The organism is Streptomyces ziwulingensis (genome assembly GCF_039542605.1).
Taxonomy (GTDB): Bacteria; Actinomycetota; Actinomycetes; order Streptomycetales; family Streptomycetaceae; genus Streptomyces; species Streptomyces ziwulingensis.
Map to the genome: position 1 here is coordinate 55,620 of NZ_BAABIG010000057.1, position 88,351 is coordinate 143,970.

Genomic DNA, 88,351 nt, shown 5'->3' on the forward strand with positions numbered 1-88,351 from the left:
TGGGTGACCTCCCGTTTCCGGGCGTCCTACGCGCCGATAGTGGTGGTCGCCGAGGGCGCCGTGCCGGGGGACGGCGACATGGTGCTCAAGGACGGGACGCTGGACTCCTTCGGGCACGTGCGGCTCTCCGGAGTGGGGGAGTGGCTGGCCAAGGAGATCGAGAAGCGGACCGGCAAGGAGGCCCGGACCACCGTGCTCGGCCATGTGCAGCGCGGCGGCACACCGAGCGCCTTCGACCGCTGGCTCGCCACCCGCTTCGGACTGCACGCCATCGACTGCGTCCGCGACGGCGACTTCGGCACGATGGTCGCGCTGCGCGGCACCGACATCGTCCGGGTGCCGCTCGCGGAGGCCACCGCCCGGCTGAAAACGGTCGACCCGGGGCTGTACGAGGAGGTCGGGGTCTTCTTCGGCTGACCGGCGCCGCCGCACCCGCGGCCGTATGTTCGGCACATACGGTACGTGAGGCATCTACGGCGCAGGTGGCCGCGGGGCCGAGGGAAACGGCGGAACGGGAGCGGTGGTCGTGGAGATTCTGGCCTTCGGGGTCCAAGCCGACGAGCGGCCCCTGATCGAACGGGCCTTCCGGGGCCACGGGGACATCCGCTGCCTCGACGTCTTCCTCAACCTCGACACCGCTCCCATCACGGCCGGCCACGAGATCATCTCCACGTCCGTCAACGCCGACCTCGGCGTCGGCGTGCTGGAGATCCTCGCGGCCGGCGGCACCCGGATGGTCGCCCAGCGCTCCACCGGCTTCAACAACGTCGACCTGGCCGCCGCCGGACGCCTCGGCCTCACCGTGGCCCGGGTCTCGTCCTACTCGCCGTACTCGGTCGCCGAGTTCGCCTGGGCGCTCACCATGGCCGTCAACCGCCGGATCGTGCGCGCCTCCACCCGCACCCGCGACTTCGACTTCCGCCTCGACGGCCTGATGGGCCGCGACCTGCACGGCCGCACGGCCGGCGTGCTCGGCACCGGCAAGATCGGCGAGGCGTTCGCCCGGATCGCCCACGGCTTCGGCATGCGGCTGCTGGGCTGGGACGTCACCGAGAACCCCGCCCTGCGCGACCTCGGCATGACCTACGTCCCCAAGGAGCGGCTGCTCGCCGAGTCCGACCTGGTCAGCCTGCACGTCCCGCTGATGCCCGAGACCCGGCACCTGATCGACGCGCGGGCGCTGAAGGCGATGCGGGACGACGCGATCCTGGTCAACTCCAGTCGCGGCGGCCTGGTCGACACCGCCGCCCTGGTCGGCGAGTTGCGCGCGGGCCGCTTCACCGGCGTCGGCCTGGACGTGTACGAGGCCGAGGCGGGCCTGTTCTTCCTCGACAAGTCGCTGGAGCCCATCGCCGACGACATGCTGGCCCGCCTCGTCACCTTCCCCAACGTCCTGGTCACCTCGCACCAGGCGTACTACACCGAGGACGCCGTCACCCAGATCGTCGGGGCCACCCTGGAGAACGTCCTGGACTACCGGGCCGGCCGCCGCTCGGAGAACGTGCTCGTGCCGCGGAGCTGACCGACCAGCTCCCGTACGAGCGCGGCGCCGCGCAGGGTCAGGACCGACTCCGGGTGGAACTGCACGGAGGCGAAGCCCGGCCCGCGCAGCGCGTGCACCTCGCCGCCGGCCGAGCGGCTCACCTCGATGTCGTGCGCGGCCAGTGCCCGGCGGGCCCGGTCGTCGCAGTGCGCCACGAAGCTGTTGTAGAAGCCGACCGTCTCGGCCCGCCCGAACAGGTCGATCTCCGTCTGCGCCCCCTGGTACGGCACCTCCTTGCGGACGATGCCGAGGCCCAGCTCCGCCGCGATCAGCTCGTGCCCGAGGCAGACACCGAGGACGCCGTGCCGGTGCGCGCGCAGCACGTCGGCGGTCAGGGCGCGCAGCAGCCGCATCTTCGGGTCGGTCCGGTCACCGGGGTCGCCGGGCCCGGGGCCGAGCACCACCGGACCCGGGTGCGCGGCCACCGCCGCGCGCAGCCCCGGCTCGTCGTAGCGCCGCACGCCGACCGTGAGGCCCGCCGACCGCAGCAGGTGGGCGAGCATCGCGGTGAAGGTGTCCTCCCCGTCGACGACCAGCGCGTGCCCGCGCAGCACCCGGGACGGCTCCCGCATCCGCAGCCAGAACGGGGCCAGCGCGGCCCGCCGCCCGTCCAGCGCCGCCCGTACCCGCGGGTCGTCGGCCAGCGCCGCGGGCGCGGCCTCCGTGCGCGGCCGGGCCGGACGCACCCCCAGCGCGGCCAGCACCCCGGCCGCCTTGGCGTGGGTCTCGGCGACCTCGCCCGCCGGGTCGGAACCCCGCACCAGCGTGGCGCCGACCGGCACCCGGAGCCGCCCGTCGGCGTCGATGTCGGCGGTACGGATCAGGATGGGCGAGTCGAGGGTCTGGGCCCCGCCGGAATCCCGGCCGATCAGCGCCAGCGCCCCCGCGTAGTAGCCCCGCCCCCCGCTCTCGTGCCGCTCGATCACCCGGCAGGCGTTCTGCACCGGCGACCCGGTGACCGTCGCCGCGAACATCGTCTCCCGCAGCACCTCGCGCACGTCCAGCGAGGACCGGCCGCGCAGCTCGTACTCGGTGTGCGCGAGGTGCGCCATCTCCTTCAGCCGCGGTCCGACGACGACCCCGCCCCGGTCCCCGACGGTGCACATCATCTTCAGCTCCTCGTCGACGACCATCGACAGCTCCTCGATCTCCTTGCCGTCGGCGAGGAAGCGGAGCAGGTGCTCGGGGGTCGGACCCTCGGCCGGGTACCGGTACGTCCCGCTGATCGGGTTCATGACGACCGTCCCGCCGCTCATCCGCACATGCGCCTCCGGGCTCGCGCCGACCAGCGTCCGCCCGCCCGTGTGCACCACGAACGTCCAGTACGCGCCCCGCTCGCCCGCCAGCAGCCGCCGGAACAGCGCGAGCGCGTCGGCCCGCGAGAACCCGGGGATCTCGCCCCGGTACGTCCGCCGGATCACGAAGTTGGCGCCCTCGCCCCGCCCGATCTCCTCCGCCAGCACCCGCCCGACGATCTCCGCGTAGCCCTCGTCCCCGACGTCGAAGCCACCGCCCTCGACCCGGACCCCGTGGCCGGGGAGCGACTCCAGGGCGGCGGCGAGCGGGATCTCGTACCGCTCCCCCGGGACCAGTGCGAGCAGGGGGGTGCCGTCGTCACGGACGTCGAAGCCGCGTTCGCGGATCTGCCGGAAGGGGACCAGGGCCAGGCACTCGTCGGGCAGGTCCGCCAGCCGCTCGTAGGCGGTCACCGGGCCGCGCAGCACTTCCACGGTGTCCTGGGCGCGGCCGGGCGTGCGCCGGTGCAGCAGGGCGAAGGGGCGGGGGTCGTCGAGCAGGTCGGACAGGTTCATCGGTCGTGGTTCCCTCTGTGGAAGGAGAGACGACCGGATCCGGAAAACACCGAAGGCCGCCTCTCGGGCGGCCTTCGCGAGTTCTGGGATACGCGCAGTCAGCGGGCCGCCGGGGGAGCGGTCCACCACCAGTTCTGGATCGAGTGCGCGAACATGGCGGGCAGCGTACCCCAGGTCCACGGCGCCGGTAGTTCAGGGAGCGTACTTCGCGTCTCATTTACTGAGCAGGGGGCCGGGGCGCCGAGACGACCCCGTAATGTTGGGGCCGTGACCGTGAACGCGAAGACCAGCGCCAGCTCTGCCAACACCTGGCGAGACCTGCCCGCGGCGCAGCAGCCCGAGTACCCCGACACCGAGGCTCTGCGCGCAGTGATCGCGGACCTCGAATCCTATCCGCCGCTGGTTTTCGCGGGCGAGTGCGACCTGCTGCGCGACCGGCTGGCGGCCGTGGCCAAGGGGGAGGCGTTCCTCCTCCAGGGCGGCGACTGCGCGGAGGCGTTCGACGGCGTGTCCGCGGACCACATCCGCAACAAGCTGAAGACGCTGCTCCAGATGGGCGCCGTCCTCACCTACGCCGCCTCGGTGCCCGTGGTGAAGGTCGGCCGGATCGCCGGCCAGTACTCCAAGCCGCGCTCCAAGCCGACCGAGACCCGCGACGGTCTGACGCTCCCCACCTACCGGGGCGACTCCGTCAACGGCTTCGACTTCACCGAGGCGGCCCGGATCCCGGACCCCGAGCGGCTCAAGCGCATGTACCACGCCTCGGCCTCCACGCTGAACCTGGTGCGCGCCTTCACCACCGGCGGTTACGCCGACCTGCGCCAGGTGCACGCCTGGAACCAGGACTTCGTGAAGTCCTCCCCCTCCGGCCAGCGCTACGAGCAGCTCGCCCGGGAGATCGACAACGCGATGAACTTCATGCGGGCCTGCGGCACCGACCCGGAGGAGTTCAAGACGGTCGAGTTCTACTCCTCGCACGAGGCGCTGCTGCTCGACTACGAGTCGGCGCTCACCCGGGTGGACTCCCGTACCGGGCAGCTCTACGACGTCTCCGGCCACATGGTGTGGGTCGGTGAGCGCACCCGGCAGCTCGACCACGCGCACATCGAGTTCGCCTCGAAGATCCGCAACCCGATCGGCATCAAGCTCGGCCCCTCGACCTCGGCCGAGGAGGCGCTGCAGTACATCGAGCGCCTGGACCCGGAGCGGGAGCCCGGCCGGCTGACCTTCATCGTCCGGATGGGCGCGGACAAGATCCGCGACAAGCTCCCGGAGCTGGTCGAGAAGGTCACCGCCTCCGGCGCGGCCGTCGCCTGGATCACCGACCCGATGCACGGCAACACCTACGAGGCGGCCTCCGGCCACAAGACCCGCCGCTTCGACGACGTGCTCGACGAGGTCAGGGGCTTCTTCGAGGTGCACAAGGCGCTCGGCACCCACCCGGGCGGCATCCATGTGGAGCTGACCGGCGACGACGTCACCGAGTGCGTGGGCGGCGGCGACGAGATCTTCGTCGACGACCTCCACCAGCGCTACGAGACCGCCTGCGACCCGCGGCTCAACCGCAGCCAGTCGCTGGACCTGGCCTTCCTGGTGGCGGAGATGTACCGGGACCAGTGAGGTCCCACCGTTCGCGGCTGTGAACGGTGTGCGGTGAATGGGGCGCGGGTCACACAGGATCCGCGCCCCGTCCGCTTTTGCTGTCCACGCGCGATGGGTAAGGTTAGGTTTGCCTCACCGGCCGGGACGGTTCTCCGGTCAGCGGTCGGGACGGCGCGACCTTGACCCAGCCCGGGAGGTGAACCGCGTGTTCGTCTGTAGCTGCTTCGGTGTCACCGAGGAACAGGTGAAGGGCCACGCGGAAGCCGGCGCCCGCACGCCCCGGCAGATCGCCTCCGCCTGCAAGGCGGGCACCGACTGCGGTGGCTGCGTCCGGAAGATCCAGGCGCTGCTGGGCCGCGGCGCCTGCCCCCGCCGGGAGCTGATCGACCAGGGCGCGCGAGCCCTCACGGAGCTTGAGGAAGCCGCGTAGCCCTCGCCTCGGCGGCCGTCGCGTGAACCGCCCGCACCCGGCCCTCAGACGTCCGGCTGGGTCTGCTCGATGACGGTCGACAGGTAGAGCGGCTCGCCCAGCTTCTCGATCAGGTCGAGCTGGGTGTCCAGGTAGTCGATGTGCAGCTCCTCGTCGGCCAGGATCGTCTCGAAGACGTTCGCGGACGTGATGTCGCCCTTGTTCCGCATCACCTCCACGCCCCGGCGCAGCCGGTCGATGGCCTCGATCTCGACCTCCCGGTCCGCCTGGAACATCTCGGTGACCGTCTGGCCGACCCGGACGTGGAAGAGCCGCTGGTAGTTCGGCAGGCCGTCCAGGAGCAGGATGCGGTCGGTGAGCAGCTCCGCGTGCCGCATCTCGTCGAAGGACTCGTCCCGCGTGTACTTGGCCAGCTTCGTCCAGCCCTTGTGGTCCTGCAGCTTCGAGTGCAGGAAGTACTGGTTGATCGCGGTCAGCTCGGCGGTGAGCTGTTCGTTGAGGAATTCGAGGACCTCGGGGTCGCCCTGCATCGCAGAGGCTCCTTCCGGATGGGGAACTGGCGGGTTGCGCCGCATGATTACATTCGTTTCGAAGATCGTCCAGTAAGTCTTGACTTAGTAAGTAAGTCCATGCTTAGTCCGAATCGATCCGGTTCGAGGTGAACCGTCACGGGTCGGTGCCGGTCGTCCGGGCCGTGGTGGCCCGGTTCAGGGGTATCGGTCTCGGTCTGTCAGGATGGAGACATGGGTCAGCCGGTGGAACACGAGTCGGGAGCAGGCGGACCGGAAGGGCCGGCGCGGACCGAGCTTCCGCCGGGGCAGCGGCTGCAGCGCGGCTGGCCGGTCACGCACTACGGACCGGTCCCCAGGTTCCGCCCCGAGCGCTGGGACTTCCGGGTCTTCGGCGCCACCGCCGACGGCGGGAAGCGCTGCTGGGACCACGAGGAGTTCACGGCCCTGCCGTACGCCACCGTCCTGGCCGACCTGCACTGCGTCACCAAGTTCAGCATGCTCGGCGCCGAATGGGGCGGTATCCCGGCGCGCACCATCCTCTCCATCGCCCCGCCCGCGCCCGCCGTCACCCATGTGATGGTGTGGGCGGAGTACGGGTTCTCCTCCAACCTGCGGCTGGCCGACTTCCGGGCCGACGGCACCCTCTTCGCCACCCACAAGGACGGCGAACTGCTGACCGCCGAGCACGGCTTCCCGCTCCGCCTGGTCGTCCCGCACCTGTACGCCTGGAAGGGCCCGAAGTGGGTCCGGGGCATCGAGTACATGACCGCCGACCGCCGCGGCTTCTGGGAGGAGCGCGGCTACCACAACATCGGCGACCCCTGGCGGGAGCAGCGCTACTCCTACCAGGAGGAACCCGGGGACGGCCCCGAACTCTGAGCGGTGCGGGCCGGGGTCAGTCGTCGCGCAGCTTCTTCAGCCGCTCCACGTCCGCCGCGTGCCCCTCCCTGCCGCCGGGCGTCTCGATGATCAGCGGTACGCCCTCGGTCGCGGGATGCCTCATCAGCTCCCGGAACGGCTCCTCGCCGATGTGCCCCGCGCCTATGTTGGCGTGCCGGTCCTTGTGCGCGCCCGCCACGTCCTTGGAGTCGTTGGCGTGGATCAGCCGCAGCCGGCCCTCGCCCACGGTGTCCACCAGCAGGTCCAGGGTCCGGTGCGCCCCGGCCGGTCCGGCCAGGTCGTGCCCGGCCGCGAAGATGTGGCAGGTGTCCAGGCAGACGCCGAGCTTCGGATGGGCGTCCAGCGCCTCGAAGTACGGCCCGAAGTCCCAGGTGCGCGCGCAGAGCGAGGCGCCCTGCCCGGCGGTCGACTCCAGCAGCAGATACGGGTCGTCGTCGTGGGTCAGCTCGTCGAGGAGCGGCAGCAGGTACTGCCTGACCTGGGCCAGCGCCACCGCACGGTCCCGGCCGCCGGTGGCGCTGCCGGTGTGCACGACCACGCCGAGCGCGCCGATCTCCCGGCCCCGCCGCAGCGAGTGCCGCAGTGAATGGACCGAACGCTCCGCGGTCGCCTCGGTGTGCGAGCCGAAGTTGATCAGATACGGGGCGTGCACGTACGCCGGGACCGACTCGGCGGCGCAGGCCGCCCGGAACGCCTCGTCCTGCCGGGGGTTGCCCACCGGGGTGGCCCAGCCGCGCGGGTTGGCGACGAAGACCTGGACGGCCTCGGCCCCGAGGTCGCGGGCGTAGGGCAGCCCCACCGAGTGCAGTCCGCCGGCGACGGGGACGTGGGCGCCGACCGGGTTGCGGGGCGCGGCGGCGGGCGGGAGGGGGGATGCGGTGCTCATGTCGCTGTCCAGGATGCCAGGCCGGTGCGGCGGGAGGCGAGGGTCACCGGATCGGGAGACCGATCACCGGATCGTGAGGCTGATCGTCGAGCCCTTCGGGGCCGTCTCGCCGCCCGCCACGGACTGGCTCTTGACGGTGTCGCCGAAGAGGCCGAGCAGGCCGCGGTCCTCCTTGGCCTGGAAGCCGGCCTCCTCCAGTTCCCGCCGGGCGTCGTCCACGCTGTCGCCGACCACGTCCGGTACCTCGATCCGCTCCGGTCCCTCGGACACGGTCAGCGTCACCGTGTCGCCCTCGGCGGCCTCGGTGCCGTCGCCGGGGGTCTGCCGGGCGACCTGCCCGGCGTCGTACTCGGAGTGGACCTTCTCCCGCGCGACCTTCACCTTCAGGCCGGCCTCCGCCAGGTCGGCCCGGGCGTCCTGGAGGTCCTCGCCGGTGACGTCGGGCACGTCCACCGGGCTGCCCTTGCTGACGGTGAGCGCGATCGCCGAACCGGCCCGCACCTTCGTGCCCGCCGCCGGGTCGGTGGAGACCACGAAGCCCTTCTGGACGTCCTCGCTGAAGGCCCGGGTGACCATGCCCGCCGTCAGGCCGTCCTGCTTCAGCACGGACCGGGCCCGGTCCAGCCGGTAGCCCTCCAGATCGGCCAGCTCCACCGTCTCGGGGCCGTCGGAGACGGTGATCGACACCGAGTCGTTGTTCCGGATGCGGGTGCCCGTGGACGGGTCGCTGCTGATGACCGCGCCGCGCCGTACCGTGTCGCTGTACGCGTGCTCGACGCCGGCGACGTCCAGGCCGGCGTCGGCCAGCCGGTCCTTCGCCTGCGCCTCGGACTTCTCCAGCAGCGGCGGGACCTTGGTGAACTGTCCCGAGTTGATGTACCAGACGCCCGCGCCGAGGCCGAGCGCCAGCAGGAGGGCGACGACGACCGCGACCGGGCCGCGCCGCCTTCGGGCGCCCGCCCGCCGCCGGGGCGGCAGCGGCGCCGGGGTCTCCAGCCGGCTGGTGCGGTCATAGCCGTCCCCGCGGCCGTGGCCGCCGTCCCCGGCGCCCCTGCCGACCGCCTCGTGATCTCCCTCGACGGGCAGCAGCCGGGGCAGGGTCAGTGCGCGCGGGATGACGCTGGTGCGGTCCTCGGCGTTGTCGTGCTCCGCGTTGTCGTGCTCCGCGGCGAGCGCCCGCGGCGGTACCGCGTCCAGTTGCTCCGGGGTGAGCGCCGCGCCGGCCTCACGGGCCCGGGCCAGCAGCGCCACGGCGTCGTGCGGGCGGATCGCGGGGTTGCGGGCGGTCGCGGAGGCGACCAGCTCGTCCAGGTCGTACGCCAGGCCCGGCACGGCCGCCGACGGCGGCGGCACATCCTCGTTCAGGTGCCGGTAGAGCACCTGGGCGGGGGAGTCCCCGGTGTGCGGCTTGGCGCCGGTCAGCATCTCGTACAGGACGACACCGCACGCGTAGACGTCGACCCGGGGGTCCACGTCGCCGTGCTCGATCTGCTCGGGCGCCAGATAGGAGACGGTGCCCAGGACCGCGCCGGTGGTGCTGGTGACCGTGTTCACGGCCCGGACCAGGCCGAAGTCGGCCACCTTGACCCGGCCGTCGTCGCCTATCAGGACGTTCTCCGGCTTCATGTCCCGGTGCACGAACCCGGCGCAGTGCGCGGCGCCGAGCGCGGCCAGCACCGGCTCCAGGATGTCCAGCGCCGCGCGCGGCCGCAGCGCCCCGCGCTCGCGCAGCACGTCGCGCAGGGTGCAGCCGGAGACGTACTCCATGGCCAGGTAGACGTAGACCCCGTCGGTTCCCTGGTCGAAGACCTGGACGACGTTGGGGTGGGCGAGCCGGGCCACCGACTTGGCCTCGCGGATGAACCGCTCGACGAAGCTGCCGTCGGCCGCGAGCGTCGGGTGCATCACCTTCAGCGCGAGCACGCGGTCGAGGCGGGTGTCCACGGCCCGGTAGACCGTGGCCATCCCGCCGACCGCGATCCGCGCCTCCACGCGGTACCGGCCGTCGAGCACCTGCCCGACCAGAGGGTCCTGAAGGGTCGTGTCCACGCTGGCGAGTGTACGAGCCGCCGCCGACAGCGGGCTGTGCCCGGCCGTTCCCGGGGCGGTACTGCAGCGCACCTGTGACGCAACCCACGAGGGGCGGCCGTTCAGAACGCGGGCCGCTCCGGGTCCAGCGCGGCCAGTCCGGCCGCGGGGGACGACGCCTCGGCGAAGTGCCGCCGCGGGATGCGCCCGGCCCGCCGGGCCAGCCGGCCCGCCTCCACCGCGTGCCGCATGGCCTCCGCCATCAGGGCCGGCTCCTGGGCCCGGGTCACCGCCGAGGCGAGCATCACCCCCGCGCAGCCCAGCTCCATCGCCAGCGCCGCGTCCGAGGCCGTGCCCGCTCCGGCGTCCAGGATCACCGGCACGCGCGCGTGCTCGACGATCAACTGGAAGTTGTGCGGGTTGCGGATGCCCAGCCCGGAGCCGATCGGCGAGCCCAGCGGCATGACCGCCGCGCAGCCGACGTCCTCCAGCTTCCGCGCCAGCACCGGGTCGTCGTTGGTGTACGGCAGCACCGTGAAACCGTCGTCGACCAGGGTCTCCGCCGCGTCCAGCGTCTCGACCGGGTCAGGCAGCAGGGTGCGCTCGTCGGCGATGACCTCCAGCTTGACCAGGTCGGTGCCGAGCGCCTCGCGCGCCAGCCGCGCGGTGAGCACGGCCTCCCCGGCGGTGAAGCACCCCGCCGTGTTGGGCAGCACCCGCACGCCGAGCTTCTCCAGCACCGACAGCACGGACCCGTGCACCGACGGGTCCACGCGCCGCATGGCGACCGTGGTCAGCTCGGTCCCGGACGCCCTCAGCGCCCGCTCCAGCACGTCGAGGCTGGGCGCCCCGCCGGTGCCCATGATCAGCCGGGACGTGTAGGACGTCCCGCCGAGGACGAAGGGGTCGTCGGCCATGGGGTCAGCCTCCTTGGACGGCGGTGAGTACTTCGACGCGGTCGCCGTCGGCCAGCGCGGTGGCCGGCCACTGGGCGCGCGGCACGACGGTCTCGTTCAGGGCGGCGGCCACGCCCGAGGGCGCCCGGGTCAGGGTCCGCACCAGGGCGTCGAGGACCGTGCCGGGAGCCACCTCGCGCGGCTCACCGTTGACCGAGATGTTCATACGGGCTGCTCCGTGCGTGCGGGGGCGGGGCCGGGGGCGAAGCGCCCGGGGGTGAAGGGGCGGGCCACCTCCGGCAGCTCGCCGGTGGTCAGCGCGTGCGCCATGACGTCCCCGGTGACCGGGGTGAGCAGCACGCCGTTGCGGAAGTGCCCGGTGGCCAGCAGCAGCCCCGGCAGGGCGGTCGGGCCGAGCAGCGGGGCGTTGTCCGGCGAGCCGGGGCGCAGCCCCGCCAGCGTCTCCGTCAGCGGCAGCTCCGTGATCCCCGGCACCAGCTCGTGCGCGTCGCGCAGCAGCTCGTACACGCCGCCCGCGGTGACCGCGGTGTCCCAGCCCAGCTCCTCGCTGGTGGCACCGACGACGAGTTCTCCGCTCTCCCGGGGCACCAGGTAGAGCGGGTTGCCGCGCACCACCGCGCGTACGGTCCGGTGCAGCAGCGGGGCGCGGTCCGACGGCATCGCCAGCCGCAGGACCTGGCCCTTGACCGGACGGACCGGCGGCAGCACCTCGGCGGGGACACCGGCGAGGGTGCCGCTGAGGCTGCCCGCGGCCAGAACCACGCGGGGGGCCTCCAGCGCGGTGGAGCCGGCCGTGACCACCCCCACCGCCCGGCCCCGGACCACGGTGAGCCGCTCGGCCCGTACCCGGTGGAAGACGACCCCCGCCCGCTCGCAGGCCGTCACGAGCGCCGCGGCCAGGCGCCGGGGGTCGATCTGGTGGTCGCCGTCCACCCGGAGCCCGCCGCGCACGCCCGGCGCGAGCATCGGCTCCAGGCGCCGGCACTCACGCCCCGACAGCCACTCGGACTCCAGGCCGTGCTGCCGCTGGAAGGCGTGCAGCTCCCGCAGGTGGGCCCGGTCGTCGGCGTCGACCGCGACGGCGAGGGTGCCGGCGCGGCGGTAGCCGAGGTCCTGCCCGGCGGCGTCGGCCAGTTCGGCGGCGAATGCGGGGTAGCGGCGCGCGGAGGCCAGATTCAGGGCGAGCAGGGTCTGCTCGCCGTAGTGCAGCTCCGTGACGGCGGCCAGCATCCCGGCGGCCACGCGTGCGGCGCCCCCGCCCGGCGCGGGGTCCACCACGGCCGTGACCAGCCCGCGCTGCGCGGCCCGCCACGCCGTGACAAGACCGATGATCCCGCCCCCCACGACCAGGACGTCGGACGTGCGCCGGGACGGCTCCGGCGCGGACCCGCACGACTGCGACGCACGCGCGGGGGACTGCCTCGTACGCGTGGACGACGGTGGAGACGACATGGGCGTCCAGCCCCTCCCTTCGCCGGCATGACCCGGATCAGGTTCGTACGGTCGGAGGCCGCCAGCCTCCCTCTCAGCCCGGTGCGTCCGGGCTCCCGCGAGTGCTTTACGCCGACCACCCTAGCCCTCGGGGCGTCGCCCGGGTAAGAGACCCCCGGCCCCCGACGAGTGTGCAGCAGGTCACCCAACGTGCCCCCTGTCTGACATTGCGTCAGGTGTCTAAGGTGATCAGGTGAGCGAGCAGACGCAGGATCGGACGGACGGCCCGCCGGCGCGCGTGGTCGTCGTGGGCGCGGGCATGGCCGGTGTGCAGACGGCCGTCGCCCTGCGGGAACAGGGCTTCGCCGGGAGCGTGACGCTGATCGGCGCGGAACCCCATCAGCCGTACGACCGGCCCCCGCTCTCCAAGGCGATCCTGCTCGGCACGGCCGAGGGCTCGGCCTTCGACGTCGACTTCGAGGCGCTGGCCATCGAGATCCGGCTCGGCTGCGAGGCACTGGGCGTCCGCCCCGGCGACCACGTCCTGGAGACCTCCGCCGGCGCCGTCCCCTACGACGTCCTGGTCCTCGCCACCGGCGCCGGACCGGTCCGGCTGCCCGGTACCGAGGGCATTCCCGGCGTACACCTGCTGCGCACCCTGGACGACGCCGCGCGGCTGCGCCCGGTGCTCGCCCGGCAGCACGAGGTCGTGGTCGTCGGCGCGGGCTGGATCGGCGCCGAGTTCGCCACCGCCGCACGCGAGGCGGGCTGCGCGGTGACCGTCGTGGAGGCCGCCGACCGGCCGCTGGCCGGCGCCCTGCCCGCCGAGGTCGCCGCCCCGATGAGCGACTGGTACGCCGAGGCCGGAGCCGTCCTGCGCACCCACGCGCGCGTGGCGCGCGTCGAGCCCGGCGCGATCGTCCTCGACGACGGCACGCGGGTGCCCGCCGGAGCGGTCGTCGTCGGTATCGGCGCCCGGCCCGCCACCGCCTGGCTGACCGGCTCCGGCATCGGCCTCGGCGCGCACGGCGAGGTCCTGGCCGACGCCGGTCTGCGGACCTCCGCGCCGGACGTCTACGCGGTCGGCGACTGCGCCTCCTTCCCGTCCGGCCGCTACGGCGAGCGGCTGCTGGTCCACCACTGGGACAACGCCCTCCAGGGCCCGCGCACGGTCGCCGCCAACATCGTCGGGGCGGCCACCGGGGAGGCGCCGGAGGTCTACGACCCGGTGCCGTACTTCTGGTCCGAGCAGTTCGGCCGCTTCATCCAGTACGCCGGACACCACCCGGCCGCCGACACCACTCTCTGGCGCGGCGACCCCTCGGGGCCGGCCTGGACCGTCTGCTGGCTGCACGAGGACCGGCTGGTCGCGCTGCTGGCGGTGGGCCGCCCCCGGGACCTGGCCCAGGGCAGACGCCTGATCGCGGCCGGCACCCGGATGGACCCGCGGCTGCTGACCGACCCGGCGAGGCCGCTGAAGGCGGCCACCTCGGCGACGCCGTAGGACCCGGCGGGGCGCCGTGGGGCGGGCCCGGCTTCCGACTGTCAGTGGCAGATGGCAGGCTTGATACGTGACCGAGATTGACGCGAAGATCGATGCTCTAGTCCCTGCCTGGCTCACCCTTCCCGACATCGCCGAGATGTTCGACATCGAGGTGACCCGGGTACGGCAGCTCGTCAAGGACGGCCAGCTCATCGCCGTACGGCGCGGGGAGAACCGCGCGCTGCACGTCCCCGCCGCCTTCATCGACGGGGACAAGGTGGTCAAGGGCCTGTCCGGGACCCTGACGCTGCTGCGGGACGACGGCTTCAAGGACGAAGAGATGCTGGAATGGCTCTTCACCCCGGACGAGAGCCTGCCCGGCACCCCCGCACAGGCCCTCAGTGAGAATCGCGGCACGGAGGTGAAGCGCCGCGCCCAGGCGCTCGCTCTCTGACCCGGGCCCGGCCGAGGCACCATCCGGCGTGCAGTGCCGCGACCCGCGAGCGGTCGCGGCACGCACGCCGGCCCGCGTGCCGCGGGGGAAACCACCGTCGTATCCGCATCCGACCCGGGGGACGCACGTATGCCCGCCACCGCCCATGCCGCCACCGCCCGCGCCAGGCTCGCCGACGCCCGGCTCTACCTGTGCACGGACGCCCGCAAGCGCCAGGGTGATCTGCCCGACTTCCTGGACGCGGTGCTGGCCGGCGGTGTGGACATCGTCCAGTTGCGCGACAAGGGGATGGAGGCGGCCGAGGAACTGGAGCACCTCGCCGTCTTCGCCGACGCCTGCGCCCGGCACGGCAAGCTGCTCGCGGTCAACGACCGCGCCGACGTCGCCCACGCCGCCCGCGCCGACATGCTCCACCTCGGGCAGGGTGACCTCCCGGTGCCCGCGGCCCGGGCGCTGCTCGGCGACGACGTCCTGCTGGGCCGCTCCACCCACGCCGAGTCCGAGGCCGCCGCGGCGGCCGTGCAGGACGGCGTCGACTACTTCTGCACGGGCCCGTGCTGGCCCACCCCGACCAAGCCCGGCCGCCACGCGCCCGGCCTGGACCTGGTCCGGTACACCGCCTCCCTCCGCACCGACCGCCCCTGGTTCGCCATCGGCGGCATCGACCTCGGCAACCTCGACCAGGTCCTCGACGCCGGCGCCCGGCGTGCCGTCGTCGTCCGGGCGCTCACCGAGGCGGAGGACCCGGGCGCGGCGGCGGCCCGGTTCGCCGGCCGGCTCAGGGCCGCGGCGGCGGATGTCCAAGGGATGGACAACTAACCGGCAATTCGGACAATTACCCCGGCTCTGGTTGGGTGGCCCGCCACCCCCTGGCTAACCTGCCGGTATGGCCTTGGGAACCGCATCCACCAGGAACGATCACGCGCGTACCGTCCGTGACATGCTCGCGGGCGGGAAAACGACGTTGTCGTTCGAGTTCTGGGCGCCCAAGACGGAAAAGGGCGAACGCAACCTGTGGAACGCGCTCCGCAGGGTCGAGGCGGTGGCGCCCAGCTTCGTCTCCGTGACGTACGGGGCCGGCGGCTCCACCCGGACGGGCACCGTGCGGGCGACCGAGCGGATCGCCGCCGACACCACCCTGACCCCGGTCGCCCACCTCACCGCGGTCAACCACTCGGTCGCGGAGCTGCGCAACATCATCGGCCAGTACGCGGACGCCGGCATCCGCAACATCCTCGCCGTGCGGGGCGATCCGCCCGGTGACCCGATGGGCGACTGGCCGGCCCACCCGCAGGGCCTGACCTACGCCGCCGAACTGGTCGAACTCATCAAGGAGTCCGGTGACTTCTGCGTGGGCGTGGCGGCCTTCCCGGAGATGCACCCCCGCTCCGCCGACTGGGACGCGGACGTGGCGCACTTCGTCGACAAGTGCCGGGCCGGCGCCGACTACGCGATCACGCAGATGTTCTTCCACCCCGAGTCGTATCTCCGGCTGCGCGACCGGGTCGTCGCGGCCGGCTGCGAGACCCCGGTCATCCCCGAGGTCATGCCGGTGACCAGCGTGAAGATGCTGGAGAGGCTGCCGCAGCTCAGTAACGCCGCGTTCCCGGTGGAGCTGAAAGAGCGCATCCTCACAGCGCAGGACGATCCGGCGGCTGTACGCTCCATCGGTATCGAGTTCGCGACGGAGTTCTGCGCGAGGCTGCTGGCCGAAGGTGTGCCCGGACTGCACTTCATCACGCTCAACAACTCCACGGCGACACTGGAAATTCACGAGAACCTCGGCCTGCACCACCCATCGCGGGCCTAGACCGGCCGCACGTACATACGACACACTGCGTAACGGTCATCGGGAGAGGGGCGTACATGGGCTGGGCGGTCCTCTACATCGCGTTCGGCGTCGTCGCACTGTGGCTCCTCGGTGAGGTGCTGCTGCAGTACAAGGCGCGGCTGCGCTGGCGGTTGCTGGCCTTCGGCGGCTTCCTCTGCGTGGTGGTCGGGGTGCTGATCCCGTCCGTCCTGGTGATCGCGCTCGGTGCCGCAGCCTTCGCGGTCGGCCAGACCTACGTGACGCTCTCCTTCCGCCGCGGCTTCGCGGCCGGCTGGGCCGTCCAGGCCCCGGCGGGCCTCCCCGGCAGCAAGCGCCGCCGCCCCGAACGCAACTCCCGGGAACCGTCGTTGGAGGTCTCCGGGCTGGAGCCGGCCGACACCGGTGAGCACGCCGTGTACGCGCCGGACGACGTCGCCTCCTACGACCAGGGCCGCGGCGGCCACGACGACCCCGACCGGGACGACGTCTTCACCCCCGCGCGCCCCGCCGCGTCCCCGGAGGTGGCGCACCCCGCCGTCTACCAGCCGCTGCCGATGCCCGACGAGACCGGCTCCTACGGCACCTACGACATCGCCACGTACGGCCAGGACCAGCACACCCCGGCCCCGCAGCCCGCCGACGCCTCCTACGCCTACGACCACCCGGGCTACGGCCAGCAGGGTTACGGCTACGACAGCACCGGCCAGCAGAGCTACGCCGCCTACTCCGACCCGTACATCGGCACCCACACCTACGGCGGCGCCACCTCCTACGACTCCGGTTACGACACCTCCGGCCAGCAGGGCTACGGCGGGCAGGAGTACGGGCAGCAGGGCTACCCGCAGGACCAGTACGGCACCGGCGGTTACGGCGGCGAGACTCCGGCCGGCGGGGTCTGGGTCCCGCAGCAGCGCAGCGCCGACGACTCGTACGGCGGCGAGCTGCCGCCCGAGCAGCCCTACCCCTACCAGGGCGACGGGCACCACCAGGGCGGCGGCCAGGGCGGTCACGGCGGCCAGGGGTACGACGAGCAGCAGTACCGCTACTGAGGGAGCCCCGCCACCGGGAGCCCGTCCGTACCCGTCCCGGGAGCGCCGGGGCCGCGGGACCCACCGCTCACTGCGAGCCCCTGAACTCCGGTCCCTCCACGATCAGTCCGGCCACCAGCGCGCCCGACATCCCGGCGTGCGCAAGGCCGCCCCCGGGGTGCGACCAGCCACCCACGGTGAACAGGCCCGCGAGACGGGTGCCGTTGGCCGGGTGGAGCAGCCGGCCCTCGGCGGCGGCCAGGGACGGCGCCGGAACCGCCCCGCCCTCGGCCCCCGTCTCCCGCGCGATGTCGGCCGGGGTGCGCACCTCGTGCCACAGCAGGCGGTCGCGCAGGCCGGGTATCGCCCGCTCGGCGACGGAGACCAGACGCCCGGCCAACCGGTCGGCCGCCACGGCGCCGAACCCCGCCGGTACCACCGCGCTGAGCACGACCGCCTCGTGCCCGGCGTCCGGGACCAGCCCGGGGTCGTCCGGCCGCAGCACCGTCACGGTGGGCCGCGGGGCCAGGTCCGGCACCGCGCCGAACAGCGCGTCCAACTCGGCCTCCCGGTCCCGCGCGTGCACCACGGTGCGGTGCGCGGTGCCCGCCGGCCGGCCGCCGCGCAGCGCCAGCAGTACCGTCAGCCGGCTCGCCGCCCCGGCCCGCCCGGGGACGTCGCCGGCGGCGCGCACCGCCGTGCTCCCCGAGAGGCGGTCCAGGGCGCCGGGTGCGACACCGGCGACCACGAACTCCGCCTCCCCGACCGTCCCGTCGGCCAGCTCCACCCCCGCGGCCCGGCCGTCCTTCTCGTGGACCGCCGTGACCTCGGCGCCGAAGCGGAACTCGACCCTGCGGGCCAGACACCGCTCGTACACCGCCCGTGCCAGCTCGCGCAGCCCGCCGCGGACGTACCAGAGGCCGAAGGCGTGCTCCATGTACGGCAGGACGGCGGCGCTCGCCGGGGCGGTGCGGGGGTCCAGGCCGTGGGCGAGCGCGTGGCTCTCCAGCAGGGCGGTGAGCCGGGCGTCACCCAGCTCCCGGACGCCGACCTCGGCGAGTGTCCCGGCCCGGCGGGTGCGCAGCAGCTTCCGCCGGGGCAGCGCCGGGTAGGGCTCCCGCTCGGCCAGCACCCGCCAGTCGGCCCACAGGGGCTCCTCCAGCAGCGGCCGGCGGGTGCGGTCCCAGGCTTCCCTGGCCCGCACCAGGAAGTCGCCCCAGCGCTGCCCGGCGCCGCTGCCGAGGCTTTCCTCCAGCGCGGCGACGACCCCCGCGCGGGAGGCGTTCGGCAGGGCGACCTCGGTGCCGTCGGCGAACACGTGCCGGGACGACGGATCGACCTGGACCGTCTCGACGCACGCCTCCAGCGGTTCCTTGCCGGTCTTGACGAACAGGTCCCGCCAGACCGCGGGCAGCGGCAGCAGACCGGGGCCGGTGTCGAAGGAGAAGCCGTCCCGCTCGAAGCGGCGCACCGCTCCGCCGTACGTCCGGGTGCGCTCGTACACCGTCACCCGGTGGCCCGCGACGGCCAGCCGGGCCGCCGCCGCCATGGCGCCCGTCCCGGCGCCGATCACCGCAATCCGTGCCATGCCGAAGACTTTATCGGCCACCACCGACAAACCGGTCCGAGGCGGCCGTGACCTGCGGTCCTCCGCCTCCGCCGGGGGTGGGGGAGTACGGGTGCGCAGGGCTGAGTACGCGTACCTAGGGGGACAGATGAGTAGCCGCGCGGATGGGGTCCGACCTGCCGGAACGAGAGAGTGGGGGCACGGAGAAGGGGCGCGGCCCGGGACCCCGGCGACACGGGGCGCCGGAACCCGGGCCGGGCCCGCGATCCGCTCCTTCCGCCGGCCGCGGTCGGCGGGAGCGAGGCACGGGGGAAGGCACGGGGGGACGTACGGGGGACGTACGGGGGTGCAGGAAGGAGCGCCGGTCCGCAGTGGCCCGCGGGGGACGCGGCCAGGGCGGACCGGCGCTCCTTCTGGCATCCCCCTCGCGCCGGGCGCTGCTCAGGGGCGTCCGCTCACCCGTCCCTGGAGCAGCCGGGACAGCGCCGCGTGCACGTCGTCGAGCGAACGCCCCGGCTGGAACGCCTGCCAGTCCAGCGCGGCCACCAGGACCATCCCGACCAGCGCCGCGGCCGTCAGCGGGACATCGATCTCCTCGCTCAGCTCACCGCCCGCCACGCCCTGCCGCAGCACGTCCTCCACGACCGCGACGGCCTCCTGACGGACCACCAGCAGCGTCGACTGCCACGCGCGGTTGGTGCGCCACAGCTCCGCCACGTAGAGCTGCGTGAAGGCCGGGTAGCGGTCGATGAAGACGAGCCCGGCGCGGATCATCGCGTCGAGCGCGTCGACCTTGGAGCCACCCGCACGCGCGGTGGACTCGGCGGCCTCCCGCAGGGACGCGGTGAGCAGCCCCACGCCGTGCCGCAGCAACTCCTCGAAGAGGACGGACTTGCTGGCGAAGTTGTAGTAGACCGTGCCCTTCGCGACCCCGGCCCGTTCGGCGATCTCGTCCACCGTGGTGGCCGAGAAGCCCTGTTCGGCGATGAGGGTGACGGCCGCCTCGTAGAGCTTCTGCCGGGTGGCCTCGCGCCGGCTGCCGCCGGCCGGGGCGGCGCTGCTGCTTTCCATGGACGCGATTGTCCCAGGGCCCCTTCCCGCCGTGGTCACCGCCGAGGCCGGCGAAGGGCTCACAGGGTCAGCTCCGGGTGCAGCCGGTCGACGGTCCACACCTGGCGGCGGCGGGCCGTGAGCGCGGTCAGCGCGAGGGCTCCCGCGGTGAACGCGGCGAGCACCGCGCACGCCAGCCACACGGGTGCCGGCCCGCCGCCCGTGATCAGCCTGCGCAGGGCCGCCACGACGTGGCTCATCGGCAGATAGGGGTGGAGGGCGCCGAAGAAGCCCGGACTGGTCTCCACCGGGTACGTGCCGCCGGCCGACGTCAGTTGCAGCATCAGCAGCGCGAGCACCAGAATCCGGCCGGCCGCCCCGAAGCGGGCGTTCAGCCACTGCACGAGCGCCGTGAAGCACGCCGTCACCAGGAACAGGAAGCCGAGCGTCCCCGCCGCGCGGGCCATCTCCAGACCGACCGCCCAGTGCAGCACCGACATCAGGGCCAGCGTCTGGAGCACGCCGATCGCGAGCACCGGCAGCCAGCCCGCCAGGGTGATCCGCCAGGCCGAGGACCCCGCGGCGAGCGCCCGCCGGTTCAGCGGCGCGATCAGCATGTACGCCACCAACGCGCCCACCCACAGGGAGAGCGGGATGAAGTACGGGGCGAAGCCGGTGCCGTAGTTGGGCGCCTTGTGCAGGTCCTGGGAGAGCAGGCGGACCGGGTCGGCCATCACGCCGGTGCGCCGGTCACGGCTCTCCTCGTCGTAGTCGGGGATGCGCGCGGCGCCGTCGTGCAGTCCGCCGGCGAGCTGCGAGGAGCCGTCGACCAGCTTGGCCAGGCCGTCCCGCAGGTCGTCGGCGCCGGTGCCGAGGCGGCCGACGCCCGTGTCGAGGCGGCCGGCCCCGGTCTTCGCGGTGCCGAGCCCGGTGTGCAGCTTCTCGGCTCCGGCGGCGACCTCGGCCGCGCCCTTGTCCAGCCGGTCGATCTTCCTCACGGCGTCGTCGAGGTCCTCGGACAGGTGCGGGGCGCGGTCGGCGAGCGCACCGGCCTGCTTCTGCAGGGCGGCCAGGTGCTTGTCGAGCTTCGACAGGTCCCCGTGCTGATCGGCGACCAGGGTGTCCAGGTCCCCGGCGATGCCCGCGACGTCCTCGGCGGCGTCCCGTGCCTTCTTCAGGTCGGCGCAGGCGGCGTCCGCCGCGGCCGGCTCCGCACAGCGGTCGCGGTGGACCTCGTCCAGGGTGTCCGCGGCGGTGCGGGCGTTCTTCGCGGCGGCCGGCGCGGCCTTCGCCAGGGTCTCCAGGTGCTCGCGGATCACCCCCGAGGCGTCCGCGACGAGCCGGGCGGTGTCCCCGATGGTCTTCTCGTTGTCCTCCAGGAAGGGCCGCACCGTGCCGGAGACCGCGTGGACCTTGCCCGCGAGCGCCCGGGTGCCGTCCGCGACCTGCCGCGAGCCGTCCTCCAGGTCACCCGCGCCGGTGTGCAGCTTCCTGACGCCCTTGGCCAGCTCGCCGCTGCCCGCGCGGGCGTCCGCCAGGCCGTCGGCGAGGTCCCGGGCGCCCTTCTTCGCCTTCTTGACGCCGGTCTCCAGCCGGTCGGCGCCCTCGGCGGCCTTCACCGTCTCGCCGTGGATGCCGGAGAAGGAGAGGAAGATCCGGTCCAGGAAGGAGCGCGACGCCTTCGTCGACGCCGCCTCGCGCACCTCGGCGAAGACCGTCCGCGAGAGCTGCCCGACGATGTAGTTGTTGGCGTCGTCGGTACGGACCTCAAGGGCCCCCGTCTGCGGCGAGTCGCCCGCACTGGAGGCGATGCGCCGGCTGAAGTCGGCGGGCACGGTGAGCGACAGGTAGTACCTGCCGTCCGCGACCCCGCGGCGGGCCTCGGCGGCGCTCACCTCGTGCCAGTCGAAGACCTCGCTCTCGCGCAGCCCGTCGGCGATGTCGGCGCCCGCCGTGAGCTTCTCGCCCTCGACCCGCGCCCCCCGGTCCTCGTCCACCAGCGCCACCGGGACGCGGTCCAGCCGGCCGTACGGGTCCCAGAACGACCACAGGTACAGGGCGCCGTAGAGCAGGGGCAGCAGCAGGAGGGCGACCAGCGCGGCACGCGGCAGCCTCCCGCGCCCGAACCGCCTCAGCTCAAGCGCGGCCAGCCTGGGCGAACGCATCCGCCACCCCCTTCGTCCCGTCGGCCCCGCCGGCGGGGTCCGTCTCCTCCGGCCGGTCGCTCCCGTACCGCCGGGAGTTCGCCGCGTCGTCGCCCGTGCCCGGCTCGTCCCGGGCTCCGGTCGACACGGTCACGGCGCCCTCCGGCGCCTCGGCGCACACCGCCAGGACCGTGGTGCCGGCCGCGGCGATCGAGGCCAGCAGGGACCGGGCCGCGGCCCGCTCCTCGGCCGACAGCTTCAGCTCCACGTCGTCCACGGCCAGCAGCCGCGGACGGCCCAGCAGGGCCAGGGCGACCGACAGCCGCAGCGCCTCCAGCCGCTCCAGGTCCCGTACCGCCGTGCGCGGCCCCTTGGGCAGCGCCGCCAGGTCCAGCCCCGCCGCGGCCGAGGCGTCCTCGATCCGCGCCCGTGCCGCGGCCCCGCGCTCCCGGCGCGGGCGCAGCAGCGCGCGCGGCGACTCCCCGAACCGGCGTTGCAGCAGCACCCGCTCGCGCAGGTGTTCGGCGACGGTGAGGGCCGGGTCCAGGTCGGTGACGCCGGGGACGTGGGCGAGGGCGCTGACGCGGCGCAGGGCCGGCATCCGCCGGGGCAGTTCCAGTCCGCCGACCGAGGCCGTCCCCTCGGTGAGCCGCATCCGGCCGGTGAGCGCGAGCAGCAGGCAGGTGCGGCCGGACCCCGACGGCCCCCGGACCGCGACCAGCGCACCGGGTTCCGCGTCCACGCGGACCCCGCGGAACACCCACCCGCGCGGCCCCCTGAGCCCCACGTCACGGGCCCGCACCCGCAGTCCGGACGGACCGTCCACCGCCACCACTCCCCGAGCCGAGATCACCCTGTCGCCCCACTTTTTTGAACTGACCAGTCAGTGCAAAAGTCGCCGCCAAGGTATCCCGAACCCTTCTACGGGGCAAAAGTGCAGGTCAGATCGGATTGTCAGTGCCATACCGCACGATGGGCACATACGGCACCCCCGGAGGGCGTGTCGTCACGACGACAGGAGGTTCGTCATGGCCAGCTCGTCCGCAGCCGCCGCTCGTCGGCACCGCGCCACCGGCCCTGCCCCCTCACTGACCGGCCCGGCGAGCGACGTGCACCCGGTGCTGCGCCGGGCCACGGCCCCGCCCGCCGCCCTCGACCTGCTCGCCCAGGCCCGGGCCGGACTCGACGAGGCCGCCGTCCTCGACACCCCCAACGAGCGGTACGCGCAGGCCCACCTCGCCGCCCTGCGCACCGCCGCCGCCGTGCTCGCCGCGCGGGGGCGGCCGGAGACCACGTCCCGGGCCCGCGCCCGCATCCGCAGCGCCTGGGAGGTGCTCCCCGAGATAGCGCCCGAGCTGACCGAGTGGAGCGCGCTGTTCGCCTCGGGGGCCGGGCGCCGCGCCCGCGCCGAGGCGGGCATCAAGGGCGCGGCGAGCGGCCGGGACGCCGACGACCTGGTGCGGGACGTGGCGATGTTCCTGCGTCTGGTGGAGCGGATGCTCGTCCTCCAGCCGGTACTGCCGCAGCCCCGCCCCGGCACCGGCGGCCCGGGTGGCAAGGGACCGGTCATCGGGTGACGCGGACCCGGCCGCCGGGGTGCCGCGGGCGCTCCGGCACCGGGGGCGGCGCCGGGCGGTACCACCGGGGTGACCAGGACGGGCAGCCGAGGCAATAGGCTGGGAGGCGTTTGAAGCCTGCCCCTTCCCGGCTCCGGTTCCCCGGCTCCGGGGCCGAGGGGAGGCAGCCCGTTCCGCTCCGCCGTGCCACAGGCGGTGCCGCGCCGAGGAGTCAACTGCCGTGTCGGACCCGATGCGCCCGCCCGCCTCCCCCCACCGCCCCCGTGCGGCGTCGCCGGGCTCCGACCCCTCCCGTCCCCGCGCCTCCCTGCGCACCGCCGTGGTCCGGGAGGTCGTCCAGGACGCCCTGGACCGCCGGGCCAAGGCCACCGGGCGCCAGGCGCTGGAGGTCCTCGACACCGGAGGCGGCAGCGGCAACTTCGCCGTGCCGCTGGCCCGGCTCGGCCACCGCGTCACCGTCGTCGACCCCAGCCCCAACGCGCTCTTCGCCCTGGCGCGCCGGGCCGCCGAAGCCGGCGTCGACGACCGGGTGCGAGGCGTCCAGGGCGACGTGCACGGCCTCTTCGACGTGGTCGAGCGCGGCGGCTACGACGCCGTCCTCTGCCACGGCGTGCTGGAGTACGTCGACGACCCCGCCGAGGGTGTCCGCAACGCGGTCGCCGCCCTGCGGCCCGGAGGCGTCCTCAGCCTGCTCGCGGCCGGCCTCGGCGGCGCGGTGCTCGCCCGCGCCCTGGCCGGGCACTTCACCGAGGCCCGGCAGGCGCTCGCCGACCCGGACGGCCGCTGGGGCACGGGTGACCCCGTCCCGCGCCGCTTCACCGCCGAGCAGCTCACCTCATTGGTCGAGGGCGCCGGTCTGGGAATCGGCGCCGTGCACGGCGTACGGGTCTTCGCCGATCTGGTCCCCGGAGTACTGGTGGACACCCAGCCCGGTGCGCTGGACGCCCTGCTGGAACTGGAGGCCGTCGCGGCCGAGCTTCCCGCCTTCCACTCCGTGGCCACCCAGCTCCATGTGCTCGGTGAGACGCCCGGGACCTGAGGGGGCCGGAGTCACCCCCGGTGTACGGCGCTGATCAGCGGCTCGCGTGCCGATGGAGTACGCCACAGGCCCCCCGAACGGGCGCCCGGCGCCGTATGATCGAGGGAGACCACCCGGCATGACGGGTCGGCCGCCGGGGAATGCCACTCTCAGCGGGCCGGGACGTTCCTGCCCGGGACCGGTTGGCCAATTGGCGCAGAGGGGCGGGTTTCACGGGGGCGATTCCCTGCCTATCCTGAAGGGACCCCCCCGGGTCGCCCCGGCGACTGCACGATGAGGAGGACTCCGTGCCGCTCTCGGAGCACGAGCAGCGCATGCTCGAGCAGATGGAGCGAGCGCTGTACGCCGAAGATCCCAAGTTCGCGACAGCGCTCGAGGGAAGCGGGCTGCGTACGTACACCCGGCGACGGGTATACCAGGCGGTCGCCGGCTTCCTCGTAGGTATTGCGCTCCTCATGGCCGGTATGGTCGCCCAGCAGGTCTGGCTCAGCGTCGTGGGATTCCTCGTCATGCTGGGCTGTGCGGTCCTCGCGGTGACCGGCTGGCGCAAGGCTCCGAAGCCGGGCGAGCAGCCCGCCGCCGGAGCGGCGCCCCAGGGACGCCGGCCGGCTCAGCAGAAGCGTTCCGTGATGAACCGGATCGAGGAGCGCTGGCAGCGCCGCCGCGACGAACAGCAGGGCGGCCAGTGACCCGGAGCCGGTGAGCGGCTCCCCGGCGCACCGGACAAGACACGAAGACGGGTGAAGGGGCGGCCACCGGACCGGTGGCCGCCCCTTCACCCGTCTTCGGCCCCTTCACCCGTCTTCGCGAGAGCACAGGTCCCCTTACCGGATCAGCCCTTGGCGCCGCTCCCCGACGGCCTGCGCGGGGCCGGCCGGGCGGCCCGCACACGGCGCCGGAGCGAGGCCCACCACGCCGAGGCGGCCCACAGGACCCGCACCGCGGAACGCGGCGCGAGGCGGGCACGCAGCTTTCCACCCCGGCCGGCCACCGCCGCCAGCCCGGCCGCCACCAGCCGCACCTCGTCCGCCAGACCCGGCGTCGCCCGCGGCCGGGGTGCGTAGAGGACCTGTTCCACCGCGTCCGCCACCCGGTGCACGGCCGCCGCGGCCGCCGGATCGAGCCGGCCGAGCCGCACGATCCGGTCGGCCGCCCCGCGCGGGGTACGCGACTCGTCCGGCGCGATTCCGAAGTCCCACGCGGTGTCGGTCAGCTCCCGCCAGACCGCCAGCGTGTACGGCGCCGCGTCCGCCGCCCCGCGCCCGTGCGCCCCCAGCCGTACCGCCCGCACCCGGGACCGCCACAGCGACGGCGCCAGCGGGATCGCCAGGACCACCAGTCCGGCGAGGACCCAGGCCAGCACCGCGTACCACTTCGGACCGTCGTCGTCCGCGGCGAGCGCGGCCTGCGGGGACTCGCTCCCGCAGGCGTCCACCTTCTTGTCCTGCGCGGTGCAGCTCTCGCTCGCCGAGGCCGAGGCCGCGGGGGCCGCCGACTCCTCCTGCGAGGGCCGGGCCGCGTCCGGAAGCGTGGTGCCCGGGGCGTCCGGCACGGTGTACGACGGCACGGTGCCCCGGGTCGGGGTCGGCTCGAAACGGGTCCAGCCCACGCCCTCGAAGTACAGTTCCGGCCACGCGTGCGCGTCCCGGAGCCCCACCGACACCGAACCGTCCGCCTGCGGCGAACCCGGCGCGAAGCCGACCGCCACCCGGGCCGGTATGCCCAGCGAGCGGGCCATCGCCGCCATGGCGAAGGAGAAGTGGATGCAGAAGCCCTGCCGGTCACGGAGGAACCGGGCGATCGCCTGCGAACCGCTGCCCACCTGCACCTGGGTGTCGTACTCGAAGCCGCCGGTGAGGGCGAAGTACTCCTGGAGCGCGACCGCCTGGTCGTAAGGGGTGGCCGCTCCCCGGGTGACCTCCCGGGCCGTACGGGAGACCACGTCGGGCAGCGAGTCCGGCAGCGCGGTGTAGTCGCGCCGCAGCGCCTCCGGCGCGGGCGGCGCCGCCGCCAACTGCTCCGCCGTAGGCCGCAGCCGCAAGCTGCTGACCTCGTAGGTCAGGCCCCGGGTGTTCTGGCCGTGGTCGCCGACCAAGGTCATCCCGACCGGTTCGTACCGCCACTGACCGGTGACCCGCACCCCGCTCGGCGGGTACGGCATCGGCAGCCAGTCCTGGCCGTACCAGTCGGCGGCCGTGATCGTGGTGCGCGTCTGCGACCGCTCGACGTCGTCTCCGAGACCGATCGGGGCGGGGAAGGCGCCGTCCGGCACGGTGGTGATCTCCCGCTTGGACGGCTTCCAGGCGGTGCCGTCGAAGTCGTCCAGGGAGACGATCCGCAGGTACAGGTCGGAGACCGTACCGGAGTCGGTCTGCAGGGACAGGACCTGACGGTCCTCGTCGACGTTGAGGTTGTCGCGCAGGGAGACGAGCGGGTTCACCGCCGAGATGGTGCCCCCGCCTCCGCCGCCGGAGCCGACCCCCGCGCCGGTGCCGTCCAGCAGCCCGCCGTCCATCGCGGGCAGGGCGAGCGGCACCACCAGGGCGATGCCCAGCGCCAGCGCGCCGAGCCGCCGCCCGGTGCGCACCGGGGCCACCGCGCCCGTCGCCTCGCCGCCCGGCGTGCGGGGGACGCCGCCGAAGACCCGGCCCCACTGCGAGAGCCGGTCCCGCCCCTCGGCCAGCAGCAGCATCAGATAACCGGCCGCCGCGATCAGGAACCACAGCCAGTCGGCGCCGCCGTCCGACAGCCCCGCGGCCACCGAGTACAGCGCCAGCAGGGGCAGTCCGGCCGGGGCCGCGCCGCGGCAGGTCACCGCCATGGTGTCCACCAGCAGGCCGATCACCAGCACCCCGCCGACCAGCATCAGCCGGATGCCGTCGGACTCCAGGGGCGCCGGGATCGCGTACCGCGCGATGTCGTCGCCGCCCTGCCGCAGCAGGTCGGCGAAGTGCCGGAAGGCGTCGGGGCCGGGCAGCAGACCGGCCAGGGCCTGCTCGCGGGCGAAGACCAGCGTCAGCGTCACCAGTGTCACCAGGGCCTGCGCCGCGACCGTCACGGGACGGGGCAGCGGCACCCGGCGGGTCAGCGCGCCCACCCCGGACTGGAGGGCCAGCAGGAACGCGGCCTGCAGGATCCAGGTGGCCGGATCGACCAGGGGCAGCAGCGCGCAGGCCGCCATCAGGGTGGCCGCCCACGCGCACAGCGCCAGTCGTGCCTGCCCGCTCATCCCGCGCCCTCCCCGCCGCCCGCCGCCGGCCCCGACCGCTCCCGGTCCGCCCGGCGCCACAGCTCGTCGAGCGAGGCGCCCCGCGCCACGCTCACCGCCGTCCAGCCGGCCTCGCGCAAGCGCCGCAGCCGCTCGCCCTGCCTGTCCAACGGGCCGGGAACGTCCGTCGGTTCCCGCAGCCAGGTCTCGTTGTCCAGCACGAAGGCGACCGCGTTGCCGCTGCGGTGACGGATCTTCGCGGCCACCGCCGCCTGCTCCTCGTCCAGCTCGCCGAAGAACGCCACCAGCAGCCCCTCCTGACCGCCGCGCAGGACGTCGTAGGCGCGGGACAGGCCGGTGCCGTCGGAGTACTCGATCACCGCGAGGGTGTCCATCATCAGCCCGGCCGCGTCCGCCGCCCCCTGACCGGAGCCGGCGAAACCGTCGGCGCCCTCCCCGGGCACCGACGAACCGGTGTCCGTGAGCAGCCGGACGGTCAGGCCCCGCTCCAGCATGTGCACCAGGACCGAGGCGGCGCCCGAGACCGCCCACTCGAAGGGGGAGTCGGGACCGGCGCCGTCGTAGGCGAGGCCCCGGGTGTCCAGCAGTACCGTGCAGCGGGCCCGCCGGGGCTGTTCCTCCCGACGGACCATCAGCTCGCCGTAGCGGGCGGTGGAGCGCCAGTGCACGCGGCGCAGGTCGTCCCCGTGGCGGTACCCGCGCGGGATCACGTCGTCCTCACCGGCCAGGGCCGGCGAGCGGTGCCGGCCGTCGCCGTACCCCTGGGCCTCGCCGCTCAGGCGCACCGACGCCAGCGGCTCCACGTGCGGGATCACCGTCAGCGTGTCGTACGTCGAGAAGGACCGGGTCAGCTCGCAGAGCCCGAACGGGTCGGTCAGCCGCAGTTGGAGCGGGCCCAGCGGGTACCGGCCGCGCAGGTCGGAGCGGACCCGGTAGGAGACCTCGCGGCTCCCGCCCGCCTCCACCCGGTCGAGCACGAAACGGGGGCGCGGGCCGAGCACGTAGGGCACGCGGTCCTGGAGCATCAACAGGCCCGTGGGCAGCCGTGAGACGTTCTCGACGCGCAGATGGACCCGGGCCTCGCCGGCGGCGGGCACCCGCGCGGGGGAGAGCCGGCGGCTGCCCGCGACCCGGTACCGCGTGCGGTACAGCACGGTCGCGCAGATCAGGGGCAGCACCGCGAGCAGCAGTCCCACCCGGAGCAGATCGCTCTGCCCGAGGACGTAGGCGCAGACCGCGGCGGCCACACCGGCGGCCAGGAAGGAGCGGCCACGGGTGGTCAGGCCGGCCAGCGCGGTGCGCGGGCCGCCCTTGTCGTCGTCCTCGCCCCGCGCCGCCGGTCCCGTCCCCCCGGTGGTCATCACAGCCGCCGCGGCTGATGCCGGCCGTACCCCGGCCCGCCGTTGCCCATGCCGAAGCCGGTCGGCTGCGGGGACGTGGCCGGCACCGGGGTGCGCTGCAGGATCTCCTGGACGACCTGCTCCGCCGTACGGCGGTTGAGCTGGGCCTGGGCGGTGGGCAGCAGCCGGTGGGCCAGCACGGCGACGGCGAGCGCCTGCACGTCGTCCGGCAGCGCGTACTCCCGGCCGCCGAGGGCCGCGGACGCCTTCGCCGCGCGCAGCAGATGGAGCGTGGCGCGCGGCGAGGCGCCGAGCCTGAGATCGGGGTGGGAACGGGTGGCGGCGACGACATCCACGGCGTAGCGGCGGACCGGCTCGGCGACGTGGACGCCCCGGACCGCCTCGACCAGCTTCAGGATCTCGTGCGCGTGCGCCACGGGCTGGAGGTCGTCCAGCGGGCTCACCCCGCCGTGCACGTCGAGCATCCGCAACTCGGCCTCAGCGCTGGGATAGCCGATGGAGACCCGGGCCATGAACCGGTCGCGCTGGGCCTCCGGCAGCGGGTAGGTGCCCTCCATCTCGACCGGGTTCTGGGTCGCCACCACCATGAAGGGGCTGGGCAGCTCGTAGGTCTGCCCGTCGATGGTGACCTGCCGCTCCTCCATCGACTCCAGCAGCGCCGACTGCGTCTTGGGCGAGGCGCGGTTGATCTCGTCGCCGATCACGACCTGCGCGAAGATCGCGCCCGGCTTGAACTCGAAGTCCCGGCGCTGCTGGTCCCAGATGGACACGCCCGTGATGTCCGAGGGCAGCAGGTCGGGGGTGAACTGGATGCGCCGCACCGAGCAGTCGATGGACCGCGCCAGCGCCTTGGCCAGCATGGTCTTGCCGACGCCGGGCACGTCCTCGATCAGCAGATGTCCCTCGGCGAGCAGCACGGTCAGCGAGAGCCGTACGACCTCGGGCTTGCCCTCGATCACGCTCTCCACCGAACCGCGCACCCGCTCCGCCACAGCGGTCAGATCTGTGAGACTCGCTCGATCGTCATAGGTCGTCACCCGGCCCTCCTCGGCCTTGCCCCGCGCATCTGCCCGGACATCCCGAACATCCCGGACGCCCCGCACCTCGAAAAACCCCGCACACGGACGCCGCGCGGGAGGTCCCGCGCGGCACCGCTCCCCGCATTCTTGCCGCCGTTACCGATTCGTGTCACTCGCCTGTGGACAACTGGCCGCGATATGTCGGACCTTGCGGGCTTTCGGGCGTCCTATCGATTCGCTGTCCACAGCGGGCCCGCGCGTGTGTCCGCGCACGCGCGGGCCGGTATCCGCTATCCGCCCGCGCACGCCGACGCACGCCGGCCCGCACCGGCGCGACGGCCGGGTCAGGCGGGGTCGATCTCCCGCAGCAGGCCCGTCTTCACGTCGTAGACGAATCCGCGCACGTCGTCGGTGTGGAGCAGGAAGGGGGAGGTGCGCACCCGGCGCAGCGAGGCGCGTACGTCCTGGTCGACGTCGCGGAAGGACTCCACCGCCCAGGCCGGACGCTGGCCGACCTCGGTCTCCAGCTCGGAGCGGAACTCCTCGGTGAGGGTCTCCATGCCGCAGCCGGTGTGGTGGACGAGGACCACGCCGCGGGTGCCGAGCTTGCGCTGGCTGATGGTCAGGGAGCGGATCACGTCGTCGGTGACGGCGCCGCCCGCGTTGCGGATGGTGTGCGCCTCGCCGTTGGCCAGGCCGAGCACGGCGTTCACGTCCAGCCGCGCGTCCATACAGGCCACCACGGCGACCCGCAGGGCGGGACGGGAGTCGAGACCGGCGTCGGCGAAGGCGGCGGCGTACCGGGTGTTCGCCTCGACGAGACGGTCGGTGACGCTGCCGCCGGCTATCGCGGCGTCGGAGTCGGCGTCGGAGTGGGCGGGAACCGATGCAGAGGTCGTCATAACCATGACGTTACTGGTCACCCACGTTCCCGGCCCGCTGTGAAGACGGACAAAGAACGCCATGCGGTCTTGTGGTGAGCTAACCCACAGGAGTGGCACGAGTGCCTCCGTACGAGTGAAGTACCCCTTCGTCCCGCTTCCCGCGCGTGCGGCCCCGCGACGCGCAGGCCGGTTGATTGACCGGGCGACAGGGTGGACTAAAGTGACGCGAAGCGGGAGGCGAGGCTCTCCCCGCTGGACTGAAAACCCGGAGATCAGGGCGTTTCGCCGCCCCTTCTCCCCACGTGCGCGGCGCGTACGTACGGCTCGGCCTCCTCCCGCTCCCGGCCGGCTGACGCCTGTGGCGCCGGCCGGTCCCCCCTTGACGAGCGGGCGGGGACCCGGCGGTGCGTGACGCCGCGCCGGACCCGAGAGGCCGACCCCCCTTGAGCCAGAGTCGACACGTCCCGGTGATGCTCCAGCGGTGCCTGGACCTGCTGGCGCCCGCCCTCCAGGAGCCGGGAGCCGTGGTCGTCGACTGCACGCTGGGTCTCGGCGGACACAGCGAGGCACTGCTCGCCCGCTTTCCCGAGGCCCGGCTGGTCGCCCTCGACCGGGACAAGGAGGCCCTGCGCCTGTCCGGCGAGCGCCTCGCGCCCTACGGGGAGCGCGCCACCCTGGTGCACGCCGTCTACGACGAACTGCCCGAGGTCCTCGACCGGCTCGGCCTCCCGCACGTCCAGGGCGTCCTGTTCGACCTCGGCGTCTCCTCCATGCAGCTCGACGAGGCCGACCGCGGTTTCGCCTACGCGCAGGACGCCCCGCTGGACATGCGCATGGACCAGACGACGGGCATCAGCGCCGCCGAGGTCCTCAACACCTACGCCCCCGGCGAACTGGTCCGCATCCTGCGGGCCTACGGCGAGGAGAAGCAGGCCAAACGGATCGTCTCCGCGGTCGTGCGCGAGCGCGCGAAGGAGCCGTTCAGCCACAGCGCCCGGCTGGTGGAGCTGATCCGCGACGCGCTGCCCCAGGCCGCCAAGCGCACCGGCGGCAACCCGGCCAAGCGCACCTTCCAGGCCCTGCGCATCGAGGTCAACGGCGAGCTGTCGGTGCTGGAGCGGGCGATCCCGGCCGCGGTCGGCGCGCTCGCCGTGGGCGGACGGATCGCCGTGCTCTCGTACCAGTCGCTGGAGGACCGCCTGGTCAAGCAGGTCCTCGCGGCGGGCGCGGCCAACACCGCCCCGCCCGGCCTGCCCGTCGTGCCCGAGCGGTACGCCCCCCGGCTCAAGCTGCTCACCCGGGGTGCCGAACTTCCCACCGAGGAGGAGATCGCCGAGAACCGGAGGGCGGCTCCGGCCAGGCTGCGCGGGGCGCAGCGGATCAGGGAGTCCATCGGGTGAAGCGCGTGCGGCAGGCCAGGCGGGGGCGGCGCGGGCCCGGACCGAGGGAGGGGCAGTGAGCGGCAGACCGGAACTGAGGGGGAGGGCCGCGCGGCTCGCCCAGCTCTTCCCGACCGGCGGGCGGCAGGCCGCCCGCACCCCCTTCGTCCTCCTGGTGGTGGTGCTCCTCGGCGGCGGCCTGATCACCCTGCTGGTGCTGAACTCGGCGCTGAGCGAGGGATCGTTCCAGCTCGACGACCTCAAGCAGCAGACCAAGGAACTCACCGACGAGGAACAGGCCCTCCAGCACGACGTGGACGCCTACTCCGCCCCCCAGGCCCTCCAGCGCCGCGCCCGCGAACTGGGCATGGTCCCCGGCGGCGACCCCGCCTTCCTCGCCCCCGACGGCACCGTCAGGGGCGAGCCCGGCCCGGCCTCCGCCTCCGGTACGACCCCCCTGGTCATCGCCCCCGAGGCGCTCACCGCGCCCCCGGCCGCAGCGCCGGCCCGGGCGGCGACGCCCCCCTCGAACCCGACCCCCGGCAGGTGACGGAAGTGTCCGACAGGGAACCGACGCGCCGCCGTGTGCCCGGACCCGCCAGGCCCGTCCGTCCGCAAGGACGGCGCGTACCCGGCCCCGGTGCCCGTCCCGTCCGCCGTCCGGGCCCGTCCCGGCCGGCCCCGCCCAAGGTGATCCGGCTCGGCAGCCCCCGCCCCCGGCTGCGGCTGATCGGGTTCGTGCTGGCCCTCGTACTGATCGCCTTCCTGGTACGGCTGCTCCAGGTGCAGGCCGTCGACGCCGGCACGTACGCCGCCAAGGCCGAGCAGAACCGCTACGTCGTGCACACGCTGACCGCCGCCCGCGGCGGCATCACCGACCGCGACGGCGTGGCCCTGGCGACCACCGTGGACGCGTACGACATCACGGCCGACCCGACCATGTTCACCCGCGCGCAGCTCAAGGTCGGTGACGGGCCCGAGCAGGCCGCGGCGCTGCTCGCGCCGATCCTCGGCGAGGACGAGGACGACCTGGTCGCGAAGCTCCGCCCGCAGAACAAGGACCTGCGCTACGTCCGCCTGGCGCGCTCCAAGACCCCGCAGGAGTGGAACCAGATCCAGGATCTGAAGACCGCCCTGTCCGAGAAGGCGGGGACCGACGCGTCGGCCGTCAACGTCCTGGCCGGCGTCTTCGCCGACCCCAGCAGCAAGCGGATCTACCCCAACGCCGAACTCGCGGCCGGCATCCTCGGCTGGGTCAACTCCGAGGGCGAGGGCAGCGGCGGCCTCGAACGCCAGCTCGACAAGACGCTGGCCGGGCAGGACGGCAAGATCCGTTACGCCCAGTCCGGCGGCCACCAGGTCCCGACCATCGGCGCCAACGAGACGCCCGCCGTGCCCGGCAGCGACGTCGAGCTGACCATCGACCGGGACATCCAGTGGGCCGCCCAGGACGCCATCAGCGAGCAGGTCGAGAAGTCCGAGGCCGACGGCGGCTACGTCATCGTCCAGGACACCCGGACCGGCGAGATCCTCGCGATGGCCAACTCGCCCGGCTTCGACCCCGGCGACCTGGCCCACGCCGACCCGCAGGCCCTCGGCAACGCGGCCCTCCAGGACGCCTTCGAGCCCGGCTCGACCGCCAAGGTGATGTCGATGGCCGCCGTGCTGGAGGAGAAGACCGCCACGCCGGACACCCACGTCACCGTCCCCAACCGGCTGCACCGCGGCGACCGGCTCTTCAAGGACGACATCGACCATCCCACCTGGTACCTCACGCTCAACGGCGTGCTCGCCAAGTCCAGCAACATCGGCACCATCCTGGCCACCGGGGAACTGGGCAAGAACCAGCGCGAGGCCAACCAGGTCCTCTACTCCTACCTGCGCAAGTTCGGCCTCGGCAGCTACAGCGGCCTGGACTTCCCCGGCGAGACCAAGGGCATCCTCGCGCCGCCCGACCAGTGGTCGACCTCGCAGCAGTACACGATCCCTTTCGGCCAGGGCGTCTCCCTCACCGCGCTCCAGGCGGCCTCCGTCTACTCCACCATCGCCAACGGCGGCGTCCGCGTGGAGCCCAGTCTGGTGCGGGGCACCAAGGAGGCCGACGGGCGCGTGACGCCCGCCGCGAAGCCCAGGAAGACCCGTGTGATCAGCGAGGGGACGGCGAAGACCCTCGCGCACATGCTGGAGTCGGTCGTCGACGACGAGGAGGGCACCGGCACCAGGGCCCGGATCCCGGGATACCGGGTGGCGGGCAAGACGGGCACGGCCAACCGGGTGGATCCGGCCACCGGCCAGTACAAGGGCTACACCTCGTCGTTCGCCGGGTTCGCCCCCGCCGACCAGCCCCGCGTCACCGTCTACTGCGCCATCCAGAACGCCACCGAGGGCAGCTACTTCGGCGGCCAGATCTGCGGACCCGTCTACAAGCAGGTCATGGAGTTCGCCCTGAAGAGCCTCCAGGTCCCGCCGACCGGGGCCGACCCCGCCCGCCTTCCGGTCACCTTCCAGCCCTGATCAGCACCGAGCCACCAGGAACCACCCCGTGACAACGATCACCCCCGATCCCGGGAACCGAAACGGCCCCCGCACCTCACTTCGCCCCCAGGCGGGTGGGCCCGGTACGCTCACCGCCGTGCCACAGCCTGATCACTCCCAAACCACCCAGAAGGGCCACCCCGTGACCTATCCGGGACCGCCCCGGCCGGAACAGGTCTCCGCCACCTCCCTCGCGGAACTCGCCGGACAACTGGGTGCCACCGCCCCGCGGACCACCGCCGAGGTCACGGGCATCACCCACGACTCGCGTGCCGTCCGCCCCGGCGACCTGTACGCCGCCCTGCCCGGCGCCCGCGCGCACGGCGCCGAGTTCGTCACCCAGGCCGCCGGCCTCGGCGCCGCCGCGGTGCTGACCGACCCGGCCGGCGCCGAGCGCGCCGCCGCCACCGGCCTGCCGGTGCTGGAGGTCGCGGACCCCCGGCGCCACATGGGTGAACTGGCGGCCACGATCTACGGCCACCCGGGCCGCGACCTGCTCCAGATCGGCATCACCGGCACCTCCGGCAAGACCACCACCGCCTACCTGGTGGAGGGCGGCCTGCGGACCGCCCGGACCACCGGTCTGATCGGCACGGTCGAGATGCGCATCGGCGACGAGCGCATCAAGTCGGAGCGGACCACCCCCGAGGCCACCGACCTCCAGGCGCTCTTCGCGGTGATGCGCGAACGCGGCACCGAGGCGGTCGCCATGGAGGTCTCCAGCCACGCCCTGGTGCTCGGCCGGGTCGACGGCTGCGTCTTCGACGTCGCGGTCTTCACCAACCTCAGCCCGGAGCACATGGAGTTCCACTCCGGCATGGAGGACTACTTCCAGGCCAAGGCACGGCTGTTCACCCCCGAGCGCAGCAGGCTCGGCGTGGTCAACGCCGACGACGAGTACGGCCGCCGGCTCGCCGCGGAGGCGACCGTCCCGGTCGTCACCTACTCGGCCGAGGGCCACCCCGACGCCGACTGGCGCGCCGAGGACGTCGTGGTCGGCCCGCTGGACTCGACGTTCACCGCCGTCGGCCCGAAGGGCGAGCGGATCACCGCCCGCTCGCCGCTGGCCGGACCGTTCAACGTGGCCAACACCCTCGCCGCGATCGTCGCCCTGGCCGTCGCCGGGCTCGACCCGCGGACCGCCGCCGACGGCGTCGCCGCGGTACCGGGCGTGCCGGGCCGGCTGGAACGCGTGGACGAGGGGCAGCCCTACTTCGCGGTGGTGGACTACGCCCACAAGACGGACGCGGTCGAATCGGTCCTCAAGGCGCTGCGCAAGGTCACCGAGGGCAAGCTGCACCTCGTCCTCGGCTGCGGCGGCGACCGCGACCGCACCAAACGGCAGCCGATGGGCGCCGCCGCCGCCCGGTACGCCGACACGGCCGTGCTGACCTCCGACAACCCCCGCTCCGAGGACCCCCTCGCGATCCTCGCCACCATGCTGCAGGGCGCCGCGTCGGTGCCCGCGCACGAGCGCGGCGAGGTCCAGGTCTTCGAGGACCGGGCCGCCGCGATCGCCGCCGCCGTCGCCCGGGCCGAGCCCGGCGACACCGTGGTGGTCGCGGGCAAGGGCCACGAGCAGGGCCAGGACATCGCCGGGGTGGTCCGTCCGTTCGACGACCGCCTGGTGCTTCGCGAAGCCATCCAGCAGACCCAGGGATGAACTCCCGCATGATCCGAATGATCCAGGGGATGAACTTGTGATCGCCCTCTCCCTCGCCGAGATCGCAGAAGTCGTCGGCGGGCAGATGCACGACATACCGGATCCGTCCGCCGAGGTGACCGGGCCGGTGGTCCGGGACTCCCGCGAGGCGGGACCCGGCTCCCTCTTCGTCGCCTTCGCCGGCGAGCGCGTGGACGGCCACGACTTCGCCGCCGCGGTCGTCGCGGCGGGCGCGGCGGCCGTGCTCGGCTCCCGGCCCGTCGGCGTGCCCGCGATCGTCGTGGACGACGTCCGGGCCGCCCTGGGCGCCCTCGCCCGTCACGTCGTACGGCGCCTGGGGGCCACCCTGGTGGCGCTCACCGGCTCGGCCGGCAAGACCAGCACCAAGGACCTCATCGCCCAGGTGCTCCGGCGCAAGGCGCCGACGGTCTTCACCCCCGGGTCGCTCAACAACGAGATCGGGCTGCCGCTGACCGCCCTCACCGCCACCGAGGAGACCGCCTTCCTCGTCCTGGAGATGGGCGCCCGCGGCATCGGGCACATCCGGTACCTCACCGAACTGACCCCGCCGCGCATCGGACTCGTCCTCAACGTCGGCTCCGCGCACCTCGGCGAGTTCGGCGGCCGGGAACAGATCGCCCAGGCCAAGGGCGAGTTGGTGGAGGCGCTCCCGGCGGCCGGCGAGGGGGGCGTCGCGGTCCTCAACGCGGACGATCCCCACGTACGGGCCATGGCCTCCCGTACGACGGCGAAGGTGATCCTTTTCGGAGAGTCCGGCGAAGCGGACGTACGAGCCGAGAACGTGCGACTCACGGACAGCGGACAGCCCGCCTTCAGCCTTCACACACCCTCCGGTGCAAGCGATGTGACCATGCGCCTGTACGGTGAGCACCACGTGTCGAACGCGCTCGCCGCGGCCGCCGTCGCCCACGAGTTGGGCATGTCCGCTGACGAGATCGCCGTCGCGCTCTCCGAGGCGGGCTCCCTCTCCCGCTGGCGGATGGAGGTCACCGAGCGCCCGGACGGCGTGACGGTCGTCAACGACGCCTACAACGCGAATCCCGAGTCCATGAAGGCGGCGCTGCGCGCGCTGGCCGCCATGGGCCGGGGACGCCGGACGTGGGCGGTGCTCGGCAAGATGGCCGAGCTGGGGGACGAGGCGCTCGCCGAGCACGACGCGGTCGGACGGCTCGCCGTCCGGCTCAACGTCAGCAAGCTCGTGGCGGTCGGGGGCAGGGAAGCCCACTGGCTGCGACTGGGCGCATACAACGAGGGTTCGTGGGGTGAGGAGTCGGTGCACGTGTCCGACGCACAGGCGGCGGTCGACCTGTTGCGCAGCGAGCTGCGCCCGGGTGACGTCGTGCTCGTGAAGGCGTCCCGTTCGGTGGGGCTGGAGGGCGTCGCCGCGGCGCTGCTCGACACCGGTGCCGAGGGCGAGGTAGCCGCCCGATGATGAAGCAGATCCTGTTCGCGGGAGTCATCGGCCTCTTCCTGACGCTGGTCGGCACTCCGCTGCTGATCAAGCTCCTCGCCCGCAAGGGCTACGGCCAGTACATCCGCGACGACGGCCCGCGCGAGCACGCCAGCAAGCGCGGTACGCCGACGATGGGCGGTATCGCCTTCATCTTCGCGACGGTCGCCGCCTACTTCCTGGCCAAGCTCATCACGAGCTACCTGGACCCGGAGGCCGACGCGGCGCCGACCTTCTCCGGCCTGCTGGTGCTGGGCCTGATGGTCGGCATGGGCCTGGTCGGCTTCCTGGACGACTACATCAAGATCGTGAAGCGGCGTTCGCTGGGCCTGCGGGCCAAGGCGAAGATGGCCGGCCAGCTCATCGTCGGCATCGCCTTCGCGGTGCTCGCGCTGCAGTTCGCGGACAACCGCGGCAACACCCCGGCCTCCACGAAGCTCTCCTTCATCACGGACTTCGGCTGGACCATCGGCCCGGTGCTGTTCGTGGTCTGGGCGCTGTTCATGATCCTGGCGATGTCGAACGGCGTGAACCTGACGGACGGTCTGGACGGCCTGGCCACCGGCGCCTCCGTCCTCGTCTTCGGCGCCTACACCTTCATCGGCGTCTGGCAGTTCCAGGAGTCCTGCGCCAACGCGCAGTCCCTGACCAACCCGGGCGCCTGCTACGAGGTGCGCGACCCGCTCGACCTGGCGGTGGTGGCCTCCGCGCTGATGGGAGCCTGCCTCGGCTTCCTGTGGTGGAACACCTCGCCGGCCAAGATCTTCATGGGCGACACCGGTTCGCTCGCGCTCGGCGGCGTGCTCGCGGGGCTGGCGATCTGCTCCCGCACCGAGCTGCTGATGGCCATCCTCGGCGGCCTGTTCGTCCTGATCACCATGTCCGTGGTGATCCAGGTCGGCTCCTTCCGGATGACCGGGAAGCGGGTCTTCCGAATGGCCCCGCTCCAGCACCACTTCGAACTCAAAGGCTGGTCCGAAGTCCTTGTGGTGGTCCGCTTCTGGATCATCCAGGGCATCTGTGTGATCGTCGGACTGGGCCTCTTCTACGCGGGATGGGCAGCGGAAAAGTGACCTCACCGGCGTCCTCGGAGTTCACGGGCAAGCACGTCGTCGTCGCCGGGCTCGGCGTCTCCGGCGTCCCGGCCGCCAGGGTGCTGCACCGCCTCGGCGCGCGCGTCACGGTCGTCAACGACCGCGCCGACGAGCGCGCCCGGGCGCAGGCGGCCGAACTGGAGGCGCTCGGCGTCACCGTGCGCCTCGGCGACGGCACGCCATCCGGCGGCGACGGCGCCGCGCGCCTGCCCGAGGGCGCCGAACTGGTCGTCACCGCACCCGGCTGGAAGCCCGACAAGCCGCTCTTCACCGCCGCCCGCGAGGCCGGCGTCCCGGTCTGGGGCGACGTCGAACTCGCCTGGCGGCTGCGCGGCCCCGGGGCCGCTCCCTGGCTCGCGGTCACCGGCACCAACGGCAAGACCACCACCGTCCAGATGCTCGCCGCCATCCTGAAGGCGGCCGGCCTGCGCACGGCCGCCGTCGGCAACATCGGCGTCTCGCTCCTGGACGCGGTCACCGGCGAGGAGCGCTACGACGTCCTCGCCGTGGAGCTGTCCAGCTACCAGCTCCACTGGGCGCCCTCGCTGCGCGCCCACTCGGCGGCCGTCCTCAACCTCGCCCCGGACCACCTCGACTGGCACGGCTCCATGGCGGCGTACGCCGCCGACAAGGGCCGCATCTACGAGGGCAACCAGGTCGCCTGCGTCTACAACGCCGACGCCACCGACAAGCCGTCCACCGAGGACCTGGTCCGCGAGGCGGACGTCGAGGAGGGCTGCCGGGCGATCGGCTTCACCCTCGGCGCCCCGGCCCCCTCCCAACTCGGCGTGGTGGACGGCATCCTGGTCGACCGCGCCTTCGTGGCCGACCGGCAGAAGAACGCCCAGGAGCTGGCCGAGGTCACGGACGTGACCCCGGCCGCCCCGCACAACATCGCCAACGCCCTGGCCGCCGCCGCCCTCGCCCGCGCCTACGGCGTCTCCGCGGCGGCCGTCCGGGACGGGCTGCGCGCCTTCACCCCGGACGCCCACCGCATCGCGCACGTCGCGGACGTCGACGGGGTGGCCTACGTGAACGACTCCAAGGCGACCAACACCCACGCCGCCGCCGCCTCGTTGGCGGCGTACGAGCCGATCGTGTGGATCGCGGGCGGACTGGCGAAGGGCGCCGCCTTCGACGAACTGGTCGCGGGGGCGGCCGGGCGGCTGCGCGGGGTGGTCCTCATCGGCGCCGAGCGGGCGCTGATCGCCGAAGCCCTGGCGCGACACGCCCCCCAGGTACCCGTGGTCGACCTCGACCGGACCGACACTGGGGCGATGCTCCAGGCCGTCCGGGAGGCGCGGCGACTCGCCCGGCCCGGCGACACGGTACTGCTGGCCCCGGCCTGTGCCTCCATGGACATGTTCGCCAACTACAACAAGCGCGGTGACGCGTTCGCGGACGCCGTTCGCGAACTCGGCGCCCCGTAGACCCGGCCGCCCCTGCCGGGCGACCATGGGAGGGACGCGTGGCTCGGTCCAGGCCGACGTACAGCGGAGGCCGCTATGCCCGGTAGCCGTACCGGCCGTCCGCCCGCGCGGCGGGCCGTCCGACGGCCCGCCGCCCCGGGCCCGGCCCCCCAGAACCCCGTGGTGCGCCTCCACACGCGCCTGCAGCGGGCCTGGGACCGGCCGCTGACCGCCTACTACCTGATCCTCGGCGGCAGCGCGCTGATCACGGTGCTCGGCCTGGTGATGGTCTACTCGGCCTCTCAGATCACCGCGCTCCAGCTCTCGCTGCCGGGTTCGTACTTCTTCCGCAAACAGTTCCTGGCGGCCGCGATCGGCGCCGGGCTGCTGCTGGCCGCCATGCGGATGCCGGTCAGACTGCACCGCGCGCTGGCCTACCCGATCCTGGCCGGCGCGGTCTTCCTGATGGCCCTGGTGCAGGTGCCGGGGATAGGCCGGTCGGTCAACGGCAACCAGAACTGGATCTCCGTCGGCGGGCCCTTCCAGCTCCAGCCCAGCGAGTTCGGCAAGCTCGCCCTGGTGCTGTGGGGCGCCGACCTGCTCGCCCGCAAGCAGGACAAGCGGATGCTGACGCAGTGGAAGCACATGCTGGTGCCGCTGGTGCCGGTCGCCTTCATGCTGCTCGGGCTGATCATGCTCGGCGGCGACATGGGCACGGCGATCATCCTGACGGCCATCCTGTTCGGCCTGCTGTGGCTGGCGGGCGCGCCCACCCGGATGTTCGCCGGCGTGCTCTCGGTGGCGGCGCTGCTCGGTGTGATCCTGATCAAGACCAACCCCAACCGCATGGCCCGGCTCGCCTGCATCGGCGCCACCGACCCCGGTCCGGGCGACTCGTGCTGGCAGGCGGTGCACGGCATCTACGCCCTCGCCTCCGGCGGGCTGTTCGGGTCCGGGCTCGGCGCGAGTGTGGAGAAATGGGGACAACTTCCCGAGGCGCACACCGACTTCATCTTCGCCATCACCGGCGAGGAACTGGGGCTGGCGGGCACACTGTCGGTACTCGCCCTCTTCGCGGCTCTAGGCTATGCGGGTATCCGCGTGGCCGGACGCACGGAGGACCCCTTCGTGAGGTATGCCGCGGGAGGCGTGACCACCTGGATCACGGCCCAGGCCGTGATCAACATCGGTGCGGTCCTCGGGCTGCTGCCGATCGCCGGCGTCCCGCTCCCGCTGTTCTCCTACGGGGGTTCCGCCCTGCTGCCGACCATGTTCGCCATCGGGTTGCTGATCGCCTTCGCGCGCGACGAGCCCGCTGCGCGAGCGGCGCTTGCGATGCGGCAACCTCGCTTTGGTAGAAAGCGGCCCGGGGGTACTCCGTCCAAGCGGAACCCCCGGAGATGGAACACGATGCGACGGCGTGCCTCGGCGGCACGTTCGTCCGGAGAGCGGTGAATTTCGGTGCATGTCGTACTCGCCGGCGGAGGAACCGCGGGCCACATCGAGCCCGCGCTCGCCCTCGCGGACGCCCTGCGCAGGCAGGACCCGACCGTGGGCATCACGGCCCTGGGCACGGAGCGCGGCCTGGAGACCCGGCTCGTACCCGAGCGGGGGTACGAACTGGCGCTGATCCCCGCCGTACCGCTGCCGCGCAAGCCCACCCCTGAGCTGATCACCGTCCCGGGCCGGCTGCGTGGCACGATCAAGGCGACCGAGCAGATCCTGGAGCGCACCAAGGCCGACGCCGTGGTCGGCTTCGGCGGCTACGTCGCGCTGCCCGGCTATCTCGCGGCCAAGCGCCTCGGAGTGCCGATCATCGTCCACGAGGCCAACGCCCGCCCCGGCCTGGCCAACAAGATCGGCTCCCGGTACGCCCGCCAGGTGGCCGTCTCCACGCCCGACAGCAAGCTGCGCAACTCCCGTTACATCGGCATCCCGCTGCGCCGCTCCATCGCCACCCTGGACCGGGCCGCCGCCCGCCCCGAGGCCCGCGCGCTGTTCGGACTCGACCCCAACCTGCCCACGCTGCTGGTCACCGGCGGTTCGCAGGGCGCCCGCCGCCTCAACGAGGTGGTCCAGCAGGTCGCGCCCTGGCTCCAGCAGGCGGGCATCCAGATCCTGCACGCGGTCGGCCCGAAGAACGAACTGCCGCAGGTCCACCAGATGCCGGGAATGCCCCCGTACATCCCGGTAAGTTACCTGGACCGGATGGACCTCGCGTACGCCGCTGCCGACATGATGCTCTGCCGCGCGGGCGCGATGACCGTCGCCGAACTCTCCGCCGTCGGGCTCCCGGCCGCCTACGTCCCGCTGCCCATCGGCAACGGCGAACAGCGGCTCAACGCCCAGCCGGTGGTCAAGGCCGGCGGCGGACTGCTGGTCGACGACGCGGAGCTGACGCCCGAGTGGGTGCAGCAGAACGTGCTGCCGGTGCTCGCCGACCCGCACCGGCTGTACGAGATGTCCCGCTCCGCCGCCGAGTTCGGCCGCCGGGACGCCGACGAGCTGCTCGTCGGCATGGTGTACGAGGCGATCAGCGCCGCGCGCGCCGAGCGCTAGCCACAGGTGACGGAAGGCAGGGAGCGTGGCCGGAACGACCGCCGCCGAACGCGGTGAACGCCAGCAGGAGTCGTCCGGCCCGCCCCGCGCGCGCCGCTTCGGACCGCCCCGCCTCCGCACGGTCGTCGTCCTGGCCGCCCTCCTGGTGGCCGCCGGGGGCGTGGCCGGCTGGCTGCTGTACGGCTCCGGCTGGTTCCGCGTGGAGCGCGTCACGGCCTCCGGCACCCGCGTCCTGACGCCCGCGCAGGTCCGCGCGGCCGCCGACGTTCCGGTCGGCGAGCCGCTGATCTCCGTGGACACCGCGGCGATCGAGGCGCGGCTGCTGGCCGAACTGCCGCGCCTGGACGCGGTGGCCGTCACGCGTTCCTGGCCGCATGGGATCGGACTGAAAGTGACGGAGCGCACTCCGGTTCTTCTTGTGCGAAAAGACGGAAAATATGTGGAAGTGGACGACGACGGAGTGCGATACGCCACGGTTTCCCGCGCTCCCCGCGGTGTACCCGCACTGAAACTGGCGGTGTCCCGGACCGGCTCGGCCGCGGCGAGCCTGCGCCGCTTCGGCGAGGACCGCCTGGTCCGGGAGGCGGTCCGGGTCGCCGGCCGGGTCCCGGACGCCGTCGCGCGCGACGCGCGGCTGGTCAAGGTGCGTTCCTACGACGACATCTCGCTGGAGTTGAGCGGCGGCCGGACGGTGGCGTGGGGCAGCGGCGAGAAGGGCGCCGAGAAGGCGCGCGCACTCACCGCGCTGATGAAAGCGACGCCGGATGCCCGCCACTTCGACGTGCGGGTCCCCACCGCCCCCGCGTCAGCAGCGAGTTGACGCACATCCGTGCAGGTCAGCACCCTGGTTGGGCGCGCCTATGGCTGATCACATAGGGTGAAAAGAAAAACGGGAGGTTCGGCGTGTTCGTTGAACGCGCGCCACTTGTCGACTTAGTGTCCTGTTCGGAAGACTCCAAGGAACAGACATACTGGTAACCCTAAACTTAAGCGTTAGGGTTCGGGTCGGCGCTACGGACCGCCCCATTCGGCATCAGTCGTCGGGTCCGGGGCAGCAGTTGCCCCGACGATCCGACGACACGTAACTCGAGGCGAGAGGCCTTCGACGTGGCAGCACCGCAGAACTACCTCGCAGTCATCAAAGTCATCGGTGTCGGCGGCGGTGGTGTCAATGCCATCAACCGGATGATCGAGGTCGGTCTCAAGGGCGTCGAGTTCATCGCCATCAACACCGACGCGCAAGCTCTGTTGATGAGCGACGCCGACGTCAAACTGGACGTCGGCCGTGAACTCACCCGCGGACTCGGCGCCGGAGCCAACCCGGCCGTCGGCCGCAAGGCCGCCGAGGATCACCGTGAGGAGATCGAGGAGGTCCTCAAGGGGGCCGACATGGTCTTCGTGACGGCAGGCGAGGGCGGCGGCACCGGCACCGGCGGCGCGCCGGTCGTGGCCAACATCGCCCGCTCGCTCGGCGCCCTCACCATCGGCGTGGTCACCCGCCCGTTCACCTTCGAGGGACGGCGCCGGGCCAACCAGGCCGAGGACGGCATCGCCGAACTCCGCGAAGAGGTCGACACCCTCATCGTCATCCCCAACGACCGGCTGCTCTCCATCTCGGACCGGCAGGTCTCCGTCCTCGACGCCTTCAAGTCGGCGGACCAGGTCCTGCTCTCCGGTGTGCAGGGCATCACCGACCTCATCACCACCCCCGGCCTGATCAACCTGGACTTCGCCGACGTCAAGTCGGTCATGTCCGAGGCCGGTTCGGCGCTCATGGGAATCGGCTCGGCCCGCGGCGACGACCGCGCGGTGGCCGCGGCCGAGATGGCGATCTCCTCGCCGCTCCTGGAAGCGTCCATCGACGGCGCCCGCGGCGTGCTGCTCTCCATCTCCGGCGGCAGCGACCTCGGCCTGTTCGAGATCAACGAGGCCGCCCAACTGGTCAGCGAGGCGGCCCACCCCGAGGCCAACATCATCTTCGGCGCCGTCATCGACGACGCCCTCGGTGACGAGGTCCGGGTCACGGTGATCGCGGCCGGCTTCGACGGCGGCCAGCCGCCCTCCAAGCGGGACACGGTCCTCGGCTCGGCCGCGGCCAAGCGGGAGGAGCCCGCGCCGGTACGGCCGTCCGAGAGCCGTCCGTCGTTCGGCTCGCTCGGCAGCGTCAAGCCGAAGGAGGAGCCGGCGCCGGCCGCCCCGGAGCCGGTGCACGAGCTGCCGCCGGTGGCCCCGCCGCCGGTGCCGCCGTCGCGGAGCTACTCCGACAGCGCGGCCGAGGAACTGGACGTGCCGGACTTCTTGAAGTGATAGGACAGCGCGACACCGTGAGCGGCGCGCACTTCGCCTTCACCGACAGGTGGGGCGGGGTGAGCGCCGTTCCGTACGAGGAGCTGAATCTCGGCGGGGCGGTCGGGGACGACCCCGGCGCCGTGATGGCCAACCGGGAACTGGCCGCCAAGTCGCTCGGCTTCGACGCCGCCCGGGTGGTCTGGATGAACCAGGTGCACGGGACCGGTGTCGCCGTGGTCGACGAGCCCTGGGGCGAGCGGCCGGTGGGGCGGGTCGACGCGACCGTCACGGCGGTCCCGGGCCTGCCGCTCGCCGTGCTCACCGCCGACTGCGTGCCCGTACTGCTCGCCGACCCCGTCGCCGGGGTGGTCGCCGCGGCCCACGCGGGCCGGCCCGGCATGATCGCCGGAGTCGTCCCGGCCACCGTGGCGGCGATGGTCTCGCTCGGCGCCGACCCGGCCCGGATGCTCGCCCGCACCGGACCCGCCGTGTGCGGCCGGTGCTACGAGGTGCCCGAGGCGATGCGCGCCGAGGTGGCCGCCGCCGAGCCGGCCGCGTACGCCGAGACGAGCTGGGGCACGCCGGCGGTCGATGTCGCCGCCGGAGTGCACGCCCAGCTCACGCGCCTCGGCGTGCGCGACCGGGCGCAGTCACCGGTGTGCACCCGGGAGTCCGGGGACCACTTCTCGTACCGCCGCGACCGCACCACCGGTCGGCTCGCGGGCTATGTCTGGCTGGACTGATGGAACATGACGCAACGCAAGGATGAACTCGCCGCGAATCTGGCGGGCGTGGAAGAGCGGATCGCCGCCGCCTGCGCGGCGGCGGGCCGGCCGCGCGAGGCGGTGACCCTGATCGTGGTCACCAAGACCTATCCGGCGAGCGACGTGCGGCTGCTGGCGGAGCTGGGCGTGCGCCACGTCGCCGAGAACCGCGACCAGGACGCGGCACCCAAGGCCGCCGAATGCGCCGACCTGCCGCTCACCTGGCACTTCGTCGGCCAGTTGCAGACCAACAAAGTACGCTCCGTGCTCGGTTACGCCGGCTTCGTGCACTCCGTCGACCGGGCCAGGCTGGTCACGGCGCTGTCGCGGGAGGCGGTACGGGCCGGGCGTGAGACCGGCTGCCTGCTCCAGGTGGCACTGGACGCCGACGCGGGCGGACGCGGCGAGCGGGGCGGTGTGGCGCCCGCGGGGATCGGGGAGTTGGCCGGTCTCGTCGCCGAGGCGCCGGGGCTGCGGCTCGACGGTCTGATGACGGTTGCCCCGTTGAGCGGCGAGTATGCCGGACGCCGGCAGGCCGCCTTCGAGCGCCTCATGGATTTGTCGACCGACCTGCGCCGCGCCCGTCCGGCTGCCACCATGGTCTCGGCAGGGATGACCGCCGATCTTGAGCAGGCCGTGGCGGCCGGAGCGACACATGTGCGCGTCGGTACGGCGGTGCTCGGCGTCCGCCCCAGGCTCGGGTAACGTCGCCAAGAAGTCGGACCACAGCAGAAAATATGGTCATTACCGCCGAAAGGCGGACACAACGACCTCGTGGATCGCGGGCACTTGGCAGTCGTCAGCAGATCCACCACAGAGCGGAGGACTCGGAGCATGGCCGGCGCGATGCGCAAGATGGCGGTCTACCTCGGCCTCGTGGAGGACGACGGGTACGACGGCCGGGGTTTCGACCCCGATGACGACTTCGAACCGGAGCTGGACCCGGAGCCCGAGCGGGACCACCGTCGGCACGAGCCGTCCCACCAGCCCCACGGCTCACATCAGTCCCAAAGGGACGAAGAGGTACGAGTCGTACAACCCCCCGCGCCGCGTGAGCCGGTGGCCCGGTCCACTTCGCCGACCGCGGAATCCGGGCGCCCCGCGCGCATCGCGCCCGTGGCGTCCATCACACAAGAACGCGCGAGCCTGGAAAAGAGCGCACCGGTCATCATGCCCAAGGTCGTGTCCGAACGAGAGCCCTACCGGATCACCACACTTCACCCACGGACCTACAACGAGGCCCGTACCATCGGGGAACACTTCCGTGAGGGCACGCCGGTGATCATGAATCTCACCGAGATGGATGACACGGACGCGAAGCGACTTGTCGACTTCGCGGCCGGCCTGGTGTTCGGTCTGCACGGCAGTATCGAGCGGGTGACGCAGAAGGTGTTCCTGTTGTCGCCTGCTAACGTCGATGTCACGGCGGAGGACAAGGCCCGTATCGCAGAGGGCGGGTTCTTCAACCAGAGCTGAGACGTAACATCGGTTAGTTGGTTCAGGGGAGAGGGAAGCAAGGGGCATGAGCGTGGTCCTGGATGTCGTCTACATCGCGCTGATGTGCTTCCTCATCGTGTTGATCTTCCGGTTGGTCATGGACTACGTCTTCCAGTTCGCCCGCTCGTGGCAACCCGGCAAGGCGATGGTGGTCGTTCTGGAGGCCACCTACACTGTCACCGATCCACCGCTGAAGCTTCTGCGGCGGGTCATCCCGCCGCTGCGTCTCGGGGGCGTGGCGCTCGACCTGTCCTTCTTCGTACTGATGATCATCGTCTACATCCTGATCTCGATCGTGAGCCGGCTGTGATCGATGAGAGAGATACGGGCTTGCCGAATGCCGACGACTACGTTGAGGTGAAGAGATGCCGTTGACCCCCGAGGACGTGCGGAACAAGCAGTTCACGACCGTCCGCCTCCGAGAAGGCTATGACGAGGACGAGGTCGATGCCTTCCTCGACGAGGTCGAAGCCGAACTGACCCGTCTGCTCCGCGAGAACGAGGACCTGCGCGCCAAGCTGGCCGCGGCCACGCGCGCGGCCGCGCAGAACCAGCAGAACCAGCAGAACATGCGCAAGCCCCCGGAGCAGCAGGACCAGCAGCAGGGTGGCATGCCCCAGCAGGGCGGAATGCCCCAGCAGGGTGGGATGCAGCAGGGCGGCATGCCCCAGCAGGGCGGCATGCAGCAGGGCGGAATGCAGCAGGGCGGGATGCCCCACCAGGGCGGAATGCCCCAGCAGGGCATGCGAGGACCCGGCGCTCCGGTGCCCGCCGGCATATCGGGCCCGCCGCAGCAGCAGATGGGTGGCCCCATGGGTGGTCCGCCCCAGTTGCCGAGCGGTGCCCCGCAGCTCCCCGCCGGTCCCGGCGGACAGGGCGGCCCGCAGGGTCCCGGCCAGATGGGCCAGGGTCCGGGTCCGATGGGCCAGGGTCCGATGGGCCAGGGTCCGATGCAGGGACAGATGCAGGGTCAGATGGGTCCCGGCCCGATGGGTGGCCCCATGGGCGGTCCGCAGGGCCCCGGTGGCCCCATGGGCGGTCAGGGCGGCCCCGGTGGCGACAGCGCCGCGCGCGTCCTGTCGCTGGCCCAGCAGACCGCCGACCAGGCGATCGCCGAGGCCCGTTCCGAGGCCAACAAGATCGTCGGCGAGGCGCGTTCGCGGGCCGAGGGTCTTGAGCGGGACGCCCGTTCCAAGGCCGACGCCCTGGAGCGGGACGCGCAGGAGAAGCACCGCGTCGCGATGGGCTCCCTGGAGTCCGCCCGCGCCACGCTGGAGCGCAAGGTCGAGGACCTGCGCGGCTTCGAACGCGAGTACCGCACGCGGCTGAAGTCCTACCTGGAGTCGCAGTTGCGTCAGCTCGAGACCCAGGCCGACGACTCGCTGGCCCCGCCGCGGACCCCCGCGACGGCGTCCCTCCCGCCGTCCCCGGCGCCCTCGATGGCTCCGGCCGGTGCGAGCGCCCCGTCCTACGGCGGCAACCCGTCCATGGGCGGTGGCCCCGGCCAGCAGTCCGGGCCGTCCTACGGCGGCGGACAGCAGCAGATGTCTCCGGCGATGACCCAGCCGATGGCGCCGGTACGTCCGCAGGGCGGGCCGTCGCCGATGGGACAGGCGCCCTCGCCGATGCGCGGGTTCCTGATCGACGAGGACGACAACTGAGGAGCGCTGACGACCGGTAGTACGGCGTAGCGTTCGGCAGCGTTCAGGGCGGGCCCCGGGTTTCTGACCCGGGGCCCGCCCTTGTGCCCGGGGCACCGCGGCGCCGGGCGCGGCCACGCGAAAGGCCCGGCCCCCCCAGGAGGGAGCCGGGCCTTGTGGGTGCCGCGTGCCGGTTACGCCTTGCGGAGGCGGAACACCAGGGACAGACCCGCGTCCGTGAACGCCTCCCCGTAGCCGTCCGCCGCCTCGCCCTGGGCGAAGTCCGTGGCGAGGACCTCGTCGGCGATCAGGCCGGCGTGGTCGCTCAGGGCGGCGATGGTCGCCGGGTCGGTGGCCGTCCAGCGCAGGGCGATCCGGTCGGCGACGTCGAGGCCGCTGTTCTTGCGGGCCTCCTGGATCAGGCGGATCGCGTCCCGGGCCAGGCCCGCGCGGCGCAGCTCCTCGGTGATCTCCAGGTCCAGCGCGACCGTGGCGCCCGAGTCGGAGGCGACCGACCAGCCCTCGCGCGGCGTCTCCGTGATGATCACCTCGTCCGGCGCCAGCGTGATCGTCTCGCCGTCCACCTCGACCGAGGCCGTGCCCTCGCGCAGGGCCAGCGAGAGCGCCGCCGCGTCCGCGTGCGCGACGGCCTTGGCGACGTCCTGGACGCGCTTGCCGAACCGCTTGCCGAGCGCTCGGAAGTTGGCCTTCGCGGTGGTGTCGACCAGGCTGCCGCCGACCTCGCTGAGCGAGGCCAGGGACTCGACGTTCAGCTCCTCGGTGATCTGCGCGTGCAGCTCGGGGGAGAGGGCGTCGAAGCCGGCCGCCGCGACCAGCGCGCGCCGGAGCGGCTGGCGGGTCTTGACGCCGGACTCGGCGCGGGTGGCGCGGCCCAGCTCCACCAGGCGGCGGACCAGCGCCATGTGCCGGGACAGCTCCGGGTCGATGGCCGGCCGGTCGGTCTCCGGCCAGGAGGCCAGGTGCACGGACTCGGGGGCGCCCGGGGTGACCGGCACGATCATGTCCTGCCAGACCCGCTCGGTGAGGAACGGGGTCAGCGGGGCCATCAGCCGGGTGACCGTGTCCACGACCTCGTGCAGGGTGCGCAGGGCCGCCTTGTCGCCCTGCCAGAAGCGGCGCCGGGAGCGGCGTACGTACCAGTTCGACAGGTCGTCGACGAACGCGGAGAGGAGCTTGCCGGCGCGCTGGGTGTCGTAGCCCTCCAGGGCCTGGGTCACCTGGTCGGTGAGGGCGTGCAGTTCGGAGAGGAGCCAGCGGTCCAGGAGCGGGCGGTCGCCCGGCGCCGGGTCGGCCTCGCTCGGCGTCCAGCCGGAGGTGCGGGCGTACAGCGCCTGGAAGGCGACCGTGTTCCAGTACGTCAGGAGGGTCTTGCGGACGACCTCCTGGATGGTGCCGTGGCCGACCCGGCGGGCCGCCCACGGGGAGCCGCCGGCCGCCATGAACCAGCGGACCGCGTCGGCGCCGTGCTGGTCCATCAGCGGGATCGGCTGGAGGATGTTGCCCAGGTGCTTGGACATCTTGCGGCCGTCCTCGGCGAGGATGTGGCCCAGGCAGACCACGTTCTCGTAGGACGACTTGTCGAAGACCAGCGTGCCGATCGCCATCAGCGTGTAGAACCAGCCGCGGGTCTGGTCGATGGCCTCGCTGATGAACTGCGCCGGGTAGCGGGACTCGAACAGTTCCTTGTTCTTGTACGGGTAGCCCCACTGCGCGAACGGCATGGAACCCGAGTCGTACCAGGCGTCGATGACCTCGGGCACCCGGGTGGCCGTCCCGGCGCACTCGGGGCACGCGAAGGTGACGTCGTCGATGAACGGGCGGTGCGGGTCCAGGCCGCTCTGGTCGGTGCCGGTCAGCTCGGTCAGCTCGGCGCGCGAGCCGACGCAGGTGAGGTGGTCGTCCGCGCAGCGCCAGATGGGCAGCGGGGTGCCCCAGTAGCGGTTGCGGGAGAGCGCCCAGTCGATGTTGTTGTTCAGCCAGTCGCCGTACCGGCCGTTCTTGACGGAGTCCGGGAACCAGTTGGTCTTCTCGTTCTCCTCCAGCAGGCGGTCCTTGACCGCCGTGGTGCGGATGTACCAGGACGGCTGCGCGTAGTACAGGAGCGCGGTGTGGCAGCGCCAGCAGTGCGGGTAGCTGTGCTCGTACGGGATGTGCTTGAAGAGCAGGCCCCGGGCGTCCAGGTCCTCGGTGAGCTTCTCGTCGGCCTTCTTGAAGAAGACGCCGCCGACCAGGGGGACGTCCTCCTCGAAGGTGCCGTCGGGGCGGACCGGGTTGACCACGGGCAGGCCGTAGCCGCGGCAGACCTTGAGGTCGTCCTCACCGAAGGCGGGGGACTGGTGGACCAGACCCGTGCCGTCCTCGGTGGTGACGTACTCGGCGTTGACCACGTAGTGCGCCGGGGCGGGGAACTCGACCAGCTCGAACGGGCGCTGGTACGTCCAGCGCTCCATCTCGGCGCCGGTGAAGGACTCGCCGGTGGTCTCCCAGCCCTCGCCGAGGGCCTTGCCGACCAGCGGCTCGGCGACGACGACCCGCTCCGCGCCGTCGGTGGCGACGACGTAGGTGACGTCGGGGTGGGTGGCGACCGCCGTGTTGGAGACCAGCGTCCACGGGGTGGTCGTCCACACCAGGAGCGCGGCCCGGCCGGCCAGCGGGCCGGAGGTGAGGGGGAAGCGGACGTAGACGGACGGGTCGACGACCGTCTCGTAGCCCTGGGCCAGTTCGTGGTCGGAGAGGCCGGTGCCGCAGCGCGGGCACCAGGGGGCGACCCGGTGGTCCTGGACCAGCAGGCCCTTCTTGAAGATCTCCTTCAGCGACCACCAGACGGACTCGATGTACTCGGGCTCCATGGTCACGTACGCCTCGTCGAGGTCGACCCAGTAGCCCATGCGGGTCGTCAGCTCGGAGAAGGCGTCGGTGTGGCGCAGGACGGACTCGCGGCACTTCTCGTTGAACTCGGCGATGCCGTACGCCTCGATGTCCTTCTTGCCGGTGAAGCCCAGCTCCTTCTCCACCGCCAGCTCCACGGGCAGGCCGTGGCAGTCCCAGCCGGCCTTGCGGGCCACGTGGTAGCCGCGCATGGTGCGGAAGCGGGGGAAGACGTCCTTGAAGACGCGCGCCTCGATGTGGTGGGCGCCCGGCATGCCGTTGGCGGTGGGCGGGCCTTCGTAGAACACCCATTCGGGGCGGCCTGCGGACTGCTCCAGGCTCTTGGTGAAGATCTTCTGCTCGCGCCAGAAGTCGAGCACCGCGTGCTCGAGCGCGGGCAGATCGACCTGGGCGGGTACCTGGCGGTACTGCGTCATCGGTGGTCCTCCGGCGGACGTGCTGCTTTCCGTCGAAGGGACGAGAGCCGTAAGGCTACGTACGCCGCCGTGCGGCGCGCTCCCGCGGTACCACCCTCCTTGGCCCGCCGGCGGGGCGTGCGCGGTGCGCACTGCCGGTGAGCCCCCTCATTGGGGTCGCGATGCCGGGTCTACTCGCCGCGCCGGGGCGGTGCGGCTTTCTTCCGGCGGCTCCGGGGTGATCTTCGCGTCGGGCTCGCCCCCGGGCTCACACCGTCCCCGGGTCGCTCTGGGCCGCTCGCGTCGCTACTCGTCCCCATCCACGCTTCTCGCTCCGCCCAGTGTACGGCGCGCCGCGGACAGCGGCCCACCGGATTTCCGGTGGGGTGGGGGCCGGGCCGGGGATGTGGTGTCATGGCGGCACATAGTTCGGTATGTGTGTTCGTATTCTGGGACGTCCGGCCCGGCGGATTATCGGGCGGGGAGCTGGGCACAACGGATGCAGGCCGGCCGGGCGCCGGGCGCGAGGTGAGCGGATCGGGCGGTGCGCCCCGTTGCCGCGGGCCGCAAGTCGATTTATCGTCCCAGCACGACACGCGTGCAAGATCACGCTCGGTGAGAGCCAAGAAGGCGGGCGCGGTCGAGGCCGCGGAGCAGACAGGAGCCACGACGGTGGTTGCGAAGAAGACCCCTGGCACGGCCACGGCGGCCAAGACGGCCGTCCCCAAGGCGCGGGGCGGCGCGGGGGACGCCGCCGATCTCGCGGTACGCCCCGGGGAGGACCCGTGGACCCCCGAGGAGGTCGAGCGGGCACGCGGCGAACTCAGTTCCGAGCAGGCCCGGCTGCACGCCGAGATCACCGCCTCCGAGCGGGCGCTCCAGGGCCTGATGCGGGACTCCGGGGACGGCGCCGGCCAGGACGAGGCCGACACCGGCACCAAGAACGTCACGCGGGAGCACGAACTGGCGCTCGCCGCCAACGCGCGCGAGATGCTCACCCAGACCGAGCACGCCCTGGAACTGCTCGACGCGGGCACCTACGGCCTGTGCGAGAACTGCGGCAAGCCGGTCGGCAAGGCCCGGATGCAGGCGTTCCCGCGGGCCACCCTGTGCGTGGAGTGCAAGCAGCAGCAGGAGCGCCGCTCCTGACCGTCACCGCACGTCGCGGCGGGCGACCCTGGTCCACAGGCACGCGTACGGCGCGGGCCGTGCCGTACCCTCGTCCTCACTCAGGTACCTAGGTCGAGGGACTCACGTGGCAGAGGCGGAGCGCATCATCGGTACGCCAAAGACCCCGGACGCGGCGCCGGGCGAGCGTGCCGGGGACGGACAGGCACAGACCCCGGCCGGCGTCCCGGCCCCGGGCCCGGCGGACTCCGGGACGGCGGACGCGGACGGAGAGGCGGCCCGGGCCCCCCGGGGCAGGCGCCGGATCGCCGTGCTGTTCGCGGTCGCCGTCTGCGCGTACGCGCTCGACCTGGTGAGCAAGACGCTCGTGGTGGCGAGGCTGGAGCACCACGAGCCGGTCGAGATCGTCGGGGACTGGCTGCGCCTGGAGGCGATCCGCAACGCGGGCGCCGCCTTCGGCCTCGGCGAGGCGTTCACGGTGATCTTCACCGCGATCGCGGCCACCGTGATCGTCGTGATCGCCCGGCTGGCCCGCAAGCTGTACAGCCTGCCCTGGGCGATCGCCCTCGGCCTGCTGCTCGGCGGCGCGCTCGGCAACCTCACCGACCGGATCTTCCGCTCGCCCGGCGTCTTCGAGGGCGCGGTCGTGGACTTCATCGCGCCCAAGCACTTCGCCGTCTTCAACCTCGCCGACTCGGCGATCGTGTGCGGCGGCATCCTGATCGTGCTGCTCTCCTTCCGCGGCCTGGACCCGGACGGCACCGTCCACAAGGACTGAGCCACCGGGGCGAGGGGAGGCCGGGCGGGAGCCGCCGGTGAGGGCCGCGGTGAGGGCCGCGGTGACGGTCGCGGTGAAGGCCGCCGGTAAGGGAGTGCCGGACCCGTCCGGCATACTCGACGGGGTGAGCACGCTTCCCGAGATCCGCACCCTGCCCGTGCCCGACGGCCTGGAGGGCGAGCGCGTCGACGCCGCCATCTCCCGCATGTTCGGCTTCTCCCGTACCAAGGCCGCCGAGCTGGCCGCCGCGGGGAAGGTCGCGGTCGACGGATCGGTGGTCGGCAAGTCGGAGCGCGTCCACGGCGGCGCCTGGCTGGAGGTCGAGATGCCGCAGGCGCCGCCCCCCGTGCAGGTGATCGCCGAGCCCGTCGAGGGCATGGAGATCGTCCACGACGACGAGGACGTGGTCGTGATCGTCAAGCCGGTCGGGGTGGCCGCCCACCCGTCGCCCGGCTGGAGCGGACCGACCGTCATCGGCGGCCTCGCCGCCGCCGGCTACCGGATCTCGACCTCCGGCGCCGCCGAGCGCCAGGGCATCGTGCACCGCCTGGACGTCGGCACCTCCGGCCTGATGGCGGTCGCCAAGTCCGAGCGCGCGTACACCTCGCTCAAGCGCCAGTTCAAGGAGCGCACGGTCGACAAGCGCTACCACGCCCTGGTGCAGGGCCACCCCGACCCGACCAGCGGCACCATCGACGCGCCCATCGGCCGCCACCCCCAGCACGACTACAAGTGGGCCGTCACGGCCGAGGGCAAGCCCTCGGTGACCCACTACGACCTGATCGAGGCGTTCCGCGCGGCCTCCCTGCTGGACGTGAAGCTGGAGACCGGCCGCACCCACCAGATCCGGGTCCACATGGCCGCCCACCGCCACCCGTGCGTCGGCGACCTGACCTACGGCGCCGACCCGACCCTCGCCAAGCGCCTCGGCCTCACCCGCCAGTGGCTGCACGCCGTGCGGCTCGGCTTCGAGCACCCCGGCACCGGCGACTGGGTCGAGTACGCCAGCGACTACCCCGACGATCTCCAGCAGGCCCTGGACCGGGTCCGCGAGGAGACGTACGCGTGAGCGCGCCCGCCCACGACATCCGCGTGGCCGCGGACCTTGCCGACCGCGAGGCGTGCTTCGCGGTGCGCAAGGAGGTCTTCGTCGCCGAACAGGGCGTGGACGAGGAGATCGAGTACGACGCCCACGACGCGGTGGCCGTGCACGTCCTGGCGGTCCGCGCGGACGGCCTGCCGCTGGGCACCGGGCGCCTGCTGACCGGTGCCGCGGCGGCGGAGAAGAACGGCGGCGACCCGTCGGTGGGGTCGCTGGGCCGGCTCGCCGTCACCCGGGCCGCCCGCGGCCTCGGCGTCGGGGCCGCGCTGGTGCGCGCGATCGAGGCGGCGGCCCGCGCGCACGGGCTGACGGCGGTGGACCTGCACGCGCAGACCCACGCGCTCGGTTTCTACCGGCGGCTGGGGTACGAGGCGTACGGGCCGGAGTTCCCCGACGCGGGCATCCCGCACCGGGCGATGCGCCGCGCGCTGTGACCGGCTCCACCCGTTCCGGTCGGGGGCCGGTGGTGTGACCGGCCCCACCCGTTCCGGTCGGGGGCCGGTGGTGTGGAACGCGCTGGTGGGGCAGGTGGCATGGCAGGCTTGACGCCTTCCGTGTGATCGCCGACACCCCGCCGGAGCGCTGACCGTGGATCAGTTGGCCCTGTTGTTCGCCCTGCTGCTCGGGGCCCTGGTGAGCGTCCCCGTCGGGGACCGGCTCGGGCTGCCCGCGCCGGTGCTGATGACGGTGCTCGGCATCGTGCTCGCGCTGCTCGACTTCGTGCCCAACGTCGACATCCCGCCGGACCTGATCCTGCCCGCCCTGCTGCCACCGCTGCTCTACGCGGCGGTGCGGCGCACCTCCTGGCGGCAGTTCGCGGCCAACAGACGCCCGATCTTCCTGCTGGCGGTGGCGCTGGTCTTCGTCACCATGACCTGCGTGGCCACCGTGGCCCACGCGATCGTGCCGGGCCTGTCCGTCGCCGCCGCCTGTGCGCTCGGCGCGCTGGTCGCGCCGCCCGACCCGGTCGCCGCCACCGCCGTCGCCGGACAGCTCGGGCTGCCCCGCCGGCTGGTCTCCATCCTGGAGGGCGAGGGGCTCTTCAACGACGTGACGGCCATCGTGCTCTACCACGTGGCCATCGCCGCGGCCGTCGGCGGCACCTTCTCGCCCTGGGACGCCGGGCTCGACCTGGTGCTCTCCGCGGTCGTCGCCGTCGCCGTGGGCCTGGCGCTCGGCTGGGGCGCCAACCGGCTCCTCGACCTGCTGGGGGACCCCACCCTCCAGATCGGGCTGACGCTGCTGGTGCCGTACGCCGCCTACGTCGCCGCCGAGGAACTGCACGGCTCCGGGGTGCTCGCCGTGCTCACCACCGCGATGTTCCTCGCCGAGTACGCCTCCGACGCCGACGACGTGCTGACCCGGCTCGCCGGACACACCGTCTGGGACGTCGTCGACACTCTCGTGACCGGCGTCGCCTTCGGCCTCATCGGCCTGGAGCTGCACAACGCCGTGCGGACCGCGTCGGGCCACTGGGGCGAGCTGCTCGGCTGGTCCGGTGCGGTGGTGGGCGTGGTGATCCTGGTGCGGCTGCTGTGGCTGCTCCCGGCGGCCTGGCTGACCAGGCGACTGCACGCCAGGCGGGACCACGACGAGGACATCCCGATGAGCCGCCGGGAGACCGTCGTCATGTGGTGGGCGGGGATGCGGGGCGTCGCCTCGGTGGCGCTGGCGCTGGCGATCCCGCTGGAGACGGAGGACGGGACGGCCTTCCCGCACCGCGAGGAGATCATCTTCATCGCCTTCGGTGTGATCATGGTCACCCTTCTCCTGCAGGGGCTGACGCTGCCCTGGCTGGTGAACCGGCTCGGGGTGCGGGCGGACACCGAGCGGGAGAAGGAGTTCGAACGCGACCTCGCCCGGCGTGCGGCGAAGGCGGCCCGGCAGCGGCTGCGGGAGATCGAGCGGACCGAGGAGCTGCCGGAGGAGCTGACCGAGCAGATGCTGCGCCGGGCCGTCGACATCGGGGTGCGGATCAGCCCGGACATCGGGGACGAGGAGCGGCGCGAGGCGCACGAGCAGCGGGCCCGGCGGATCAAGCGGGTGCGGCGCATCCAGGGCGAGATGCTGAGCGCGGCCCGGCACGAGGTGCTGGCGGCGCGCAGCGAACCCGGCTCCGATCCGGAGATCGTGGACCGGGTCCTGCGCCACCTGGACGTCCGCAGCCTGCGCTGAAGCCGGCGCCGAAGCCGGCGCTCAGGTCCCCGCCGACGGTCAGTGCCCTCGCGCGGGCTGCCCCGGCAGGCGCCGCTTGCGGCCGTCCGGCGGGGCGGAGCGGAACAGGGCGTCGCGGCCCGGCGGCAGGACCGCGTCCGCGGTGTTGACCTTGGGCAGGGCGTAGGGGTGCTCGTCGGCCAGCCAGCGGATCATCTGCTCGCGCACCGCGACCCGCACCGTCCAGATGTCGTCCGCGTCCTTCGCCGTCACCAGCGCCCGCACCTGCATGGTGTTGGGGGTGGAGTCGGTCACCGACAGGTTGTAGTCGCGGCCGTCCCAGGCCGGGCAGGCCCGCAGGATGTCGCGGAGCCGTTCGCGCATCGCCTCCACCGGCGCCGTGTGGTCGAGGTGGAAGTAGACGATGCCGGTCATCTGCGGGGTGCCGCGCGACCAGTTCTCGAACGGCTTGGAGGTGAAGTACGACACCGGCATGGTGATGCGGCGCTCGTCCCAGGTGCGCACGGTCAGGAAGGTCAGCGTGATCTCCTCGACGGTGCCCCACTCGCCGTCCACGACCACGGTGTCGCCCATCCGCACCATGTCGCCGAAGGCGATCTGGAACCCGGCGAACATGTTGCTCAGCGTGGACTGCGCGGCGATGCCCGCCACGATGCCGAGCACCCCCGCCGAGGCCAGCAGCGAGGTGCCGGCCGCCCGCATCGCCGGGAACGTCAGCAGCATCGACGCCACGGCCACCGTGCCGACCACGGCGGTGACCACCCGCATGATCAGCGACACCTGGGTGCGCACCCGGCGCACCCGGGCCGGGTCGCGCCGGGTGCGGGCGTGGGCGTAGCGGGAGTACGTCGTCTCGACGATCGCCCCCGCGATCCTTATCAGCAGCCAGGCCAGCGAACCGATCAGTACCAGGGTCAGGGTTTGGGCGATGCCGGCCCGGTAGGACGGGAACAGCCGGCCCTCGACGTAGGACCCTCTGAGCAGGGCGGCGCACAGGGCGAGCTGGTACGGGATGCGGGCGCGGCGCAGCAGACCCCACAGGGGGGTCTCGTGGTGCCGTTCGTCGGCCTTGCGCAGCAGCAGGTCGGTGGCCCAGCCGATGACCAGGGTCAGGACGACCGAGCCGCCGACCACGAGCAGCGGGCGGAGTATGTTCTCCATGCCCTCGAACGTAACCGGCACCGGCGGGTCGTGAACCTGTGACTTGCCGGACGTGCCCTGGGCGCGGGCCCGCGTTGTCGTACCCTGCTGGCACGATGGACCCATGAACATCGTGCTCTTTCACTCGATCTACGGTCTGCGCCCCGCGGTACGGCAGGCCGCCGACCGGCTGCGTGCGGCGGGCCACCAGGTGTGGACGCCGGACCTCTTCGAAGGGAAGACGTTCGACACGGTGGAGGAGGGCCAGGCCCACCACGAGCGGATCGGCCGGGAGGAACTGCTGAAGCGGGCGGTGCTGGCCGCCGCGCCCTACTCCGAACGGGGCCTGGTCTACGCCGGGTTCTCCCTGGGCGCCGCGACCGCCCAGACCCTCGCCCTCGGCGACCACCGGGCCCTCGGGCTGCTGCTCCTGCACGGCACCTCGGACATCGCGGCCAGCGCCTCGGTGGACGACCTGCCCGTGCAACTGCACGTCGCCGAGCCGGACCCGTTCGAGACGGACGACTGGCTCAGCGCCTGGTACCTCCAGATGGGCCGGGCCGGAGCCGACGTGGAGGTGTTCCGGTACGCCGGGGCCGGCCACCTCTACACCGACCCCGGCCTGCCCGACTACGACGAGGAGGCCGCCGGGGCCACCTGGCGGACGGCGCTCGGCTTCCTCGACTCGCTCGGCCGGCCCGGCCCCGGGGGCGCTCAGACCGGGTCGTAGCTCCGCTCGACCCGCTGGGTGCCGCTCCGGGTGCGGTACGAACGGACCCAGGCGGAGGTCGCGTCCGGGTCGGTGCGGTCGGAGACGGCGTAGAAGTCCATCTGCGCCCGCTCGGCGGTGACGTCCAGCACGCCGTAGCCGTGCCGGTCGGTGTCGACCCAGTGGACGTGCCGGTTGGCGGCCCGGATCACCGGCGCGGCGACCGCGGCCACCGTGCCCTCGGGGACCTTCACCAGGTCGTCGAGGTTGTCGGAGGTCACCGAGGTGACGACGAACTCGGTGGCGGCGGAGGCGGAGAGCGGATACGTCCCCGCGTTCACCGGCACGTCGTTGGCCCAGGCCATGTGGATGTCCCCGGTCAGGAAGACGGTGTTGCGGATGGACCGGGTCCGCAGATGGGCGAGGAGTTCGCGGCGGTCGTCGGTGTAGCCGTCCCACTGGTCGGGGTTGAGGGCGAGGCCCTGCGCGGGCAGCCCGAGCAGTTCGGCCAGCGGTGCGAACAGCTCGGCGGAGAGCGCGCCGACGGCGAACGGCGCGATCATCACCGAGTTGCCGACCAGCCGCCAGGTGGTGTCGGAGGCCGCGAGGCCGGCCTTCAGCCAGTCGAGCTGGGCCCGGCCGGTGAGGGTGCGCTCCGGGTCGTCGACGTCGCCGTCACCGACCGCCACCTGCTGGGAGCGGTAGGAGCGCAGGTCGAGCAGGGAGAGATCGGCGAGCCTGCCGAAGCGCAGCCGGCGGTAGGTGGTGCCGGCGAGCGCCGGGCGGACCGGCATCCACTCGAAGTACGCCTGCTTGGCGGCGGCCTGACGCGCCGCCCAGCTCCCTTCGGCGCCCTCGGTGTGGTTCTCCGCGCCGCCGGACCAGGTGTCGTTGGCGATCTCGTGGTCGTCCCAGATCGCCACCACCGGCGCCGTCGCGTGCAGAGCCTGGAGATCGGGGTCGGTCTTGTGCAGGGCGTGCCGGACGCGGTAGTCGGCGAGGGTGAGGATCTCGTGGGCGGGCGCGGTGGGGCGGACCACGGTGTCGCGGGTGCCGTACTCGCCGGTGCCGTACTCGTAGAGGTAGTCGCCCAGATGCAGCCAGGCGTCCAGGTCGCCGCGGGCGGCGAGGTGGCGGTAGGCGGAGAAGTGGCCGGCCTCCCAGTTGGCGCAGGAGACCACGCCGAAGCGCAGGCCGGTGACCGGGGCGTCGGCGGCCGGGGCGGTGCGGGTGCGGCCGACGGGGGAGTCGGATGTGCCGGCGGAGAAACGGAAGAAGTAGTCGGTGGCGGGCGCCAGGCCCCGCACGTCGGCCTTGACGGTGTGGTCGGAGGCGGCGCGGGCGGTGACGGTGCCCTCGGCGACGATCCGCGTGAACGCCCGGTCGGCGGCGACGGTCCAGCCCACGGCGGTGTCGGGGCCGGCGCCGGAGCCCGGCACCGAGGCGGGGGTGGGGGTCACCCGCGTCCACAGCAGGACGCCGTCGGGCAGCGGGTCGCCGGAGGCGACCCCGTGCGCGAAGACGGGCGCGGCGTCGGCGGCCCCGGCCGGCCGGGCGACGGCGAGCGGGGCGCCGAGCACGGCGGCCCCGGCCGCCGCCTTGACGACCGTACGGCGGCTCGGGGCGGGCACGGCGGCGGCCCGGAAGGTCTCGGACGATCTCTGTCGACTGGTCACGGCCGATCAGGCTACTGACCGGTACGAGCAAGAGCGGGCGAACCGGCAGAAGTTCGCCCGCTCTTCAGTGTCCGGTCGGCCTGCGGTGTCCGGTCGGCCGCGTGCGGGCGGCGCCGGGGCCGCCCGCCGGACAGGGGCTCAGGCCTTGAGCGCCTTGTCGATGGCGGTGGTGAACTCCGCCACGGTCATCGGGGCGTTCTGGCCGTCGGAACCGGTCAGGCTCTCGCCGCCCATCTTGAGGGTCGGCGTGCCCGACACGCCGCTCTTGTCGAACTTGGCCGACATCTCCAGCGCCCACTTGTCGTAGGTGCCGTTCTTCACGGCCGCCTGGAACTCCTTGTTGCCCTTCAGCGCGTCGACCGTGTCGGCCACCTCGATCAGGTAGGAGTCGTCCTTGAACTTGTCGTCCGACTCCTCGGGGTGCCACTTGGCGGAGTAGAGCGCTGCCTTGTAGTCGAGGAACGCCTGCGGGTCGACGTTCAGCGCGGCGCCCAGAGCGCTCAGGGCGTTCTTGGAGCCCTCGCCGCTGAGACTGTTGTCGAGGAAGGTCGCCCCGATGTACTGGATCTTGTACTTGCCGTCCTTGACGTCCTTGGCGATGGTCTCGCCCACCGTCTGCTCGAACGAGGCGCAGATCGGGCAGCGCGAGTCCTCGTACAGCTCCAGGGTCTTCTTGGCACTGGTCTCGCCGATGACGACGGTCGTGCCGTCGGTGCCGCTGGTGTTGGCCGGCTTGACGAGCTTGTCGTCCTTCACGGACTCCCAGTGGCTGGGCTTGTTGCCCTGTACCACCGCGTAGCCGATGCCGCCGGCTATCGCCAGCACGCCGACTATGGAGGCGGCGACGATGACCTGGCGCTTGACCTTGTCGCGCTTGGCCTGGCGTTCGCGCTCCTGGCGCAGCCGCTCGCGGGCCGCCGTCTTCGCCGCCTGGTTGTTCCGCTTGCTCATGGTGTCGTTTCTCCGTGGGATGGCGCACGCGGGTGCGCGGGGGACTCGTGGGGGACTGCGGGTGCTCGGGTCACACGTGGGCGACCGGGCACGGCGGTCCGCGCCGTCCCAGGGAGTGCGCGAGGAACCGGTCGCGCGCGCCGGAGCTGAGGTGTGCCGGGCGCGGGGGCCGGCCGGCCGGTCCCGAGGGGGCGGGGCGTACGGCGACGGACGCGACGGCCAGCAGCAGCGGGCGGAACGTGGTCGCGGTCACCGCCCGCAGCGACTGGGCCAGGGCCCGCTCGCCGCGCCGCAGCCAGGCGGCGGCGGCCAGCCCCACGCAGACGTGGGCGCCGAGCAGCAGCCAGGAGGTGCCGGCGCCGGCGTGCGCGAGGAGCCCGGCGAACCGGTCGGTGTCGGCGCCGGTCACCCGGGCCAGCGGGGCGGAGACGTCGGCGTGCAGCCCGAAGCCGTCGCCGCACAGCACGTCGAGGCCGACCGAGCGCAGCGGGCCGGTCACCGGACCGCCCGCCCGGCCGTAGCAGACGTGCTGGCCGGTGGTGAAGACCGTGTCGGCGGCCAGCTCCAGCGGCACCAGCAGGGCGGCTATCCGCCCGAAGGTGCGCTCCCGGCCCGCGAGGGCGTAGGCGGCCAGGAAGACTCCGGCGGCCACCGCGCCCACCAGCGGCAGCGGCAGCGGGACCCCGGACAGCAGGACGTGCGACGCGGCGCCGAGCGTCACGACGAGTGCCGTGAACAGCGCCGCGCGTACGGCTCTGAAGGGGGTTCCGGATATGTCCATAGCGAGAGGAGAGTGTGTCACGGGCTCCGGTAAAAGAACCCTAAAGGGCGGCTGTGGATGCGGGCGGGGCCGCGGGGCCCGGGGAGAGCCGGGTCACAGTCCGGGGATCCGGCCGTTGCGGAACAGGTCCACGAAGATCTGGTGGTCGGCGCGGGCGCGGGCCCCGTAGGTGTGCGCGAAGTCGATCAGGAGGGGCGCGAAGCCCTCCTCGTCGGCCGCGATCGCCGCGTCGATGGCCCGCTCGGTGGAGAAGGGCACCAGGGACTCGCCGGACTGGTCGTCGGCCGCCGCGTGCGCGGTGGCCGTGGCCCGGCCGAGGTCCGCGACGACCTCGGCGATCTCCTCCGGGTCGTCCAGTTCGCTCCAGTCCAGGTCGACGGCGTACGGCGAGACCTCGGCGACGAGCTGCCCCGCGCCGTCCAGCTCGGTCCAGCCCAGCCACGGGTCGGCGTGCGCCTGAAGGGCCCGCTGGGAGATCACCGTGCGGTGGCCCTCGTGCTGGAAGTACGCCCGAATCGCGGGGTCGGTGACGTGCCGGGAGACGGCCGGGGTCTGCGCCTGCTTGAGGTAGATCACCACGTCGTTCTCCAGGGCGTCGCTGTTGCCCTCCAGGAGGATGTTGTACGACGGCAGCCCGGCCGAGCCGATGCCGATGCCGCGGCGGCCGACGACGTCCTTGACCCGGTAGGAGTCGGGGCGGGCCAGGGAGGACTCCGGGAGGGTCTCCAGATAGCCGTCGAAGGCGGCCAGCACCTTGTAGCGGGTGGCGGCGTCCAGTTCGACGGAGCCGCCGTCCGGCGCGAACCGGCGCTCGAAGTCACGGATCTCCGTCATCGAGTCCAGCAGCCCGAACCGGGTCAGCGAGCGGGCCACGCGCAGCGCGCCCAGCAGCGGTCCCTGGGCGGTGTCCAGCGAGAACGGCGGCACCTCGTCCCGCTTGGCACCGCCGGCCAGCGCCCGGATCCGCTCGCGGTAGGCGTCCGCGTAGGTCCGGACGAGCGCGGTGATCTGGTCGTCGCCGAGCGCCTTCGCGTAGCCGATCAGCGCGATGGAGGCGGCGAAGCGCTGCACGTCCCAGGTGAAGGGGCCGACGTACGCCTCGTCGAAGTCGTTGACGTTGAAGATCAGACGCCCGGTGGAGTCCATGTACGTGCCGAAGTTCTCCGCGTGCAGATCGCCGTGGATCCACACCCGCGAGGTGCGCTCGTCCAGGTACGGGCCGCCCGCCGGGGAGGCGTCCAGGTCGTGGTAGAAGAGGCTCGCGGTGCCCCGGTAGAAGGCGAAGGCCGAGGCCGCCATCTTGCGGAACTTCACCCGGAACGCGGCCGGGTCGGCGGCCAGGAGCTGGCCGAAGGCGGTGTCGAAGACGGCGAGGATCTCCTCGCCGCGGGGCTCGTCGCCAAGCTGCGGGACCGACATCGCTGGGTGCCTCCTGGTACGGGTGGTGCGTGACCTGTGGGGGAGATCCGTGGCGGATCCTCCACCGCGGTCAACGTTCGAGGGGGCGGGCGAGTGCCCGTCCCCCGGGGTCCCGGACGACACGCGGGGCCCCACCTGAAGGTACGCGGGTAGGCCCCCGGTACGTCAGTGGCGAGGCATAGACTTCGACGCCGACCCCCCGTACCGACCGCGGTCCGTCGTCCGCTGTTTCCCGTCGTCCACCGTTTCCCCAGGAGGCCGCCCGTGTCCAAGCCGCCGTTCACGCACCTGCACGTCCACACCCAGTACTCGCTGCTGGACGGTGCCGCGCGGCTGAAGGACATGTTCGACGCGTGCAATGAGATGGGCATGACCCACATCGCCATGTCCGACCACGGCAACCTGCACGGGGCCTATGACTTCTTCCACACCGCGAAGAAGGCCGGGGTCACCCCGATCATCGGGATCGAGGCGTACGTCGCCCCGGAGTCGCGGCGGAACAAGCGCAAGATCCAGTGGGGCCAGCCGCACCAGAAGCGGGACGACGTCTCCGGTTCCGGCGGTTACACCCACAAGACGATGTGGGCGACGAACAGCACCGGTCTGCACAACCTCTTCAAGCTCTCCTCGGACGCGTACGCCGAGGGCTGGCTGCAGAAGTGGCCCCGCATGGACAAGGAGACGATCTCCCAGTGGTCGGAGGGGATCGTCGCCTCCACCGGCTGCCCGTCCGGCGAGGTGCAGACCCGGCTGCGGCTCGGCCAGTTCGACGAGGCCGTCCGGGCCGCCTCCGACTACCAGGACATCTTCGGCAAGGACCGGTACTTCCTGGAGCTGATGGACCACGGCATCGACATCGAGCACCGGGTCCGCGACGGCCTGCTGGAGATCGGGAAGAAGCTCGGCATCCCGCCGCTGGTCACCAACGACTCGCACTACACGTACGCGCACGAGGCGACCGCCCACGACGCCCTGCTGTGCATCCAGACCGGCAAGAACCTCTCCGACCCGGACCGCTTCCGGTTCGACGGCACCGGCTACTACCTGAAGACCACCGACGAGATGTACGCCATCGACTCCTCGGACGCCTGGCAGGAGGGGTGCGCCAACACGCTCCTGGTCGCCGAGATGGTCGACACCGACGGCATGTTCGAGAAGCGCGACCTGATGCCGAAGTTCGACATCCCCGAGGGCTTCACCGAGGTCACCTGGTTCAAGGAGGAGGTCCGCCGGGGCATGGACCGCCGCTTCCCCGGCGGTGTCCCCGACGACCGGCAGAAGCAGGTCGAGTACGAGATGGACGTCATCATCCAGATGGGGTTCCCGGGCTACTTCCTCGTCGTCGCCGACTTCATCATGTGGGCCAAGAACCAGGGCATCGCGGTCGGCCCCGGCCGAGGCTCCGCGGCCGGCTCGATCGTGGCGTACGCGATGGGCATCACCGACCTCGACCCCATCCCGCACGGCCTGATCTTCGAGCGGTTCCTCAACCCCGAGCGCGTCTCCATGCCCGACGTCGACATCGACTTCGACGAGCGCAGGCGCGTCGAGGTGATCAGGTACGTGACGGAGAAGTACGGCGCCGACAAGGTCGCCATGATCGGCACCTACGGCAAGATCAAGGCGAAGAACGCCATCAAGGACTCCGCGCGCGTACTGGGCTACCCGTACGCCATGGGCGACCGCCTCACCAAGGCGATGCCCGCCGACGTCCTGGGCAAGGGCATCGACCTCAACGGCATCACGGACCCCACGCACCCCCGCTACGGCGAGGCCGGCGAGATCCGCGGGATGTACGAGAACGAGCCGGACGTGAAGAAGGTCATCGACACCGCCAAGGGCGTCGAGGGCCTGGTACGGCAGATGGGCGTGCACGCCGCCGGCGTGATCATGTCCAGCGAGCCCATCGTCGACCACGCCCCGATCTGGGTGCGGCACACCGACGGCGTGACCATCACCCAGTGGGACTATCCGCAGTGCGAGTCGCTCGGCCTGCTGAAGATGGACTTCCTCGGCCTGCGCAACCTGACGATCATGGACGACGCCGTCAAGATGGTGAAGTCCAACAAGGGCGTCGATCTCGACCTGCTGGCCCTGCCGCTCGACGACCCGAAGACCTTCGAACTCCTCCAGCGCGGCGACACCCTCGGCGTCTTCCAGTTCGACGGCGGCCCCATGCGCTCGCTGCTGCGGCTGATGAAGCCCGACAACTTCGAGGACATCTCCGCCGTCTCCGCGCTCTACCGTCCCGGCCCGATGGGCATGGACTCGCACACCAACTACGCGCTGCGCAAGAACGGCCTCCAGGAGATCACGCCGATCCACAAGGAGCTGGAGGAGCCCCTCCAGGAGGTCCTCGCGGTCACCTACGGCCTGATCGTCTACCAGGAGCAGGTGCAGAAGGCCGCCCAGATCATCGCGGGCTACTCGCTCGGCGAGGCCGACATCCTGCGCCGCGTGATGGGCAAGAAGAAGCCCGACGAACTGGCCAAGAACTTCACCATCTTCCAGGCCGGCGCCAAGAAGAACGGCTACAGCGACGAGGCCGTCCAGGCCCTGTGGGACGTGCTGGTCCCGTTCGCCGGCTACGCCTTCAACAAGGCGCACTCCGCCGCGTACGGACTGGTCTCCTACTGGACCGCCTACCTGAAGGCGAACCACCCCGCCGAGTACATGGCCGGGCTGCTCACCTCGGTCAAGGACGACAAGGACAAGTCGGCCGTCTACCTCAACGAGTGCCGGCGCATGGGCATCAAGGTGCTCCCGCCGAACGTCAACGAGTCGGTCCACAACTTCGCCGCCCAGGGCGACGACGTGATCCTCTTCGGCCTCGAAGCCGTCCGCAACGTCGGCACCAACGTGGTGGAGTCGATCATCAGGAGCCGCAAGGCCAAGGGCAAGTACGGCTCGTTCCCCGACTACCTCGACAAGGTCGAGGCGGTCGCCTGCAACAAGCGCACCACGGAGTCGCTGATCAAGGCGGGGGCCTTCGACACCCTCGGGCACACCCGCAAGGGCCTCACCGCGCACTTCGAACCGATGATCGACAACGTGGTCGCGGTCAAGCGCAAGGAGGCCGAGGGCCAGTTCGACCTCTTCGGCGGCATGGGCGAGGAGGAGACGACCGAGCCCGGCTTCGGACTCGACGTCGAGTTCACCACCGACGAGTGGGACAAGACCTATCTGCTCGCCCAGGAGCGCGAGATGCTCGGTCTCTACGTCTCCGACCACCCGCTCTTCGGCCTGGAGCACGTCCTCTCCGACAAGGCCGACGCGGGCATCTCCCAGCTCACCGGCGGCGACTTCGGCGACGGCGCGGTCGTCACCATCGGCGGCATCATCTCCGGCCTCCAGCGCAAGATGACCAAGCAGGGCAACGCCTGGGCCATCGCCACCGTCGAGGACCTGGCCGGCTCCATCGAGTGCATGTTCTTCCCCGCGACCTACCAGCTCGTGTCGACCCAGCTCGTCGAGGACGCGGTGGTGTTCGTCAAGGGCCGCCTCGACAAGCGGGAGGACGTGCCGCGCCTGGTCGCGATGGAGCTGATGGTCCCCGACCTGTCCAACGCCGGCACCAACGCACCCGTGGTGCTCACCATCCCGGCCACCCGCGTCACCCCGCCCATGGTCAGCCGGCTCGGCGAGATCCTCACCCACCACCGCGGCGACAGCGAGGTCCGGATCAAGCTCCAGGGGCCGACCCGGACCACGGTCCTGCGCCTGGACCGGCACCGGGTCAAGCCCGACCCGGCGCTCTTCGGCGACCTGAAGGTGCTGCTGGGCCCGGCCTGCCTCGCGGGCTGACCGACGGCCGTTCTTCCGTTCGAGGGGCGCGTCCGGCACCGGACGCGCCCCTCGGCGGGTGCCCGGCCCCCGCCCCCGTGCCGGTGCGAGGCGTGCCCGCCGGTACGGGAATGTCCGGTGTGGTGTCAGTTGTGGCCGAAGCGCTTCTGCCGCTTGCGGGAGACGACATCGGCCGGAGAGAGCTGCGGAGCGAGTTCCTCCCGCTCCCGCACGGCCGGCCGCGCCGTCTGCCGCGCGGGCTCGGCCTGCGACTGCTTGCGGTCACGGTTGCTCTTGTTCTTGGCCATGGTGGGTGCCTCCTGTGGGGGAATCTGGGGGCCAGGGCCGGCATCAGATTCACACAGATTCACACAGGCCGATAAAGAACGCATGTTGGACAATTACCGTCCGTGACAGGCTCTTAGCGGCCGTTCGTCGCCCAAACGCCACGCCGAAGATCGAGTTCCGGCCGTTAACCTCCGCGCGGTCGGGCAGACTCGAAGCAAGCCCGAAGCAAACCTCCCGGAAAGAGGGTGGATCGCGTGGACCGCTGCATCGTCCTGGTGGACGCCGGGTATCTGCTGGGGGCCGCGGCCAGTCTCCTCGCCGGGGAACCCTCGCGCTCCCGCATCACCGTGGACCACGCCGCCCTCGTCCAGGGCCTGAGGGAACGCGCGGAGGCCGACACCCAGCAGCCCCTGCTGCGCATCTACTGGTTCGACGGCGCCCCCGACCGCGTCCCCCAGCCCGAGCACCGCAGGCTGCGCGTGATGTCCCGGGTCACCGTCCGTCTCGGCGCCCTCACCCGCAGCGACGGCCGCTGGGCACAGAAGGGCGTGGACGCCGCGATGCACGCCGAACTGACCGAGCTGGCCCGCAACCGCGCCTGCTCCGACGTCGTCCTGGTCACCGGCGACGGCGACCTGCTGCCCGGCATGATGGCCGCCAAGGAGCACGGCGTCGCCGTCCACCTGTGGGCCGTGCAGGCCGCCGACGGCGACTACAACCAGTCCGAGGACCTGGTCGCCGAGGCCGACGAGCGGCGCGTCCTGGACCGGGCCTGGATCACCAAGGCCGTCCGCCCCAAGGAACTGACCGGGGTGTGCGCGCCGCCGCCGGCGCCCCGGCCCGAGATCGCCGCGATCCTCTCCGCGCCGCTGCCCGAGTCCGCGCACGCCGCCGAGTCCGCGCACGCCGCCGCCTCCGAGCGGCCCGCCGAGGAGCGGCCGCACCCCGCCGCCGCCCCCCGCAACGGCGCCGAGGAACGCGGCGCCGGCGCCAGGGGCGTACCCACCCCCAAGGACCTGGCCGCCCTGCGTGCCGGGACCCAGAGCGTCCCGCAGCCCACGAGCGCCACCCTGCGCTGGTCCTCCGACAAGGGCTGGGTGGACCGGCCGGCGGCCGAGCCCGCCGAGGCCGCCTCCATGCCGACCCTCGCCCAGCTCACCACCGCCGAGCAGCGCTGGGCCGACCGGGAGGAGGACATCACCACCGTCGGCGGCGACCCCTTCGAGGTCGGGCAGGTCTTCGCCCGCCGCTGGGTGGAGCGGCTCGGCGACAAGCTCCACCTGCAGAAGCTGTCCGGGATGTACCCCCGGGTCCCGCACCGCGTCGACGGTGAGCTGCTGCGCTACGCGGCCCGCTTCGGCCTGCTGGCCCACAAGGACGACCAGATCGACGAGCACGACCGGTACGCGATCAGGGCCGGGTTCTGGCGCGAGATCGGCGTACGGCCGGCGGAGGAGCACAGCCCCGCCGGAGAGTGAGGCCCCCGCCCGGCCGGGGTGCGCGGTGCGACCCGACCGGGGTGCGCGGTGCGACCCGAGCGCGGTGCGGCGGCGCCGACCCCGTAGGCTCGTCCCTTGTGAGTACGCGCGCGGCACAGGCACTTCGTCCCGGTGGCGATGCCGTGTGCGTGGTGCGCGGGCTGACCAAGACCTATCCGGCGGTACGCGGCCGGCGCGGCGCACCGGGCACCCCCGAGGTGCGTGCCACCGACGACGTGACGCTGCACATCCGGCGCGGGGAGATCTTCGGACTGCTCGGCCCGAACGGCGCCGGCAAGTCCACCCTCGTACGGCAGATGACCGGGCTGATGCGACCCGACGCCGGCACCGTGGAGATCCTCGGCCACGACATCGTGCGCCACCCGGAGCGGGCCGCCCGCATCCTCGCCTACCTCGGGCAGGAGTCCACCGCCCTGGACGAGCTGACCGTCTCCCTCGCCGCCGAGACCACCGGACGGCTGCGCGGCCTCGAAGTACGGCGGGCCCGCGCCGAGCGCGACGACGTCCTCGACGAACTCGGTCTCACGCCGCTCGCCGCCCGCCCGCTGAAGAAGCTCTCCGGCGGACAGCGCCGCCTGGCCTGCTTCGCCGCCGCGCTGGTCGGCGCCCGCCCGCTGCTCGTCCTGGACGAGCCCACCACCGGCATGGACCCGGTGGCCCGCCGGGCCGTCTGGGCGGCCGTGGACCGGCGCCGCGCCGAGCACGGCGCCACGGTGCTGCTGGTCACCCACAACGTCATCGAGGCCGAGACCGTACTGGACCGGGTCGCCGTCCTGGACCGGGGCCGGGTGATCGCCTGCGACACCCCCTCCGGCCTCAAGGAACAGGTGGCCGGCGAGGTCCGGGTCGACCTGGTGTGGCGCGAGGCCGCGCCGCTGCACGTCCCGGAGGTCGCCGCGCTCAGGGACCGGATCACCGAGTCGGGCCGCCGCTGGACGCTGCGGCTCGCGCCCGAGGAGGCCCGCGCGGTGGTCGCCACCGTCACCGGCGGAGCCGCCTTCGCCGCGCTGGACGACTTCACCCTGGCCACACCCAGCCTGGAGGACGTCTACCTGGCGCTGGGCGGCGCCGCCCGGCAGGGGCTGGTGAAGGCTTGAGCACCAGCGCCCCGCACTCGCCGGCCCGCCGGGCCGCGGCCCGGCCGGCCGGCGCGAGCCTGAGCACGACGGTCACCGGGCCCGTACGTACCGAACAGGACGAGCGCCGGAGCGAAGAGGAGCACCGCGACGTGAGTGTCGTACCCGCAGATGTCCTGCCGGGCGGTGTCCTGGCCGCCGACGAGCAGGGGGCCCGGGTCGCCGCCGAGCTGGGACCGCGGGCCCGGCTGTGGCCGTCGCTGGTGGCCGTCTACCGGGCTCAGCTCTCCCGGGCGCGGGTCGCCCGCATCCCGCTGCTGTTCGTGGCCACCTTCCAGTCCATCGGCATCATGGTGCTGATGCGCGGGGTGGTGGACGGCGGCGGCGAGGCGCAGGCCGTGGTGGCAGGCTCGGCGGTGCTGGTCGTGGCGTTCGTCGCGCTGAACCTGCTGGCGCAGTACTTCGGCCAGTTGCGGGCCAGCGGCGGCCTCGACCACTACGCCACCCTGCCCGTGCCGCCGGCCGCGGTGGTGCTGGGCGCGGCGGGCGCCTACGCCTCCTTCACCGTGCCGGGAACCGTGGTCACCGCGGTCTTCGGCTGCGTGCTCTTCGGGCTGCCGGTCACCCACCTGTGGGTGCTGATCGCCGTCATCCCGCTGGCCGGCGCCGCGCTGGCCGGGCTGGGCGCCGCGCTGGGCCTGCTCGCGCCCCGGCCCGAACTCGCCACCCTCCTGGGCCAGCTCGGCATGTCCGCGGCGCTGCTGCTCGGCGTGCTGCCGGCCGACCGGATGCCGGAGGCGGTGCGCTTCGCCCGGGACCTGCTGCCCTCCACCTACGGCGTGGAGGCGTTCGCGCGGACGTTCGGCGACGATCCCGACTGGGCCTTCGTCCTCGGCGACCTCGCCGTGTGCGGGCTGGTCGGCGTGGTCTCGCTGGCCGTCGCCACCTGGGCGTACCGCCGGGCCGCCGTCCGGTGACGCGTCGCACGGACGGGCCTGGCACGATGGCAGGGTGACCGCACCGCTGACGCCACCTCCGCCACCCCACGAACACTCGTCCGCACATGCCGCGCGGCAGGGGCGGCCGGTACCGCCGCCGGCCGGCGCGTCCGCGGTGGGCGCCGCGTTCGGCCAGTACGGCGAGGCGGACGGCCCCGGTCTGCGGACCGAGGTGCGCCAGGCCGCCGTGGTCGCGGTGGCGGTGACGGTCGCGGGGGCGCTCCTCGGCGTGGCGTGGTGGTGGCTCGCGCCGAGCGTGCCGCTCGTCGGCGACGTGGTCGACAAGAGCTGGGTGGTCTACCTGGCGGACTCCGAGGGCGAACAGGCGGTCGGGGTCGACGGCACCTTCACGCTGCTCGCGCTGGCCTTCGGGGCGCTCGGCGCGCTGGCCGTCTTCCTGCTGCGGCGGCGCGGGGGCGTGCCGTTCGTCGTGGCGCTGGGCGTCGGCGGCCTGCTCGGCTCGCTGCTGGCCTGGCGGGTCGGGGTCTGGCTCGGCCCGGCCGGGGACGTCGTCGCGCACGCCCGCGAGGTGGGCAAGGGCGTCACCTTCTCCGCACCGCTGAAGCTCGGGGCGAAGGGGGCGCTGCTGGCCTGGCCGCTCGCGGCCCTCGTCGTCCACCTCGGCCTCACCGCGCTGTTCGGCCCCCGGGACCCGGACCCGTACGCGCCGCACCATCAGCAGTACCAGCAGTACCAGCAGTACCAGCCGCACGATCGGCACCCGGACCCCGGCCCGGAGCCCCATCCGGGCCCACCCTCGGACCCCCACCCGGGCCCCCGGTCGGGCCCGGACCCGCAGCGGCCGGACCGGCCGGCCGGCTGAGCGGGGCGGCGGGATCAGGCCCGTCCGACGGGCGCGAGCACCGCGTCGGTGAGGCGGGCCAGGTCCGCGGGCGGCAGTTCGACCTCCAGGCCCCGGCGGCCCGCCGAGACGCAGATCGTGGCGTGCGCCGAGGCCGAGGCGTCCAGCACGGTGCGCAGCCGCTTGCGCTGGCCGAGCGGGGAGATGCCGCCCCGCACGTATCCCGTGGTGCGCTCGGCGAGCGCCGGGTCGGCCATCGCGGCCCGCTTGCCGCCCACCGCCGTGGCCAGCGCCTTCAGGTCCAGTTGGCCCGCGACCGGCACCACCGCGACCGTCAGCGCGCCGTCGACGTCGGCCACCAGCGTCTTGAACACCCGGTCCGGCGAGACCCCCATCGCCTCGGCGGCCTCCTCGCCGTAGGAGGGGTGGGCGGGGTCGTGCTCGTAGGCGTGCACGGTGTATGTCACGCCGGCCGCCGTGAGGGCCACCGTCGCGGGCGTTCCCCCCGCCTGCTGCTTCTTCGCCTTCTTCGCCATCGAGGGATGCGTTCCTCAGTTCGTGCGTCGGTGCGTCGGTGGGTCGGCGCGGGGGCGCGTCGGTGGGTCAGTTGAGGCTGGTCGGGCCGCGGGTCAGCTCGGCGGCCGGCAGCGAGGGCAGCGTGCGGATCACGGAGGTCTCGGTGCGCAGCAGCTTCAGCTCGTCGCGCAGCCGGGAGGCGGTGTCCGGTGCCTGGAGCAGGCGCTGCTTCGTCGGGATGTCCAGCATCATCGCCGCGGCGACCAGGTAGGAGACCACGCCTGGCTCGTCCGGCAGTTCGGCGCCGGTGGTCAGCGACCGCTCCCGCGCCCCTGCCAGCCGCTTCTGGTACTGGCGGAACGCCCGCAGCACCCCCTCGGCCAGCGCGCCCGCCTCGTCGCCGGGCTCCTCGCCCAGATGCTCCAGCTCGGCCACGAGGAACGGTCCGGAGGCGTCCACCGACAGCAGCCGCACCCGGGTCGTCCCGGTGGCCAGCACCTCGAAGGTGCCGTCGGCCCGCTCCCGGATCGTCGCCGCGTCGGCCACGCAGCCCACCCGGTGCAGCGCCTTGGCCGGGTCGGCGCCGAAGCCCTCGGCGGCCCCGCGCTCGGGCACCGCGGTCGGATCGGGCAGCCCCGGGAGGCTGGGGGCGACCTCGTGGCCGTCCCGGATCGCGACGACGGCGAATCGGCGCGGCTCCTCCTCGGGGGTCTTCAGCAGCTCGCGCATCATGGCGCGATAGCGCTCCTCGAACACATTGAGCGGAAGCACCAAGCCCGGGAAAAGCACCGAGTTCAGTGGGAAGAGCGGAAGCCGGACGGTGGTCACGTCGCAGAAGCCTAATGGTCGCCGCGACCGGCGCGGGAGCACCGCCCGTTCCAGGGCGGTGCCGGGGCCCCCGGTCCGCCCCGGGCCGCGGCGCCCCGGACCTCCTCCCGGACCGCCAGGAACCGGCCCAGCGGGTCGTCCGTGCCCCGGTCCCAGGGGAAGGAGGTGGCGTACGGGCCGGTCAGCCGCAGTTGCTCCGCCGCGTCCGGGCCGCGCCCCAGCCTGATCAGGACGTACGCCAGCAGATTGCGCAGTTCGGCGGGCCAGGGGTCGGCCGGCGGGAGGCCGGCCGACAGGGTGAGGGCCAGGTCGGCGGCGGTGTCCAGGCGGGCGCGCTCCACCGTGCCCGCGGTGCCGTCGGTCAGGTACCGGAAGGCCGCCCGCAGCGGCAGCGCCCGCACCAGCGAGCCCTCGGGGGCGTCCCGCGCGGCCGTCTCGGCGAAGTCGAGGCACTCGCGGTGGGCGCCGGGGGAGGCGGTGGCGAGGTACTCCAGCGCCGCGAGATGACAGCCGTAGTGGTGCGGGGCGCGGCGGACCGCCTCGGCCCACAGCCGTTCGAACTCGGCGTGCCCGGCCCGCCGGCCCCGGGCGGAGTCCAGGGCGATCCGCCAGGGCACCGGGTCGCTCCCGCCGGCCTCGGCGGCGGCCGTGACGGCGGGTGCGCTCTGGCGCAGCAGTTCGGCGCGGTCCGGCGACTGCCAGCAGCGGTCCACCGCCAGCCGGGCCCGCACCAGCAGTCCGTCCTGGTCGCCGGGGGCGGTGGTCTGCCAGGTCCGCAGCCACTCGGGGCGGGCATGGGCGAAGGCCGCCAGCCGTGCCGTGTAGCGGTCGCGGTGCTCCCACTCGGCGCTCTCGCGGGTGCCGGCCAGCAGTCCGGCGGCGGGTTCGTGGGCGCCGTGGGCCGCCGCGACCAGCGCCGGACCGAGCCGGTCGTCGGGTGCGTCGAGGAGCACCTCGTCGCCGACGGGGGCTTCGGCGGCCGGGCGCGGCGGGGTGCCGCGCAGCCGGGCCGAGCGAATCAACGCGCGTAGCCGAACCATGGTGTCGACCATTGAAAGTCGGCAGGTCGCGGGTGCGCCAGGGCCTTCACGGAACCTCTGGAAAGTTGTACGAAGGTAAGTAAAGGGAGAGTAAAAAGTGAAGATCTCTCTGCTTTCCCACGCGACCCGGCGCTTTCCCGCGGGGCGCTCTCACGCGCGGCGCAGCAGCCGCGTCGCTCCCGCCGCCACCGTCGTCGCCAGGATCCAGCCCAGCAGGATCAGTGCCACCGCCAGCCACTGCCGGCCGCCACCGAGCTGCCAGGCCCCGACCTGCCCCAGGTCGATCACGGGCAGCAGCAGGTCGAGGGCGAACAGGGCCGGGTCCCAGGCCGGGTGCTCGCCGCCCCGGACCGGCGGCCGCCCGATCCGCGCGAACGCCAGCGAACCGGCCGCCCAGAGCACCCCCATCCACACCGCGGCCCGCCCCGGCCGGTAGCCGTAGGCGACGGTCCAGTCCTGCACATAGCCCAAGAACTTGGCCGCCAGGGGCAGGCTGTCGCGGCGCCGGCGCTGCTTGGCGAGCAGCACCTTCCGGGCGTCCTCGTCCTCGCCGGCCGCCTTCAGCACGGCCGCGAGCCGCTCGTACGGCTCCGGGCGGTACTCCGCGGTCGCGGCGGCCACCCACTCCAGCCGCCGGGCCAGCGGGAACGGCCCCCGGGGCACCAGGGACTCGTAGCAGAACCCGCCCATGTGCAGCCGGCCGGGACCCGGCCAGCTCTCCGCCCGGTCCATCAGGTTCCCGATCCGCGCCCCGGACAGCACCACCCGGCCGAGCGCGGGGCCGCGCCCGAGGAAGCGCAGCTCGGGTGTCTGCACCCGGCGCAGCGTCAGCTCCTGGTCCTCGGCGAGGGTGAACAGCGCCTGCTCGAAGTCGACCGCGTCACCGAACCGCCCGTCGTCCAGCCGGATCCCGCCCTGGCACTCGAACGGCTGGACGCGTGTCCCCTCGGCCGGTGTCAGGCCGCCGAGCAGCCCGGTGCTGATGCCCGCCGGCGTCAGGTACAGCGTGCGCTCCACGCTGAGCTGGGGGGCGTTCAGCGCGAACCGGGCGCAGGGGTTGACCAGCCGGGCGCCGCGCAGGCTCAGCGACACACCGACCTGGGCGCCGCGCAGCCGCAGCTCGCCGAAGGACTGGAGCAGCTCGGCCTGGAAGTCCTGCCCGACCTTCAGGCCGTCGGCGGCGAGCGAGCGGCCGCCGCGGTCGCGGTACACGACCGCCTGGTTGAGCAGCAGGTCGGTGCCTATCCGCGCGTCGGTCAGCCGCACTCCGTTCGCGAAGCGGCAGCGCGGCAGGTGCAGATCGCCCTCGGTCTGCAGCCGGGCCGCCTCCAGCCGGGGCACCGCGCAGTCCACCAGCCGCACCGTGGTGAACCGGGTCTCCGGCAGCAGCACCTCCTGCTCGAACCGGCAGTTGCGCAGCTCCACGTAGGGCGCCACCGTGCCGCCCGCGAGGTTCACGGTGCCGCTGACCGCCACCCCGACCAGCTTCAGCGAGGAGACCCGCCCGGCCAGCGCGGGCGGACCGTCGAGCAGCAGCCAGCACACGACCCGGGCCCGCACCGTGCGCTCCGGGCCCCACGGCGGCCCGCCGTGCGGATCGTCGGCGGCCGCGTCACCGCTGCTCAGGTCGTACACACTGCCGTTGCGGAACGCCTGCCACATGCCGGCCTCGGCGGCGGTCAGGTCGTCCGGCAGTTCTCCGGCGTCGGCGCGCAGGCCGGCCCCCTCGCTCACAGTGGTTGCCTCTCTCCTCTGCTACTCACGAGTCATCAGTTCCTTACACCGTTCATGCCCGCTGAGTGAGGGCGCGAACACTCGCAGTGAGCTAAACCTTGTCCCGGTCCGGACCGTTCTGTATCAGCCATTGATACGCGCGGACGGTGCCCGATACGGGTCTGCGAGAATTGGTCGCGTGATCTCCCGAATCGATCTGCGCGGCGACGCCCTCCCCGAGGGACCGGCCCTGCGCGAGCTGCTGCCCCGAGCCGACTTCGACGTCTCGGCCGCCCTGGAGAAGGTGCGGCCGATCTGCGAGGACGTGCGGCATCGGGGCGACGCGGCGCTGATCGACTTCGCCGAGCGGTTCGACGGTGTCGAGCTGGACCGCGTACGGGTCCCGGCCGAGGCGCTCACCCGCGCCCTCGCGGAGCTGGACCCGGCCGTGCGCGCGGCCCTGGAGGAGTCGATCCGCCGCGCCCGCCTCGTCCACCGCGCCCAGCGCCGCACCACCCGCACCACCCAGGTCGTGCCCGGCGGCTCGGTCACCGAGAAGTGGGTCCCGGTCGACCGCGTGGGCCTCTACGCGCCCGGCGGCCGCTCGGTCTACCCGTCCTCCGTGATCATGAACGTGGTGCCCGCCCAGGAGGCCGGCGTCCCCTCGATCGCGCTCGCCTCCCCGGCCCAGGCCGACTTCGGCGGACTGCCGCACCCCACCATCCTCGCCGCCTGCGCCCTGCTCGGCGTGGACGAGGTGTACGCGGCCGGCGGCGCCACCGCCGTCGCGATGTTCGCCTACGGCACCGAGTCCTGCCCGCCCGCCGACATGGTCACCGGCCCCGGCAACATCTGGGTGGCCGCCGCCAAGCGCTACTTCACCGGCCGGATCGGCATCGACGCCGAGGCCGGCCCGACCGAGATCGCCGTCCTCGCCGACGGCACCGCCGACCCGGTGCACGTCGCCGCCGACCTGATCAGCCAGGCCGAGCACGACCCGCTGGCCGCCGCCGTCCTGGTCACCGACTCCGCGGCGCTGGCCGACGCGGTGGAGCGGGAACTGGCCCCCCAGGTCGAGGCCAGCAAGCACGTCGCGGACCGGATCCGCCCGGCCCTGGCCGGCCGGCAGTCCGCGATCGTCCTGGTCGACGGCGTCGAGGAGGGCCTGCGGGTGGTCGACGCCTACGGCGCCGAACACCTGGAGATCCAGACCGCCGCCGCCGCCGCCGTCGCCGACCGGGTGCGCAACGCCGGCGCGATCTTCATCGGCCCCTGGGCGCCCGTCTCACTGGGCGACTACGCGGCCGGGTCCAACCACGTCCTGCCCACCGGCGGCTGCGCCTGCCACTCCTCCGGCCTCTCCGTCCAGTCCTTCCTGCGCGGCATCCACATCGTCGACTACACCAGGGACGCGCTGGCCGAGGTCGCGCACCACGTGGTGACGCTGGCCGAGGCGGAGGACCTGCCCGCGCACGGCGCGGCGATCAAGGCGAGGTTCGAGTGGAAGGTCCCCGAGGGCAAGTGAGCGACGTGACCATCGACGACCTCCCGGTACGGGACGAACTGCGCGGCAAGTCACCGTACGGCGCCCCGCAGTTGGACGTGCCCGTCCGGCTGAACACCAACGAGAACCCCTACCCGCTGCCCGAGGCGCTCGTCGAGCGGATCACCGAACGGGTGCGCGAGGCGGCCCGCCACCTCAACCGCTACCCGGACCGGGACGCGGTCGAGCTGCGCACCCGGCTCGCCGAGTACCTGACCCGGACGGCCGGACACCCGGTCGGCGTCGAGCGGGTCTGGGCCGCCAACGGCTCCAACGAGGTGATCCAGCAACTGCTGCAGACCTTCGGCGGACCGGGCCGCACCGCCATCGGCTTCGAACCCTCGTACTCGATGCACGCCCTCATCGCCCGCGCCACCAACACCGGCTGGATCCCGGGTCCGCGCGACGAGGACTTCACCATCGACCTCGCGGCGGCCGAGCGGGCCATCGCCGAGCACCGGCCCGACGTCGTCTTCATCACCACCCCCAACAACCCCACCGGCACCGCGGTCCCGCGCGAGACGGTCCTCGCCCTGTACGAGGCGGCGCAGGCCGCCAGGCCGTCGATGGTCGTGGTGGACGAGGCGTACGTCGAGTTCAGCCACGGCGACTCGCTGCTGCCGCTCCTCGAAGGCCGCCCGCACCTGGTGGTCTCCCGCACGATGTCCAAGGCGTTCGGCGCGGCGGGGCTGCGCCTCGGCTACCTCGCCGCCGACCCGGCCGTGGTCGACGCCGTCCAGTTGGTCCGGCTGCCGTACCACCTCTCCGCCGTCACCCAGGCCACCGCCCTGGCCGCCCTGGAGCACACCGACACCCTCCTCGGCTACGTCGAGCAGCTCAAGGCCGAGCGGGACCGGCTCGTCGCCGAACTGCGCGGGGCCGGCTACCAGGTGACCGAGTCCGACGCCAACTTCGTCCAGTTCGGCCGGTTCGAGGACGCGCACGCCGTCTGGCGGCGGATCCTCGACCGGGGCGTACTGGTCCGCGACAACGGCGTACCGGGATGGCTGCGGGTGACCGCGGGCACCCCGGCCGAGAACGACGCGTTCCTCGACGCGGTCCGTGAACTGAAGAAGGAGCGATACGCATGAGCCGCGTTGGGCGCGTCGAGCGCACCACCAAGGAGACCTCGGTCCTCGTCGAGATCGACCTCGACGGCACCGGCAGGACCGACATCGCCACCGGCGTCGGCTTCTACGACCACATGCTCGACCAGCTCGGCCGGCACGGTCTGTTCGACCTCACCGTGAAGACCGAGGGCGACCTGCACATCGACTCCCACCACACCATCGAGGACACCGCCCTCGCGCTGGGCGCCGCCTTCAAGCAGGCCCTCGGCGACAAGGTGGGCATCTACCGCTTCGGCAACTGCACGGTCCCGCTGGACGAGTCCCTCGCCCAGGTCACCGTCGACCTCTCCGGCCGCCCCTACCTGGTGCACACCGAGCCCGAGACCATGGCGCCGATGATCGGCGAGTACGACGTCACCATGACCCGGCACATCCTGGAGTCCTTCGTCGCCCAGGCCCAGGTCGCGCTGCACGTCCACGTGCCCTACGGCCGCAACGCCCACCACATCGTGGAGTGCCAGTTCAAGGCGCTCGCCCGCGCCCTGCGCTACGCCTCCGAGCGCGACCCGCGCGCCGCCGGCATCCTTCCCTCCACGAAGGGCGCGCTGTGAACGGCACGTCCACCGCGCTGATCGTCGTCGGGCTCTTCCTGCTCGGCGGGATCTACTCGTTCGCCAAGCAGCAGATGCCCAAGAGCCTCATCGTGCTGCTCTCCATCGGCGCCGGCCTGTGCCTCCTGGCCGGCGTCCTGCGGCTGGAGGTGTGGAATTGAGCACCGCGCGCACCAAGAAGGTCGTCGTCTTCGACTACGGCTTCGGCAACATCCGCTCCGCCGAACGCGCCCTCGCCCGGGCCGGCGCCGACGTGGAGATCACCCGCGACTACGACACCGCCATGAACGCCGACGGCCTGCTGGTCCCCGGCGTCGGCGCCTTCGCCGCCTGCATGAAGGGCCTGAAGGAGGTACGCGGCGACTGGATCGTCGACCGGCGGCTGGCCGGCGGACGCCCCGTGCTGGGCATCTGCGTCGGCATGCAGATCCTCTTCGCGCGCGGCATCGAGCACGGCGTGGCGGCCGAGGGCCTGGACGAGTGGCCCGGCACGGTCTCGCCCCTGGAGGCCGACGTCGTGCCCCACATGGGCTGGAACACCGTCGACGCCCCGGCGGGCTCGCGGCTCTTCGCCGGGCTCGACGCGGACACCCGCTACTACTTCGTGCACTCCTACGCCGTCCACGACTGGTCCCTCCAGACCCACAACCCGCTGATCGCCGCTCCCCAGGTCACCTGGTCCACCCACGGCAAGCCCTTCGTGGCCGCCGTGGAGAACGGCGCCCTGTGGGCCACCCAGTTCCACCCCGAGAAGTCCGGCGACGCCGGTGCCCAGCTCCTCACCAACTGGATCGGAACCCTGTAGCGACATGGCCAAGCTCGAACTGCTCCCCGCCGTCGACGTCCGCGACGGCCAGGCCGTCCGCCTCGTGCACGGCGAGTCCGGCACGGAGACGTCCTACGGCTCCCCCCTGGAGGCCGCCCTCGCCTGGCAGTCCGCCGGCGCCGAGTGGCTGCACCTGGTCGACCTCGACGCGGCCTTCGGCACCGGCGACAACCGCGCGCTGATCGCCGAGGTCGCGCAGGCCATGGACATCAAGGTGGAGCTGTCCGGCGGCATCCGCGACGACGCCACCCTCGCCGCCGCGCTCGCCACCGGCTGCCGCCGGGTCAACCTGGGCACCGCCGCCCTGGAGACCCCCGAGTGGGTCGCCGAGGTCATCGCCGGGCACGGCGACCGGATCGCGGTCGGCCTGGACGTACGCGGCACCACGCTGCGCGGCCGGGGCTGGACCCGGGACGGCGGCGACCTCTACGAGACGCTGGCCCGCCTCGACCGGGAGGGCTGCGCCCGCTACGTGGTCACCGACATCGCCAAGGACGGCACCCTCCAGGGCCCCAACCTGGAACTGCTGAAGAACGTCTGCGCGGCGACCGACCGCCCCGTGGTCGCCTCGGGCGGCGTCTCCTCCCTGGACGACCTGCGCGCACTCGCCGGTCTCGTCCCGCTCGGTGTCGAGGGCGCCATCGTCGGGAAGGCCCTCTACGCGAAGGCGTTCACCCTGGAAGAGGCCTTGGAGGCCGTGTCTTGAGCATCTCCCACACGTCGAAGATCCCGGCCGTGACGGCCGGGACGACCATGCCGGCCGTGCCGGCCCTCCCGGGCAAGGACACCACGTCATGACCGAGGCCGTGCGGCGGGTACAGAGCGGCAGCGCCTGGGAAGAGGCCTTCGGCTTCTCCCGCGCCGTGGCGGCCGGCGACCGGGTGCTGGTCGCGGGCACGACCTCGTTCAAGGGCGACGTGGTCTACGGCGAGGGCGACCCGTACGAACAGGCCAAGGTCGCCTTCACCACCGCCCTGGAGGCGATCGGCGCGTACGGCGTCGGCATCGAGTCCGTGATCCGCACCCGGGTGTACCTGGCGCACGCCCGGGACGTCGACGCGGTGGGCCGGGCCCACAAGGAGCTGTTCGACGCCGTACGCCCGGTCACGACCCTCCTGGTCGTGCAGGGCTTCATCGACTCCCGGGTCCTGGTGTCGGTGGAAGTGGAAGCATTCAGAGGCACACCGGAGGAACTGCGGCCATGACCCTGGCGGTCCGAGTCATCCCCTGCCTGGACGTGGACAACGGCCGGGTCGTCAAGGGCGTCAACTTCCAGAACCTGCGCGACGCGGGCGACCCCGTCGAGATGGCCAAGGTGTACGACGCCGAGGGCGCCGACGAGCTGACGTTCCTGGACATCACCGCCTCCTCCGGCGACCGCGAGACCACCTACGACGTGGTGCGCCGCACCGCCGAGCAGGTCTTCATCCCGCTCACCGTCGGCGGCGGCGTACGCACCGCCGACGACGTGGACAGGCTGCTGCGGGCCGGCGCCGACAAGGTGGGGGTCAACACCGCCGCGATCGCCCGGCCCGACCTGATCCGCGAGATCGCCGAGCGCTTCGGCCGACAGGTCCTGGTCCTGTCGGTCGACGCCCGCCGCACCCCGGCCGGCGGCTTCGAGGTCACCACCCACGGCGGCCGCCGGGGCACCGGCATCGACGCCGTGGAGTGGGCGCACCGCGCCGCCGACCTGGGCGCCGGCGAGATCCTGCTCAACTCCATGGACGCCGACGGCACCAAGGACGGCTACGACCTGGAGATGATCGCGGCCGTCCGGGGGCACGTCACCGTCCCCGTCATCGCCTCCGGCGGCGCCGGACGGCTCGCCGACTTCGGGCCGGCCATCGACTCCGGCGCGGACGCGGTGCTCGCCGCCTCCGTCTTCCACTTCGGCGACCTGCGCATCGGCCAGGTCAAGGAGACCTTGCGGGAGGCGGGCCACCCCGTACGGTGACCCGCGGCCCGGCCGCCCGGTCCGCGGGCCGGAGCGGCTCTTCGCTCAGATGCCGAGCTGCTTCGACTCGTGCAGCCGGGCGATCGCCTCCTTGTCGCCGTCCAGCTCCACCACGGCCGCGCTCTGCCGCCCGAAGGCGAACAGCAGCAGTTCGGACGGCTCGCCCGTCACCGTCACCACCGGGGTGCCGCGGTGCGCGACCGCCGTCTGCCCGTCCGGGCGGCGCAGCACCAGCCCCGTCGGCGCGCCCCGGCCCGTCAGCCGGGCGGTGCGCTCCAGGCGGGACCAGAGGGCGTCCTGGAAGACCGGGTCCAGCTCGCGCGGCGCCCAGTCCGGCTGGGCCCGGCGGATGTCCTCGGTGTGGACGTAGAACTCGACCGTGTTCGCCGCCTCGTCGACCTGCTTGAGGGAGAACGGCGAGAACCGCGGCGGGCCGGTGCGGATGAGCTGGATCAGCTCCTCGTAGGGCTTCCCGGTGTACTCCTGCGTCACCCGGTCGAGGCGGGACGCCAACTGCTTGATCAGGGTGCCACCGGCGGCGTCCGGCCGGCGTTCGCGCACCACCACGTGGGCGGCGAGGTCGCGGGTGCGCCACCCGTCGCACAGGGTGGCGGCCTCCGGGCCCGCCGTCTCCAACAGATCCGCGAGCAGAAGCCGTTCACGCTTGGCGAAAGTCGACATGACGCCCAGCCTACGGCCGCGCACCGGGTCCGCCCAGTGGACGGGGCCGGGCAGTCTGCCGCCCACCCGGCACAATGGTCACCATGACCCGCACGTCCCCCGAGCGGCCCAGCGCGCTCGCCCCGGAACTCGCCGCCCGCCTCAAGCGCACCCCCGACGGCCTCCTCCCGGCCATCGCGCAGCAGTACGACACGGGGGAGGTGCTGATGCTCGGCTGGATGGACGACGAGGCGCTGCACCGCACGCTGACCACCGGCCGCTGTACCTACTGGTCGCGCAGCCGGAACGAGTACTGGGTCAAGGGGGACACCTCCGGCCACTTCCAGTGGGTCAGGTCGGTCGCCCTGGACTGCGACGCCGACACGGTCCTGGTCAAGGTCGACCAGGTCGGCGCCGCCTGCCACACCGGCGCCCGGACCTGCTTCGACGCCGACGTCCTGCTCGCCGACGCCGAGGCCGGCGGCGAGGCCGACGCCGAGGCCGGCGCGGGGGCGGGCACCGGCGCCGACGACGCGCCCGCCGCCGATCAGTAAGGTCTGCCGCCATGGACCTCGACACCTTCCGCAAGCTGGCCGCCGACCGCCGCGTCATCCCCGTCTCCCGCAAGCTCCTCGCCGACGGCGACACCCCGGTCGCGCTCTACCGCAAGCTCGCCGCCGAGCGCCCCGGCACCTTCCTGCTGGAGTCCGCCGAGAACGGGAGATCCTGGTCCAGGTACTCCTTCGTCGGCGTGCGCAGCGCCGCCACGCTCACCGAGCGGGACGGGCAGGCCCACTGGCTGGGCACGCCGCCCGTCGGCGTCCCCGTCGAGGGCGACCCGCTCGCCGCCCTGCGGGCCACCGTCGAGGCCCTGCACACCCCCCGCGACCTCGCCCAGGACCTGGGCCTGCCGCCCTTCACCGGTGGCATGGTCGGCTACCTCGGCTACGACATCGTGCGCCGCCTGGAGAAGGTCGGACCGGGCGGCCGCGACGACCTGCACCTCCCCGAGCTGACCATGCTGCTCACCAGCGACCTCGCCGTCATGGACCACTGGGAGGGCTCGGTCCTGCTGATCGCCAACGCGATCAACCACAACGACACCGCCACCGGCGTCGACGAGGCGTACACCGACGCCGTGGCCCGCCTGGACGCCATGGAGGCCGACCTGTCACGCGCGGTGGCCCAGCCGCCCGCCGCGCTGCCCCCCTCCGAGCTGCCCGAGTACACCGCCCGCTGGGGCGGCCCCGACTTCCGGCGGGCCGTCGAGGACGTCAAGGAGCGCATCCGCGCGGGCGAGGCGTTCCAGGTGGTGCCCTCGCAGCGGTTCGAGACGCCGTGCACGGCGAGCGCCCTGGACGTCTACCGGGTGCTGCGGGCCACCAACCCCTCCCCGTACATGTACCTGTTCCGCTTCGACGGCTTCGACGTCGTCGGCTCCTCCCCGGAGGCGCTGGTCAAGGTCGAGGACGGGCGGGCCATGGTCCACCCCATCGCCGGCACCCGGCACCGCGGCGCCACGCCCCAGGAGGACCAGGCCCTCGGCGAGGAACTGCTCGCCGACCCCAAGGAGCGCGCCGAGCACCTCATGCTGGTCGACCTCGGCCGCAACGACCTGGGACGGGTCTGCGAACCGGGCTCGGTCGAGGTCGTCGACTTCATGTCCGTCGAGCGCTACTCCCACGTCATGCACATCGTCTCCACCGTGACCGGACGGGTGGCGCCGGGCCGCACCGCCTTCGACGTACTCACCGCCTGCTTCCCGGCCGGCACCCTCTCCGGCGCCCCCAAGCCGCGCGCCCTGCAGATCATCGACGAACTGGAGCCCTCCCGGCGCGGCCTGTACGGCGGCTGCGTCGGCTACCTCGACTTCGCCGGCGACTCCGACACCGCCATCGCCATCCGCACCGCCCTGCTGCGCGACGGCGTCGCCCACGTCCAGGCGGGCGCCGGCGTCGTCGCCGACTCCGACCCGGCCGCCGAGGACGCCGAGTGCCGCAACAAGGCCGCCGCGGTGCTGCGGGCCGTGCACACCGCCAACCGGCTCGGCGGACGGGACGAGGCTCACACGAACCCCGGGTGACCGGACACCCCGGGTTCAGGCGATAGTGGGGTACGTGACTGCCGTACCTCACCCCCGTTCCGAAGCGCGTCCCGCCGGCTCCGGCCGCCGCAGCCTCGCCCTCGCGCTGCTCTGCGGCGCCCTGGGCGCGGCCGTGGCCCTGCTCGCGACCCGGCAGCGGTGGTCCGAGGGCACCGCCACGGTGGCCGGCGGCGACTTCCCGCTGACCGCCACGGGCAGCGACGTCACGGGCGTGCCCGCCGCGCTCGCCATAGTGGGCCTGGCCGCCCTCGTCGCCGTCTTCGCCGTCCGCCGCACCGGCCGGTACGCGGTGGCCGCCCTGCTCGCGCTCTGCGGCGCGGGTACCGTCGCCGCCGCCCTGTTCGGCGCCTCCGACAGCTCCGCGCTGGACGACAAGGCCGCCGAGGCGGCCGGTTCCACCTCGGCCACCGTGGACACCCTCTCCCACACCGCTTGGCCCTACGTGGCGGTCGCGGGCGGTGTGCTGCTGCTCGTCGCCGGGCTGCTCGCCCTGCGCTACGGCAGGCTCTGGCCCTCGATGTCCGGCCGCTACGAGCGCTCCGGCGCCCCCCGCCCGCGCCGTGCCGCGCCGCCCGTCGACCCCGACCGCCCCGAGGACCTGTGGAAGGCCATCGACCGGGGCGAGGACCCGACCGGAGCCTGAACCCCGGGCCACGCGGCCGTGCCCGCAGCGGCCACCCCCGGCTCACGCGTCGCGCGCGGGTGCGGGAGAATGGTCAGGAGCGCCGTGCTCGGACAGGTACACAGCAACGAGGAGCCAGCAATGTCGGACAGCAGCCACGGTCACACCCCGGCCGCCTGGACCGGTGTCATCATCGCCTTCATCGGTTTCTGCGTCGCGGGCGTCTTCATGGTGGCGGCCCAGCCGGTGGGCTTCTGGGCCGGTATCGCCCTCACCCTCCTCGGCGCGGTCGTCGGCGGCATCATGCGCGCGATGGGCATGGGCCAGCCCAAGGACACCCACCCGGTGCACGCGACCACCGACACGAGCAAGGCGCAGCCCGCCGGCGTCAAGGGCTGACGGACGCGCACGACTTCGCCGAGGGGCGGCGGGCACCAGGGTGGACCAGGGTGCCCGGCCGCCCCTCGCGCGCGTGCCGGGGCGACCGGCCCCGAACGGGCGCGGCGCCGGACCCGCCGCCGGGCACGACGCGGGGCACAATGCGGGGCATGGACGCCGACAGGCCGGATCTCGCCACCTCCGCCGGGACACCCCCGCACCCGCCCGCCGCCCGGCCCCTCGCGGCCCGCCTCGCCCTCCCCGCCGGAGTGCTCGCCGCCGTCGCCGGAGCCTTCGCCTACGTCGGCGCCGTGGACCCCTACCAGCCCGGCCACTACCCGGTCTGCCCGCTGCTGCGCTTCACCGGCCTCTACTGCCCCGGCTGCGGCGGACTGCGCAGCGCCCACGCGTTCGTCCACGGCGACCTCCCGGCCGCCCTCCAGGCCAACGCGCCCGCCGTCCTCGGCTACCTGGCCTTCGCCGTCCTGTGGACCGCCTGGGCGGTCCGCGCGGCGCGCGGCAGGCCGCTGCGGCTCGCCCTCGGCCCCGCCCACCTGTGGACGCTGGGCGCGCTGCTGCTGCTGTTCACCGTTGTCCGGAACCTGCCGTTCGGTGGCCGACTGCACCCTTGATCACACCCTGGAGGACCGGGTAAAGGGACCGGCGTCCTCCGGATGTGAGGCCCATGCCCTCCTGCGGATACCATCGAGGTGACCACCGGTTCCCGTACGGCGATCCGCCCGGTGCGGCGGACCCCGGCGGGAACCGCATCGAGAACCCGACCGACTGGAAGGGGGCCGCTCGCGTGAGTGTGCTCGACGAGATCATCGACGGAGTCCGTGCCGACCTCGCGGAGCGGCAGGCGGGCGTCAGCCTCGACGAGCTGAAGGAGCGCGCGGCCAAGGCGCCGGCGCCCAGGGACGGCCTCGCCGCGCTCAAGGGCGACGGCGTCAAGGTCATCTGCGAGGTCAAGCGCTCCAGCCCCTCCAAGGGCGCGCTGGCCGCCATCGCCGACCCCGCGGCGCTCGCCGCGGACTACGAGGCGGGCGGCGCCGCCGTCATCTCCGTCCTCACCGAGCAGCGCCGCTTCGGCGGTTCGCTGGCCGACCTGGAGGCCGTCCGCGCGAGCGTGGACATCCCCGTCCTGCGCAAGGACTTCATCGTCACCTCGTACCAGCTCTGGGAGGCCCGGGCCTACGGCGCCGACCTCGCGCTGCTGATCGTCGCGGCCCTGGAGCAGTCGGCGCTGGAGTCGCTGATCGAGCGCGCCCACTCCATCGGCCTGACCCCGCTGGTCGAGGTGCACGACGAGGACGAGGTGGACCGCGCGGTGCAGGCCGGCGCCAAGGTCATCGGCGTCAACGCGCGCAACCTCAAGACGCTGGAGGTCGACCGCGGCACCTTCGAGCGGGTCGCCCCGGAGATCCCCGAGGGCCTGGTGAAGATCGCCGAGTCCGGCGTCCGCGGCCCGCACGACCTCATCGCCTACGCCAACGAGGGCGCCGACGCCGTCCTGGTCGGCGAGTCGCTCGTCACCGGCCGCGACCCCAAGGGCGCGGTGGCCGACCTGGTGGCCGCGGGCACCCACCCCGCGCTGCGGCACGGCCGGAGCTGACCGGCCGATAGGCTTGGCTCGCGATGACCGTTCCCCGCACCCTGACGCCCCGGGACCCGTACGCCCGCCTCGCGCGCGGCTGCCGCCCCCGGGGCTGTCGCGCGCCCGCGCGCCGCGTCCACGGGCGCAGGGTGAGGTACGTCATCGGTGACGAACCGGGACAGGTCAACGGCCGCCGATGGCAGCGCGCCCTATAGGGGCGCGGGACTCTGTCCGACGCGCGGCCACCGCTCGACGCGCGGCCACCGCTCGA

The 88,351-nt window shown here is 73.1% G+C and carries 83 protein-coding genes and 1 riboswitch (1 of these 84 running past the window's edge); of the genes, 55 read left to right on the forward strand and 28 right to left on the reverse strand.

From position 1 onward, the window contains the following. A protein-coding gene (locus tag ABEB00_RS26260; protein WP_345622741.1) for a 6-phosphofructokinase crosses the window boundary here: on the forward strand, window positions 1-417 show its 3' portion. The gene continues 612 nt to the left of window position 1, outside the view; only the last 417 of its 1,029 coding nucleotides appear in the window; its start codon lies beyond the left edge, outside the window; the stop codon is at window positions 415-417. A gap of 109 nt (window positions 418-526) precedes the next feature. Then, window positions 527-1,522 (forward strand): 2-hydroxyacid dehydrogenase, encoded by a 996-nt coding sequence (locus tag ABEB00_RS26265; protein ID WP_345622742.1) that lies wholly within the window; start codon window positions 527-529, stop codon window positions 1,520-1,522. Here the strand turns inward: ABEB00_RS26265 and ABEB00_RS26270 are convergent. Continuing rightward, complete coding sequence (locus ABEB00_RS26270; protein WP_345622744.1) at window positions 1,474-3,354, reverse strand: anthranilate synthase family protein; 1,881 nt, start codon at window positions 3,352-3,354, stop codon at window positions 1,474-1,476. The two genes, ABEB00_RS26265 and ABEB00_RS26270, sit on opposite strands and share 49 nt — an antisense overlap. A 98-nt stretch (window positions 3,355-3,452) precedes the next feature. Further along, window positions 3,453-3,509: a trp operon leader peptide gene (locus ABEB00_RS36130; RefSeq protein WP_356200272.1), complete on the reverse strand. Its 57-nt coding sequence runs from the start codon at window positions 3,507-3,509 to the stop codon at window positions 3,453-3,455. A gap of 112 nt (window positions 3,510-3,621) precedes the next feature. On the opposite strand from ABEB00_RS36130, the gene ABEB00_RS26275 reads away from it, so the two are divergent. Together ABEB00_RS26275 and ABEB00_RS26280 are read left to right on the forward strand one after the other, a co-directional pair. Then, complete coding sequence (locus tag ABEB00_RS26275) at window positions 3,622-4,974, forward strand: class II 3-deoxy-7-phosphoheptulonate synthase (protein WP_345622746.1); 1,353 nt, start codon at window positions 3,622-3,624, stop codon at window positions 4,972-4,974. Between the two features lie 178 nt (window positions 4,975-5,152). Further along, complete coding sequence (locus ABEB00_RS26280) at window positions 5,153-5,386, forward strand: (2Fe-2S)-binding protein (RefSeq protein WP_345622748.1); 234 nt, start codon at window positions 5,153-5,155, stop codon at window positions 5,384-5,386. Between the two features lie 44 nt (window positions 5,387-5,430). Here ABEB00_RS26280 and bfr read toward each other — a convergent pair whose 3' ends face one another. Beyond that, window positions 5,431-5,916, reverse strand: a complete 486-nt coding sequence (gene bfr / locus ABEB00_RS26285) for a bacterioferritin (RefSeq protein WP_345622750.1) — start codon at window positions 5,914-5,916, stop codon at window positions 5,431-5,433. A 213-nt stretch (window positions 5,917-6,129) separates the two neighbouring features. Between bfr and ABEB00_RS26290 the strand changes: the two genes are divergently transcribed. Then, on the forward strand, window positions 6,130-6,777 hold the full coding sequence (locus tag ABEB00_RS26290) for a sulfite oxidase-like oxidoreductase (RefSeq protein WP_345622752.1): 648 nt from the start codon (window positions 6,130-6,132) through the stop codon (window positions 6,775-6,777). A 16-nt stretch (window positions 6,778-6,793) separates the two neighbouring features. On the opposite strand, the gene ABEB00_RS26295 is transcribed toward ABEB00_RS26290, so the two are convergent. From ABEB00_RS26295 to thiO, 5 genes are all read right to left on the reverse strand, one after another. Next, on the reverse strand, window positions 6,794-7,684 hold the full coding sequence (locus tag ABEB00_RS26295) for a deoxyribonuclease IV (RefSeq protein WP_345622753.1): 891 nt from the start codon (window positions 7,682-7,684) through the stop codon (window positions 6,794-6,796). Window positions 7,685-7,747: 63 nt separating this feature from the next. Continuing rightward, window positions 7,748-9,733: a Stk1 family PASTA domain-containing Ser/Thr kinase gene (gene pknB / locus ABEB00_RS26300; protein WP_345622755.1), complete on the reverse strand. Its 1,986-nt coding sequence runs from the start codon at window positions 9,731-9,733 to the stop codon at window positions 7,748-7,750. Between the two features lie 101 nt (window positions 9,734-9,834). After that, window positions 9,835-10,629 (reverse strand): thiazole synthase, encoded by a 795-nt coding sequence (locus tag ABEB00_RS26305; protein WP_345622757.1) that lies wholly within the window; start codon window positions 10,627-10,629, stop codon window positions 9,835-9,837. 4 nt (window positions 10,630-10,633) lie between these two features. Next, a complete protein-coding gene (gene thiS / locus ABEB00_RS26310; protein WP_345622759.1) occupies window positions 10,634-10,834 on the reverse strand; it encodes a sulfur carrier protein ThiS in 201 nt (66 codons plus the stop codon). Next, window positions 10,831-12,081, reverse strand: a complete 1,251-nt coding sequence (thiO, locus tag ABEB00_RS26315) for a glycine oxidase ThiO (RefSeq protein WP_345622760.1) — start codon at window positions 12,079-12,081, stop codon at window positions 10,831-10,833. The genes thiS and thiO overlap by 4 nt, the downstream gene beginning before the upstream one ends. Continuing rightward, window positions 12,079-12,190, reverse strand: a riboswitch (TPP riboswitch). Its footprint overlaps the gene before it by 3 nt. Window positions 12,191-12,313: 123 nt before the next feature. Here thiO and ABEB00_RS26320 point away from each other — a divergent pair. The 5 genes from ABEB00_RS26320 (at window position 12,314) to ABEB00_RS26340 (ending at window position 16,856) form a co-directional block, all read left to right on the forward strand. Next, entirely contained in the window at window positions 12,314-13,564 is a 1,251-nt protein-coding gene (locus ABEB00_RS26320; RefSeq protein WP_345622762.1) for an NAD(P)/FAD-dependent oxidoreductase, read from the forward strand. A gap of 67 nt (window positions 13,565-13,631) precedes the next feature. Continuing rightward, window positions 13,632-13,997: an Rv2175c family DNA-binding protein gene (locus ABEB00_RS26325; protein WP_345622764.1), complete on the forward strand. Its 366-nt coding sequence runs from the start codon at window positions 13,632-13,634 to the stop codon at window positions 13,995-13,997. A gap of 129 nt (window positions 13,998-14,126) precedes the next feature. Beyond that, complete coding sequence (gene thiE, locus ABEB00_RS26330) at window positions 14,127-14,816, forward strand: thiamine phosphate synthase (protein WP_345622766.1); 690 nt, start codon at window positions 14,127-14,129, stop codon at window positions 14,814-14,816. A 67-nt stretch (window positions 14,817-14,883) separates the two neighbouring features. Then, window positions 14,884-15,807, forward strand: a complete 924-nt coding sequence (metF, locus tag ABEB00_RS26335; RefSeq protein ID WP_345622768.1) for a methylenetetrahydrofolate reductase [NAD(P)H] — start codon at window positions 14,884-14,886, stop codon at window positions 15,805-15,807. Window positions 15,808-15,863: 56 nt separating this feature from the next. Beyond that, window positions 15,864-16,856 (forward strand): SCO2102 family sporulation regulator, encoded by a 993-nt coding sequence (locus ABEB00_RS26340; RefSeq protein ID WP_345622770.1) that lies wholly within the window; start codon window positions 15,864-15,866, stop codon window positions 16,854-16,856. Window positions 16,857-16,923: 67 nt separating this feature from the next. Here ABEB00_RS26340 and ABEB00_RS26345 read toward each other — a convergent pair whose 3' ends face one another. The 4 genes from ABEB00_RS26345 to ABEB00_RS26360 form a co-directional block, all read right to left on the reverse strand. Beyond that, a complete protein-coding gene (locus tag ABEB00_RS26345) occupies window positions 16,924-18,423 on the reverse strand; it encodes a phytoene desaturase family protein (RefSeq protein WP_345622772.1) in 1,500 nt (499 codons plus the stop codon). Window positions 18,424-18,843: 420 nt separating this feature from the next. Then, window positions 18,844-19,473 (reverse strand): TetR/AcrR family transcriptional regulator, encoded by a 630-nt coding sequence (locus tag ABEB00_RS26350; RefSeq protein ID WP_345622774.1) that lies wholly within the window; start codon window positions 19,471-19,473, stop codon window positions 18,844-18,846. A gap of 59 nt (window positions 19,474-19,532) precedes the next feature. Continuing rightward, window positions 19,533-21,617, reverse strand: a complete 2,085-nt coding sequence (locus ABEB00_RS26355; RefSeq protein WP_345622777.1) for a YhgE/Pip family protein — start codon at window positions 21,615-21,617, stop codon at window positions 19,533-19,535. Next, entirely contained in the window at window positions 21,589-22,422 is an 834-nt protein-coding gene (locus ABEB00_RS26360) for an ATP-binding cassette domain-containing protein (RefSeq protein ID WP_345622779.1), read from the reverse strand. Before ABEB00_RS26360 ends, ABEB00_RS26355 begins: the two co-directional genes overlap by 29 nt. A 202-nt stretch (window positions 22,423-22,624) precedes the next feature. Between ABEB00_RS26360 and ABEB00_RS26365 the strand changes: the two genes are divergently transcribed. The 3 genes from ABEB00_RS26365 (at window position 22,625) to ABEB00_RS26375 (ending at window position 24,901) form a co-directional block, all read left to right on the forward strand. After that, complete coding sequence (locus tag ABEB00_RS26365; RefSeq protein ID WP_345622781.1) at window positions 22,625-23,173, forward strand: SAV_6107 family HEPN domain-containing protein; 549 nt, start codon at window positions 22,625-22,627, stop codon at window positions 23,171-23,173. Window positions 23,174-23,393: 220 nt separating this feature from the next. Then, entirely contained in the window at window positions 23,394-24,212 is an 819-nt protein-coding gene (locus tag ABEB00_RS26370) for a methyltransferase (protein WP_345622782.1), read from the forward strand. Between the two features lie 287 nt (window positions 24,213-24,499). Then, entirely contained in the window at window positions 24,500-24,901 is a 402-nt protein-coding gene (locus ABEB00_RS26375) for a DUF3040 domain-containing protein (RefSeq protein WP_345622784.1), read from the forward strand. Window positions 24,902-25,044: 143 nt separating this feature from the next. Here the strand turns inward: ABEB00_RS26375 and ABEB00_RS26380 are convergent, their stop codons facing one another. The 4 genes from ABEB00_RS26380 to ABEB00_RS26395 all read right to left on the reverse strand — a co-directional run bounded on the left by ABEB00_RS26380 (window position 25,045) and on the right by ABEB00_RS26395 (window position 30,786). Next, window positions 25,045-27,441, reverse strand: a complete 2,397-nt coding sequence (locus ABEB00_RS26380) for a transglutaminase TgpA family protein (protein ID WP_345622787.1) — start codon at window positions 27,439-27,441, stop codon at window positions 25,045-25,047. Further along, window positions 27,438-28,802: a DUF58 domain-containing protein gene (locus tag ABEB00_RS26385; RefSeq protein WP_345622788.1), complete on the reverse strand. Its 1,365-nt coding sequence runs from the start codon at window positions 28,800-28,802 to the stop codon at window positions 27,438-27,440. The genes ABEB00_RS26380 and ABEB00_RS26385 overlap by 4 nt, the downstream gene beginning before the upstream one ends. Beyond that, a complete protein-coding gene (locus tag ABEB00_RS26390; protein WP_345622790.1) occupies window positions 28,802-29,839 on the reverse strand; it encodes an AAA family ATPase in 1,038 nt (345 codons plus the stop codon). Before ABEB00_RS26390 ends, ABEB00_RS26385 begins: the two co-directional genes overlap by 1 nt. Window positions 29,840-30,165: 326 nt before the next feature. Next, window positions 30,166-30,786 (reverse strand): beta-class carbonic anhydrase, encoded by a 621-nt coding sequence (locus tag ABEB00_RS26395; RefSeq protein ID WP_345622792.1) that lies wholly within the window; start codon window positions 30,784-30,786, stop codon window positions 30,166-30,168. Between the two features lie 362 nt (window positions 30,787-31,148). Here ABEB00_RS26395 and rsmH point away from each other — a divergent pair, with 362 nt between their 5' ends. The 16 genes from rsmH to ABEB00_RS26475 all read left to right on the forward strand — a co-directional run bounded on the left by rsmH (window position 31,149) and on the right by ABEB00_RS26475 (window position 49,026). Further along, window positions 31,149-32,105, forward strand: coding sequence for a 16S rRNA (cytosine(1402)-N(4))-methyltransferase RsmH (gene rsmH / locus ABEB00_RS26400; RefSeq protein WP_345622793.1), 957 nt, complete (start codon window positions 31,149-31,151; stop codon window positions 32,103-32,105). 55 nt (window positions 32,106-32,160) lie between these two features. After that, on the forward strand, window positions 32,161-32,634 hold the full coding sequence (gene ftsL / locus ABEB00_RS26405; protein ID WP_345622795.1) for a cell division protein FtsL: 474 nt from the start codon (window positions 32,161-32,163) through the stop codon (window positions 32,632-32,634). Next, window positions 32,631-34,598, forward strand: a complete 1,968-nt coding sequence (locus ABEB00_RS26410) for a peptidoglycan D,D-transpeptidase FtsI family protein (protein WP_345622797.1) — start codon at window positions 32,631-32,633, stop codon at window positions 34,596-34,598. The genes ftsL and ABEB00_RS26410 overlap by 4 nt, the downstream gene beginning before the upstream one ends. A 163-nt stretch (window positions 34,599-34,761) precedes the next feature. Further along, a complete protein-coding gene (locus ABEB00_RS26415; protein ID WP_345622873.1) occupies window positions 34,762-36,282 on the forward strand; it encodes a UDP-N-acetylmuramoyl-L-alanyl-D-glutamate--2,6-diaminopimelate ligase in 1,521 nt (506 codons plus the stop codon). 37 nt (window positions 36,283-36,319) lie between these two features. Further along, window positions 36,320-37,735: a UDP-N-acetylmuramoyl-tripeptide--D-alanyl-D-alanine ligase gene (locus tag ABEB00_RS26420; RefSeq protein WP_345622799.1), complete on the forward strand. Its 1,416-nt coding sequence runs from the start codon at window positions 36,320-36,322 to the stop codon at window positions 37,733-37,735. Continuing rightward, entirely contained in the window at window positions 37,735-38,826 is a 1,092-nt protein-coding gene (mraY, locus tag ABEB00_RS26425; protein ID WP_345622874.1) for a phospho-N-acetylmuramoyl-pentapeptide-transferase, read from the forward strand. The genes ABEB00_RS26420 and mraY overlap by 1 nt, the downstream gene beginning before the upstream one ends. Further along, complete coding sequence (gene murD, locus ABEB00_RS26430; protein ID WP_345622802.1) at window positions 38,808-40,277, forward strand: UDP-N-acetylmuramoyl-L-alanine--D-glutamate ligase; 1,470 nt, start codon at window positions 38,808-38,810, stop codon at window positions 40,275-40,277. The genes mraY and murD overlap by 19 nt, the downstream gene beginning before the upstream one ends. A 75-nt stretch (window positions 40,278-40,352) precedes the next feature. Beyond that, complete coding sequence (ftsW, locus tag ABEB00_RS26435) at window positions 40,353-41,711, forward strand: putative lipid II flippase FtsW (RefSeq protein ID WP_345622804.1); 1,359 nt, start codon at window positions 40,353-40,355, stop codon at window positions 41,709-41,711. A 6-nt stretch (window positions 41,712-41,717) separates the two neighbouring features. Continuing rightward, complete coding sequence (gene murG, locus ABEB00_RS26440) at window positions 41,718-42,815, forward strand: undecaprenyldiphospho-muramoylpentapeptide beta-N-acetylglucosaminyltransferase (protein WP_345622806.1); 1,098 nt, start codon at window positions 41,718-41,720, stop codon at window positions 42,813-42,815. Window positions 42,816-42,840: 25 nt separating this feature from the next. Continuing rightward, entirely contained in the window at window positions 42,841-43,635 is a 795-nt protein-coding gene (locus ABEB00_RS26445) for a cell division protein FtsQ/DivIB (protein WP_345622807.1), read from the forward strand. Between the two features lie 287 nt (window positions 43,636-43,922). Then, on the forward strand, window positions 43,923-45,122 hold the full coding sequence (gene ftsZ / locus ABEB00_RS26450) for a cell division protein FtsZ (protein WP_345622808.1): 1,200 nt from the start codon (window positions 43,923-43,925) through the stop codon (window positions 45,120-45,122). Further along, window positions 45,119-45,847 carry a peptidoglycan editing factor PgeF gene (pgeF, locus tag ABEB00_RS26455; RefSeq protein ID WP_345622810.1) on the forward strand — a complete coding sequence of 243 codons (729 nt, stop codon included), beginning with the start codon at window positions 45,119-45,121 and terminating at the stop codon, window positions 45,845-45,847. The genes ftsZ and pgeF overlap by 4 nt, the downstream gene beginning before the upstream one ends. Before the next feature lie 6 nt (window positions 45,848-45,853). Next, window positions 45,854-46,573 carry a YggS family pyridoxal phosphate-dependent enzyme gene (locus ABEB00_RS26460; protein WP_345622812.1) on the forward strand — a complete coding sequence of 240 codons (720 nt, stop codon included), beginning with the start codon at window positions 45,854-45,856 and terminating at the stop codon, window positions 46,571-46,573. Window positions 46,574-46,702: 129 nt separating this feature from the next. Further along, entirely contained in the window at window positions 46,703-47,344 is a 642-nt protein-coding gene (locus tag ABEB00_RS26465; RefSeq protein ID WP_345622814.1) for a cell division protein SepF, read from the forward strand. Window positions 47,345-47,390: 46 nt separating this feature from the next. Then, complete coding sequence (locus tag ABEB00_RS26470; protein ID WP_030248691.1) at window positions 47,391-47,675, forward strand: YggT family protein; 285 nt, start codon at window positions 47,391-47,393, stop codon at window positions 47,673-47,675. A 55-nt stretch (window positions 47,676-47,730) separates the two neighbouring features. Next, window positions 47,731-49,026: a DivIVA domain-containing protein gene (locus tag ABEB00_RS26475; protein ID WP_345622815.1), complete on the forward strand. Its 1,296-nt coding sequence runs from the start codon at window positions 47,731-47,733 to the stop codon at window positions 49,024-49,026. 173 nt (window positions 49,027-49,199) lie between these two features. On the opposite strand, the gene ileS is transcribed toward ABEB00_RS26475, so the two are convergent. Then, on the reverse strand, window positions 49,200-52,331 hold the full coding sequence (gene ileS, locus ABEB00_RS26480; protein WP_345622817.1) for an isoleucine--tRNA ligase: 3,132 nt from the start codon (window positions 52,329-52,331) through the stop codon (window positions 49,200-49,202). Between the two features lie 393 nt (window positions 52,332-52,724). Here ileS and ABEB00_RS26485 point away from each other — a divergent pair, with 393 nt between their 5' ends. From ABEB00_RS26485 to ABEB00_RS26505, 5 genes are all read left to right on the forward strand, one after another. Then, a complete protein-coding gene (locus tag ABEB00_RS26485; protein WP_345622818.1) occupies window positions 52,725-53,459 on the forward strand; it encodes a TraR/DksA family transcriptional regulator in 735 nt (244 codons plus the stop codon). A 106-nt stretch (window positions 53,460-53,565) separates the two neighbouring features. Further along, complete coding sequence (gene lspA / locus ABEB00_RS26490; RefSeq protein WP_345622820.1) at window positions 53,566-54,216, forward strand: signal peptidase II; 651 nt, start codon at window positions 53,566-53,568, stop codon at window positions 54,214-54,216. A gap of 124 nt (window positions 54,217-54,340) precedes the next feature. Beyond that, entirely contained in the window at window positions 54,341-55,285 is a 945-nt protein-coding gene (locus ABEB00_RS26495) for an RluA family pseudouridine synthase (protein ID WP_345622821.1), read from the forward strand. Continuing rightward, window positions 55,282-55,752 carry a GNAT family N-acetyltransferase gene (locus tag ABEB00_RS26500; RefSeq protein WP_345622823.1) on the forward strand — a complete coding sequence of 157 codons (471 nt, stop codon included), beginning with the start codon at window positions 55,282-55,284 and terminating at the stop codon, window positions 55,750-55,752. The genes ABEB00_RS26495 and ABEB00_RS26500 overlap by 4 nt, the downstream gene beginning before the upstream one ends. A gap of 154 nt (window positions 55,753-55,906) precedes the next feature. Then, a complete protein-coding gene (locus ABEB00_RS26505) occupies window positions 55,907-57,493 on the forward strand; it encodes a Na+/H+ antiporter (protein WP_345622825.1) in 1,587 nt (528 codons plus the stop codon). Between the two features lie 39 nt (window positions 57,494-57,532). Here the strand turns inward: ABEB00_RS26505 and ABEB00_RS26510 are convergent, their stop codons facing one another. Then, on the reverse strand, window positions 57,533-58,654 hold the full coding sequence (locus ABEB00_RS26510) for a mechanosensitive ion channel family protein (protein WP_345622827.1): 1,122 nt from the start codon (window positions 58,652-58,654) through the stop codon (window positions 57,533-57,535). Window positions 58,655-58,706: 52 nt separating this feature from the next. Here ABEB00_RS26510 and ABEB00_RS26515 point away from each other — a divergent pair, with 52 nt between their 5' ends. Next, window positions 58,707-59,363, forward strand: a complete 657-nt coding sequence (locus tag ABEB00_RS26515; RefSeq protein WP_345622875.1) for a dienelactone hydrolase family protein — start codon at window positions 58,707-58,709, stop codon at window positions 59,361-59,363. Here the strand turns inward: ABEB00_RS26515 and ABEB00_RS26520 are convergent. The 4 genes from ABEB00_RS26520 to ABEB00_RS26535 all read right to left on the reverse strand — a co-directional run bounded on the left by ABEB00_RS26520 (window position 59,348) and on the right by ABEB00_RS26535 (window position 64,169). Further along, a complete protein-coding gene (locus ABEB00_RS26520) occupies window positions 59,348-61,018 on the reverse strand; it encodes an alkaline phosphatase D family protein (RefSeq protein ID WP_345622828.1) in 1,671 nt (556 codons plus the stop codon). The two genes, ABEB00_RS26515 and ABEB00_RS26520, sit on opposite strands and share 16 nt — an antisense overlap. Before the next feature lie 138 nt (window positions 61,019-61,156). Beyond that, window positions 61,157-61,969, reverse strand: a complete 813-nt coding sequence (locus ABEB00_RS26525) for a DsbA family protein (protein WP_345622829.1) — start codon at window positions 61,967-61,969, stop codon at window positions 61,157-61,159. Between the two features lie 70 nt (window positions 61,970-62,039). Then, window positions 62,040-62,750 carry a hypothetical protein gene (locus ABEB00_RS26530; RefSeq protein WP_345622830.1) on the reverse strand — a complete coding sequence of 237 codons (711 nt, stop codon included), beginning with the start codon at window positions 62,748-62,750 and terminating at the stop codon, window positions 62,040-62,042. A gap of 93 nt (window positions 62,751-62,843) precedes the next feature. After that, complete coding sequence (locus ABEB00_RS26535) at window positions 62,844-64,169, reverse strand: DUF2252 domain-containing protein (RefSeq protein ID WP_345622831.1); 1,326 nt, start codon at window positions 64,167-64,169, stop codon at window positions 62,844-62,846. A gap of 264 nt (window positions 64,170-64,433) precedes the next feature. Here ABEB00_RS26535 and dnaE point away from each other — a divergent pair, with 264 nt between their 5' ends. Continuing rightward, on the forward strand, window positions 64,434-67,973 hold the full coding sequence (gene dnaE / locus ABEB00_RS26540; protein WP_345622832.1) for a DNA polymerase III subunit alpha: 3,540 nt from the start codon (window positions 64,434-64,436) through the stop codon (window positions 67,971-67,973). A 125-nt stretch (window positions 67,974-68,098) separates the two neighbouring features. Here dnaE and ABEB00_RS26545 read toward each other — a convergent pair whose 3' ends face one another. Further along, the gene (locus ABEB00_RS26545; protein WP_345622834.1) at window positions 68,099-68,260 is read right to left on the reverse strand and encodes a hypothetical protein; all 162 of its coding nucleotides are present in this window, start codon (window positions 68,258-68,260) and stop codon (window positions 68,099-68,101) included. A 234-nt stretch (window positions 68,261-68,494) separates the two neighbouring features. Between ABEB00_RS26545 and ABEB00_RS26550 the strand changes: the two genes are divergently transcribed. The 4 genes from ABEB00_RS26550 (at window position 68,495) to ABEB00_RS26565 (ending at window position 72,636) form a co-directional block, all read left to right on the forward strand. Next, on the forward strand, window positions 68,495-69,718 hold the full coding sequence (locus ABEB00_RS26550; RefSeq protein ID WP_345622836.1) for an NYN domain-containing protein: 1,224 nt from the start codon (window positions 68,495-68,497) through the stop codon (window positions 69,716-69,718). Between the two features lie 143 nt (window positions 69,719-69,861). Continuing rightward, window positions 69,862-70,836 carry an ABC transporter ATP-binding protein gene (locus tag ABEB00_RS26555; RefSeq protein ID WP_345622876.1) on the forward strand — a complete coding sequence of 325 codons (975 nt, stop codon included), beginning with the start codon at window positions 69,862-69,864 and terminating at the stop codon, window positions 70,834-70,836. Between the two features lie 131 nt (window positions 70,837-70,967). Further along, on the forward strand, window positions 70,968-71,792 hold the full coding sequence (locus ABEB00_RS26560) for an ABC transporter permease (RefSeq protein ID WP_345622877.1): 825 nt from the start codon (window positions 70,968-70,970) through the stop codon (window positions 71,790-71,792). A gap of 34 nt (window positions 71,793-71,826) precedes the next feature. Continuing rightward, window positions 71,827-72,636 (forward strand): AAA family ATPase, encoded by an 810-nt coding sequence (locus ABEB00_RS26565; RefSeq protein ID WP_345622837.1) that lies wholly within the window; start codon window positions 71,827-71,829, stop codon window positions 72,634-72,636. 14 nt (window positions 72,637-72,650) lie between these two features. On the opposite strand, the gene ybaK is transcribed toward ABEB00_RS26565, so the two are convergent. The 4 genes from ybaK to ABEB00_RS26585 form a co-directional block, all read right to left on the reverse strand. Continuing rightward, window positions 72,651-73,151, reverse strand: coding sequence for a Cys-tRNA(Pro) deacylase (gene ybaK, locus ABEB00_RS26570; RefSeq protein ID WP_345622839.1), 501 nt, complete (start codon window positions 73,149-73,151; stop codon window positions 72,651-72,653). A 67-nt stretch (window positions 73,152-73,218) separates the two neighbouring features. Next, complete coding sequence (locus ABEB00_RS26575; protein ID WP_345622841.1) at window positions 73,219-73,959, reverse strand: LON peptidase substrate-binding domain-containing protein; 741 nt, start codon at window positions 73,957-73,959, stop codon at window positions 73,219-73,221. Window positions 73,960-73,970: 11 nt separating this feature from the next. After that, window positions 73,971-75,011 carry a hypothetical protein gene (locus tag ABEB00_RS26580; protein ID WP_425586569.1) on the reverse strand — a complete coding sequence of 347 codons (1,041 nt, stop codon included), beginning with the start codon at window positions 75,009-75,011 and terminating at the stop codon, window positions 73,971-73,973. 138 nt (window positions 75,012-75,149) lie between these two features. Then, window positions 75,150-76,733, reverse strand: a complete 1,584-nt coding sequence (locus tag ABEB00_RS26585; RefSeq protein ID WP_345622844.1) for an oxidoreductase — start codon at window positions 76,731-76,733, stop codon at window positions 75,150-75,152. 178 nt (window positions 76,734-76,911) lie between these two features. Here ABEB00_RS26585 and hisD point away from each other — a divergent pair, with 178 nt between their 5' ends. The 8 genes from hisD to hisF all read left to right on the forward strand — a co-directional run bounded on the left by hisD (window position 76,912) and on the right by hisF (window position 82,719). Then, window positions 76,912-78,237 (forward strand): histidinol dehydrogenase, encoded by a 1,326-nt coding sequence (gene hisD, locus ABEB00_RS26590; RefSeq protein ID WP_345622846.1) that lies wholly within the window; start codon window positions 76,912-76,914, stop codon window positions 78,235-78,237. Continuing rightward, window positions 78,234-79,346: a histidinol-phosphate transaminase gene (locus ABEB00_RS26595; RefSeq protein WP_345622847.1), complete on the forward strand. Its 1,113-nt coding sequence runs from the start codon at window positions 78,234-78,236 to the stop codon at window positions 79,344-79,346. The genes hisD and ABEB00_RS26595 overlap by 4 nt, the downstream gene beginning before the upstream one ends. Continuing rightward, window positions 79,343-79,936 carry an imidazoleglycerol-phosphate dehydratase HisB gene (gene hisB, locus ABEB00_RS26600; RefSeq protein ID WP_345622849.1) on the forward strand — a complete coding sequence of 198 codons (594 nt, stop codon included), beginning with the start codon at window positions 79,343-79,345 and terminating at the stop codon, window positions 79,934-79,936. The genes ABEB00_RS26595 and hisB overlap by 4 nt, the downstream gene beginning before the upstream one ends. After that, window positions 79,933-80,097 (forward strand): hypothetical protein, encoded by a 165-nt coding sequence (locus ABEB00_RS26605; RefSeq protein WP_345622851.1) that lies wholly within the window; start codon window positions 79,933-79,935, stop codon window positions 80,095-80,097. Before hisB ends, ABEB00_RS26605 begins: the two co-directional genes overlap by 4 nt. Then, entirely contained in the window at window positions 80,088-80,741 is a 654-nt protein-coding gene (gene hisH, locus ABEB00_RS26610) for an imidazole glycerol phosphate synthase subunit HisH (protein WP_345622852.1), read from the forward strand. Before ABEB00_RS26605 ends, hisH begins: the two co-directional genes overlap by 10 nt. 4 nt (window positions 80,742-80,745) lie before the next feature. Beyond that, complete coding sequence (gene priA, locus ABEB00_RS26615) at window positions 80,746-81,468, forward strand: bifunctional 1-(5-phosphoribosyl)-5-((5-phosphoribosylamino)methylideneamino)imidazole-4-carboxamide isomerase/phosphoribosylanthranilate isomerase PriA (protein ID WP_345622854.1); 723 nt, start codon at window positions 80,746-80,748, stop codon at window positions 81,466-81,468. Between the two features lie 88 nt (window positions 81,469-81,556). Then, window positions 81,557-81,967 carry a RidA family protein gene (locus ABEB00_RS26620; protein WP_345622855.1) on the forward strand — a complete coding sequence of 137 codons (411 nt, stop codon included), beginning with the start codon at window positions 81,557-81,559 and terminating at the stop codon, window positions 81,965-81,967. Next, window positions 81,964-82,719 (forward strand): imidazole glycerol phosphate synthase subunit HisF, encoded by a 756-nt coding sequence (hisF, locus tag ABEB00_RS26625; RefSeq protein ID WP_345622857.1) that lies wholly within the window; start codon window positions 81,964-81,966, stop codon window positions 82,717-82,719. Before ABEB00_RS26620 ends, hisF begins: the two co-directional genes overlap by 4 nt. Before the next feature lie 45 nt (window positions 82,720-82,764). Here hisF and ABEB00_RS26630 read toward each other — a convergent pair whose 3' ends face one another. Next, window positions 82,765-83,400, reverse strand: coding sequence for a TIGR03085 family metal-binding protein (locus ABEB00_RS26630; RefSeq protein WP_345622859.1), 636 nt, complete (start codon window positions 83,398-83,400; stop codon window positions 82,765-82,767). A gap of 74 nt (window positions 83,401-83,474) precedes the next feature. On the opposite strand from ABEB00_RS26630, the gene hisI reads away from it, so the two are divergent. The 7 genes from hisI to trpM all read left to right on the forward strand — a co-directional run bounded on the left by hisI (window position 83,475) and on the right by trpM (window position 88,295). Further along, entirely contained in the window at window positions 83,475-83,933 is a 459-nt protein-coding gene (gene hisI / locus ABEB00_RS26635) for a phosphoribosyl-AMP cyclohydrolase (protein WP_425586570.1), read from the forward strand. Window positions 83,934-83,944: 11 nt separating this feature from the next. Next, window positions 83,945-85,462 carry an anthranilate synthase component I gene (locus ABEB00_RS26640; protein ID WP_345622861.1) on the forward strand — a complete coding sequence of 506 codons (1,518 nt, stop codon included), beginning with the start codon at window positions 83,945-83,947 and terminating at the stop codon, window positions 85,460-85,462. 25 nt (window positions 85,463-85,487) lie between these two features. After that, window positions 85,488-86,126, forward strand: a complete 639-nt coding sequence (locus tag ABEB00_RS26645; RefSeq protein WP_345622863.1) for a TIGR02234 family membrane protein — start codon at window positions 85,488-85,490, stop codon at window positions 86,124-86,126. A 120-nt stretch (window positions 86,127-86,246) separates the two neighbouring features. After that, window positions 86,247-86,504, forward strand: a complete 258-nt coding sequence (locus tag ABEB00_RS26650) for an HGxxPAAW family protein (RefSeq protein ID WP_345622864.1) — start codon at window positions 86,247-86,249, stop codon at window positions 86,502-86,504. A gap of 140 nt (window positions 86,505-86,644) precedes the next feature. After that, window positions 86,645-87,115, forward strand: coding sequence for a DUF2752 domain-containing protein (locus ABEB00_RS26655; RefSeq protein WP_425586571.1), 471 nt, complete (start codon window positions 86,645-86,647; stop codon window positions 87,113-87,115). Between the two features lie 173 nt (window positions 87,116-87,288). Next, window positions 87,289-88,098, forward strand: coding sequence for an indole-3-glycerol phosphate synthase TrpC (trpC, locus tag ABEB00_RS26660; RefSeq protein ID WP_345622867.1), 810 nt, complete (start codon window positions 87,289-87,291; stop codon window positions 88,096-88,098). 23 nt (window positions 88,099-88,121) lie between these two features. Further along, a complete protein-coding gene (trpM, locus tag ABEB00_RS36135) occupies window positions 88,122-88,295 on the forward strand; it encodes a tryptophan biosynthesis modulator TrpM (protein WP_425586572.1) in 174 nt (57 codons plus the stop codon). Window positions 88,296-88,351 lie beyond the last annotated feature (56 nt).

Coding starts and splice junctions, on each gene's coding strand:
- ybaK (WP_345622839.1), bottom strand. CDS start 73,151: ATGGCGAAGAAGGCGAAGAAGCAGCAGGCGGGGGGAACGCCCGCGACG.
- ABEB00_RS26395 (WP_345622792.1), bottom strand. CDS start 30,786: ATGGCGTTCTTTGTCCGTCTTCACAGCGGGCCGGGAACGTGGGTGACC.
- hisI (WP_425586570.1), top strand. CDS start 83,475: ATGGTCACCATGACCCGCACGTCCCCCGAGCGGCCCAGCGCGCTCGCC.
- ftsW (WP_345622804.1), top strand. CDS start 40,353: ATGCCCGGTAGCCGTACCGGCCGTCCGCCCGCGCGGCGGGCCGTCCGA.
- ABEB00_RS26365 (WP_345622781.1), top strand. CDS start 22,625: ATGGCCAGCTCGTCCGCAGCCGCCGCTCGTCGGCACCGCGCCACCGGC.
- ABEB00_RS26580 (WP_425586569.1), bottom strand. CDS start 75,011: ATGGTCGACACCATGGTTCGGCTACGCGCGTTGATTCGCTCGGCCCGG.
- thiS (WP_345622759.1), bottom strand. CDS start 10,834: ATGAACATCTCGGTCAACGGTGAGCCGCGCGAGGTGGCTCCCGGCACG.
- trpM (WP_425586572.1), top strand. CDS start 88,122: ATGACCGTTCCCCGCACCCTGACGCCCCGGGACCCGTACGCCCGCCTC.
- ABEB00_RS26640 (WP_345622861.1), top strand. CDS start 83,945: ATGGACCTCGACACCTTCCGCAAGCTGGCCGCCGACCGCCGCGTCATC.
- ABEB00_RS26470 (WP_030248691.1), top strand. CDS start 47,391: ATGAGCGTGGTCCTGGATGTCGTCTACATCGCGCTGATGTGCTTCCTC.
- hisF (WP_345622857.1), top strand. CDS start 81,964: ATGACCCTGGCGGTCCGAGTCATCCCCTGCCTGGACGTGGACAACGGC.
- ABEB00_RS26530 (WP_345622830.1), bottom strand. CDS start 62,750: ATGGACATATCCGGAACCCCCTTCAGAGCCGTACGCGCGGCGCTGTTC.
- ABEB00_RS26485 (WP_345622818.1), top strand. CDS start 52,725: ATGGCGGCACATAGTTCGGTATGTGTGTTCGTATTCTGGGACGTCCGG.
- murD (WP_345622802.1), top strand. CDS start 38,808: ATGGGCAGCGGAAAAGTGACCTCACCGGCGTCCTCGGAGTTCACGGGC.
- mraY (WP_345622874.1), top strand. CDS start 37,735: ATGAAGCAGATCCTGTTCGCGGGAGTCATCGGCCTCTTCCTGACGCTG.
- ABEB00_RS26385 (WP_345622788.1), bottom strand. CDS start 28,802: ATGACCACCGGGGGGACGGGACCGGCGGCGCGGGGCGAGGACGACGAC.
- bfr (WP_345622750.1), bottom strand. CDS start 5,916: ATGCAGGGCGACCCCGAGGTCCTCGAATTCCTCAACGAACAGCTCACC.
- ABEB00_RS26545 (WP_345622834.1), bottom strand. CDS start 68,260: ATGGCCAAGAACAAGAGCAACCGTGACCGCAAGCAGTCGCAGGCCGAG.
- ileS (WP_345622817.1), bottom strand. CDS start 52,331: ATGACGCAGTACCGCCAGGTACCCGCCCAGGTCGATCTGCCCGCGCTC.
- thiO (WP_345622760.1), bottom strand. CDS start 12,081: ATGTCGTCTCCACCGTCGTCCACGCGTACGAGGCAGTCCCCCGCGCGT.
- ABEB00_RS26510 (WP_345622827.1), bottom strand. CDS start 58,654: ATGGAGAACATACTCCGCCCGCTGCTCGTGGTCGGCGGCTCGGTCGTC.
- ABEB00_RS26460 (WP_345622812.1), top strand. CDS start 45,854: ATGACGCAACGCAAGGATGAACTCGCCGCGAATCTGGCGGGCGTGGAA.
- ABEB00_RS26295 (WP_345622753.1), bottom strand. CDS start 7,684: ATGAGCACCGCATCCCCCCTCCCGCCCGCCGCCGCGCCCCGCAACCCG.
- ABEB00_RS26620 (WP_345622855.1), top strand. CDS start 81,557: ATGACCGAGGCCGTGCGGCGGGTACAGAGCGGCAGCGCCTGGGAAGAG.
- ABEB00_RS26305 (WP_345622757.1), bottom strand. CDS start 10,629: ATGGCCGACGACCCCTTCGTCCTCGGCGGGACGTCCTACACGTCCCGG.
- ABEB00_RS26655 (WP_425586571.1), top strand. CDS start 86,645: ATGCGGGGCATGGACGCCGACAGGCCGGATCTCGCCACCTCCGCCGGG.
- ABEB00_RS26630 (WP_345622859.1), bottom strand. CDS start 83,400: ATGTCGACTTTCGCCAAGCGTGAACGGCTTCTGCTCGCGGATCTGTTG.
- ABEB00_RS26270 (WP_345622744.1), bottom strand. CDS start 3,354: ATGAACCTGTCCGACCTGCTCGACGACCCCCGCCCCTTCGCCCTGCTG.
- ABEB00_RS26525 (WP_345622829.1), bottom strand. CDS start 61,969: ATGAGCAAGCGGAACAACCAGGCGGCGAAGACGGCGGCCCGCGAGCGG.
- ABEB00_RS26290 (WP_345622752.1), top strand. CDS start 6,130: ATGGGTCAGCCGGTGGAACACGAGTCGGGAGCAGGCGGACCGGAAGGG.
- ABEB00_RS26380 (WP_345622787.1), bottom strand. CDS start 27,441: ATGAGCGGGCAGGCACGACTGGCGCTGTGCGCGTGGGCGGCCACCCTG.
- ABEB00_RS26355 (WP_345622777.1), bottom strand. CDS start 21,617: ATGCGTTCGCCCAGGCTGGCCGCGCTTGAGCTGAGGCGGTTCGGGCGC.
- hisB (WP_345622849.1), top strand. CDS start 79,343: ATGAGCCGCGTTGGGCGCGTCGAGCGCACCACCAAGGAGACCTCGGTC.
- ABEB00_RS26535 (WP_345622831.1), bottom strand. CDS start 64,169: ATGTCGGTCCCGCAGCTTGGCGACGAGCCCCGCGGCGAGGAGATCCTC.
- ABEB00_RS26350 (WP_345622774.1), bottom strand. CDS start 19,473: ATGGAAAGCAGCAGCGCCGCCCCGGCCGGCGGCAGCCGGCGCGAGGCC.
- ABEB00_RS26345 (WP_345622772.1), bottom strand. CDS start 18,423: ATGGCACGGATTGCGGTGATCGGCGCCGGGACGGGCGCCATGGCGGCG.
- ABEB00_RS26650 (WP_345622864.1), top strand. CDS start 86,247: ATGTCGGACAGCAGCCACGGTCACACCCCGGCCGCCTGGACCGGTGTC.
- priA (WP_345622854.1), top strand. CDS start 80,746: ATGGCCAAGCTCGAACTGCTCCCCGCCGTCGACGTCCGCGACGGCCAG.
- ABEB00_RS26340 (WP_345622770.1), top strand. CDS start 15,864: ATGGGCTGGGCGGTCCTCTACATCGCGTTCGGCGTCGTCGCACTGTGG.
- ABEB00_RS26465 (WP_345622814.1), top strand. CDS start 46,703: ATGGCCGGCGCGATGCGCAAGATGGCGGTCTACCTCGGCCTCGTGGAG.
- metF (WP_345622768.1), top strand. CDS start 14,884: ATGGCCTTGGGAACCGCATCCACCAGGAACGATCACGCGCGTACCGTC.
- thiE (WP_345622766.1), top strand. CDS start 14,127: ATGCCCGCCACCGCCCATGCCGCCACCGCCCGCGCCAGGCTCGCCGAC.
- ABEB00_RS26475 (WP_345622815.1), top strand. CDS start 47,731: ATGCCGTTGACCCCCGAGGACGTGCGGAACAAGCAGTTCACGACCGTC.